Origin of the sequence: Rhodopseudomonas sp. G2_2311 (assembly GCF_047501505.1) — a bacterium.
GTDB lineage: Bacteria > Pseudomonadota > Alphaproteobacteria > Rhizobiales > Xanthobacteraceae > Rhodopseudomonas > Rhodopseudomonas palustris_H.
On sequence record NZ_JAZDRK010000003.1, the window covers coordinates 55,497 to 167,597 of the forward strand.

At 65.5% G+C, this 112,101-nt stretch carries 113 protein-coding genes and 3 riboswitches (2 of these 116 running past the window's edge); of the genes, 64 read left to right on the top strand and 49 right to left on the bottom strand.

All coding sequences use genetic code 11. The features are described from left to right. The 6 genes from VRZ08_RS05655 to VRZ08_RS05680 all read left to right on the top strand — a co-directional run. Positions 1-419, top strand: partial view of an ABC transporter substrate-binding protein gene (locus VRZ08_RS05655; RefSeq protein ID WP_414531892.1) — the final stretch only. The gene continues 736 nt to the left of window position 1, outside the view; 419 of the gene's 1,155 nt are visible here — the last part of the coding sequence; the start codon falls outside the window, past its left edge; the stop codon is at positions 417-419. 68 nt (positions 420-487) lie between these two features. After that, a complete protein-coding gene (locus tag VRZ08_RS05660) occupies positions 488-1,360 on the top strand; it encodes a branched-chain amino acid ABC transporter permease (protein WP_264055153.1) in 873 nt (290 codons plus the stop codon). Further along, a complete protein-coding gene (locus VRZ08_RS05665; RefSeq protein ID WP_414531893.1) occupies positions 1,357-2,391 on the top strand; it encodes a branched-chain amino acid ABC transporter permease in 1,035 nt (344 codons plus the stop codon). The genes VRZ08_RS05660 and VRZ08_RS05665 overlap by 4 nt, the downstream gene beginning before the upstream one ends. Then, entirely contained in the window at positions 2,391-3,197 is an 807-nt protein-coding gene (locus tag VRZ08_RS05670) for an ABC transporter ATP-binding protein (RefSeq protein WP_264076324.1), read from the top strand. The genes VRZ08_RS05665 and VRZ08_RS05670 overlap by 1 nt, the downstream gene beginning before the upstream one ends. Then, complete coding sequence (locus VRZ08_RS05675; protein ID WP_107356194.1) at positions 3,190-3,894, top strand: ABC transporter ATP-binding protein; 705 nt, start codon at positions 3,190-3,192, stop codon at positions 3,892-3,894. The genes VRZ08_RS05670 and VRZ08_RS05675 overlap by 8 nt, the downstream gene beginning before the upstream one ends. After that, positions 3,887-4,252, top strand: coding sequence for a Rieske (2Fe-2S) protein (locus VRZ08_RS05680; RefSeq protein ID WP_414531894.1), 366 nt, complete (start codon positions 3,887-3,889; stop codon positions 4,250-4,252). Before VRZ08_RS05675 ends, VRZ08_RS05680 begins: the two co-directional genes overlap by 8 nt. 6 nt (positions 4,253-4,258) lie before the next feature. On the opposite strand, the gene VRZ08_RS05685 is transcribed toward VRZ08_RS05680, so the two are convergent. Next, positions 4,259-5,104 carry an alpha/beta hydrolase gene (locus tag VRZ08_RS05685; RefSeq protein ID WP_414531895.1) on the bottom strand — a complete coding sequence of 282 codons (846 nt, stop codon included), beginning with the start codon at positions 5,102-5,104 and terminating at the stop codon, positions 4,259-4,261. A 356-nt stretch (positions 5,105-5,460) separates the two neighbouring features. On the opposite strand from VRZ08_RS05685, the gene VRZ08_RS05690 reads away from it, so the two are divergent. After that, complete coding sequence (locus tag VRZ08_RS05690; protein ID WP_414531896.1) at positions 5,461-7,818, top strand: Orn/Lys/Arg decarboxylase N-terminal domain-containing protein; 2,358 nt, start codon at positions 5,461-5,463, stop codon at positions 7,816-7,818. A gap of 22 nt (positions 7,819-7,840) precedes the next feature. Beyond that, positions 7,841-8,383 (top strand): GNAT family N-acetyltransferase, encoded by a 543-nt coding sequence (locus VRZ08_RS05695; protein ID WP_164572776.1) that lies wholly within the window; start codon positions 7,841-7,843, stop codon positions 8,381-8,383. 45 nt (positions 8,384-8,428) lie between these two features. Here VRZ08_RS05695 and VRZ08_RS05700 read toward each other — a convergent pair whose 3' ends face one another. Together VRZ08_RS05700 and VRZ08_RS05705 are read right to left on the bottom strand one after the other, a co-directional pair. Then, positions 8,429-9,790 (bottom strand): ATP-binding protein, encoded by a 1,362-nt coding sequence (locus VRZ08_RS05700; protein ID WP_414531897.1) that lies wholly within the window; start codon positions 9,788-9,790, stop codon positions 8,429-8,431. Beyond that, entirely contained in the window at positions 9,791-10,465 is a 675-nt protein-coding gene (locus VRZ08_RS05705) for a response regulator transcription factor (protein ID WP_414531898.1), read from the bottom strand. It abuts the gene before it with no gap. Between the two features lie 280 nt (positions 10,466-10,745). Between VRZ08_RS05705 and VRZ08_RS05710 the strand changes: the two genes are divergently transcribed. From VRZ08_RS05710 to VRZ08_RS05745, 8 genes are all read left to right on the top strand, one after another. Further along, on the top strand, positions 10,746-11,873 hold the full coding sequence (locus VRZ08_RS05710) for an efflux RND transporter periplasmic adaptor subunit (protein ID WP_414531899.1): 1,128 nt from the start codon (positions 10,746-10,748) through the stop codon (positions 11,871-11,873). A gap of 27 nt (positions 11,874-11,900) precedes the next feature. Next, the gene (locus VRZ08_RS05715) at positions 11,901-15,122 is read left to right on the top strand and encodes an efflux RND transporter permease subunit (protein ID WP_414531900.1); all 3,222 of its coding nucleotides are present in this window, start codon (positions 11,901-11,903) and stop codon (positions 15,120-15,122) included. Beyond that, positions 15,122-16,606 (top strand): efflux transporter outer membrane subunit, encoded by a 1,485-nt coding sequence (locus tag VRZ08_RS05720; protein ID WP_414531901.1) that lies wholly within the window; start codon positions 15,122-15,124, stop codon positions 16,604-16,606. Before VRZ08_RS05715 ends, VRZ08_RS05720 begins: the two co-directional genes overlap by 1 nt. 125 nt (positions 16,607-16,731) lie before the next feature. Continuing rightward, positions 16,732-17,091 (top strand): hypothetical protein, encoded by a 360-nt coding sequence (locus VRZ08_RS05725; protein WP_414531902.1) that lies wholly within the window; start codon positions 16,732-16,734, stop codon positions 17,089-17,091. A gap of 54 nt (positions 17,092-17,145) precedes the next feature. Beyond that, entirely contained in the window at positions 17,146-18,417 is a 1,272-nt protein-coding gene (gene ihpA, locus VRZ08_RS05730; RefSeq protein WP_414531903.1) for a divalent metal ion exporter subunit IhpA, read from the top strand. Then, entirely contained in the window at positions 18,414-19,409 is a 996-nt protein-coding gene (gene ihpB / locus VRZ08_RS05735; protein WP_414531904.1) for a divalent metal ion exporter adaptor subunit IhpB, read from the top strand. The genes ihpA and ihpB overlap by 4 nt, the downstream gene beginning before the upstream one ends. Before the next feature lie 30 nt (positions 19,410-19,439). After that, the gene (locus VRZ08_RS05740; protein WP_414531905.1) at positions 19,440-22,640 is read left to right on the top strand and encodes an efflux RND transporter permease subunit; all 3,201 of its coding nucleotides are present in this window, start codon (positions 19,440-19,442) and stop codon (positions 22,638-22,640) included. Positions 22,641-22,651: 11 nt separating this feature from the next. Next, positions 22,652-23,020: a hypothetical protein gene (locus VRZ08_RS05745; RefSeq protein WP_107344019.1), complete on the top strand. Its 369-nt coding sequence runs from the start codon at positions 22,652-22,654 to the stop codon at positions 23,018-23,020. A 60-nt stretch (positions 23,021-23,080) separates the two neighbouring features. Here the strand turns inward: VRZ08_RS05745 and VRZ08_RS05750 are convergent, their stop codons facing one another. Together VRZ08_RS05750 and VRZ08_RS05755 are read right to left on the bottom strand one after the other, a co-directional pair. After that, entirely contained in the window at positions 23,081-23,350 is a 270-nt protein-coding gene (locus VRZ08_RS05750; protein WP_414531906.1) for a DUF2249 domain-containing protein, read from the bottom strand. A gap of 73 nt (positions 23,351-23,423) precedes the next feature. Next, positions 23,424-24,329: a hypothetical protein gene (locus VRZ08_RS05755; RefSeq protein WP_414531907.1), complete on the bottom strand. Its 906-nt coding sequence runs from the start codon at positions 24,327-24,329 to the stop codon at positions 23,424-23,426. 199 nt (positions 24,330-24,528) lie between these two features. Here VRZ08_RS05755 and VRZ08_RS05760 point away from each other — a divergent pair, with 199 nt between their 5' ends. The 12 genes from VRZ08_RS05760 to VRZ08_RS05815 all read left to right on the top strand — a co-directional run bounded on the left by VRZ08_RS05760 (position 24,529) and on the right by VRZ08_RS05815 (position 38,265). Continuing rightward, positions 24,529-26,760, top strand: a complete 2,232-nt coding sequence (locus tag VRZ08_RS05760; protein WP_414531908.1) for a 4Fe-4S binding protein — start codon at positions 24,529-24,531, stop codon at positions 26,758-26,760. An 18-nt stretch (positions 26,761-26,778) separates the two neighbouring features. Continuing rightward, positions 26,779-28,716: a TAT-dependent nitrous-oxide reductase gene (gene nosZ, locus VRZ08_RS05765; protein WP_414531909.1), complete on the top strand. Its 1,938-nt coding sequence runs from the start codon at positions 26,779-26,781 to the stop codon at positions 28,714-28,716. A gap of 2 nt (positions 28,717-28,718) precedes the next feature. Then, on the top strand, positions 28,719-30,083 hold the full coding sequence (locus VRZ08_RS05770; protein WP_414531910.1) for a nitrous oxide reductase family maturation protein NosD: 1,365 nt from the start codon (positions 28,719-28,721) through the stop codon (positions 30,081-30,083). After that, positions 30,080-30,985: an ABC transporter ATP-binding protein gene (locus VRZ08_RS05775; protein ID WP_414531911.1), complete on the top strand. Its 906-nt coding sequence runs from the start codon at positions 30,080-30,082 to the stop codon at positions 30,983-30,985. Before VRZ08_RS05770 ends, VRZ08_RS05775 begins: the two co-directional genes overlap by 4 nt. Continuing rightward, positions 30,982-31,809: an ABC transporter permease gene (locus VRZ08_RS05780; RefSeq protein ID WP_264076340.1), complete on the top strand. Its 828-nt coding sequence runs from the start codon at positions 30,982-30,984 to the stop codon at positions 31,807-31,809. Before VRZ08_RS05775 ends, VRZ08_RS05780 begins: the two co-directional genes overlap by 4 nt. After that, complete coding sequence (locus VRZ08_RS05785; RefSeq protein ID WP_414531912.1) at positions 31,806-32,357, top strand: nitrous oxide reductase accessory protein NosL; 552 nt, start codon at positions 31,806-31,808, stop codon at positions 32,355-32,357. Before VRZ08_RS05780 ends, VRZ08_RS05785 begins: the two co-directional genes overlap by 4 nt. An 11-nt stretch (positions 32,358-32,368) precedes the next feature. Beyond that, the gene (locus tag VRZ08_RS05790; protein WP_414531913.1) at positions 32,369-33,367 is read left to right on the top strand and encodes an FAD:protein FMN transferase; all 999 of its coding nucleotides are present in this window, start codon (positions 32,369-32,371) and stop codon (positions 33,365-33,367) included. Between the two features lie 38 nt (positions 33,368-33,405). Next, complete coding sequence (locus VRZ08_RS05795) at positions 33,406-33,876, top strand: hypothetical protein (RefSeq protein WP_414531914.1); 471 nt, start codon at positions 33,406-33,408, stop codon at positions 33,874-33,876. A gap of 86 nt (positions 33,877-33,962) precedes the next feature. Beyond that, complete coding sequence (locus tag VRZ08_RS05800) at positions 33,963-34,253, top strand: DUF2249 domain-containing protein (protein WP_414531915.1); 291 nt, start codon at positions 33,963-33,965, stop codon at positions 34,251-34,253. Further along, positions 34,250-35,527, top strand: a complete 1,278-nt coding sequence (locus VRZ08_RS05805) for a hypothetical protein (protein ID WP_414531916.1) — start codon at positions 34,250-34,252, stop codon at positions 35,525-35,527. The genes VRZ08_RS05800 and VRZ08_RS05805 overlap by 4 nt, the downstream gene beginning before the upstream one ends. Positions 35,528-35,545: 18 nt before the next feature. Beyond that, complete coding sequence (locus tag VRZ08_RS05810) at positions 35,546-36,055, top strand: hemerythrin domain-containing protein (RefSeq protein ID WP_414531917.1); 510 nt, start codon at positions 35,546-35,548, stop codon at positions 36,053-36,055. Next, positions 36,052-38,265, top strand: coding sequence for a sensor histidine kinase (locus VRZ08_RS05815; protein WP_414531918.1), 2,214 nt, complete (start codon positions 36,052-36,054; stop codon positions 38,263-38,265). The genes VRZ08_RS05810 and VRZ08_RS05815 overlap by 4 nt, the downstream gene beginning before the upstream one ends. Before the next feature lie 12 nt (positions 38,266-38,277). Here VRZ08_RS05815 and VRZ08_RS05820 read toward each other — a convergent pair whose 3' ends face one another. The 9 genes from VRZ08_RS05820 to VRZ08_RS05860 all read right to left on the bottom strand — a co-directional run bounded on the left by VRZ08_RS05820 (position 38,278) and on the right by VRZ08_RS05860 (position 44,828). Next, positions 38,278-38,607, bottom strand: coding sequence for a hypothetical protein (locus VRZ08_RS05820; RefSeq protein ID WP_414531919.1), 330 nt, complete (start codon positions 38,605-38,607; stop codon positions 38,278-38,280). 46 nt (positions 38,608-38,653) lie between these two features. After that, positions 38,654-39,307: an alpha/beta fold hydrolase gene (locus VRZ08_RS05825; RefSeq protein WP_414531920.1), complete on the bottom strand. Its 654-nt coding sequence runs from the start codon at positions 39,305-39,307 to the stop codon at positions 38,654-38,656. Positions 39,308-39,319: 12 nt separating this feature from the next. Beyond that, entirely contained in the window at positions 39,320-39,568 is a 249-nt protein-coding gene (locus VRZ08_RS05830; RefSeq protein ID WP_414531921.1) for a DUF378 domain-containing protein, read from the bottom strand. A 203-nt stretch (positions 39,569-39,771) separates the two neighbouring features. Continuing rightward, entirely contained in the window at positions 39,772-40,632 is an 861-nt protein-coding gene (locus VRZ08_RS05835; RefSeq protein WP_414531922.1) for an SDR family oxidoreductase, read from the bottom strand. 67 nt (positions 40,633-40,699) lie between these two features. Beyond that, on the bottom strand, positions 40,700-41,068 hold the full coding sequence (locus VRZ08_RS05840; protein WP_414531923.1) for a response regulator: 369 nt from the start codon (positions 41,066-41,068) through the stop codon (positions 40,700-40,702). Next, positions 41,065-42,966: a PAS domain S-box protein gene (locus VRZ08_RS05845; RefSeq protein WP_414531924.1), complete on the bottom strand. Its 1,902-nt coding sequence runs from the start codon at positions 42,964-42,966 to the stop codon at positions 41,065-41,067. The genes VRZ08_RS05840 and VRZ08_RS05845 overlap by 4 nt, the downstream gene beginning before the upstream one ends. 75 nt (positions 42,967-43,041) lie before the next feature. Further along, positions 43,042-43,239, bottom strand: coding sequence for a hypothetical protein (locus VRZ08_RS05850; protein WP_107355237.1), 198 nt, complete (start codon positions 43,237-43,239; stop codon positions 43,042-43,044). 135 nt (positions 43,240-43,374) lie between these two features. Further along, the gene (locus tag VRZ08_RS05855) at positions 43,375-44,052 is read right to left on the bottom strand and encodes an HWE histidine kinase domain-containing protein (RefSeq protein ID WP_414531925.1); all 678 of its coding nucleotides are present in this window, start codon (positions 44,050-44,052) and stop codon (positions 43,375-43,377) included. An 8-nt stretch (positions 44,053-44,060) separates the two neighbouring features. Next, entirely contained in the window at positions 44,061-44,828 is a 768-nt protein-coding gene (locus VRZ08_RS05860) for a Crp/Fnr family transcriptional regulator (protein WP_346297220.1), read from the bottom strand. Positions 44,829-45,143: 315 nt separating this feature from the next. Between VRZ08_RS05860 and VRZ08_RS05865 the strand changes: the two genes are divergently transcribed. Next, positions 45,144-45,425: a hypothetical protein gene (locus VRZ08_RS05865; RefSeq protein WP_414531926.1), complete on the top strand. Its 282-nt coding sequence runs from the start codon at positions 45,144-45,146 to the stop codon at positions 45,423-45,425. A gap of 37 nt (positions 45,426-45,462) precedes the next feature. On the opposite strand, the gene VRZ08_RS05870 is transcribed toward VRZ08_RS05865, so the two are convergent. Together VRZ08_RS05870 and VRZ08_RS05875 are read right to left on the bottom strand one after the other, a co-directional pair. Then, entirely contained in the window at positions 45,463-46,026 is a 564-nt protein-coding gene (locus VRZ08_RS05870) for a DUF1236 domain-containing protein (protein WP_414531927.1), read from the bottom strand. Positions 46,027-46,094: 68 nt separating this feature from the next. Continuing rightward, positions 46,095-46,970 carry a manganese catalase family protein gene (locus VRZ08_RS05875; RefSeq protein WP_414531928.1) on the bottom strand — a complete coding sequence of 292 codons (876 nt, stop codon included), beginning with the start codon at positions 46,968-46,970 and terminating at the stop codon, positions 46,095-46,097. A gap of 181 nt (positions 46,971-47,151) precedes the next feature. On the opposite strand from VRZ08_RS05875, the gene VRZ08_RS05880 reads away from it, so the two are divergent. Further along, complete coding sequence (locus tag VRZ08_RS05880) at positions 47,152-47,439, top strand: hypothetical protein (protein ID WP_414531929.1); 288 nt, start codon at positions 47,152-47,154, stop codon at positions 47,437-47,439. A 104-nt stretch (positions 47,440-47,543) separates the two neighbouring features. Here VRZ08_RS05880 and VRZ08_RS05885 read toward each other — a convergent pair whose 3' ends face one another. The 3 genes from VRZ08_RS05885 to VRZ08_RS05895 all read right to left on the bottom strand — a co-directional run bounded on the left by VRZ08_RS05885 (position 47,544) and on the right by VRZ08_RS05895 (position 48,865). Then, positions 47,544-48,338, bottom strand: a complete 795-nt coding sequence (locus VRZ08_RS05885) for a Crp/Fnr family transcriptional regulator (protein WP_414531930.1) — start codon at positions 48,336-48,338, stop codon at positions 47,544-47,546. Positions 48,339-48,469: 131 nt separating this feature from the next. Next, positions 48,470-48,664 (bottom strand): hypothetical protein, encoded by a 195-nt coding sequence (locus tag VRZ08_RS05890; protein WP_414531931.1) that lies wholly within the window; start codon positions 48,662-48,664, stop codon positions 48,470-48,472. Positions 48,665-48,691: 27 nt separating this feature from the next. Further along, entirely contained in the window at positions 48,692-48,865 is a 174-nt protein-coding gene (locus VRZ08_RS05895; RefSeq protein ID WP_414531932.1) for a hypothetical protein, read from the bottom strand. Between the two features lie 106 nt (positions 48,866-48,971). Between VRZ08_RS05895 and VRZ08_RS05900 the strand changes: the two genes are divergently transcribed. After that, positions 48,972-49,094 (top strand): hypothetical protein, encoded by a 123-nt coding sequence (locus VRZ08_RS05900; RefSeq protein WP_414531933.1) that lies wholly within the window; start codon positions 48,972-48,974, stop codon positions 49,092-49,094. Positions 49,095-49,098: 4 nt separating this feature from the next. Here the strand turns inward: VRZ08_RS05900 and VRZ08_RS05905 are convergent, their stop codons facing one another. After that, positions 49,099-49,836, bottom strand: a complete 738-nt coding sequence (locus VRZ08_RS05905) for a DUF72 domain-containing protein (RefSeq protein WP_414531934.1) — start codon at positions 49,834-49,836, stop codon at positions 49,099-49,101. A 117-nt stretch (positions 49,837-49,953) separates the two neighbouring features. Here VRZ08_RS05905 and VRZ08_RS05910 point away from each other — a divergent pair, with 117 nt between their 5' ends. Beyond that, positions 49,954-50,739, top strand: a complete 786-nt coding sequence (locus VRZ08_RS05910) for an SDR family NAD(P)-dependent oxidoreductase (RefSeq protein WP_414531935.1) — start codon at positions 49,954-49,956, stop codon at positions 50,737-50,739. 203 nt (positions 50,740-50,942) lie between these two features. Here the strand turns inward: VRZ08_RS05910 and VRZ08_RS05915 are convergent, their stop codons facing one another. Both VRZ08_RS05915 and VRZ08_RS05920 read right to left on the bottom strand, forming a co-directional pair. Further along, a complete protein-coding gene (locus VRZ08_RS05915; RefSeq protein ID WP_414531936.1) occupies positions 50,943-52,025 on the bottom strand; it encodes a patatin-like phospholipase family protein in 1,083 nt (360 codons plus the stop codon). Further along, complete coding sequence (locus tag VRZ08_RS05920; protein WP_414531937.1) at positions 51,985-52,401, bottom strand: hypothetical protein; 417 nt, start codon at positions 52,399-52,401, stop codon at positions 51,985-51,987. Before VRZ08_RS05920 ends, VRZ08_RS05915 begins: the two co-directional genes overlap by 41 nt. A gap of 128 nt (positions 52,402-52,529) precedes the next feature. On the opposite strand from VRZ08_RS05920, the gene VRZ08_RS05925 reads away from it, so the two are divergent. The 3 genes from VRZ08_RS05925 (at position 52,530) to VRZ08_RS05935 (ending at position 54,066) form a co-directional block, all read left to right on the top strand. Beyond that, on the top strand, positions 52,530-52,889 hold the full coding sequence (locus VRZ08_RS05925) for a hypothetical protein (protein ID WP_414531938.1): 360 nt from the start codon (positions 52,530-52,532) through the stop codon (positions 52,887-52,889). After that, complete coding sequence (locus VRZ08_RS05930; RefSeq protein ID WP_414531939.1) at positions 52,886-53,491, top strand: cysteine hydrolase family protein; 606 nt, start codon at positions 52,886-52,888, stop codon at positions 53,489-53,491. The genes VRZ08_RS05925 and VRZ08_RS05930 overlap by 4 nt, the downstream gene beginning before the upstream one ends. Positions 53,492-53,574: 83 nt before the next feature. After that, the gene (locus VRZ08_RS05935; RefSeq protein WP_414531940.1) at positions 53,575-54,066 is read left to right on the top strand and encodes a ferritin-like domain-containing protein; all 492 of its coding nucleotides are present in this window, start codon (positions 53,575-53,577) and stop codon (positions 54,064-54,066) included. A 159-nt stretch (positions 54,067-54,225) separates the two neighbouring features. Here VRZ08_RS05935 and VRZ08_RS05940 read toward each other — a convergent pair whose 3' ends face one another. Continuing rightward, entirely contained in the window at positions 54,226-55,398 is a 1,173-nt protein-coding gene (locus tag VRZ08_RS05940) for a zinc-dependent alcohol dehydrogenase (protein WP_414531941.1), read from the bottom strand. A gap of 173 nt (positions 55,399-55,571) precedes the next feature. On the opposite strand from VRZ08_RS05940, the gene VRZ08_RS05945 reads away from it, so the two are divergent. Continuing rightward, the gene (locus VRZ08_RS05945; protein ID WP_408017105.1) at positions 55,572-55,895 is read left to right on the top strand and encodes a hypothetical protein; all 324 of its coding nucleotides are present in this window, start codon (positions 55,572-55,574) and stop codon (positions 55,893-55,895) included. Between the two features lie 122 nt (positions 55,896-56,017). Further along, a riboswitch (cobalamin riboswitch) is annotated at positions 56,018-56,219 on the top strand. A 32-nt stretch (positions 56,220-56,251) separates the two neighbouring features. Beyond that, positions 56,252-57,187, top strand: coding sequence for an ABC transporter substrate-binding protein (locus VRZ08_RS05950; RefSeq protein WP_414531942.1), 936 nt, complete (start codon positions 56,252-56,254; stop codon positions 57,185-57,187). Positions 57,188-57,219: 32 nt separating this feature from the next. On the opposite strand, the gene cobA is transcribed toward VRZ08_RS05950, so the two are convergent. The 5 genes from cobA to cbiE are packed head-to-tail and all read right to left on the bottom strand — an operon-like array spanning position 57,220 to position 61,705. Continuing rightward, the gene (gene cobA, locus VRZ08_RS05955) at positions 57,220-57,969 is read right to left on the bottom strand and encodes a uroporphyrinogen-III C-methyltransferase (protein WP_414531943.1); all 750 of its coding nucleotides are present in this window, start codon (positions 57,967-57,969) and stop codon (positions 57,220-57,222) included. Beyond that, on the bottom strand, positions 57,969-59,330 hold the full coding sequence (locus VRZ08_RS05960; protein ID WP_414531944.1) for a cobyrinate a,c-diamide synthase: 1,362 nt from the start codon (positions 59,328-59,330) through the stop codon (positions 57,969-57,971). Before VRZ08_RS05960 ends, cobA begins: the two co-directional genes overlap by 1 nt. After that, on the bottom strand, positions 59,317-60,096 hold the full coding sequence (gene cobM / locus VRZ08_RS05965) for a precorrin-4 C(11)-methyltransferase (RefSeq protein ID WP_414531945.1): 780 nt from the start codon (positions 60,094-60,096) through the stop codon (positions 59,317-59,319). Before cobM ends, VRZ08_RS05960 begins: the two co-directional genes overlap by 14 nt. After that, positions 60,093-60,485, bottom strand: a complete 393-nt coding sequence (locus VRZ08_RS05970; protein WP_414531946.1) for a cobalamin biosynthesis protein — start codon at positions 60,483-60,485, stop codon at positions 60,093-60,095. The genes cobM and VRZ08_RS05970 overlap by 4 nt, the downstream gene beginning before the upstream one ends. Further along, complete coding sequence (gene cbiE / locus VRZ08_RS05975; RefSeq protein WP_414531947.1) at positions 60,482-61,705, bottom strand: precorrin-6y C5,15-methyltransferase (decarboxylating) subunit CbiE; 1,224 nt, start codon at positions 61,703-61,705, stop codon at positions 60,482-60,484. Before cbiE ends, VRZ08_RS05970 begins: the two co-directional genes overlap by 4 nt. On the opposite strand from cbiE, the gene VRZ08_RS05980 reads away from it, so the two are divergent. Beyond that, positions 61,704-62,486 carry a cobalt-precorrin-6A reductase gene (locus VRZ08_RS05980; RefSeq protein ID WP_414531948.1) on the top strand — a complete coding sequence of 261 codons (783 nt, stop codon included), beginning with the start codon at positions 61,704-61,706 and terminating at the stop codon, positions 62,484-62,486. The genes cbiE and VRZ08_RS05980 overlap by 2 nt on opposite strands. On the opposite strand, the gene cobJ is transcribed toward VRZ08_RS05980, so the two are convergent. The 6 genes from cobJ to tcuA all read right to left on the bottom strand — a co-directional run bounded on the left by cobJ (position 62,453) and on the right by tcuA (position 67,954). Further along, complete coding sequence (gene cobJ / locus VRZ08_RS05985) at positions 62,453-63,214, bottom strand: precorrin-3B C(17)-methyltransferase (protein ID WP_414531949.1); 762 nt, start codon at positions 63,212-63,214, stop codon at positions 62,453-62,455. The two genes, VRZ08_RS05980 and cobJ, sit on opposite strands and share 34 nt — an antisense overlap. Then, entirely contained in the window at positions 63,211-63,939 is a 729-nt protein-coding gene (locus VRZ08_RS05990) for a precorrin-2 C(20)-methyltransferase (protein ID WP_414531950.1), read from the bottom strand. The genes cobJ and VRZ08_RS05990 overlap by 4 nt, the downstream gene beginning before the upstream one ends. Further along, complete coding sequence (locus VRZ08_RS05995) at positions 63,936-64,565, bottom strand: precorrin-8X methylmutase (RefSeq protein ID WP_414531951.1); 630 nt, start codon at positions 64,563-64,565, stop codon at positions 63,936-63,938. The genes VRZ08_RS05990 and VRZ08_RS05995 overlap by 4 nt, the downstream gene beginning before the upstream one ends. Further along, the gene (locus tag VRZ08_RS06000) at positions 64,562-65,125 is read right to left on the bottom strand and encodes a hypothetical protein (RefSeq protein ID WP_414531952.1); all 564 of its coding nucleotides are present in this window, start codon (positions 65,123-65,125) and stop codon (positions 64,562-64,564) included. The genes VRZ08_RS05995 and VRZ08_RS06000 overlap by 4 nt, the downstream gene beginning before the upstream one ends. A 109-nt stretch (positions 65,126-65,234) precedes the next feature. Then, positions 65,235-65,440: riboswitch (cobalamin riboswitch) on the bottom strand. Between the two features lie 116 nt (positions 65,441-65,556). Continuing rightward, positions 65,557-66,663 carry a tricarballylate utilization 4Fe-4S protein TcuB gene (gene tcuB, locus VRZ08_RS06005; RefSeq protein ID WP_414531953.1) on the bottom strand — a complete coding sequence of 369 codons (1,107 nt, stop codon included), beginning with the start codon at positions 66,661-66,663 and terminating at the stop codon, positions 65,557-65,559. After that, entirely contained in the window at positions 66,650-67,954 is a 1,305-nt protein-coding gene (gene tcuA / locus VRZ08_RS06010) for an FAD-dependent tricarballylate dehydrogenase TcuA (RefSeq protein WP_414532180.1), read from the bottom strand. Before tcuA ends, tcuB begins: the two co-directional genes overlap by 14 nt. A 146-nt stretch (positions 67,955-68,100) precedes the next feature. Then, positions 68,101-68,310: riboswitch (cobalamin riboswitch) on the top strand. A 202-nt stretch (positions 68,311-68,512) separates the two neighbouring features. Here tcuA and cobT point away from each other — a divergent pair. The 5 genes from cobT to VRZ08_RS06035 all read left to right on the top strand — a co-directional run bounded on the left by cobT (position 68,513) and on the right by VRZ08_RS06035 (position 73,682). Next, entirely contained in the window at positions 68,513-69,577 is a 1,065-nt protein-coding gene (gene cobT, locus VRZ08_RS06015) for a nicotinate-nucleotide--dimethylbenzimidazole phosphoribosyltransferase (protein ID WP_414531954.1), read from the top strand. Beyond that, positions 69,574-70,344 (top strand): adenosylcobinamide-GDP ribazoletransferase, encoded by a 771-nt coding sequence (locus tag VRZ08_RS06020; protein WP_414531955.1) that lies wholly within the window; start codon positions 69,574-69,576, stop codon positions 70,342-70,344. Before cobT ends, VRZ08_RS06020 begins: the two co-directional genes overlap by 4 nt. Positions 70,345-70,430: 86 nt before the next feature. Then, positions 70,431-72,005 (top strand): cobyric acid synthase, encoded by a 1,575-nt coding sequence (locus VRZ08_RS06025; protein WP_414531956.1) that lies wholly within the window; start codon positions 70,431-70,433, stop codon positions 72,003-72,005. Positions 72,006-72,035: 30 nt separating this feature from the next. Continuing rightward, positions 72,036-72,797 (top strand): precorrin-6A synthase (deacetylating), encoded by a 762-nt coding sequence (cobF, locus tag VRZ08_RS06030; RefSeq protein ID WP_414531957.1) that lies wholly within the window; start codon positions 72,036-72,038, stop codon positions 72,795-72,797. Between the two features lie 120 nt (positions 72,798-72,917). Then, on the top strand, positions 72,918-73,682 hold the full coding sequence (locus VRZ08_RS06035; RefSeq protein ID WP_414531958.1) for a type 1 glutamine amidotransferase: 765 nt from the start codon (positions 72,918-72,920) through the stop codon (positions 73,680-73,682). Positions 73,683-73,686: 4 nt separating this feature from the next. Here VRZ08_RS06035 and VRZ08_RS06040 read toward each other — a convergent pair whose 3' ends face one another. Beyond that, positions 73,687-75,336 (bottom strand): MFS transporter, encoded by a 1,650-nt coding sequence (locus tag VRZ08_RS06040; RefSeq protein ID WP_414531959.1) that lies wholly within the window; start codon positions 75,334-75,336, stop codon positions 73,687-73,689. A 338-nt stretch (positions 75,337-75,674) separates the two neighbouring features. Here VRZ08_RS06040 and VRZ08_RS06045 point away from each other — a divergent pair, with 338 nt between their 5' ends. From VRZ08_RS06045 to VRZ08_RS06070, 6 genes are read left to right on the top strand one after another with little or no spacing between them, the layout of a single operon-like run. After that, the gene (locus VRZ08_RS06045; protein WP_107344066.1) at positions 75,675-76,325 is read left to right on the top strand and encodes a hydrolase; all 651 of its coding nucleotides are present in this window, start codon (positions 75,675-75,677) and stop codon (positions 76,323-76,325) included. A gap of 24 nt (positions 76,326-76,349) precedes the next feature. Further along, on the top strand, positions 76,350-76,640 hold the full coding sequence (locus tag VRZ08_RS06050; protein ID WP_164572664.1) for a XapX domain-containing protein: 291 nt from the start codon (positions 76,350-76,352) through the stop codon (positions 76,638-76,640). Further along, positions 76,637-78,517 (top strand): amidohydrolase, encoded by a 1,881-nt coding sequence (locus VRZ08_RS06055; RefSeq protein ID WP_414531960.1) that lies wholly within the window; start codon positions 76,637-76,639, stop codon positions 78,515-78,517. Before VRZ08_RS06050 ends, VRZ08_RS06055 begins: the two co-directional genes overlap by 4 nt. A 1-nt stretch (position 78,518) precedes the next feature. Further along, positions 78,519-78,944 (top strand): DoxX family protein, encoded by a 426-nt coding sequence (locus tag VRZ08_RS06060; protein ID WP_414531961.1) that lies wholly within the window; start codon positions 78,519-78,521, stop codon positions 78,942-78,944. Between the two features lie 19 nt (positions 78,945-78,963). Continuing rightward, a complete protein-coding gene (locus VRZ08_RS06065; RefSeq protein WP_414531962.1) occupies positions 78,964-79,884 on the top strand; it encodes a VOC family protein in 921 nt (306 codons plus the stop codon). Then, complete coding sequence (locus VRZ08_RS06070; protein WP_414531963.1) at positions 79,881-81,314, top strand: alginate export family protein; 1,434 nt, start codon at positions 79,881-79,883, stop codon at positions 81,312-81,314. The genes VRZ08_RS06065 and VRZ08_RS06070 overlap by 4 nt, the downstream gene beginning before the upstream one ends. A gap of 72 nt (positions 81,315-81,386) precedes the next feature. Here VRZ08_RS06070 and VRZ08_RS06075 read toward each other — a convergent pair whose 3' ends face one another. From VRZ08_RS06075 to VRZ08_RS06095, 5 genes are all read right to left on the bottom strand, one after another. Next, the gene (locus VRZ08_RS06075) at positions 81,387-82,229 is read right to left on the bottom strand and encodes an alpha/beta fold hydrolase (protein WP_414531964.1); all 843 of its coding nucleotides are present in this window, start codon (positions 82,227-82,229) and stop codon (positions 81,387-81,389) included. 213 nt (positions 82,230-82,442) lie between these two features. Next, entirely contained in the window at positions 82,443-83,141 is a 699-nt protein-coding gene (locus VRZ08_RS06080) for an alpha/beta fold hydrolase (RefSeq protein ID WP_414531965.1), read from the bottom strand. Between the two features lie 163 nt (positions 83,142-83,304). Continuing rightward, a complete protein-coding gene (locus tag VRZ08_RS06085) occupies positions 83,305-88,443 on the bottom strand; it encodes an AAA family ATPase (RefSeq protein ID WP_414531966.1) in 5,139 nt (1,712 codons plus the stop codon). Further along, on the bottom strand, positions 88,430-88,816 hold the full coding sequence (locus VRZ08_RS06090; protein WP_414531967.1) for a response regulator transcription factor: 387 nt from the start codon (positions 88,814-88,816) through the stop codon (positions 88,430-88,432). Before VRZ08_RS06090 ends, VRZ08_RS06085 begins: the two co-directional genes overlap by 14 nt. An 88-nt stretch (positions 88,817-88,904) precedes the next feature. Next, positions 88,905-89,537, bottom strand: a complete 633-nt coding sequence (locus VRZ08_RS06095) for a response regulator transcription factor (RefSeq protein ID WP_414531968.1) — start codon at positions 89,535-89,537, stop codon at positions 88,905-88,907. 271 nt (positions 89,538-89,808) lie between these two features. On the opposite strand from VRZ08_RS06095, the gene VRZ08_RS06100 reads away from it, so the two are divergent. Then, positions 89,809-90,384, top strand: coding sequence for a helix-turn-helix domain-containing protein (locus VRZ08_RS06100; RefSeq protein WP_234820177.1), 576 nt, complete (start codon positions 89,809-89,811; stop codon positions 90,382-90,384). Between the two features lie 9 nt (positions 90,385-90,393). Here VRZ08_RS06100 and VRZ08_RS06105 read toward each other — a convergent pair whose 3' ends face one another. Next, positions 90,394-92,319: a sigma 54-interacting transcriptional regulator gene (locus VRZ08_RS06105; protein WP_414531969.1), complete on the bottom strand. Its 1,926-nt coding sequence runs from the start codon at positions 92,317-92,319 to the stop codon at positions 90,394-90,396. 161 nt (positions 92,320-92,480) lie between these two features. Here VRZ08_RS06105 and VRZ08_RS06110 point away from each other — a divergent pair, with 161 nt between their 5' ends. From VRZ08_RS06110 to cynS, 4 genes are all read left to right on the top strand, one after another. Further along, on the top strand, positions 92,481-93,869 hold the full coding sequence (locus VRZ08_RS06110) for a CmpA/NrtA family ABC transporter substrate-binding protein (protein ID WP_414531970.1): 1,389 nt from the start codon (positions 92,481-92,483) through the stop codon (positions 93,867-93,869). A gap of 148 nt (positions 93,870-94,017) precedes the next feature. Next, positions 94,018-94,857: a nitrate ABC transporter permease gene (ntrB, locus tag VRZ08_RS06115; protein WP_107355279.1), complete on the top strand. Its 840-nt coding sequence runs from the start codon at positions 94,018-94,020 to the stop codon at positions 94,855-94,857. A gap of 5 nt (positions 94,858-94,862) precedes the next feature. Then, complete coding sequence (locus VRZ08_RS06120; RefSeq protein WP_414531971.1) at positions 94,863-95,747, top strand: ABC transporter ATP-binding protein; 885 nt, start codon at positions 94,863-94,865, stop codon at positions 95,745-95,747. Positions 95,748-95,793: 46 nt separating this feature from the next. Further along, complete coding sequence (cynS, locus tag VRZ08_RS06125; protein WP_414531972.1) at positions 95,794-96,282, top strand: cyanase; 489 nt, start codon at positions 95,794-95,796, stop codon at positions 96,280-96,282. Between the two features lie 244 nt (positions 96,283-96,526). Here the strand turns inward: cynS and VRZ08_RS06130 are convergent, their stop codons facing one another. From VRZ08_RS06130 to hemP, 6 genes are all read right to left on the bottom strand, one after another. Then, positions 96,527-96,943 carry a DUF2023 family protein gene (locus VRZ08_RS06130; protein ID WP_011157671.1) on the bottom strand — a complete coding sequence of 139 codons (417 nt, stop codon included), beginning with the start codon at positions 96,941-96,943 and terminating at the stop codon, positions 96,527-96,529. Continuing rightward, entirely contained in the window at positions 96,922-97,404 is a 483-nt protein-coding gene (fldA, locus tag VRZ08_RS06135; protein WP_346297262.1) for a flavodoxin FldA, read from the bottom strand. Before fldA ends, VRZ08_RS06130 begins: the two co-directional genes overlap by 22 nt. Before the next feature lie 198 nt (positions 97,405-97,602). Beyond that, positions 97,603-98,409: a heme ABC transporter ATP-binding protein gene (locus VRZ08_RS06140; protein ID WP_414531973.1), complete on the bottom strand. Its 807-nt coding sequence runs from the start codon at positions 98,407-98,409 to the stop codon at positions 97,603-97,605. Continuing rightward, entirely contained in the window at positions 98,406-99,488 is a 1,083-nt protein-coding gene (locus tag VRZ08_RS06145) for a FecCD family ABC transporter permease (RefSeq protein ID WP_414531974.1), read from the bottom strand. Before VRZ08_RS06145 ends, VRZ08_RS06140 begins: the two co-directional genes overlap by 4 nt. Beyond that, complete coding sequence (locus VRZ08_RS06150) at positions 99,485-100,456, bottom strand: heme/hemin ABC transporter substrate-binding protein (RefSeq protein ID WP_414531975.1); 972 nt, start codon at positions 100,454-100,456, stop codon at positions 99,485-99,487. The genes VRZ08_RS06145 and VRZ08_RS06150 overlap by 4 nt, the downstream gene beginning before the upstream one ends. Next, complete coding sequence (gene hemP / locus VRZ08_RS06155) at positions 100,453-100,656, bottom strand: hemin uptake protein HemP (protein WP_107344086.1); 204 nt, start codon at positions 100,654-100,656, stop codon at positions 100,453-100,455. Before hemP ends, VRZ08_RS06150 begins: the two co-directional genes overlap by 4 nt. 335 nt (positions 100,657-100,991) lie before the next feature. On the opposite strand from hemP, the gene hutW reads away from it, so the two are divergent. From hutW to VRZ08_RS06200, 9 genes are all read left to right on the top strand, one after another. Beyond that, positions 100,992-102,452, top strand: a complete 1,461-nt coding sequence (hutW, locus tag VRZ08_RS06160; RefSeq protein WP_414531976.1) for a heme anaerobic degradation radical SAM methyltransferase ChuW/HutW — start codon at positions 100,992-100,994, stop codon at positions 102,450-102,452. Next, entirely contained in the window at positions 102,440-103,111 is a 672-nt protein-coding gene (locus VRZ08_RS06165) for an SDR family oxidoreductase (protein WP_414531977.1), read from the top strand. The genes hutW and VRZ08_RS06165 overlap by 13 nt, the downstream gene beginning before the upstream one ends. 218 nt (positions 103,112-103,329) lie before the next feature. After that, positions 103,330-105,669: a TonB-dependent hemoglobin/transferrin/lactoferrin family receptor gene (locus VRZ08_RS06170; RefSeq protein ID WP_414531978.1), complete on the top strand. Its 2,340-nt coding sequence runs from the start codon at positions 103,330-103,332 to the stop codon at positions 105,667-105,669. Positions 105,670-105,746: 77 nt separating this feature from the next. Continuing rightward, positions 105,747-106,079 (top strand): antibiotic biosynthesis monooxygenase family protein, encoded by a 333-nt coding sequence (locus VRZ08_RS06175; protein WP_414531979.1) that lies wholly within the window; start codon positions 105,747-105,749, stop codon positions 106,077-106,079. 16 nt (positions 106,080-106,095) lie between these two features. Then, the gene (hutX, locus tag VRZ08_RS06180; protein ID WP_414531980.1) at positions 106,096-106,632 is read left to right on the top strand and encodes a heme utilization cystosolic carrier protein HutX; all 537 of its coding nucleotides are present in this window, start codon (positions 106,096-106,098) and stop codon (positions 106,630-106,632) included. Next, positions 106,625-107,422, top strand: coding sequence for a tonB-system energizer ExbB (exbB, locus tag VRZ08_RS06185; protein ID WP_414531981.1), 798 nt, complete (start codon positions 106,625-106,627; stop codon positions 107,420-107,422). Before hutX ends, exbB begins: the two co-directional genes overlap by 8 nt. 5 nt (positions 107,423-107,427) lie before the next feature. Then, positions 107,428-107,865 (top strand): TonB system transport protein ExbD, encoded by a 438-nt coding sequence (gene exbD, locus VRZ08_RS06190; protein ID WP_107355291.1) that lies wholly within the window; start codon positions 107,428-107,430, stop codon positions 107,863-107,865. After that, the gene (locus VRZ08_RS06195) at positions 107,862-108,716 is read left to right on the top strand and encodes an energy transducer TonB (RefSeq protein ID WP_264076400.1); all 855 of its coding nucleotides are present in this window, start codon (positions 107,862-107,864) and stop codon (positions 108,714-108,716) included. Before exbD ends, VRZ08_RS06195 begins: the two co-directional genes overlap by 4 nt. 189 nt (positions 108,717-108,905) lie before the next feature. After that, positions 108,906-109,331, top strand: coding sequence for a hypothetical protein (locus VRZ08_RS06200; RefSeq protein WP_414531982.1), 426 nt, complete (start codon positions 108,906-108,908; stop codon positions 109,329-109,331). Positions 109,332-109,343: 12 nt separating this feature from the next. Here VRZ08_RS06200 and VRZ08_RS06205 read toward each other — a convergent pair whose 3' ends face one another. Then, positions 109,344-109,565, bottom strand: a complete 222-nt coding sequence (locus tag VRZ08_RS06205; RefSeq protein WP_107355294.1) for a hypothetical protein — start codon at positions 109,563-109,565, stop codon at positions 109,344-109,346. A gap of 165 nt (positions 109,566-109,730) precedes the next feature. After that, complete coding sequence (locus tag VRZ08_RS06210) at positions 109,731-110,537, bottom strand: sulfite exporter TauE/SafE family protein (protein ID WP_414531983.1); 807 nt, start codon at positions 110,535-110,537, stop codon at positions 109,731-109,733. Positions 110,538-111,133: 596 nt separating this feature from the next. On the opposite strand from VRZ08_RS06210, the gene VRZ08_RS06215 reads away from it, so the two are divergent. Further along, positions 111,134-112,101, top strand: the 5' portion of a protein-coding gene (locus tag VRZ08_RS06215; protein ID WP_414531984.1) for a transporter. The gene runs 52 nt beyond the window's last position; 968 of the gene's 1,020 nt are visible here — the first part of the coding sequence; it begins with the start codon at positions 111,134-111,136; its stop codon lies beyond the right edge, outside the window.

The window sequence follows — 112,101 nt, forward strand, 5'->3', positions numbered from 1 at the left end:
TTATCACCACCGGCGGTTCGCAGAACCCCGACCAGATCATCGCCCAGGCCGGTGCCGCCGCCAACGGCACCATGCATCTGACGACCTTTCTGCCGTGGTTCCCGGACAAGACGCCGAACCCGGAAGCGACCACGTACTTCGTCTCCGAGTGGAAGAAGCGCGGCTTCGATTTCGCCGGCTGCACCGAGAGCTTCCGCGGCTATGACGGCATCCGCACCGCGGCGGCCGCGATCGAGAAGGCCGGCAAGACCGAGCCGGCCGCGATCAAGGCCGCGCTGTGGGACATCAAGCTGAAGGGCCTCAACGGCGACATCGTGTTCCAAAAGTCCGGCCCCGCCGGCAAGGAGAGCGGCCAGAGCCAGCCCAACGTGTACCTGATCGAGATCACCGACGGCAAAGTCGGGATGAAGGACCTCTGATCGCGCGACACGACCACTGGCGAGGCGCGCCCCGCGCCTCGTCCTTCCCCGGCAGGTGAGGATCGACCTTGGGCGAATTACTCCAGCATCTCATCAACACGCTCGTGCTCGGCGGCACCTATGCGCTACTCGGCATCGGCCTCACGTTGATCTTCGGCATCATGAATGTCGTGAATTTCACCCACGGCATTCTCTACACTTTTGGTGCCTATGTGATGTTCATCGTGGTGCAGAAGTTCGAACTGAACTTCTTCGTCGCGTTGCCGCTGGCGATTGCCGCCGGCTGGGCGCTCGGCGCGCTGGTGGAATTGACGCTGCTGCGACCGCTGCGCGGCTCCGACATCGACACCACCATGCTGGTGATGATCGGCGCCTGGATCGCGATGCAGTCGGCGACCCTGTGGGTGTGGGGCGGCGTCGCCAAATCTGTGCCGACGCCGTTTCCAGACGCGCCGCTCGAGATCGGCCCGATCTCGGTGTCGTGGCTGCGGCTGTTCGTGCTGCTCGCTGCCGGCGCGTTGATCGTGCTGACTTACGTGCTGATCAACCGCACCCGGCTCGGCAGCGCGATGCGCGCGACCTTCCAGGATCAGGACACGGCGGCGCTGATGGGCGTTAACGTCAACCTGATCTACACCTCGACCTTCGCAATGGGCTCAAGCCTTGCCGCCGCGGCCGGCGCGCTGCTCGGTCCGGTCTACGTGGTCTATCCGGCGATGGGCGATCTCGCCGCCGTCAAGGCGTTCGCCATCGTCATTCTCGGCGGTCTCGGCAACATCACCGGCGCGGTGATCGGCGGCTTCATCCTGGCGCTCGCCGAAGAGTTGGGCGCCGGCTACATCTCGTCCGGCTATCGCGACGCGATGGGCTTCCTGATCATCATCGCCGTGCTGATCTTCCGCCCGACCGGGCTGTTTCCTCGTGCGGAGCGCGTCGGATGAAACTGTTGCTGTCGATCATCATTGTCGCCGCGCTCGCCGCCGTTCCGCTATGGCTGAGCGATCCGTATCTGCTCAACGCGCTGATCACCACCGGGATCTTCGTGATCGGCGCGATGAGCCTCAATCTGCTGCTCGGCTTCACCGGCCAGCTCAGCCTCGGCCACATCGCCTTCTTCGGCATCGGCGGCTATGTCAGCGCGTTGACCTCGCTCGGCTTCAGCGTCAGCCTGCCGTTCGGGTTGCACGTCGTACACGAGCCGTGGCAGCCGCTGGCCGGCTTCGCGGTCGCCGTGCTGGTGTCGGCGCTGTGCGGCTATCTGGTCGGGCGGCTGTCGTTCCGGGTGCGCGGCGCCTATTTCGTCATCGTCACCATCTCGTTCGCCGAGGTGGTGCGATTGGTGGCGTTGAATTGGGTCGAGCTGACGCAGGGGCCGTTGGCGCTGACCAGCATCCCGCCGATGCAGGTGAGCTTCCCCGGGCTCGGCGAATTCGTCTTCCGCACCAAGTTGCACAACTATTACCTGGTGCTCGGCGTTGCCGTGGCTTGTTATCTGTTGATTGCGCGGCTGGTACGCTCCCATGTCGGCCGGGCGATGCGCGGGCTGATGGAGAATGAGACGCTGGCGGTGTCGATCGGCATCGATGTCACCAAAACATTGACGCTGGCGGCTGTGGTTTCGGCCGGCATTTGCGGCGGCGCCGGCAGCTTGTACGCGCACTATATCAAGATCATCGATCCTGAAGTTTTCGCCTTCATCAACACGGTGACGATGGTGATCATGGTGATCACCGGCGGCAAGGGCACGCTCGCCGGGCCGGTGGTCGGTGGGCTGATCTTCGGCCTGATGCCGGTGGCGCTTCGGCCGGTGATGGCGCCGGAGGCGCAGTGGATCGCCTATGGCAGCGCGCTGATCGTCATCCTGTTCATCATGCCGCGCGGCATCGTGCCGGCGCTGGTGCAGTGGCTCCCGCGGATGAAACCGGTGGCAACGCCGAGCTTCGCAAAGCGCGGCGTTGAGGAGGGCGCATGATGACAGTCTCTGCAGCCTTGAAGCAGCCCGCGATACGGACTGCGCTGAGCGTCGACAAAGTCGCGATGCATTTCGGCGGCCTCGTCGCGATCTCCGACATGACGTTCTCGGTGGGTGAGGGCGAGATCGTCAGCTTGATCGGCCCGAACGGCGCCGGCAAGACCACGGCATTCAACGTCGTCACCGGCTTCCTGACGCCGACACATGGCGACGTCACCTATCGCGGCCAGTCACTGCGCGGGATGAAGCCGCAGGCGATTGCCGATCTCGGTCTGATCCGCACATTCCAGCGCACCAGCGTGTTTCCCAACGACACCGTCTACGACAACGTCCTGATTGGGCTGCATCGCCGCGGCCGGGTCGGCGTGCTGCCGTCGGTGCTCGGGCTGCCGCGGGTGCGGCGGCTGGAGGCGGAGCTGAAAGAGAAGGCGGCCGAGCTGGTCGAGTGGGTCGGCCTCGGCCGCCGTGCGCATGATCTTGCCGGCTCGCTGTCATACGGCGAGCAACGCCTGGTCGGCGTGGCGCTTGCGCTGGCCGCCGAGCCGTCGATGCTGCTGCTCGACGAGCCGGTTTCAGGCATGAACGCATCGGAGACGCATACGTTCGTCCAGCTGATCCGCAAGATCCGCGATCGCGGCATCACCATTCTTCTCGTGGAGCATGACATGCCGATGGTGATGAGCGTGTCGGATCGGATCGTGGTGCTGAACTACGGCCGCATCATCGCCGAAGGAACGCCGGACGTGATCCGCAACGATCCGGCGGTGATCGAAGCTTATCTCGGCCAGGGGGTGAAGCATGCTTGAGCTCATCAACGCCGTCTGCGGCTATGGCGGCGTCACTGCGCTGCAGGGCATTACCTTCGAGGTGAAGGCCGGGCAGCTCGTCGCGTTGATTGGAGCCAATGGCGCCGGCAAGAGCACGACGCTGCGGGCGATCTCCGGCTTGGTGCCGCTGCGCGCCGGCGCGCTGCGGTTCGACAACGAGGTGCTGACCGGCGCAAAGCCGCCTCGCATTTTGAAATCCGGCATCGCGCATTGCCCGGAAGGCCGCCGCGTATTTCCGCATATGACGGTCGAGGAGAACCTCGACATGGGCGCTTATTTGCGCAGCGATCGATCCGAGGTGGCCGCCGACCGCGACCGGATCTATGGCGAGTTTCCGCGACTTGCCGAGCGCCGCAAACAGGCCGCTGGCACGCTGTCCGGCGGCGAGCAGCAAATGCTGGCGATCGGCCGCGCGCTGATGAGCCGGCCGCGGCTGGTGATGTTCGACGAGCCATCGCTCGGGCTGGCGCCGAACATCGTCGAGCGCACCTTCGCGATCATCCGCCGCATCCGCGACACCGGCACCACGGTGCTGCTGGTCGAGCAGAACGCCTTTGCGGCGCTCGACATGTGCGACCACGCTTACTTGCTCGAAGGCGGCCGCATCGTGTTGTCGGGCACCGGCGCCGAGCTGATCGCCAATCCGCACGTCCGCAAGGCGTATCTCGGTGGCTGAGGATTGGACCGGAGGCGTTGCGCGGTCACAGGACCAATGGTTTCCGGTCTGCAGCCTGCCGCGGCTGACGGCCGAGGGCATCGTGGCGGTTCGTGTGGCCGGCGTCGATCTCGCGTTGATTTCGGCCGGCGGCATGGTGTCAGCGTGCGAGCGGGCCTGTCCGCACGAGCAGGCCGATCTCGCATGCGGCCACGTGGTCAACGGGCGGCTAGCCTGTCCGCGCCACGACGCCTCCTTCAGCCTGATTGACGGAGCGATCTCGGACGGCTGGCCGAGCCGGCCGCTAAGGCTCTATCCAGTCCGGGTCGAGCGCGGCGAGGTGTTCATCAACGCCACCGCGCTCAAGTCTCTCCGATAGCCGAGCCTAGCCGATCAGGTCTCGCGCCGCCTTGACCAGTGCGCCGTCGGGACGGCGCAGTTCGGCCAGGATCGAGAAGTGATCGTGACCGGGAAGTGGTAGCAGCCGCCCCGGTGCACTCGCAGCCTGACGGCGCGCGTGCAGGTCCATCGAGTCCAGCACTAGCGCCGGCAATTCGTTGGCGCCATAGGCGAGGTCGAGCCGCTTGTCGATCACTGGTAGCCGCGATGGGGAGAGCTTCGCGATCTCCTCGTCGGTGAGCTGCAGCGCCTTGTTCAGCCCGGTGTCGCGGATCGGGCCAAGATCGAACACGCCAGAGATCGATAAGCCTGCTGTGACCAGCGGATGATCCAGCGTCATCGCCACCAAGTGGCCGCCGGCAGACCAACCAGACGTAACCACCGGCCCGGCGACGCCGTGCTCGGGGCCGTGCGCTGCGAGCCAGTCGAGCGCAGCGCGGCTTTCGTCGACGATCGTGGTAAGCGACACGTCGGGCGCCAGCGAGTAGCCCGGAATCGCCATCGACCAGCCGTGCGCGGCAATGCCTTCGACCATCAAGGCGAACAGCTCGCGCGAATTCTTCTGCCAATACCCGCCATGCCAGAACACGAGGCAGGGCGCGTCGCGCTCGGCCGCGGGATAAAGGTCGATCTTATTGTTCGGACGTGGGCCGTAGGGCAGGTCGAGCACCGACTTCAACGTCGCGCGCGCCTGCGCGGACGAGGAGTTACGTTCGGCGATCAACTCGGGGCTGTTTTTGACGGCGCTGTTGTTATCGTAGGCCGCGTCACGCTCGCTTTGCGAAAGTTGCGCCCATTTGGTGCGGGGGTCGGCAGGGCGGTCATTCGTCATTACGGCTCCATTCGGCTGTGGGCTGATGGCCGCAGCTTTGCAGCAATGCCGTCCGCCTGTCGATCGCATTGTCCAGGCAGACGCCGCCTCGCGATTAATCAGGTCCGCAGAGACGGGTATCAGCGGTTAGAGCTTGATCGGGGAGGGGCGGCCCCCCGCTCCCTGGGGAGCGTCGGCTCGCGTACATTGCGAACAGTCACCGGCGCGTGGCAGCACCGGACCGCTTGAGATTTTTGCGCCGTCTGCCGCCACCGCCGCTCGCGCGTCATCCATGGAAACGGCTGACCGCGGCCATCTGTCACCACACTGTCACACAACGCGGCGAGAGAGTGTCGGCGATTCACGCGGGTACCCTCATGGACTATTTCAGGCGTTTCACCTTTCTGTTCTCGGCACCCACCTTCGAGGCGGATGATCTCGAGGGCATCCGGTTCAACCAGATCGTCGCCGAGATCGAGCGCTCCGGCTTCGAGATCGTCAAGGCGCGCAAGCTCGAGGATGCCGAGATCGCGGTGCAGACCGATGCGGCGATCGGCTGTATGGTGGTGGATTGGGGCAAGAAGGGGCTCGAGGGCAAGACCGCCGCGCTGATCAACCTGATGCGCCGGCGCGGTCTCGATTTTCCAATCGTGCTGCTGATCCGCCGCAAGCGGTTCGAGGAAGTGCCGGTCGAGGTGCTGGATTTCATCGACGGCTACGTCTTTCTTTCCGAAGAGACGCCGACCTTCATCGCGCGCAATCTGATCAGCCGGCTGAAGCAATATGCCGACACGCTGAAGACCCCGTTCTTCGGCGCGCTGGTCGACTATGCGGAGGAGGGCAACCAGCTCTGGACCTGTCCCGGCCACAACGGCGGCATGTTCTACAGCCGCAGCCCGATCGGCCGGGTGTTCATCGAACACCTCGGCGAAGCGGTGTTTCGCGACGACCTCGACAATTCGGTGCTCGACCTCGGCGATCTGCTCACCCACGAGGGGCCGGCGCTACGCGCGCAGAAGGAAGCCGCGCAGATCTTCGGCGCCGAGAAGACGTACTTCGTGCTCAACGGCACCTCGACATCCAATAAGGTCGCGCTCGGTGCGCTTGTCACCGACGGCGACCTCGTCCTGTTCGATCGCAACAATCACAAGGCGGCGCATCACGGTGCGCTGATGATGGGCGGCGGGATCCCGGTCTACATTCCGACCGTCCGCAACGCCTGGGGGCTGATTGGACCGATGGCATGGGATGCGCTGGATGAAACGGCGTTGCGTGAGCGCATCCGTAGCCATCCGTTGGTTAAGGATCCTGAGGCGTGGCGCAAGCCGCGCCCCTTCCGTGTCGCGGTAGTCGAGCAGTGCACCTACGACGGCACCATCCACAGCGCCGAGATGATCCTGCGCCGCATCGGGCATCTGTGCGACTATATCCTGTTCGACGAAGCCTGGGCCGGCTTCATGAAGTTTCATCCGCTTTACGCCGGCCGCTTCGCGATGGGGCTGGCCAATCTCGGCGACGATGCGCCCGGCATCATTGCGACGCAGTCGACCCATAAGCAGCTCGCCAGTTTCTCCCAGGCGTCGCAGATCCACATCAAGGATCGCCACATCCGCGGCCAGAAGCGGCGGGTCGAGCATCGGCGTTTCAACGAGAGCTTCATGCAGCATGCCTCGACGTCGCCGTTCTATCCGCTGTTCGCCTCGCTCGATGTCGGCGCGCAGATGATGAAGGGACGCTCCGGCGAAGTGCTGTGGGACGATACGATCCGGCTCGGCATCGAGCTGCGCAAGAAGATCCGCGCGGTGCGGCGCGAGTTCGAGGAGAAGGAGGCGAGGCCGGAGCGGCGCTGGTTCTTCGATCCATTCGTGCCAGATCGGGCGACGATCGCGGACGCCGCGCGCGAAGGCGCGGTGCATGATGTTGCCTGGGAAGCGGTGAGCACCGATCAGCTCGCGACCAACCCGGCATTCTGGCAGATCGCGCCGGGCGAGGCTTGGCACGGCTTTGCCAACATGGCGCCGGGCTTCGCCATGACCGATCCGAACAAGCTGACGCTGCTGACGCCCGGCTTCGACCGGGCGACCGGCCGCTACGCCGAGCACGGCGTGCCGGCCCCGGTGGTGGCGCAATATCTGCGCGAGAACCGGATCGTGCCGGAGAAGAACGATCTCAACTCGCTGCTGTTTCTGCTGACGCCTGGCGTCGAGGCGAGCAAGGCCGGCACGCTGATCAGCGGCCTTGTCGCGTTCAAGAAGCTGCACGACGACAATGCGCCTCTGGAAGAGGTGATTCCGGAATTCTGCCGGCGGCGACCGTTGCGCTATGCTGGCGTGCGGCTGCGCGACCTGTGCGGCCAGATGCACCGGTTCTTCCGCGATGCGGATGTCAGTGCGCTGCAGGCCAAGCAGTTCCTGCCCGAGCATCTGCCCGAGATCGCAATGTCGCCGCACGACGCCGCGCGCTGCCTGGTGCGCAACGATGTCGATTATCTGCCGATCAGCCAGATCGCGGACCGGATCGCCACCACGCCGTTCGTGGTCTATCCGCCCGGGATCGCGACGATTGTTCCCGGCGAGCGGCTGAACGAACGGGCCAAGCCGATGCTCGATTACTTGCAAATGTTCGAGCGCAGCTTCAACGAATTCCCCGGCTTCGACGTCGAGATTCAGGGCGTCTATCGTGAGTTCGACGAGGCGGGTCGGGTTCGCCTCTACACCTACGTCGTGGCCGAATAACCCGCCGCCTCCTGGAGTTGCCGTGGACGCTGCTTCGCCCATCCTGATCCGCTCCTCGCACGACGGCGACGTCGAGGCGATGCTCGACATCTATCGCTATTACATTCGGCGCGGCCTCGATGAGGGGATCGACGACCATGGCACGCCACAGCCGGACGATCTGAAGGAGCGGCGCAAGAACCTGCGTAATCGCCGCTTCCCGCATCTGGTGGCGATCCGTGGTGAGACCGTCGTGGGATATGCTTATGTGGTACTGTTTCGGAAGCGGCCGGCCTATCGCTACACGGTGAAGCACTCGATCTATGTGCATCCGGATCACCTCGGCAGCGGCATCGGCCGGCTGTTGATGCACGAGCTGATCGACGCCTGTGCCGCGGCGGGATTCCGCCAGATGATCGGCTATATCGACGGTGACAACACCGCTTCGCTCGGCCTGCACCATAGCTTCGGCTTTGCCACCGTGGGGCGGCTGCCAGGCGTCGCGTATCGTTATGGCCGCTGGGCCGATACGGTGATGGTGCAGCGATCGTTGGGCGCCGGCGCGACCACGCCTCCTGTGATTTGATCGGCGCTCAATCCGACAAACTCCCTCAGGCTGCGGCCGTCAGCGTCAGGTCACGGCCGGCTTCTGAAACGTCAACGTGATCAGCGCGCCGCCGCCCGGAGCGTCGGCCACGGCGATGGCGCCGCCGTGTTCGTCGACGACCGCTTTGACGATCGCAAGGCCCAGTCCGGCGCCATCGCTGCGGGCGCGGTTGCCGCGCCAGAACCGCTGGAAGATCATGCTGCGGTCGGCCTCGGCGATGCCAGGGCCGTGATCGCGCACCGCGACGCCGGGCCCGGCTGCATCGACCTCGATCATCACCTCGGTGCCGGGTGGTGTATGGCGGATCGCATTGTCGACGAGGTTGCGCAGCGCGCGCCGGATCATCTCGGCGTTGCCGCGCACAGGGACGGGGTGATCTCCACCGCGCAGGCCGATCTCCTTGCCGGCGGTGAGCGCGGCCGGTGCGACGGTTTCGATCAATTCGGTTGCGATTTCGACGAGATCGACAGTCTCGTCCGGATCGACCCGCATCGCGTCCATCTCGGCGACATCGAGCAACTGAGACACGATCCGGCTCATCGCGGCAAGATTGCGCTGCAGGTCTTTCCCGGCCGGTTTCGGCTCCAGCGTCTCGATCCGCGCGCTGAGGATCGCGAGTGGCGTCCGCAATTCGTGAGCTGCATCCGCGGTGAAGCGGCGCTGCTCGTTGAAGCCGTGTTCGAGCCGATCGAACGCCTGGTTCACAGCGCTGACCAGCGGCCGGATTTCGCTGGGGATGCCCTGCATCGGCAGCCGGATGTCGGTGCGGCTCGGGCCGATACTGGCGGCGCGCTCCGAAGCGTCGACCAGGGGGCGGATCGCGCGCCGGAAGATCACGATGTCGAAGGCGAGGAGCAGCAGCAGGATCGGCAGAACGATCCAGCCGGCGCGATGGAAGAAGTTGGCAGCAATGTCGTCGATGATGACGTCGCCGTTCGAGAGATCCTCGACCACCTGGATCGTTAGCGTCCGGCCGCCAATGCGTCGCTCGATACTGTCTCCCGACAGGCCGGTCGATCCGGTGACGAGACCGAACCACGAGGCGCGCTCCGCGGATCGGCGCGGTAGCAGCGGTTTGCGGTCCGGGGTCGAGCTGAACAGCACTTGGCCGGAGCTGTCGACCACCGCATAGGCATAGCGGCCATAGGCGGCCGAATACACGTCACGCAAGTCCTGCGGCAGGGTGAGGTCGAGCTGCCCATCCGAGCCGACGCTGAGATGTTCGGCAACGACTTCAGCTTGGCGACGCATCGCATCGCTGTGCAGCCGGTCGATCTCGCGATTCAGCAGCCAGAACAGGATCAGTGGCAGCACCACTGCGGTGATCGTCAGCGCCACCACATGCAGCAGCAGGATGCGGGTGGTCAGCGAGTCGCGCCGGAACACTTACTTGATCTCCGACAGCAGATAGCCGACGCCGCGGATCGTCCGGATCTGCACCGTGGCACGGAGTTCTTCGAGCTGCTTGCGCAGCCGCGAGACATAGACCTCGACCGCATTCGAGGCGACGTCACCGCCGAGCCCGAAGATCTGATCCTCGAGTGTCTTCTTCGGGACGACGCGACCCTGGCGGCGCAGCAGCAATTCGAGCACGTTGAGCTCGCGGCTCGACAACAGGCGCGGCTCGCCGCTGATCAAAATCTGGCGGCCTTCGGTATCAAAAGTCAAATTGCCAAGGGTGAGCGAGCGGCCGAGCAGGTGCCCAGGCCGCCGCAGAATGGCTTCAATGCGCGCCACCATCTCCTCGATCGCGAACGGCTTGACCAGATAGTCGTCGGCACCTGCCTTCAGGCCGGAGACGCGGTCCTGCACGCCGCTCCGCGCGGTCAGCACCAGCACCGGGATCGATTCATGGCCGGCGCGCAGCTCGCGCAACAGCGACATGCCGTCGCCGTCCGGCAAACCGAGATCGAGCGCCATCGCGACGTAGTTCACCGATGCGAGTGCGACGCGCGCATCCTCGACCCCGCTGACAATGTCGACATCGTAGCCGGCGGCGTTGATGCCCCGCGAAATCAGGTCCGCCAGTTCGAGGTTGTCTTCGACGATCAGGAGGCGCATCGCGGGGGCAAACAAGATTGTGACGATCGGGACTTGTGCTTCGTACCACGTGCAAGCCGTGAGCGTACAGAAGCCAAACGCAGGTAGCGAAATTGGTAATTTTGCGAGCGCGACGGCGCCGTGTCAGGTTGGTGTAAGCTCGGTCTGCTAACCACAGCGAAGGCGTCCGGAAACGGCCGATCTGTTCGACTGCGGGGCGCAGATGCAGCACAGCTGGAAGACACCGATTTACGCTGCAGCGGTCGCGCTTTTGGTTGCGGCCGGGTGCGTGGGGCTTGCCATGCGATCCGGCAGTCTCGTCGCGCCGGCTGGAGCGCAGCCGGCGGATACGAGCCGGGATGGCATTGATCTCGCCCAGCAGACGATCGCGCTCTCGGCCAAGCAGGTCGAGGCGATCGCCATCGAACCGGTCGAGCAGCGCGAATTCCGCATCACCAAGGACGCGCTGGGTTCGATCGCCTACAACGAAAACCTGCTGGTGCAGGTGTTCACGCCCTATGCCGGACGGATCATCGACACCTTCTTCAATCTCGGCGACGAGGTGAAGAAGGGCGCGCCGCTGTTCACTATCGACAGCTCCGACTTGCTGCAGGCGGAGTCGACGCTGCTCGCGACCGCCGGCGTATTGGAGCTGCAGAACCGCAATCTCAACCGGGTGCGGCAGCTGCTCAAGACCGGCGGTGCGCCGCAGCGCGATGTCGATCAGGCCACGTCCGATCAGCAGACCGCCGAAGGTAATCACAAAGCCGCGCGCGATGCGGTCCGCATCTTCGGCAAGTCGGAAGCCGAGATCGACCGCATCATCGCCGAGCGACACGTCGACTCGACCCTGATCGTACGCAGCCCGGTGGACGGGCAGGTGACCGCACGCAACGCGGCACCGGGTCTCTACGTGCAACCCGGCAGCGCGCCTGCGCCGCTGACGCTCGCCAATCTGTCGATCAAATGGATGGTAGCCAACGTCGTCGAGACCGATGCGCCCGCGTTCCGGCTCGGTCAGCCGGTTGAGGCGCGGGTGGTGGCCTATCCCGGCCAGGTGTTTCGTGGCCGGGTGACGGCGCTCGGCAGCAGCATCGATCCGAGCTCGCACCGCCAGTTGGTCCGGTCCGAGATCGACGACCCCGCCAATCTGCTGCGCCCCGGCATGCTGGCCAATTTCACCATCGAGGTGGCGAAGCCGGTGACGTCGCCTGCGGTGCGGCTCGATGCGGTGGTGCGCGAAGGTGACGGCACCATGGCGGTTTGGGTGACACGCGACCGTCGCAGCTTTCAGCGCCGGCTGGTCAAGATCGGCCTGGCTCAGGGCGGCCGCCGCCAGATCCTCGACGGCGTCGCGCTGGGTGAGCTGGTGGTCGGCACCGGCGCGATCTTCCTCAGCAACAAGCTCGCGAACGCCGCGAGCGGCTGACCGACACCACAGCCGGCGGCGTTCATCGTGTTCAAGAGCATCATCGAGTTCGGCCTGACCCGGAAGGCCATCATCTTGCTGGCGCTGATCGTGTTCTGCGGCGCCGGCATCGCCGCGTTCACCCGGCTCAACGTCGAAGCCTATCCCAATCCCGCGCCGGTGATCCTCGAGATCACCGCGCAGGCCGCGGGGCTGTCAGCCGAGGAGATGGAGAAGTACTACACCATCCCGATGGAGGTTGGGCTGTATCCGACACCCGGCGTGGTCAACATCCGCTCGACATCGTTCTACGGCCTATCGTTCGTCCGCGTCACCTTTGCCTACGGGGTCGACTATTATTTCGCGCTGACGCAGGCTGCCAATTCGATCCAGCAGAACGTCTCGCTGCCGAATAATCTGGTGCCGACCATTCAGCAGTCGAGCCTGGTCGGCGAGATCTTTCGCTATCAGCTAGTCGGGCCGCCGAATTACGGGCTGACCAATCTGCGCACCGTGCAGGACTATATCGTGGCGCGGCGGCTGATGACGGTGCCCGGTGTGGTGCAGATCAACGCCTGGGGCGGGACCACCAAGCAGTTCAACGTCGATGCCGATCTGCAGAAGCTCGAAGCCTACAACATCACCGTGCCGCAGATGGTATCGGCCCTCGGCAACGCGAACCTCAATGTCGGTGCGCGCGAGATCACCATCGGCCAGCAGTCGGTCAACATCCGCGGCATCGGACTGGTCGATTCCGGCGGCGATGATTCCATCGCCAATGGCTACAAGGTCCAGGACATCGAGAACGTCGTGCTGACCCAGTCGGGCGGGCTGCCGATCCAGATCAAGGATGTCGCCAAGGTCTCGGTCGGCTATGTGCCGCGGCTCGGCATCGCGGGGCGCGACGGTAGCGACGACGTCGCCGCCGCGATCGTGGTGATGGGGCGGACCCAGCACACCAACGACATCGTGCCGAAGGTCGAGGAGGAGGTCGCCAAGCTCAATCGCGACGGCAGCCTGCCGCCCGGCGTCAAGATCGTGCCGTATTACGATCGCGGCGCGCTGGTGGCGGTGACCACCCGGACGGTGCTGCACAATCTGATTGTCGGTTGCCTGTTGGTGTTCCTGATCCAGTGGATTTTTCTCGGCGATCTGCGCAGCGCGCTGATCGTCAGCGCCAGCATTCCGTTCGCGCTGTTCTTCTCGATCATCATTCTCGTGCTGCGCGGCGAGGATGCCAACCTGCTGTCGCTCGGCGCGGTCGATTTCGGCATCATCGTCGATTCCGCCGTGATCATGATGGAGAACATCTTCCGCAATCTGCAATCGCCTGCCGAGCAGCAGCGGCGGAGGCTCGCGCAACTGCAGCAGAGCGGCGCCGGTACAGGCGAGCCGCAGGTGTGGACCGATCGGTTGCGGCTGATCTTCCTGAGCGCGCTGCAGGTCGACAAAGCGGTGCTGTTCACGGCGGCAATCACGGTCACCGCGTTCGTGCCGCTGTTCACTATGCAGGGCGTCGAAGGCCAGATCTTCGGGCCGATGGCGCGAACCTATGGCTACGCGCTGGCGGGTGCGCTGATCTCGACCTTCACGATCACGCCGGTGCTGGCGTCGCTGCTGCTGCCGAAAGCGATCGAAGAGCACGAGACTGCGATTGTGCGCGGTCTGCGCCGCGCCTATGAGCCTGTGCTGCGCTGGTCGCTTGGCCGCACCAAGGTCGCGGCGGTGGTTGGCCTGGTTTTCCTTTGTGTCGCAGGCTTGGCGGCGAGCCGTCTCGGCAGTGAGTTTTTGCCGGCGTTGGAGGAGGGCAATTTCTGGATCCGGGCCGCGATGCCTCCGACGATGTCGCTCGACGCCGGCACAAGTTACGTCCGAAAGATGCGCGAGATCCTGCTGCGGCATCCGGAAGTCATCACCGTGGTGTCGCAGCACGGCCGACCCGACAATGGCAGCGACGCCTCGGCGTTCTCCAATGTCGAGCTGTTCGCGCCGGTCAAACCGTTCTCGGAATGGCCGGCCGGCCTGACCAAGGAGATGCTGGCGGAGCAGTTGCAGAAGGAGTTCGACGCCGAGCTGCCGGGCGTCACCTTCAACTTCTCGCAGTACATCCAGGACAACATCGAGGAAGCGTTATCCGGCGTGAAGGGCGCCAACTCGGTCAAGATCGTTGGCCCCAACCTGCAGGTGCTGGAGCAGCTCGCCGGGCAGGTGGTGCAGGAGATGGCCAAGGTGCGCGGCGTCGCCGACCTCGGCGTGTTCCATCTGCTCGGCCAGCCCAACCTCAACATCAAGGTCGATCGCGAACGCGCTGCGCGCTACGGTCTCAACACCGGCGACGTCAATTCGGTGATCCAGGCGGCGGTCGGCGGCAGCATCGCCACCACGGTGCTCGAAGCCGATCGGCAGTTCGGCGTCGCGGTGCGGCTCGACCCGAAATTTCGCGAAAGCGTCGATGCGGTGCGTGAGCTGAAGATCGCTTACGCGACGCCGAGCGGCGTCAACGCCTACATCCCGCTTAGCGAAGTCGCCACCATCTCGCTCGATACCGGCGCATCCTTCATCTACCGCGAGAGGAGCCAGCGCTACATTCCGATCAAGTTCAGCGTCCGTGGCCGCGACCTCGGCGGCACCGTCGCCGAGGCACAGCAGCGGGTCAACGATGCGGTGCAACTGCCGCCCGGCTATCGGCTGATCTGGTCCGGCGAGTTCGACAATCTGCAGGATGCCAAAGCGCGGCTGATGATCGTGGTGCCGATCACGCTGCTGCTGGTGTTCGTGCTGCTCTATGCGCTGTTCAATACGCTGCGCGACAGCCTGATAGCGCTGCTCGGCATCCCGTTCGCGGCCGGCGGCGGCGTTATCGCGCTTTATCTGTCCGGGCTGGAATTCAGCGTCTCGGCCGCGATCGGCTTCATCTCGCTGCTCGGCGTCGCGGCGATGGACGGCATCCTCAACATCACTTATTTCCGCGAACTGCGCGCCGGCGGCGTGAGCGTCGCCGATGCGGTCAGACAAGCCTCCGAGCAGCGGATGCGGCCGATGCTGATGACGGCGCTGTCGGCTGGCGTCGGGCTGTTCCCGGCGGCGCTGTCGCACGACATCGGCAGCCAGGTGCAGCGGCCGCTGGCGACCGTTGTGGTCGGCGGCATGTTTATCGGCCCGCTGTTGCTGCTGGCGGTGGCACCGGCGCTGCGCAAGCTCGCTTTTGCTCGCGAGGAGGCGGGGCGGACCAGCCCGACTGCCCAGGCCGCACCCCAGGGAGAGCCGTGATGCTGCGTTGGCTCGGCGCCCTCGGCACGTGCGTCTGTCTCGCCGGCTGTGCGGTCGGGCCGAATTTCGTGCAGCCGCCGTCCCCCGAGGTCGATCGCTACACGGTGGCTGCCTTGCCGGCGAAGTCGCCAGGCAAAGCCCAGCCGTTCGTCGTCACGGAGGATGTGCCGACCCGCTGGTGGTCGGCGTTCCGCTCCGAGCCGCTCGACCGGCTGGTGCGCGCGACGGTGGTGCGCAATCCGACCCTGCAGGCGGCGGATGCTGCGATCAAGGTGGCGCACTTCAATGCGCTGGCGCAGCGCGGACTGTTCTTTCCGCAAGTCAGCGCCAGCTATGGTCCATCGACGCAATTGTCGTCGAACAACGAAGCCTCCGATGCGCCGCAGCAGCGATTGTCGCTGCACACGGCCCAGCTCAACATCGCCTACACGTTCGACATCTGGGGCGGCAACGCGCGCGCGGTGGAGAGTCTTGATGCCGTCACCGAGCAGCAGCAGTTCCTGCTGGAGGCGACGCACCTGACGCTGACGGCCAATGTTGTCACCGCGGCGATCGGGGAAGCGTCGCTGCGCGGCCAGATCGCTGCCACCAAGAAGATCGTGGCGATCGAGCGCGACATCCTCGGCATCCTGAAGTCGCAGTTCGAGGCAGGGCAGGCGGCGCAGGTCGACGTCCTGACCCAGGAGGCGGCGCTCGCCCAGGTCGAGCAGACCTTGCCGCCGCTGGAGAAGCAGCTGGCTATTCAACGAGATCTGTTGACCGCGCTGGCCGGCAACTACTCGGCAGCCCAAGTCCCGGAGCGTTTCGAACTGGCGCGCCTCGGCCTGCCGCGCAACATTCCGGTTCTGGTGCCGAGCACGCTGGTGCGACGCCGGCCGGACGTTCGGGCAGCGGAGGCTAATCTGCATGCGGTAAGCGCGCAGGTCGGTGTGGCGGTGGCGGCGCGCCTGCCGAACATCAGCGTCGGCGCCAGCACGGCCGGCGCGAGCGCTACCAACTTTGCGCAGCTGTTCGCGCCCGGCACCGGGTTCTATCTGCTGGCCGCCAATGCCACCCAGCCGATCATCGACGGCATGACCTTGCTGCACAAGCAGCGCGCCGCCGAGGCGGCACTGGAGCAGGCGGACGCGCAGTATCGCCAGGCCGTGATCTCGGCGCTGCAGAATGTCGCCGACGCGCTGCAGAGCCTGCAGCACGATGCAGCCCTGGTGCGCGCTGCCGCCAAATCGGAGGCCGCAGCAAAGGCCAGCCTCGACATCATCCGCAAGCAGCTCGCGCTCGGGCAGGTCAATCAGGTTGTGGTCCTGAACGCGCAGCAGACCTACCTCAATGCTTCGATCGCGCATGTTCAAGCGCAGGCGACGCGCCTGACGGATGCTGCAGCGCTGTTCATGGCCATCGGTGGAAGCTGGCCGGCGGGATGTGGAACCAATTGGCGAAGCTGCGTGCTCGACGATCTGCCGGTCACGGCGGCTTTGCAGTAGGCCTGAAGGAGCAGGCGGGTTCCGGGCTGCGACAGATCGATCCGCTGCGATTTTGTTATGTTATTGCGGATCGACACGGATGCGAGGCGCGTGTTATCCGCTTGTCTCGACCCGTGAGTGCCATCGTGACGCTGATCGCCCGCATTTTCCAGCATCGTCTGCTGCGCGTCTCGCGCCAGGCCGTCGCTATGGCCGTGCTGGCGATGTATCTGCTCGCGGGCGCCATGCACGGGGTGTGCGATCTCGACGTGACCCCCGGTTCCGCCACTACGATCGTCTCGCTGCCGTCGCACGGCGGCGACCATTCGGATAACATCATCGCGGGCGATCACCACTGCCACGGTTGCTTCTCGGTGTCGTTGCCGAGCCCGAGCGTCGTCGCGACCGCGGCCGAGCTCGCCACTGCGCCCATGCACTATGAAGACGCCGAACGCCGCAGCGTTCAGCGTGGAATCGAACCTCCGCCACCAAAAGCCCTGATCTGAACATGACCGCTGGGCGCCACGCGCCCTCAATTCGTCGTTCGTCAGGTCTTCATCATGTTGTCTTCGATCGCCACGCGGCTCGCGTGCGCGGCCGTCTTGCTCGCCGGCTGTGTGCTGGCGGGAGAGGCCCGTGCGCAAACGCTGACTATGGGCAACGCGCTGCAGCGCGCCCTCAACGCCAGTCCGCGGCTCACCGCCGCCGAACGTGACGTCGGCATCGCGCGGGGCCAGCGCATTCAATCCGGTGCGCTGATCAATCCCGAGATCTCCTACGAGCAGGACAATTCGTTCGGCTCAGGCGCGTATCGCGGCACGCGGTCGGCCGAGTCGACGCTGCAAATCAGCCAGATGTTCGAGCTATGGGGCAAGCGCGACGCCCGCATCGCCGCCGGGCAGGCGGGGCTCGATGCCGCCTCCATTGGTCGCCAGGCCGTGCGGCTCGAGGTGCTGTCCGAGACCGCGATCGCTTTCGTCACCGTGCTCGGGTTGCAGCGGCGCATTCAGATCCTCGACGAGCAGATCGTCGCGATCGACGCGATCACGCCGCTGCTGCAGCGCCGCGTCGAAGCCGGCGCATCGTCGGTGGCGGAGACCGGTCGAGCTGAGGTCGCTTCCGCGCTGGTGAAGGCGGATCGCGAACGCACGCGGTCGGCGCTCGCTACCGCCCGGCGGGAGCTGGCGATCCTGATGGGCGATACAGCGCCGAAATTCGCTGCGGTCTCCGGCCGGCTCGAAGCAATCGGCAAACCACCGGCATTTCAGTCCGTGATCGCTGCGATCGACGCCAATCCGCAGCTGGTGCGCTGGAAGGCGGTGTATGCGCAGCGCAACGCCGAGCTTTTGCTGGCGCGCCTCAAGCCGTATCCGGACGTCACCGTGGCGGCCGGCTGGCGCCGCTACAACGAGACCGGCGACAACGCTGTCCGCTTATCGGTGTCGGTGCCGATCCCGCTGTTCGATCAGAACCAGGGCAACATCCTGTCGGCGCAGGAGAGCTTGGCCAAGACCGCGGCGGAACGACAGGCCAATCGCAATACGCTGATCGTGATCGCGGGACGGGCCTACGACTCGCTGCAAGGCTCGCTGCGCGAGCTGGCAATCTTGCGCGACACCGCGATCCCGAAAGCCAGGGATGCCGCCGCCGCGATCTCCGAAGGTTACGGCCAGGGGCGCTACTCGCTGCTCGAAGTGCTCGATGCCCAAGGCAGCGTCGCGCAGGCGCGGCTGCGCGAGCAGGAGGCGCAGCAGAATTTCCATGTCGCCGTCGCCACCATTGAGGGGCTCGTCGGCAATCCTTTCGCATTGGCGCGGGGAGGCGCGCGATGATGAAACCGTTGATGTTGATCTGTGGTGCCGCCGCGATGTTTGCGCTTGGTGTCGCCGTTTCCGCCTACGCGCCGATCGGATCGCGCGAGCCGGCCCAGCAGGCTGCGAAGGACTCGAAGGGACACAATCACGCCGAGGGTGAGAAGGGCCATGGTCATGAGGGCCACGGCGAGGAGGGTGCGGTCGAAATGAGCGACACCAAGGTCGCGGCCTCAGGCATCGAGATCCGCACCGCCAAAGCGGAGACGCTGCACGAGTCGCTGGTGCTGAACGGCATCCTGCAGCCCAACCAGGAGACGCTGGTGCAGGTCACGCCGCGGTTCCCCGGCGTGGTTCGGGAGATCAAGAAGCGGATCGGCGACACGGTCGAGAAGGGCGAGCTGCTCGCCAAGATCGAAAGCAATCAGAGCCTCAGCGTCTACGAGATGCGCGCGCCGATCTCCGGCACTGTGATCGACCGCCAGATTTCGCTGGGCGAATACGCTTCCGAGCAGAAGCCGGCGTTCATCGTCGCCGATGTCTCCACGGTCTGGGTCGACCTGTCGGTATATCGGCGCGATCTGCCGCGGGTGCGGATCGGCGACAAGATCCTGATCGACGTCGCCGATGGCGGCAAGCCGATCGAGGCCAGCCTGTCGTACATCTCGCCGGTCGGCAGCAGCGATACGCAGAGCGCGCTTGCCCGTGCCGTGGTGTCGAACGACGCGCTGCGCCTGCGCACCGGCCTGTTCGTCTCCGCGCGGCTGATCCTTTCGGCCAAGCCGGTGCCCCTCGCGGTGCGAGCCTCGGCGATCCAGACCGTCGAAAATCGCAGCGTGGTGTTTGTCCGTAACGGCGACAAGTTCGAGGTGCGCGATGTCGAGCTCGGCGACCGCGACGCCGAGAATGTCGAGGTCATGTTCGGCTTGCTCGATGGTGATCGCTACGCCGCAGCCAACAGCTTCGTGGTGAAGGCAGAGCTCGGCAAGGGATCGGCCTCCCATGAGCACTGATGTGATCGCCTCAGTTCGTGGACATCGCTCATGATCGACCGGGTTCTTGCATTCTCCGTTCGCCAGCGCTGGCTGGTGATGATCGGCGTGCTGATGATGGGCGCGTTCGGCGCCTGGAATTTCACGCGGCTGCCGATCGACGCGGTGCCTGACATCACCAACGTCCAGGTTCAGATCAACACCAACGCGCCCGGCTATTCGCCGCTCGAAGTCGAGCAGCGGATCACCTTTCCAATCGAAACCGCAATGGGCGGGCTGCCGAACCTCGTCAATACGCGGTCGCTGTCGCGCTACGGGTTGAGCCAAGTCACCGTGGTGTTCAAGGACGGCACCGACATCTACTTCGCCCGGCAACTCGTCAACGAGCGGGTGCAGCGCGCCAAGGACGTGCTTCCGACCGGAATCGAAACGGCGATGGGACCGGTCTCGACCGGCCTCGGCGAAATCTACATGTACACCGTCGAGGCGAAGCAGGGTGCGACGCGCGCCGACGGCAAGCCGTTCACGCCCAGCGATCTACGCACCGCGCAGGACTGGATCATCAAGCCGCAACTGCGCAACGTCCCCGGCGTCAACGAGGTCAACACCATCGGTGGCTTCGCCAAGCAGTTCCACGTGCTGCCCGATCCGGCGAAGCTGATGGCCTATCGCCTCAGTTTTCGCGACGTGATGACGTCGCTTGCCAGCAACAACGCCAATGTCGGCGCCGGCTATATCGAGAAGAACGGCGAGCAGTATCTGGTGCGCACGCCGGGGCAGGTCAGTGACGTCGAGGAAATCCGGCAGATCGTGATCGGCTCGCGCGGCGGCGTGCCGGTGCGGATCATGGATGTCGCCGAGGTGAAGGAAGGCACCGACCTTCGCACCGGCGCTGCGACGCTGAACGGACAGGAGGTCGTGCTCGGCACCGCGATGCTGCTGATCGGCGACAATGGCCGCACCGTGGCACAGCGGGTTGCCGGGAAGCTGCAGCAGATCGAGAAGTCGCTGCCGGAAGGTATGTCGCTCCGCGCGGTGTATGACCGCACCCATCTGATCAACGCCACCATCGCGACCGTGGAGAAGAACCTCGTCGAGGGCGCGCTGCTGGTGATCGCGATCCTGTTCCTGATCCTCGGCAACTTCAAAGCTGCGTTTGCCACTGCGTTGGTGATCCCACTGGCGATGCTGTTCACCATCACTGGTATGTTCGAGAACAAGGTCAGCGCCAATTTGATGAGCCTCGGCGCAATCGACTTCGGCATCATCATCGACGGCGCCGTGATCATCGTCGAGAACTGCCTGCGGCTGCTGGCCCACGAGCAGCAGCGGCAAGGCAGGCTGCTGACCCGTCAGGAACGGTTCGACACCATCATCGCCGGCTCGCGCGAAGTGATCAAACCGAGTCTGTTCGGCACGCTGATCATCGCGGTGGTGTATCTACCGGTGCTGACGCTGACCGGCGTCGAAGGCAAGATGTTCACGCCGATGGCGCTGACCGTGCTGATGGCGCTGCTCGGCGCCAGCCTGCTGTCGATGACATTCGTGCCCGCCGCGGTGGCGCTGCTGGTCACAGGCAAAGTGTCCGAGAAAGAAAACTGGTTCATGCGCCTGGCGCACCGGGCGTATCTGCCGCTGCTCGATATGGCGATCCGGTTTAGGCGGATGATCGTCATGGCGGCCGTGATGCTCGTGGTCGTCAGCGGCTACATGGCGACGCGGATGGGCGGCGAGTTCATTCCGAGCCTGGACGAAGGCGACGTCGCGATCCAGGCGATGCGGATTCCCGGGACCAGCCTGACCCAATCGCTCGACATGCAGATCGCGCTGGAGAAGCGCATCCTGGCAATTCCTGAGGTGAAGGATGTGTTCGCCCGCACCGGCACGGCGGAGGTAGCGACCGACCCGATGCCGCCGTCGATCTCCGACGGCTATGTGATGCTGAAGCCGCACGATCAATGGCCGGATCCGAAGAAGCCGAAAGCTGAGGTCGTCGAACAAATCGAAACGGCGGCCGAGCAGGTGGCGGGCAGCCTGTATGAGCTATCGCAACCGATTCAGTTACGCTTCAACGAATTGATCTCCGGCGTACGCAGCGATGTCGGCGTCAAGATCTTCGGCGACGACCTCGATGTGCTTACTCAGGTCGCCGGGCAAGTGCAGTCGGTGCTGCAGACCATCAAGGGGGCCGCCGACGTCAAGAGCGAGCAGGTTGCCGGGCTGCCGGTGCTGACGGTGAAGCTCGACCGCAAGGCGCTGGCGCGGTTCGGCATCAGCGTTGCCGACGTGCAGAACCTGGTGGAGATCGCGGTCGGTGGCAAATCGGCCGGGCTCGTATTCGAAGGTGACCGCCGCTTCGATCTCGTCGTCCGGCTGCCTGATCAGATCCGTACCGATATCGAGGCGATCAAGGCGCTGCCGATCCCGCTGCCGCCGGCCGAGGGGCAGGCGAAAGCCACACCGGCGGCGTTCGGCGTCTCGCCGCTGTCCCAGATGCGTTACGCACCGTTGTCCGAGCTTGCCGAGATCGTGGTGGCACCGGGGCCGAACCAGATCAGCCGCGAAGACGGCAAGCGCCGCATCGTGGTCTCGGCCAACGTCCGGGGCCGCGACCTGGGCTCATTCGTCGGCGAGGCACAGCGGTTGATCGCCGACAAGGTCAAGCTGCCGGCGGGGTATTGGATCGGCTGGGGCGGGCAGTTCGAGCAGCTCGTCTCGGCGACCCAGCGCCTGACCATCGTGGTGCCGATCGCGCTGCTGCTGATCTTCCTGTTGCTGTTCATCAGCCTCGGCTCGGCGGCCGATGCACTGCTGGTGTTCAGTGGTGTGCCGCTGGCATTGACCGGAGGGATCTTCGCGCTGCTGCTGCGCGACATTCCGCTGTCGATCAGCGCCGGCATCGGCTTCATCGCGCTGTCCGGCGTCGCGGTGCTGAACGGCCTAGTCATCATCACCTTCATTGAGAGGCTGCGTGGCGAAGGCCGCCGGATCGTCGAGGCGGTGCGCGAGGGCGCGCTGACGCGGTTACGTCCGGTGCTGATGACCGCGCTGGTCGCTTCGCTCGGCTTCGTGCCGATGGCGCTTGCCACCGGTGCCGGTGCCGAGGTGCAGCGGCCACTGGCGACCGTGGTGATCGGCGGCATTGTGTCGTCGACGATCCTGACGCTGCTGGTGCTGCCTGCGCTCTACATCCTGTTCCGCCGCGAAACGGCAACTGCGGGTGCCGATGCGGATCCTGTCCCTAACACTTGAGGAGCTCATCGATGAAGAAGATGCTGATCGTCGCAGCCGCGTTGTTGTTCGCCGCGCCGGCGTGGGCGCAACACGACCACCACAAGGGGCCGAACGGCGGCCCGGTCGAAGATGTCGCCGGGGTGCATGTCGAGATGGTCGCCTCGGGCAAGACCGTGACGTTCAACGTCTTCGACGAGTCGAATAAGCCGCTGCCCACTAACGGTTTCTCCGGCGCCGCCTTGCTGATCTCCGGAAGCGAGCGCGAGACGCTGCCACTCACTGCAGCCGGCACGGCGCTGAAGGCCGAGTCCAAATCGGAGATCGCCAAAGGCGCTTCGGTCAGTCTCACGTTGAAGACGGCGGACGGCAAGACCGGGCAGGCGAAGTTCAAGCCCTGAGGCAATGCGGGGTGTGCGTCAGCGCGTTGGTCGGAATGCGGGCCGCGCTGTGGCGCGCCACTATCCCAGCGCAGCTTCGCAATCTGGGATGTGGAGCGCCTTGCGAATGCTGACGCGCCAAGTTGCCGGCCCGCTCTCGAGATAGTCCCAACAGAAACTCCCGGACCGCTTCACGTCGAACAGATAACGCAGCGGCCGCGGGTCGTGATCGCTGACCAGCTCCAGCCCTCGCTCGGGCGTGAGCTGGTCGAACAGGCTGAACACGATCGGGTGGCGTAGCGGCCGGGGAAACAGCCTGACGTCGATGACGGTGGTGATTTGATCTGTCATGCATACAGCATCGCCGCGACGGCGCCCGCGATCGTTGTCGGGGCGCAAACAAAAGCGGCGATGTGACGTGCTCTCAAGATCGCTGCGAGTTGGCGAACGCCCGCAGCCGTGCGAGCCGGGCGATCGACGAAGCGGCGAGGCTCTGCGCCAGTTCCAAGCCCGCCTGGTCGGTGGCGCGGTCGGATTCGTCCAGATAAATCGAGGTCAGTTGCTCGGCATAGCGCACTACGCGTCGCGGCACGTCTGCCGTTGTCTCACTGTCGGATTTCCCCGGCAGCTCGGCGCTGAGAGCCGCAAGGTCGGCTGAAGCAAGGCCATTCGATGACAACAGCCGCTCTTGGTCCGTTGGCGACAGAGTTTGCGACCAGCGCACGATCTCTTTCAGCAGCAGGCTTTCCATCAGTGCGGCCGAGGACATTTCCCCCGTCGTCTGCTCTCCTGCGTCTTCGCCTTTGCGCGATTGTTCGGCTCGCCACGCCAACCTGCGCTCGCGCCGCAGCAGGTCGGAGTCGACCAACGCTTCTCGCGCCATTGTCTCCGCTGCGATTCGAAGCTCGGGCGCTGCGGCATGCGCGGCGACGTAGGTCCAGAACACGAAAGCTCGCTGCCGATGCCGAACGGCGATCGCCCACGCTTGGTACGGCGTGGACAGTGACGAGTCGGCCAGTTCAACGAGTTCCGATTTTGGAACTAGATCATCAACGGGGCCGATCGCGGGTGCGGCATCGGCTTCCTTGCGCGGAAGAGTCGAGCGACGTAGCTTGATCTCGGCGATCCGATCCTGTTCGCGCTCGCGCAGTGTCTCGAACACGCAGCGCACAGGTTCGACACTGTGATCGCTGTCATCTGTCAGCGACGCCGCCATCTGATCATAAGCCGAGGCGGCGCGTTCGGCCTGCGCCAGAGCGATGGCGTAGAGCTCGGCGAGAGTCTTCACCGCGTGCGTCGGTGTTGATGTCAAGAGCGGAGTGTTACGCATGGTCGTCTCTGGTTGAGCAGTTTAGGCATTATGTGCCGAATTTGCGCTGGCGCAAATCGGTGTCTTTGTCGGCTGCTATCGAAAGTCGACCACGCGATCCAGAACAACGGCGTTCTGTTCACTACTTGGAACCGGACCGTTGAGAAGATTGCGCCCAATCCTTGCCCTGTTTTTGTTTGTGCTCGCTTTGGCGAGCAGCGTGACGGCTGCTGATGCCGCGAGCCATCTGGGCGATTATCTCAGCCGTGCGACACCTTCCGAACTCGTGCCGGGCGCAGACCGCTTCGGTCCGATGCAGGGCGATCCTGCGCTCGCACCGGCGTATCAAGGCGATCGATTGCTGGGGTTCGCCTATCTGAATTCGGACTTTGTTAACGCCACCGGCTATTCCGGCAAGCCGATCCAGATGCTGATCGGCATCGATCCGAACGGCGTGATCACAGGCCTGAAGCTGGTCGATCACAAAGAGCCGATCGTTTTGGTCGGCATTCCGGAAGCCAAGATCCTCGCCGCCGTCAACAAGCTGATCGGTGCCGATCTGGCGACGGTGGCGCGCGGCAAGGCTGCGGCGCCGCAAGTCGATATCGTCAGTGGCGCCACCGTCACCGTGCTGGTGATCGGCGACAGTATCGTACGCTCGGCGACCAAGTTGATTAAGAGCGGCCGGATCGGCGGCGGGCAGGGCGACGTCGCGCAGGCGCCTCCGGTCAACAAGACGGTCGATCTCACCAAGAGCGAGGTACGCGATTGGGAGAGCCTGGTCGGCGACGGTTCGGTGCGCCGGCTGCTGCTGACCAATGCGGACGTCGATCAGGCGTTCGAGAAGTCCGGCAACCGCGAAGCGGCGGCTCGTCCCGAGCCCGGCGAGCCGACCGACATGTTCATCGAGCTTTACGTCGCCGATGTCGGCGTGCCGACGATCGGACGCAGCTTGCTCGGCGATGACGGCTATCAGCGGCTGAAAGCGCGGTTGCAGCCGGGGCAGCAGGCTCTGGTGATCGCCGGCCACGGAACCTATTCGTTCAAGGGCTCCGGCTACGTGCGTGGCGGCATCTTCGATCGCATCGAGCTGATCCAGGACGGCAACAGCATCCGTTTCCGCGACCGCGACCACACCCGGCTTGGAGACCTTGCGGCCGAGGGCGCGCCGGATTTCCCGGAGATCGGGCTGTTCCTGGTGCCGACCGAGTTCGGCTTCGATCCGACCGAGCCGTGGTCGCTGCAGCTTCTGGTGCAGCGCGTGATCGGCGCGCGCGACAAGGCGTTCCTGACCTTCGACCTCGGCTACACGCTTCCCGAAATCTATATCAAGCGCGAGCAGCGCGCCGTGACGGTGAGCGACACGCCGGCGCCGGCAGCTTCTGCGCGGAGTGCTGCAGCCACGCCCGCTTCGCCGTCGGCGGCCGCCTCAGATGAGGCGCAGGACGAGCCGTTGTGGATGCGGATCTGGCGGGGCGATCTGGTTCGGATCGGCATTCTTGCCGTCGCGCTGGGCACGCTGACGCTGATCTTCTTCTTCCAGAACCAGTTGGTCCGGCGGCCGACGGTCTATGTCTGGGTGCGCCGCGCGTATCTCACCTTCATCCTGGTCTGGCTCGGCTGGTACGCCAACGCGCAGCTCTCGGTCGTCAACGTCCTGACCTTCACGAATTCGCTGATCACCGGGTTCAGCTGGGATTACTTCCTGTCGGCGCCGTTGATCTTTGTGTTGTGGGCGTCGGTGGCTGCAGCCCTGCTGTTCTGGGGGCGGGGGCCGTTCTGCGGCTGGCTGTGCCCCTTCGGAGCGCTGCAGGAGCTGCTCAACAATATCGCCAAGGCGCTGAAGGTCCCGCAGTTCAACGTGCCGTGGGGGCTGCACGAGCGGCTGTGGCCGATCAAGTACATCGTGTTCCTCGGGCTGTTCGGCCTGTCGATCTATTCCACCGCGGCCGCCGAGCACTTCGCCGAAATCGAGCCGTTCAAGACCTCGATCATTCTCAAGTTCGCGCGGGAATGGCCGTTCGTGGTTTACGCGGCGACGCTGCTCGCAGCCGGCCTGTTCGTCGAACGGTTCTTCTGCCGCTATCTGTGCCCGCTTGGCGCGGCGCTGGCGATCCCGGGCCGTATCCGGATGTTTGAATGGCTGCGCCGCTGGCCGGAATGCGGCTCGCCGTGCCAGCGCTGCGCCAAGGAATGCCCGGTGCAGGCGATCCACCCGGAAGGGCACATCAACGTCAACGAGTGCATTTACTGCATGCACTGCCAGGAACTGTACTTCGACGACCACCGCTGCCCGCACATGATTCAGCTGCGGCTGAAGCGGGAGAAGCGTGAGGCGCTATCGTCGACATCGATGCGCGGCGGCAAAGGCCCCGCGACCGTGATCCTCGCCGGGGGCAAGCCGCTTGCCGCCCAGCCGGCGGGCGCCACTCAACCACCTCCAGCACAGTAAAACCCCAAGGAGAGCACTATGGGCGACCAGGATCACGGACACGGCCTTAGCCGACGAACGCTACTCGGAAGCAGTGCCGTCGCGGCCGGCGTCGGCATCGTCGGCGGTGCGACGCTCGGCACCGGCGGCACGCTGATCGCAGCCGCGGAAGCGCAAACCAAGCCGAGCAGCCCGGCGCGTCCAGCGATTCAGAAAAGTGAAGTCCATCCGGGTGAGCTCGATGAATACTACGTGTTCTTCTCCAGTGGTCAGTCGGGCGAACTGCGGATCGTCGGCCTGCCGTCGATGCGCGAGTTGATGCGGGTGCCGGTGTTCAACCGCTGCAGCGCCACCGGCTGGGGCCAGACCAACGAAAGCCTCAAGGTGCTGACCGAGGGCCTGCTGCCCGAGAGCCGCGAATTCCTGAAGAGCCGCGGCGGCACTTACGTCAACGGCGACCTGCATCACCCGCATCTGTCGTTCACCGAAGGCACCTATGACGGCCGCTACGCCTTCATGAATGACAAGGCCAACACCCGCGTCGCGCGTGTCCGTCTCGACGTGATGAAGTGCGACAAGATCATCCAGCTGCCGAACCAGCACACCGTTCACGGTCTGCGCGTGCAGAAATATCCGCGCACCGGCTACGTCTTCTGCAACGGCGAAGACCGCGTGCCGCTGCCGAACGACGGTCAAAACCTGACGAAGACCAAGGACTATCATGCGATCTTCACCGCGGTCGACGGCGACACCATGAAGGTGGCCTGGCAGGTGATGGTCGACGGCAACCTCGACAACGTCGATGCCGACTACCAGGGCAAGTACGCCTTCGCCACCTGCTACAACTCGGAAGAGGGTGTCACCGCCGCCGAGATGACCGCCAACGACCAGGACTGGGTGGTGATCTTCAATCTCAAGCGAATCGAAGAGGCGGTGAAGAAGGGCGACTTCAAGGAGATGGGCGGCGTGCCGGTGATCGACGGCCGCCATGGCTCGCCCTACACCCGCTACGTGCCGGTGCCGAACGGCCCGCACGGCATGAACACTGCGCCGGACGGCATCCACATCGTCGCCAACGGCAAGCTGTCGCCGACCGTGACGGTGATGGACGTGCGGCTGTTCGACCAGCTGTTCGACGACAAGATCAAGCCGCGCGACGTCGTCGTCGCTGAGCCCGAACTCGGCCTCGGCCCGCTGCACACCGCCTATGACGGCAAAGGCAACGGCTACACCACGCTGTTCATCGACAGCCAGATCTGCAAGTGGAACATCGATTTGGCCAAGCGCGCCTACAAGGGTGAGAAGGTCAATCCGATCATCGACAAGCTCGATGTGCACTATCAGCCGGGCCACAACCACTCGTCGATGGGCCAGACCAAGGAAGCCGACGGAAAGTGGTTGATCTCGCTGAATAAGTTCTCCAAGGACCGGTTCCTCAATGTCGGCCCGCTGAAGCCGGAGAACGATCAGCTGATCGACATTTCCGGGGAGAAGATGAAGCTGGTGCACGACGGCCCGAGCTTCGCCGAGCCGCATGATGCGACGATCGTGCATCGCTCAAAGATCAATCCGATCTCGGTCTGGGATCGGGCGGATCCGATGTTCGCCGATGCCGTGAAGCAGGCCAAGGCCGACGGCGTGAAGCTGGAGGAAGACTCCAAGGTGGTTCGCGACGGCGACAAGGTGCGGGTCTACATCGTCGCCACCGCGCCGAACTTCGGCCTCACCGAGTTCGACGTGAAACAGGGCGATCACGTCACCGTCTATGTCACCAACATCGACACGATCGAAGACCTCACCCACGGCTTCTCGATCGTCAACTACGGCATCCAGATGGAAGTCGCGCCGCATGCCACCGCGTCGGTATCCTTCACCGCCGATCGTCCCGGCGTGTACTGGTACTATTGCTCCTGGTTCTGTCACGCCATGCACATGGAGATGAAGGGGCGGATGCTGGTCGAGCCGAGGAACGTCTGAGAATGGCAATGACGGTGCGATCGATGATCATGGTTGTGGCGGCGCTGTTCAGCGTGGCTGCAACCGGCGCGGCTTCGGCCGCGCGGATCGAGGTCGTGCCGTCGTCGGACCTGCAGGCGGTGCTGAACGGCGCCAGCGACGGCGACATCGTCGCGCTGGCGCCGGGGGACTATCGCGGGCCGATCAGGATCGAGCGCAAGCTCGAACTGATCGGTCAGCCCGGCGCTGCCGTGCTCGGGCATGGGCAGGGCAGCGTGATCACCGTGGTGGCTCCAGACGTCACGGTGCGTGGCCTGTCGGTGCGCGGCTCCGGCCGCGACCCGCAGGCGATGGATTCGGGGATTTTTCTGACGCAGACGGCCGAGCGGGCACTCATCGAAGGCAACCGCCTCGAGGACAATCTGTTCGGCATCAACGTCCATGGCGCCCGAGGATCACGGGTCGCCCATAACACCATCGACGGCCTGCGCGGCCTCCGCCTCAACGATGCCGGCAACGGCGTGCGGGTATGGAATGCGCCGGATGTCGTCGTCGACGGCAACACCATCCGCTACGGTCGCGACGGGATATTCTCGGTGACGAGCACGAAGGATCGCTTCATCAACAACCGGTTCGAGAAGGTGCGGTTCGCGGTGCACTACATGTACACCAACGACAGCGAGATCAGCGGCAACGTCTCGGTCGGCAATCATGGCGGCTACGCCATCATGTATTCCAATCGGCTGACGATCCTCGGCAACGTCTCCGAGCGAGATCGCGATTTTGGGCTGTTGCTCAACTACGCCAATTTCTCGCGCATCGAGCGCAATCGCGTGGTCGGCGGGCCGTTGTCCGGGATCAGTGCCGATTTCGAAGGCGCAGATGCCGATAAGGGCATGATGCCGGCCGAGCACGGCGCCGCGAATAGGCAGTTCGGCCCGACCAAATGCGTGTTCATCTACAACGCCAACAAGAACCGGTTTCGCGACAACTGGTTCGAGAGTTGTGACATCGGCGTGCACTTCACCGCCGGTTCGGAAGGCAATGAGATCGTGGGTAATGCGTTCATCGGCAACCGCAATCAAGTCAAGTACGTCGGAACCCGTGACCTCGACTGGTCGAAGGATGGCCGCGGCAATTATTGGAGCGACAATCCGGCCTTCGACCTCAACAACGATGGCATTGCCGACGCCGCCTATCGGCCGAACGATCTGGTCGACCGCGTGCTATGGACCGCGCCGGCCGCCAAGGTGCTGATCAACAGCCCGGCCGTGCAGGTGCTGCGTTGGACGCAGAGCCAGTTTCCCGCGCTGTATCCCGGCGGGGTGGTCGATACCCATCCGCTGATCGCGCCGCCGGCGCGGCCGATGCCGGGAGTGGGGCCATGACTGCAACCGTCGCCATCGAGCACGTCGAGAAGCGTTACCGCGCGGTGAGGGCGCTGCACGACGTGTCGTTCGCGCTCGAGCCGGGACGGCTCAGCGCGCTGGTCGGCCACAATGGCGCCGGCAAGACCACGCTGATCAAGCTGATGCTCGGCCTGATCCGTCCTGACCGGGGCTCGATCCGCGTGCTCGGTGAGAACCCTGCGGCCGGCGAGTTCGCCGGTCGTCGCAGCCTTGGTTTCCTGCCGGAGAACGTCGCCTTCAACGCCGCGCTGACCGGGCGCGAGACGCTGGCGTTCTACGCGCGGCTGAAGGGGAGCGACGCCAAGCAAGGCGCGGCTCTGCTGGAGCGGGTCGGCCTCGGCGAGGCATCGCGGCGCCTGGTGGGGACATATTCGAAGGGCATGCGACAACGGCTCGGGCTGGCGCAGGCACTGCTCGGCCGGCCGCGCGTGTTGCTGCTCGACGAGCCGACCACGGGTCTCGATCCGGCGCTGCGGCTGACATTCTACGAAATCCTCGACGAGTTGCGGCGCGATGGCGCCACCGTGCTGATCTCCTCGCATGCGCTCGACGAACTCGAAGGCCGCGCCGAGCAGGTTCTGATCATGAATCGCGGCATCCTGGTCGCCGACGGCACGCTCGCCGAGCTGCGTGCGCTCGCGGGACTGCCGATCCGGCTGACGCTGAAGCTGGCTGATCCGGTCGCGCGTCCGGCATGGCTGCCGAACCATGCTGTCGTCGCGCATGGCCGCTGCGAGATCGGCGTAGCCGATCACGCGGGCAAAATGGGACTGCTGCGGCAGGCGGCAGGCGATCCAGCCGTCACCGACATTGGTGTCGCCGAGCCGACGCTCGACGAACTGTACGCCCATTTCCTTCGGCAGCAGGAGCGGGCGGCATGAAGGCTATTGGTGTCATAGCCCTGAAGGAAATTCAGGAAGGCCTGCGCAATCGCTGGGTATTCGCGGCGACGCTGCTGCTCGCCGGGCTATCGCTGTCGCTGACGCTGCTCGGCAGCGCTCCGACCGGCCATGTCGGCGCCGCGGCGCTCGATGTGGTGATCGTCAGCCTGTCGAGCCTGACGATCTTTCTGTTGCCGCTGATCGCGCTGTTGATCTCGCACGACGCCATCGTCGGCGAGATGGAGCGCGGCACCATGATCTTGCTGCTGAGCTATCCGATCGCTCGGACCCACGTCATTCTCGGCAAGTTTCTCGGCCACGTCACCATCCTGAGCTTCGCGACGCTGGTCGGCTACGGTGTCTCGGCGCTCGCGCTGGTGATCAGCGGGACCCCGGTGTCGCCGCAGAGCTGGGCTTCTTTTGCAGCGATGCTCGGGACTTCGGTGCTGCTCGGTGCGGTGTTCGTCGCTCTCGGCTACGCGGCCTCGAGCCTGGTGCGGCAGCGCGGCACGGCAGCCGGCATTGCGGTCGGCATCTGGCTGTTACTCGTGCTGGTGTTCGACATGGCGCTGCTCGGCCTGCTGGTGGTCGATCAGGGCCGGCTGATCTCGGCAGGCGTGCTCAACGTGCTGCTGTTCTTCAATCCGACCGATCTGTATCGGTTGAGCAATCTGACCGGCACCAATGTCAGCCAGTTCGCCGGCATGGCTGGGCTTGCCGGCACGGTTCAACCCAGTTTCGGCGGCCTGCTGGCCGGAATGGCGGCGTGGATCGCGTTGCCGCTCGGCCTTGCGATCGCCGTGTTTGCCCGGAGGGAGCTATGAGGATTTCAGGTCATATCGTCGTGCTCGCGGCCGCGCTGCTGCTCGTTGGCTGCAACGACAAGTTGGGCTCTGCCGTGATGCCGCCGCCGGTGGCGCTGAACGTCGACGCGATGGGCGTGTTCTGCGGCATGAACCTCGTCGAGCATCCGGGTCCCAAGGGACAGATTCTCACTGCAAGCCGGATCGACCCGTACTGGTTCTCCTCGGCACGGGATGCGGTCGCCTTCACGCTGATGCCGGATCAGCCTCGTGATATCCGCGCGATCTACGTTTCGGATATGGGCCGGGCGCCCAACTGGGAACAGCCTGGTGAGACCAACTGGGTCGACGCCAAGAAGGCATTCTTCGTGATCGAGAGCCGCAAGCGCGGCGGGATGGGTGCGGCCGAGACCGTGCCGTTCGGCGATCGCGCGGCCGCCGACGCGTTCGTTGCGGCGAATGGCGGGCGCGTTGTGACGTTCGATGCCATTCCCAGCAACTATGTGCTCGGCAGCGATACGCCGTCGGCGAGCGATCATCATGGCGCCGCCGAAACGCGGATGAACTAGCGAGAACCACAATGTCGCAGTCAGCACTCACCCGGCGGCGTTTCGTCACCATCGCGGCCAGCGCCTTCGGGATGGCGATGCTGGGACGGGCCGTGCCGTCGCATGCCAGCGAGCCGGTGCGCTGGCGCGGCTCCGCGCTTGGCGCTCAGGTGTCGATCGAAATCCATCACCCGGATCGTGCCGCCGCGGCGAAGCTGGTGGAGACGAGCGTCCGTGAAGTGCGCCGGCTCGAACAGGTGTTCAGCCTATATCGCTCGGACTCGGCGATCTGCGCGCTAAACCGATCCGGGGTACTGATCGCGCCGGACCCGGACATGGTGGCGCTGCTGCGGACGACACTCCGTCTGTCCGAACAGACCGGCGGCGCTTTCGATCCCACGGTGCAGCCATTGTGGGAGCTGTATCAACGTCACTTCGAGCGGGCAGGGGCCGATCCGGCCGGCCCGGCCACGGCTGATGTCGCAGGCGCGCTGGCGAAGGTCGGTTACCACGACCTCCTGGTTTCGGCCGACCGCATTGCGCTGAAACGACCGGGCGCCGCCATCACGCTGAATGGTATCGCCCAGGGCTTCGCCACCGATCGCGTAGTCGATCTGCTGCGCAACGACGGCATGACGACCACGCTGGTCGACATCGGCGAGATCCGGGGGATCGGCGGAAAGCCTGACGGGACACCGTGGCGGGTTGGCCTGGCCGATCCGGAGAAGGCCGGCGCGGAGCTTGGCACCGTCGAGTTGGTGGATCGTGCTATCGCAACGTCATCCGGCGCAGGCTTCCGCTTCGATCCGGCGGGGCAGTTCACGCATTTGTTCGATCCATCGACGGGACGCAGTCCGTCGATGTACCGTTCTGTCAGCGTGGTCGCGCCAACCGCGACGGAGGCCGATGCACTGTCGACCGCCTTCAGCGTGCTCGACCGCAGCCGCATCGCCGCGATCCTTCGCGCGCGGCTGAGCGTCGAGGTGTTGCTGGCGGATGCAGAGGGGAGCGTGCAGTGGCTGCGCGCCTGACGAAGCGCGTGCTGCTCTGACGCTGCGGTGATGTCGTGATGCTGGATTGGCCGACCGTCTTTCGTATCATCCATGTGCTCGGCGTGGTGCATTGGATCGGCGGACTGCTGTTCGTCACCTTCGTGATCCTGCCGAGCCTTCTGGACATGGAAGCGACGAAGCGGCTGCCGTTGTTCGATGCGCTGGAGCGGCGCTTTGCCGCCCAGGCGCGCATCTCGACGCTGCTGGTCGGGATCTCCGGTTTCTTCATGCTGTACGCCTACGATCGCTGGGCGCAGCTCGCCGATCCGCAATTCTGGTGGCTCGGCGCGATGCTCGGGCTGTGGGCGATCTTCATCGTGATGCTGTTTGTCGCCGAGCCGCTGTTTCTGCACGCCTGGTTCGACGCGCGGGCACGGCATGATCCAGACCGCGCATTCCGGGTGGCGCTCCGCGGCCATCGGGTGCTGAGCACGATTTCGCTGATCACCGTGCTCGGCGCGGTCGGCGGTGCCCACGGGCTGTTCTGACCCGCCATTCGCGATTGAGCTTGCGACAGAACAACGATGGCCGGGGCCGCTCGGTTAGCGTCGGCTGAGCCATGGAGTGAGCCGCGATGAGCCGCAGCAAAGACCAAGCCGAACGTGGACGCCGCTGGTATGTCGGCGACCGGCTGCACCTCGACGTCCGCGGATTGCCGTGTCCCGAACCGCTGGTCGCCGTGCTGCGCCTGATCGATGGCGGGGACGCCGGTGACGGCCTGACGGCGCTGGTCAGCCAAGAGCCGCTGCTGCTGTATCCTGAGCTGGACGCGCGCGGCTGGTCCCACCGCCTGGTGACGCCGGCCGGCGACACGCTGCTGCGGGACGGCGAGGTGGTGCTCGAAATCCAGCGAGGCTCGGCATGATTGGCGCCAGCGGATTTCTCGGCACGGCCAAGAGCCGGCTGCTACCGGCTTCGGTGCCTTTCCGGTTCTTCGTCGCCGCGGCGGTGTGCCACGTGCTGCTGTGGGGCGCCGTCCTGTTCGCGGCGAATGACTTCCCGCGGTTTCGCGGCGGCGCCGGACCGTCGCTGGCCGCGGTGCATTTGCTGACGCTCGGCGTGCTGACTTTCACCGCGGTCGGCGCCGCCGTGCAGCTTCTTCCCGTGGCGACCACCAAGCCGCTGGCGGCGGTCTGGCCGATCCGGCTGGCATCCTGGTTGCTGATCCCCGGCGCCATGGTGCTGATTGCCGGCATGGCGATTGTCGACAGCGCCTGGATGATCGGCGGGGCTGCAGCGTCGACGCTCGGGCTGTTGCTGTTCGCTGCGCTGCTCGCCGACAATCTGCGCCGCGCCGGCAGCATGCCGGTGGTGCGCGCCTATGGCTGGGCGGCGTTTGCGTCGCTGATCGTGCTCGTGGCGCTTGGGCTTGCGCTGTCGCTCGATGACCGGTTTGGATTTCTGATCGATCACGCCGCCGCAGCCCGCGCTCACATGATCCTCGGCGGTTTCGGTTTCATGGGCATGCTGGCGCTCGGCTTCAGCCATGTGCTGATCCCGATGTTCGCGCTGTCGAATGCACCGGATCAGCGTACGGCGTGGCTCGGCTTTGTCACCGCCGCGGCCGCAGTGGCGCTCGGCACGATCGGGGCGCTCCGCGATGCCGTTGCGCTGCAGACCGCGGCCTGCGTGGTCGGTGCGGTTGCGGTCGGCCTGCATCTCGGCCTGATGCGCGTCGCGCTCGCCGGCGGCATGCGCAAGCGTCTCGGCCTGTCGTTCGTACTGATCCGTTTCTCCTGGGTGATGCTGGCGCTGACGCCGCTCGCCGCGCTCGCTGCGTTACAGGGCTGGGCTGGTGTCGGCGGGCCGACGTTGTTCGGCCTGGTGGCGCTCGGCGGCTGGCTGATGACGTTCCTGCTCGGTGTGCTGCAGCGGATCGTGCCGTTTCTGGCCTCGATGCATGTCAGCCGCGCCAGCGGCGGGCCGCCGCTGCTGACGGATCTCGGTGTTGTCGCTCCGCTCAAGATGCACGCCGTCTGCCATCTGATCGCGATTGCCGCGTTGGCGCTGGCGATCGTGTTCGACATTCCGCAGCTCGCTGCCGGCGCTGCGATGGTCGGCGCCGCCGGAGCGCTCGCCTTCGCTGCTTACATTGGAAGCGTGCTGCCGTCGTTGACGTCCGGCCGCACCCGCAACTGAGGTCATAAGGAGCCCGCCATGTTCGCCAATCGCATCAGCCAGACCCTGCACGACGAACATCGCGCCACCATCGCGCTGATGGAGCGACTGGAGGCGGCGATTTCGCGTCGGCAGCCGATCAGCATCGCCGATTCCGCGGGCGCGCGGCTGCTCGCCGATCTCGCTGCCGCGATCGAAGCCGACACGCTGCGCCATTTCGACTTCGAAGAAACCCAGCTGTTCACGATGTTCGACTCGGTCGGCGACCAGCTGATCGGCGATCACCTGACCGAGGAGCACAGCTTTATGCGGCCGCTCGGCGAGAAGCTGATCGCACGGGCGCGGGCCGCTCAGACTGGCGGCTTCGACGCCGAGAGCTGGCGCGAGTTCAGCCGCTTCGGCGCCGAGCTGGTGCAGCGCATGGTGGTGCATGTCCAGAAGGAAGAGATGGCGCTGCTGCCGCTGCTCGATCAGACCATGGACGACGCCACCGAAGCTCGCCTCTACGATGCCTATGTCCGCGCCTCGCAAGGAGCGGAAGCGACATGACCGCATCGCCCGCCGCGCCCCGCGGCTTCGGCCGCTTGATCGGCATCCACGGCCGGCTGGTGCTGATCGCGCTGGTCGCGGCGGTGCCGATGCTGATCCTGGCGCTGGTGATCGTGGCCCAGCTCACCGACAGCAAGCGGCAGGTTAAGAACGAGGCGCTGCTGTACTCGGGTCGGCTGCTGCTGGAAAGCGTCGATAAGGAGATCAGCCGCTACGTCTATGCGGCGGAAACGCTGACGGCCTCGCCGGGGCTACTGGCGGATGATCTATCCGGTTTTCGCAGTGAGGCGGCCCGTACGCTGGCGGCGTTGCCGTTCGCCAAGATCCAGGTCGCCGATCGCAACGGCCGTGTCCTGCTCGACAGCACGACGGCGGGCAGCGATCCGCAGCCATTGGCCGATGCCGATGTTCTTGCGGCTGGGCAGCGCGCGGTGGCGACGGCGACGCCGCAGATCGGGTATCTGGCTCGTACGCTCGACGGCGAGACGGTGATCGGGATCACCATGCCGGTGCTGCGCGATGGGATGGTCGTTCGTCAACTCATCATCGAGATCGAGCCCCGGCAGATCCGCGCGCTGCTCGATGCCCAGCATCTGCCGGAAGGTTGGGAAGCCGCGATCGCAGATCGCAACGGCCATCTGGTGGCACGCTCGTTGCCGGGCGAATGGGCCGGGCGGGCGATTTCACCGAGCTGGCGCGGCCTGTTGGGGCGCGAGGGGCTGCAGGAATTCTCGACGCCCGAGGGCGTGCTGAAAGTCTCGTCGGCATTCCGCTCGCAGCTCACCGGCTGGACCATCGCGGTGGGGCAGCCCAAGGAGATCTTCGAAGCGCCGATCCTGCAGACGTTTCAGCTCGCGCTCGCCGCGGGCTTGATCGTGATCGTGATCTCCTGCGGATTGGCGGCCTGGATCGCCCGCAGCGTGACGTCGCCGATCCGCTCGCTGGCCGCCAGCGCGACCGCGCTCGAATGCGCCGAGCGGATCACGATGCGCCGATCCGGCATCCCTGAGTTCGACCGTGCCTTCCGCGCCTTCGACGAGGCGGCGCGGCTGGTGATCGCGCATCAGCGCGCATTGCACGACAGCGAGGAGCGGATCAGCGTCGCTCAGGACGCCGCCCATGCGGGGATTTGGGAATGGCGCATGGAGGACAACCGTCAGATCTGGACCGATCCGCTGTTCAGGCTGTACGGGCTGCGGCCGAAGGCCCGCCGTCCGTCGTTCGACACCTGGATCTCGGTGATCGACCCCGCCGATCGCACGCGGGCGGTCGAAGCCGTCGAGCAGGCGGTCGCCGCCGGTCGCGAATTCGAGGTGCAGTGGCGCGTGGAATCTGGCGCGGACGCTGAGCCGCGCTGGCTGCTGTCGCGCGGCCGGCCGCTGCGGGGGCCGGACGGTGAGGTCGAACGCTACGTCGGGATCGTCATCGACATCACCGAGCGTAAGCGCATGGAGGAGGCGGTCCGGGAAGGCGAGGTGCGGCTGCTGCACGCCGCCCGGCTGTCGGAGATCGGCCGGATGGCTGCAGCTTTGGCGCACGAGGTCAACCAGCCGCTCGCGGCGGTGGCCAACTACATGGCCGGCGCGCGGCGGATGATCGATCAGGACACCGAGCCGAGCCTGCTGATGCGTAAGCTCAAGGATGCGGTCGAGAAGGCGAACGGTCAGGCGCTGCGTGCTGGTGAGATCATCCGGCGCCTACGCGAGTTCGTTGGCGTAGGTGATTCCGAACGGACGATTGAGGACGCGCGCTCCGTGCTGCAGGACGCCGCGCTGCTCGCCACCATCGCGGCGGAGCACGATGGCATCACAGTCCGAACCGCTTTCGCTGACTCTGGTGAGGTGCTGGTCGACAAGATCCAGATCCAGCAGGTGGTGCTCAATCTGGTCCGCAACGCCATTGAAGCGATGGCGGGCGCGTCGACCAAACAATTGACGCTGGGCCTACAGCAGCAAGGTGGCCATCTCGAATTTAGCGTGAGCGACACCGGCGCTGGCATCGCGCCGGATGTGCGCGAGCGGCTGTTCAGTCCGTTCTCGACGACCAAGCCGGGCGGCATGGGGATCGGCTTGTCGGTGTGCCGCGAGATCGTCGAAGCACATGGCGGCAAGATCTGGGCGGAGACTAATCCCGCGGGCGGCATGGTGTTCAGCTTCACCTTGCCGCTGCTCCGCGAGGAATTGGCGATGGCCGAGCAGGGCGCGGCGTAGCGCTGCGACGCTCTATTGCGGCCGGCTGTCTGAGGACGGCGGGAGATCGTCGTCGTTCGGGCGCCGGCCGAGGATCGTGACCTGCTCGTCGTAGCCTCGGCGGCTGCTGTAAAACACCAGCACCATCAGACCGATGCCGATCACCAGCGAGAACGCGATGCCGATCGTCATAGCGATGTAGCCTTGCGCCGGCACCTCGACGTCGCCGACCACGAGCCCCTCATAGGCGAAGAACACCGCCAGGCCGAGCAGCACGAGCAGCGCCGCCACCGTTGCCCATACGCCGATCGAGGTCTTTCGGGGCGGGGGACGGCGCGGTTCGGCAGAGGGTGTCGGATCCATGATCATCGTCTCCGCTGTTGCTGGGCGTTCCCCGCCCGCAACAAACCTACGCCTGACGGAGCCATTGGTTCTGCCGCCACCGGCTGAGTGCCATCACGCCAAAATGGCCGAGCGGCTCGAACACTACGTTGTCGATCGGCACCGTCGCCGCGGCACGCTTGACCAGGGCCCGCCTGCGGGCCCGGGGAACGTAGCGATCGAAGCTGCCGACCGAGAACCGGCTGGCCGGATCGATCCGATCGAGCCATTCGATCGGGTGGAGGCCACGTAGTGCGCGGGTAAAATCACCGAGCGTGACGCCGGCCGCTTCGGCCTCGCGGCGCACCGGTCGCGCCGCGGGACTTTGCCAAATCATCAGGTCGCCGCGATCGGCCGAAGCGAAGCTCCATAGTGGCGTGCGATAGCGGCCGGCCAGCAGCGTCGCGGGCACCGATCCCATGCTGAGGCCGACCAGCACCGGCGGGCGTCGACGCTCGATCTGGTCGGCGGCATCCTCGATCACCGCGCGATTGGCCCGCGCGCAGGCCTCTGGGTCAGCAGTCGCGACTGCGGCAGGCAGCTCGTAGCAGAGCCGCCATTGCCGCAGTCCGACCAGACCGAAGTCGAGCGCGGTCTTGAAGCTGGTTCGCCATGGCAAGAAGTAGATCGCCCCGTTCGGGTCGTTGCCGACGATCCGGCGAAACCGATCTGCGCGCGCCATGGCAGTCGTCCGTCAGTAGGTGCTGGTGCCGTAGCTCGCGCCGCGCGACGACAGCAGGCGGGACAGCGACACGATCTGGTACAGCGCCGACAGCGCCACCAGGATGTACACGATCCGCGCGGCGGCTGACGAGGTCGCTGTCTCGTTCGTGCCGTTACCGAGAATGGCGGTGACGAGATCGAAATCGAACAGGCCGACGAGGCCCCAGTTCAAACCGCCGATGATGATCAGCAGAAGCGTCAGGGCGTTGATGATGCGCATGGTGTTCTCCGTTGCTGTTGGTGATCCAACAGTGCGGAGAGAGGCGCGTTCCTAAGGCGAAGCGCCGCGCTGTGCATGCTTATTAGGAACGTCGGGCTCTGTCGAGGCGGGGGTCGGCATCGCTTAGTATGCAATGACGAAAGCCCTTGGGATGCCTCAGGTTGGCGCGGAGGGCGCTGAGGCCGAACCGCAGGGGTGCTGTCTTAGATGAAAGGCTTGCCGCCAGTCACCGCTACTGTCGTTCCGGATGTGTAGCTGGACAGCGGATCGGCCAGCATCACATAGGCGGTGGCGAGTTCGGCGGGCTGGCCGGCGCGGCCGAGCGGGACCTGCTTGCCGAAGTTCTTCACCGAGTCCTCGGGCATCGTCGATGGAATGAGCGGCGTCCAGATCGGGCCGGGGGCGACCGCATTGGCGCGGATGCCTTTGTCGGCGAGCATCTGCGCCAGGCCGCCGGTGAAGTTCTGGATCGCGCCCTTGGTCGTTGCGTAGGCGAGCAGGATCGGGTTCGGCATATCGGAATTGACCGACGCGGTGTTGATGATCGCGCTGCCCGGCTTCATGTGCGGCACCGCGGCCTTGGTCAGATAGAACATCGCGTGGATGTTGACCGCAAACGTGGTCTGCCACTCCTCGTCGCTGATGTCGCCGATATCGTTGAAGGTGGCCTGATGCGCGGCATTGTTGACCAGGATGTCGATGCCGCCGAGTTCCTTGACGGCGCGGTCGACCAGTTTGCGGCAATGATCCGGCTGGCTGATATCGCCGGCCACGAGCACCGCCTTGCGGCCCTCGGCCTCGACCAGCGTCTTGACCTGCTGGGCGTCTTCGTCCTCGTTCAGATACGCGATGAGCAGGTCGGCACCCTCGCGGGCGTAGGCGATCGCGACCGCACGTCCGATGCCGCTGTCGCCGCCGGTGATGATCGCGACCTTTCCGGTCAGCTTGCCTGAGCCCTTGTAACTGTGTTCGCCATGATCGGGACGCGGCGTCATCTTGTCGGTCGAGCCCGGCATTGATTGGCGCTGGCTCGGGTAGGGCGGCTCCGGATAAGTCTGCGTCATCGGCTGCTCCTCGTGTTGCAGCGCTAACCGCGGGGGAGCGTGGCTGTTCCTTGGCGGAGCCGATCGGTTAGCTGTCGAACAGCGCGCTGATCACCGTTTCAGGATCGGCCGGCTTCTCGCATCGGACGATGTGATCGAACCGCGGCGGAATGGTGTGGTGGTCATAGCCGGTCGCGAACACGAACCGCACGCCGCGCGCGGTGAGTTCGTCGGCGAGCGGGAAGACCATCCTGCCTTGCAGATTGATGTCGAGCACCGCGCCGTCGAGATGCGGGTTCGACGACAGAGCAGCCATCGCGTCCTCGACCCGCGAAAACGGGCCCACCACTTCGGCGCCGCTTTCCTCGAATTTGCGCACCATGTCGTCGGCAATGAAGTACTCGTCCTCGACCAGGAGAATACGCCGGCCGGACAGGGCTGAGGATGGACTGCTCATGGCGCCTGCTCCGCTTCGGTCGTATCGAGAGGAAGGCTGATCGTGCATCGCACGCCGGTGTCCCTCAACTCGAATGTTGTGGTCGCGCTCAGCGCGTAGGGCAGTGCGCGTTCGATCAGTCTGCGTCCATAACCGCCGGTCTGCTCGCCCTGGGTATCGGGTTGTTCCGGGCTGCGGCCGTGTTCGATCCAGACGAGTTCGAGCTGGCGGTCAGATTGTAGCATGCGAACCTGCCAGATGACGTCCAGTCGTCCGGTCAGGATCGCCAGAGCCCCGTATTTGCGAGCATTAGTCGCCAGTTCGTGCAGCGCCAGTGCCAGGGTCTGAACGCTCGAATTCCGCAGCGGCACATTGGGCCCGCTGATCGTGACGCGGGTTTTGTCGATCGCACCCAAGGCATCCAGCGCCACCCGCACAAGTGTAGCGATGGTAATTGGTTCCTGGGCAGAGCGTGACAGCAGCCCCTGGACGCGGGCGAGCGCCGCTAGCCGGTCGTTGAACTGCGATCGAAACTGTTCCATCGTCCGGCTGGTCGACATTGTCTGCCCAGCGATCGACTGCACCACGGCGATCAGATTTCGGGTGCGGTGCTGAAGCTCGGTCACCATCACTTCCTGCCGCTGCTGCATCCGGCGCAGGGTGTCGATGTCGGTGGACGTTCCGAGCCAGCTCAGGATTTCGCCGGCGCTGTCTCGCACCGGCGCAGCCCTGATCGCGAACCAGCGATAGTTGTCGGTGTGGCCATGCCGAATCCGGTACTCGGTCTTGAACGCGCCGGCGTCGTGGGCCTCCGACCACGCCTTCAGCGCCAGGGGACGATCATCCGGATGCACGGCCTCCTGCCAGCCGAAGCCCAAACTCTGCTCGGTTGGCAGGCCGGTGAAGTCGCTCCATTGCGGGCTCGACCAGATCCAGCTGCCATCCAGCGCTGCCTGCCAGACCAGTTGCGGAATGCCTTCGATCACGGCGCGCAACCGTGTCTCGCTCTCGCGGATTCGTTCTTCATTGCGGCGTCGTTCGGTGACGTCCTGGCCGATCTTGAGGAAGCCGTGAACTTGTCCGTCCGGCCCCTGAACGCTGGTGACGCTGCCCTCGATGAACACACGTGAGCCCTCCTTGTGGACGTGCCAGCGGACGTTCGGCGCCGCGCCTTCACGCCGGGCGGTCTCGATCTCCTTGACATCCTCGCCGCGGGCCCGGTCCTCCGGCGTGAACAACATGTTGGCCGATCGGCCCTTGGCCTCTTCGGCCGTCCATCCGAACACCGCCTCTGCACCAGGTAGCCAGTCGATGATCCGATCGACCGCATCGGTGGTGAAGATCGCATAATCGTGGGCGGCTTCGACGATCACCCGGAACCGTTCTTCGGCTTCACGCAGCGCGCGCATCTTGTTGAGACGATCGATCACCGGGCCGAGGATGGTGGAGTAAGTGCGAAGGAACTCCACGTCATCCTGTGAAAAGTCGCGCGGGTTGCTGCTGTCGACCTGGAGCAGGCCGTAAGGGCGGCCGCCCGGCAGAAAGATCGGCACATTGGCGAGCGCGACGACGCCCGCGGCCTTCAGGAAGGCCGGCAGCTCGAACCTCGCCTCGATCCGGACATCGCGGCTTGTGACGGGCACGCCGGCCTCGATCGAGAACGTCTCGGACGTGAGTTCGCGCATCGGCAGGCGAAGGTTGCCAACGATGCCAGCGTCCCAGCCGACGCCGGCGCGCACGAACAGGCTCTGGGTACGTTTTTCGATTTCCAGAACTTTCGCCCGATGAGTGCCGAGGGCGTCGCCGACGAGGCGGCAAGCCTCGGTCAGAATGTCGGTGAGATTTTCATTGCGAAGCGCAAACTCACCGAAGTCGGCCAGGAGCTGCTGCCGCTTTCGCCATTGTTGGTGATCGTCCATCGCCGGACTCCGGTGAGAATCGGCGCCTTCAACCCCGGGAGGGAGAAGGCGTTCCTGGGCCGATTCACCGTGCGGTCAGCGGCGCGCCTCGCGAGATTCAAGCCAAGCGATGATTCCAAGCGCGGCTTCCATCGACCGTGCCCGGCGTTCCCAGTTCTCGTGAGCTTCGCGATCGCCGCTCTCTTCGGCTTCCTGCTTCCAGCGGTCGGAAAACACCGACAGCCGTTGCTCGAGCGACAGATGCTGCTTGGTTCGGTTGCGACGCTTCTTCACGCAGATCCCTTTCGTCGTTGGGATCAGGCTAGGAGCGGAGCATCCTGGATGCATTCACCTATGCTAATTGAACGGCAAAAGAGGGCGCACAACGGCGCCAACCGGGCGGGAATTGTCAAGACTACTTGACAATTCTCAGCCAGCGCCGCCTCGACCGACCCGTTCCGACAAGGGAAACTGGATGGTGCAGCGAAACCCGTCAGGCTCGAATGCGAGGGCGGTATTAGCCTTGAGTTCATATTCGAGTGTGCGGGTCAGCACCTCTGTGCCGAAGCCGTTGTGGGATGGCTCGGCAACAGCCGTGGTATCAGTTTCTTTCCAGACGAAGGTCAGCAATGGAGCTGGGCCGTCGCCATCGATCCTCCAGGAAATCGCGATGCTGCCGTTACCGCCGAGGGCGCCGTGCTCGACGGCATTCACCGCCAGTTCGTGCACGGCGAGTGCGAGCACCTGGCCGGCGCGGGCCTGCAGATGCAGGTCTGGTCCGGCGAGGGTGGCGCGCTCGCCGTCGCGGACCTGATAGTGCAGCAATTCGTCGGCCAGCAGTTTGTGGAAGTCGATCGCTCCCTGTTCGTCCGCTGCTGCCTGGGCGCGCATCAAGGCGTCGAGGCGGTCCTCGAGATGACCGACGTAGGAATCGAGATCGCGCCGGGCGCCCGCCGATTTTCGGATGATCGTGCGCAGCATGGCCATGGTGCTGCGGAGGCGGTGCCGCAGCTCGCCCGGAGCATCACGTTGGTCGAGTAGCCGGCGCAGACGGCGGTTGTCCGCTTCGAGTTCGGCGATCCGGTTGTTGGTGTCGTCCATCGGCATGCGCACGCTCACAGCGAAGTCTGGTTGACGTCTGAGCCGTCGGCGTTCAGCAGCGAGAGCGGGCCGAACCGGTGCAGATAACCATCGTCGAAGAACGCCAATTCGCGCAGGCCTTCGAGGTTGTGAATCGTCAAGCGGCGACCCCGCAGTGAAATCATGCCGGTCTTTCTCAGCTCCTGCAGCGAGCGGTTGATATGCACCATCGACAAGCCGAGCAGATCGCCGAGGTCCGCCTGGGTGATCGGCATGTCATAGGAGAGCTCGTCGCCATCTACGAGGCCGATCATCCCCAGCCGTAGATGCAGCTCGCAGAACAGGTGACCGAGCCGTTCGGTCGCGCTGCGGCGCCCGAGGCTGACCAAGTGTTCGCGCTCGATCGCGGAGGCGACCAGCAGGTCCCACCATAGCGCTTCTTCGATCCGGGGGCTGAGCTGCGCCACGCTGCGGATCGCATCCGTGCGGACCTGTGCGATCACGCAAGGCGTCAGTGCGCCGATGGCGTGGTCCATGAAACGGGGAAGCACGCCGAACGGCTCACAAAGGTCGCCGGGGAGGAACAGCGAGATGATCTGGCGGCGGCCGTTCTCCAAGGTGGTGTAGCGGCATGCCCAGCCGTCGACCACCAGCGGCAGGTAGCGTGGCTGTCCGCCGAGCGGCACGACGTCCTCGCGGGCGCCGATGGTGCGGGTCGACTGAGTGAGGCGGAGAAGCGTCTCCTCGTGCTCTTTGGTCAGTCGCGCTCCATGTCGGAGCTTCCGAAGAAACGGGTGAACCATCGGCAGGCCTTTACGAATGGCTCCGTCGAGCAACCTTGATCACGCCCTGATACCCGGATCAATCAATTCTACACTCGCGAAAAGCGGACACAGGTGCATTGCGCCCGTGAAATGTGTGATCGCGCGGTATCGTACCGATTTTATCGGTAGGCTCAGACCACGGGGCGACTGCAACGCAACACGTCGTCGGTGAATTGGTTCCCTCGCGGGTCTGGCTCCCCACGATCGTGCCATTTCGCCGGTCTGGCGATCGGCCAGTTTTACCTAGGTTAGAGACGGTGGTCGGGGAGCGATACTATCCTTCGGATCAATCCTGTGGACTTCCTCCGCATCCGATCCACCAGCCGCGAGCGGCACCTGGCCGAGACAGTGATGATCGAGGACGACTTCGATAGCCGCACCGTGGCCAACATGACGGTCGCTCTCGAGCGGATTTGCGGGACGTTACCCGATGGCGAGGATCACGCCGTCCGGGCGCGGGTGGCGGAGGCGATCCTGACCTGCGCACGCGAGGGCCGCCGCACCCTCGGCGACTTTGAAGCGGCAGGGCGTCGTGTGTTGCGGCGTCCGCCCGAAGAGGCCCCCGGCACCGACTGACGGAGCATGCAGCGGTTTGGTAAAGCGCTGCCGGCCATCAAGCAGCCAGCGGCACCAGCGCTACGATGCGGCGGGTGTGCCGGTCGACGATCACCAGCCGATCAGCTACGACGAGACACTGGTCGCCCCAATAGCCGTTCATGATCTCTGTGACTTCCGGCGGCAGATCGCTCAGCGCGATCTGGTCTGGGACAAGGACGCCGATCATCAATTCAAACCTTGCCTTGTCGGCGCGCTGCAGATCCGACTGGCCGGCGATGAAGCTGCTGACTTGGCGGCGCTGATCGTCCGACAGTGATAGCGGCTGGGCAGAACTTTTGATCGCGTGCTGGCGCTCGCCCGCCGGGCCGGGCTGGCCGCCCGGGTCGTTCTTGCCGACCGTGCTTTCCCCGGAGCGCTGTGCCTGCTTACTGGGAAGCGTGGTGACGTCTCCGCCCGTCGAGCCGCCCGCACTGCCGGGCGCGCGGCCGTGCGGATTATCGAGAAACGACCAGCCGAGCACACCGAGAAACAGCACTGCGGCGACGACGGCTGCGACCAGCATCATGCGCTGGTTGCCACCGAGGTCGCGGTTGCCGGATCGCTTCCTTCGCTCGTTCATGTGATCTATCCAATCGAACTCACGAGGACGACCCGGTGAGCGGGTGCACCGCGCTCACCGGGTCATGGTCATTCGGCGGCAATCGCCTTGGAGTCGATCTGTTCGCTCTGAGCGCCGGAGAGGGGACGGGCAGGGCCGAGCACTGGTTCTTCTCCCAGCGGTTCGAAATGACCGGCGTAGAACTCGCCGCGGCCGTCCATCGACGGGCCGGTTGAGAACCGTCCCTCCGGCGGCGGCGTGCCATCGCGCGAGGTGCCCATCATGAAGTAGCTGAAGCGCTGGTGCTCCTGACGTTGATCGAAGCTATTCGGGATCGGCAGCGTCGCGGCGCCGCCGAGCTCTTCGATGACTGCAAGCCACTGCTGCTGATGCATGGTGTCGCGCGCGATCATGAAGTGCAGCATATCCCGCATGCCGGGGTCGGACGTAGAGTTGAACAGCCGCACCGCCAGCGTCCGCCCGGTGGCTTCGGCGGCGACGTTGCAATACATGTCGGCGGCGATATTGCCGCTGGCGTAGATGTGCGAGCAGTCGAACGGCACGCCGTCGGAATTCGCCGGGAAGGCTGCAAGGCCGGTCGAGAGCAGATGGCGCTGCATCATGCCTTCGAGCACTTGACGCGTGCTCTCGCCGCCCATCACCGCGCCGACCACCTTGTCGGCGACACCTTCTTCCTGTGCGCTCAGTGGCGCATCTTCGAGGTTCAGCGCGACCGCGGTCGCCAGCATCTCGACGTGCCCCATCTCCTCGGTCGCGGTATTGAGCAGCAGGTCGCGATACTTGTTGTTCGGCGCGCGTGCGCCCCAGGCTTGGAAGAAGTATTGCAAGCAAACCCGGATCTCGCCTTCGATGCCGCCAATCGCCTGCTGAAGCTGCCGGGCGAAAAGAGGATCTGGCTTCTCGACACGGACAGGATATTGCAGCCGCTTGTCATGGTAGTACATCGAGTTGTCCTTTCGAGCTCTGGGAAGTCCGGCGCGAGCTGCATCGAGGCTCGTCGTCAGCTGGTCGGCCAACCGATCGTCATGACCATCGTTCCTAATTGAACACCTGCTGATCGTCCGCTGATCTGGAACGTTGGATGCAGGCATTGATTGGTGGTGATCATCACCAGGGAGGACTGCGGTGGAAGACACCATCAAGAGCCCGTTCGACAAACAGCCGGCCGAAGGATCGCGCGAGACAATCGACCGGCAGCTCGCCCAGCAGGAGCAGCGGGAGCAACAGAACGTCGGGGCGCAATTCCGCGATCAGCTCGGCAGCGCGGTGCTGGAAGTGTGGGGCGATCTGCCGCGCGATCTGCAGGAAGCGATTTTCGAAATCGCGATGCGAAATGCGCCGGAGCAGCGGAATGAGCTCGCCAAGCTGCTGCACGAGCGCCATCCTCGTACCGAGCAATCGCCGCAGTCGTAGGACACAGCAGGCGGTAGGGACACTGGCTTGATTGCCCGCCGCACGTATCAGAGCTTGGGCCGCAAACACGACCGACGGCATACGGCAGCCATCGATGAAACGCGCTAAAGAGTCGCGATTCGATCGCCGCGATCGGCGATGCGAGGGGGGATGGTTTCGCAGGACCGTTCGATGTGCGGGACGCGGCGCAGATGCAGATAGTCCGGGGTGAACCCTGAGACTTGCACCAGTGCATCCCAATTGGTGATGGTGATCGTCTTCGATCGCCAGTGCAACCACGCGCTGTGGCGCAGATCCTGAATGATGCGGTTGGCGTGAACCGCCGAGATGCCGCACGCCGCGGCGAGATCCGACTGGGTGAACGGCGAAGGGAAGCAGTAGTCGCGCGCCTGGCCGACCGCCTGCAGCCGCGTGGCGATCTCGCACAGCAAATGCGTGACGCGGGTGAGCGAGTCGCGAGCGCCGAGATTGACCACCCAGTTTCGCAACGCTGAGACGTCCGCCAGCGCCAGCATCGCCAGCGCATGCGACATTTGACGACTCTGCGCCGCGATCGACCGGAAGAAGGCATGCGGCACCAACGCCACCACGGCGGGGCCGAGTGCGTTCAGCGTCGCCTGCCGGCTCGGTGCCAGGATCGTGTGTAAATCCGGCACGTCGCCGGGCACGTGGATCGACGTGATCAACGCATCTCCGCGGTCGCCTTCGCGCCAGCACAGATAGCCTTGCAGCACGACGCAACAATCGTCGGAGCGTTCACCTTGGCGGAGGCGTTCGTGCGGCTTGAGATGCCGAATGGTGGCCGGCATGCCAGCAAGCAGCTCGAGGTCTTGGTCGGACAGCTCCGCAAGACTGGTGAGACGGTTGGCCAAATTGGTGAATGCGAAGCCAGTTCGCATCGGCGGTTCACTCTCACTGATGATCACGGCAGCGCAGAGTAGCGAGACGTGACCCCGCGGTCTTTATCATAGGATACAGAGCGATATTGACCGGCCGATGCGAGGCGGGCCGTGCGAAGAGACAAAACGACTCAAGCCGTCTGGCCGGGGGCGTCGTTCCGCGGCGTCTTCTTCGCACGCTGTGGCGTCATGCGATCGCGGTCCTGCTGACTGCCGTCGGTGGTCGAGCCGAGTTCTTCCCGAGCGATATCGTCCTCACTGAACGACGGTTCGCGACCGTTGATCGGCGTGTCGGTCGGATGCGTCAGGCGAGTGCGGTTTGCCATGGTCGGATTCCTCAATGCGTGCGCCGATCAGCGATCCTGCTGATAGCCTTGGTTGTGGGTGTTCTGTTCGATGTTGTCGCGCCGGCCTCGGGTGGTATCGACATCGCGGACGCGGTGATCGTCGTGCGGCGCCGAAGCGGGAGCGGCGCCCGGGCCCTTGGGGCTGCGATTGTCCGGCGGCATTAGTGGTCGCTTCGACATCGCTGGTCCTCCTGCGATGAACGCGAGGCGGTCGGAGCCGTTCCTCAAGGTTGCTGAACGCGCTCCGCCACAGGAACAACCGCCCGCGTCAGCACTTAGGGACACCATGGAAGACGACAAACGTGAAGCCAAACGCACTGGCAATGAACCCGCTCCACTGCTGATGATTGCCGTCGCCGTGGTTCCGCTGATCGCCATCGTGGCCTGGCTGCTGGGCGTATTCGGCTGAGCTCTCAGGGCCGAATGGCTTTCACCATTGCCTGAAGCCGCAGCGCGTCGCCCGGTGCAGCGCTCTTCTGGTCATTGTCGAAATAGACATACACGTCGTAGCCGGCGCGCTTCCAGCCTGCAGCGCGCTTGGCCCAGTGTTCGAGGGCTGCGGCGGAATAGCGGCCTTTGTAACGGCCGCCCGGACCGTGTCCGCGGATGTAAACGAAATCCGCGGTGCGGCGCCACGGCGCCGGCGCGTCGTGGTGATCGGAGAGACACAGCGCGATGTTGGCATCCCGCAGCAGTCTGACCACCTCCGGCGTGTACCAGCTCGGATGGCGGAATTCGAAGGTGTAGCGCCGCCGCGCGGACAGCATCGGCAGGAAATCGCGCAGGCGGCCGGTGTCGACTTCGTACTGCGGCGGCAGTTGAAACAGGATCGGGCCGACCTTATCGCCGAGCAGCGCCAGGCGCTCTTCCATCAGCGCGAGGCTGTTGGCGGATTTCTCCGACAGCCGTTTCCAATGCGTGATGAACTTCGAGGCCTTCCAGGCGAACACGAAGTCCTTGCCGGTTTGATCGTGCCATGATCGCACGGCGGCCGGCGTCGGGGTACGATAAAATACTCCGTTCAGCTCGGTGGTGGCGAGCTGGCTGGCGTAGTACTGCAGCTGGTGCTTGATCGGAAAGCCGTCGGGAAAGAATGGCCCGCGCCACGACTGATAGTGCCATCCCGATGTGCCGATCAAGATCCGCGCCAAGATGATGTGCTCCACGTTGCCGTCGCAACAAGCGGCGTCCGCTGTGCTGGTTCCGAACCGCTGGCGAGGAACGGGCGATGGTGGCGCCTGTTGACCGCGAAATCATCGGAGCATGTCATGACCGAACAACGTCCCTTCGCCGTCGTCACCGGAGCTTCCACCGGCATCGGCTTCGAGCTCGCCAAATGCTGCGCCCAAGCAGGCTTCGATCTGCTGATCGCTGCGGATGAGCCAGAGATCGAAAAGGCTGCCGCCGAGCTGCGCGCTGCCGGCGTCTCGGTCGAGCCGGTGCAGGCGGATCTGTCGACCAAGCAGGGCGTCGACCGGCTGGCGGAGGCGACCAATGGGCGGCCGGTCGATGCATTGATCGCCAATGCCGGCCGCGGGCTCGGACACGCCTTTCTCGATCAGGACATCGAGCAAGCTCGCAAGGTGATCGACACCAACGTCACCGGCACGGTGCTGCTGGTCCACCGCATCGGCAACGAGATGCGCCGGCGGAACGCGGGGCGGATCCTGATCACCGGCTCGATCGCCGGTTTCACGCCGGGCAGCTTCCAGGCGATCTACAACGCCACCAAGTCGTTCCTCAACTCGTTCTCCTTCGCGCTACGTGACGAGCTGAAAGACACCGAGGTGACCGTCACCTGCCTGATGCCCGGTGCGACCGACACCGAGTTCTTCCGCCGCGCCGACATGCTGGATACGGCGGTTGGTACTGCCAACAAGGACGATGCCGGCGAGGTCGCCCGGATCGGCTTCGACGCGATGATGAGTGGTGAAGGCGATGTCGTCAGCGGATGGAAGAATAAGCTACAGACCGCGGCGGCCAACGTGATCCCGTCCGGCGTGCTGGCGAGCCAGCATCGCAAGATGGCGGAGCCGGGCAGCGCCAAGCGCTGAGGCGTACGTGACGGAGGCGATTGAAACGGGCATCCCGCGGATGTCCGGCCGCTTTATGGCGGCAATCACCAAAGTGCGGGTGGAGATACCCGCCTGACCGCAATGGCGCGCACGCCTTCCGACATGAGCGGTGAGGTTGCACTGATGCACGGCGTTGATCGGATGGCGGCGGTCGGGCAGCAGCGGTGCGTTCGCCGACAACGTCAACGGAGTTGCGCGGCCGGCTGCAGCGCCGCTGCCTGAGGTGCGGTGCAACGCCGGATCACGCGGAGTCCGTCGGTCGCTGGGGCGCCAGGCGCAAGGGCCGCCATCATGTCGTCGAACCCGATCTGCCAGCGCTGCGCCAAAGCGCGCCGAGAGAAGTTGAAGCTCTTCTCCGGCCCCGGCTCGCTCGGGCCTGCGCGATAGCTCAACAGGGTAATCTCGTCCTGGAACGCCGCTGCCCCGGCGGCGCTGCGCTCGAGCGCCCTGATACGGATCTTGTCCTTCAAACGCAGGTAGGTTTGATTGCCAAATAGCAGGTCGTTCTTGCGCTCGAGCGCCGCTTCCAGCGAGGCGGGCGGCTGATCGTCGCGTGCATACAGATCCAGCACGAATAGCCGCAAAGGCCCCCCGGACTCGGTTAGGATCGGATCGAACGGCGCATTCATCGACAGCCCGCCGTCGACCAGTGTCCGAACGCCGATCGTCACCGGAGCGAACTCCGGCAAGAAACCACAGCTGGCCAGCAGGTGATCGAGCGCGATTGGCTCGCGGTGGGAGTCGAAAATCACTGGGTCTCCGCTGCAGACGTCCGTGGCGGCGATCGAGAGCCGCAGGTCGCCTCCATTGATGCGGCCGAAATCGATCAACCGCGCGAGCCGGCGGCGCATCGGTCCGAGATCGTAAAGACTGCGGAAGCCGAACGGTGCCGGCAACCTCGGATGGAAGTGGTTCGGGTCGCCGATCAGATGTGCCGTCACCGCGCTGATCCAGCCTTCCAGATGCGGTAGTGGCGACCAAATGGGTTCAGTGCGGGTCAGGCTCCAGAACTCGCGCAAAGCATCAATGCGACGATGCGGCGGATTGCCCGCGATCAGCGCGGCGGTGATTGCGCCGGCTGAGGAGCCCGCGAGCCAGTGCAACGGCTGGGCTGGCTGTGCGAAGGCCTCGAATGCGCCGCCGTGATACGCAGCCAAGCTGAGGCCGCCGGCGAACACTAGGGCAGTGACGGTGCCGTCGTTGTGGTCGGGGCGCCCGTCCAAGCTAAGCGGCCTCCGAGGCGTGGCCGTTGCGGGGCCGAGCATCGTCGGTTAGCGCCTGCGCGCAGGCCCAGTCCAGCATGGTGATGCCACCAACAGCCGCGAGGGCGAGCGCCACGTTGCCGCGTTTCGGATTGTCGCGGCGGAGCTGCAGCGCGAGCGTGCCGACATCGAGCGCGTCGCCGCCGACCCGGCTCCAAACCGATGCGGCCGACTCGGTGGTGAGGATGGCGACACCTGAAGCGATCTCTCGTGCGCCATAGAGCTGCAGCAGGTGCTCGTTGCCTTCCATGCCGAGCGCGCGTGCGAGACGACGCGGCGCCAGCACCTCTGCTGCGCCAAGGCCGAGCGACACCCATCCGAGAAACCTGGCGAGCCGACGGGATTCGCTTGGCGTCATTTGCAGGGAGGCAGAAGTCATCGGTGTGGTCTCCATCAGGTTCACCCGCCAACGATGCCGATCGTGCAGCGTTCCAACTCAGCCTGAGCGCCGGATTGGAACGTGGCCCGAGGCCGACGGTTCTTTGCTTATCCACGATGGAGAGCGACGTGCGTGTGATCCCGACCCGCCTTCATGGCGCGATCGACTACCTGGTGTCGGTGCTGGTGCTGGCGTTGCCGTTCATAGCCGGTGAGCAGGGGGGCCTGCGCTGGATGTTCACGGCGGTGGGCTGCGCCGGAATCATCTACAGCCTGATCACCGATTACGAGTGGGGCGTCGTGCGGCTACTGCCGGTGCCGTGGCATCTAGCGCTCGACGTGGTGTTTGGCGTTGCAATGCTCGCCCTTGGCATCTTCCTCTGGCTATCACTCCTCGGGGTGATCAGCGCCGTGGTCGGCATCGCCGCGCTGATCCTGGCGGCCATCACGGAGCTGCGCCCGCGCACAGCGCGCCCGATCGCGTCATGATCAAGCCGCCACCGGCCGAGCCGATCGAGGCTGCCATCCACCTCTGCGTCGATATGCAGCGGATCTTCGCGCGCGGCGGTGTGTGGGAGACGCCGTGGATGGAGCGCGTCCTGCCGGTGGTCGTGGATGTCTCGAACCACTATGCGAGATCAACGATCTTCACCCGCTTCATCACGCCCGAGCATCCGGAGCAGCGGCCGGGGCGGTGGCAGCGTTACTACCAGCGCTGGGAGGCCGCTTTGCGGCCCAATCTGGAGCCGGAACAGCTCGACCTGGTGCCGGAGTTGCAACGCTTGGTGCCGCCCGCGCAGGTGATCGACAAGCCGGTGTACTCCGCCTTCAAGCACTCGCCTTTGGCATCGATGCTTGTCGAGCGCGGCGTTGGCACCGTGGTGGTCACGGGGGCTGAGACCGACGTCTGCGTGCTCGCCACAGTGCTCGATGCGGTGGACCTTGGTTTTCGCGTCGTGCTGGTCGAGGATGCGCTGTGCAGCTCGTCCGACCCTGGTCATGACGCACTGATGACGATGTACCGCACCCGATACGGCCAGCAGATCGATCTCGTCGGTCGAGAGATGCTGTTCGATCTCTGGAAGTTTTGACGCAAGGCGAAGGCTGGTTCCGATAGGAACGGTGCACATCCGGCCACGTTGAACGCGCGATCATTTCAACTGGAGACTGAAGAATGGCTCAGGACGCACGTGAGATCTTTGTTACCGGGCTGCGCAATGCCCACGCCATGGAGACCCAGGCGCGGGAGATGATGGAGCGGCAGTCCGAACGGCTCGACGACTATCCGGAAGTGAAAGCCCGGGTGCAGCAGCATTTGCGGGAAACCGAAGGTCAGCTCAAGCGGCTCGACGAGTGCCTGTCCGCCTGCGGCGAAAGCGCCTCGATGCTGAAGGACACCACGCAGTCGTTCATGGGCAATATGGCGGCACTGGCTCACACCGTGATGCCCGACGAGATTTTGAAGAACACCTTCGCCAACAACGCCTTCGAACATTTCGAAATCGCCGCCTACAAATCGCTATTGGCGCTTGCCGACATCGCTGGCTTCGGTTCGGCCGAGCCATTGCTGCAGGCGTCCCTGAAGGAAGAAGAAGCGATGGCGGCGTGGATCGACCAGAACATCGACAGCGTCACACGATCCTACGTTCAGGCCCAGGCGGCCTGAGCTTATACTCCTGATAAATCGGAAGACTGTGGCCGGGCTCAGCCCGGCCATTTCGTTGGTGCCGTGCACCGTCGGACTTGATCCCTCCTAGAACGACGATGGCCGGGCGATCCCGGCCAGGATGAAGTCTTTGTATGTCGTTCTATGAGCTGAGCTCGCTCAGGTTGGTTTCATCACCACCTTGATGCAGCCCTCCTTCTTGTCGCGGAAGGTCTTGTAGAGTTCCGGGCCTTCTTCCAACGTGGCGCGGTGGGTGATCACGAAGGAAGGATCGATCTCGCCGTTTTGGATGCGGCCGAGCAGTTGCGGCAGATAATGCTGCACCGGAGTCTGCGCCATCCGCATCGTCAGGCCGCGGTTGATCGCCGAACCCATCGGGATCTTGTCGAGCAGCCCACCATAGACGCCGACGATCGACACTGTGCCAAAGTTTCGGCAGCAGTGGATCGCCTGGCGCAACACGTGCGGCCGGTCCGTGCCCATGAAGGTGGCCATCTTCACGCGGTCGACCATCGAGTCGAAGCTCGCCATTGCGGCCGCTTCGGTTCCGACCGCGTCGATGCACGCGTCGGCACCGCGGCCGTTGGTGAGATCCTGGATCTTGTCGTAGACGTCATCGTCCATGAAGTTGATCACGATCGCGCCGGATTGCCGCGCCATCTCCATGCGCTCCGGCACCGTGTCGATCGCGATCACGCGTTCGGCGCCGAGCAGGAAGGCGCTCTTGATCGCCATCTGGCCGACCGGGCCGCAGCCCCACACCGCAACTGTCTCGCCGCCTTTGAGATTGCAGAAGTCCGCTGCCATGAAACCGGTCGGGAAGATATCGGACAGGAACAGAACCTGCTCGTCGGTCAGTCCATCGGGCACTTTGATCGGACCGACGTCGGCATACGGCACGCGCAGATACTCGGCCTGACCACCGGCATAGCCGCCGAGCATATGCGAGTAGCCGAACAGGCCAGCGGGCGAATGGCCCCACATCTTCTCAGCCGCTTTGGCGTTGGGATTCGATCGCTCGCAGCCTGAATAGAAGCCGCGCTGGCAGAAGAAGCATTCGCCGCAGGAAATGGTGAACGGGACCACCACCCGATCGCCGACCTTGAGCTTGGTATTCTCGGAACCGACCTCGACGACTTCACCCATGGTCTCGTGGCCGAGCACGTCACCGCTCTGCATCGACGGCATGATGCCGTCCATCAGGTGCAGGTCCGAACCGCAGATCGCGCAGGCCGTCACTTTGATGATCGCATCGCGGCCGTGTTCGATTTTCGGATCCGGCACGCTCTCGCAGCGGATGTCGTTCTTGCCGTGCCAGGTCAGAGCTTTCATCTGCAGTTCCTCGTCGTTGATGGCGAGGGGAAAAGCCGAACATGGTCGGTTGTTCCTGTTGCCCGGCTGGAACGCCGCGACCTGAAGACGCGACTGGTTAGTTAGGAACGGCGTCTCCGAAGCTCCGTTGACCTCTGCGCAACTCAGCAATCAGAACAATGACAGGAGCGACGATGATGGTGCGGAAGACGACGACAGCGATGGCCGTGCTCGCAGTGCTGGCGCTTGGCGCGAGCCAAGTGATGGCCCAAGGCGGTGGTGGCGGCGGTGGAGCCGGCGGCGGCGCGGGTGGTGGTGCCGGGGCCGGCGGTGCCGGCGCAGGAGCCGGTGGAGCAGGCGCGGGCGCCGGTGGCGCGGCTGGCGGCGGCGCGGGCGGTGGCGGCCCGTCGAACTCCGATCGTGGTGGTCAGGGCTCGGGCAGCGCGCACGGCGCGACCAATTCGACGACGCCGAGCTCGGACGGCCAGTCGGGCGCAACCACGCCGATGCGAAAGTAAGCGAACCGGCGGCGAGAAGCCGTGAAGTTCAAGCCGGGTGGTGCCTGACTGCACCTCCCGGCTTTTTGCTTGCCAGGTAGGCTGCGGAAGATGGTCGTCTTGCCGGGGGCTGGGCGACGTGCTTAACCCAGACGTGTACCGGTGCCTTTCGCTGAGAGAGGTGAAACGGGAATGCGGTGCGGGGCGATGCCCCAATGCCGCAGCTGCCCTCGCAACTGTGGGCGGATCGGAGCGTCCTCGAATGCCACTGGCCGAACTGGCCGGGAAGGCGGACGCGACGGATATCCGCGAGCCAGGAGACCGGCCGGTGCATGGTGTGCAACTCGTTCGGCGATGGGCCGGCGGAGGATGTCGTCTTGGACAGAACAATTGCGCCGCATTGCGGCGTCCGGCCCCCCGTCGCGTTGCGTGACCGGCGTGCGCCTCGCTGGCGTTCCCGCTTGTTGCTGGTGGTCGCCGCCGTTGGTTTGCTGGCCTCGCCAGCGTTCGCCGCCTCCAAGCGGATCGCCTCGATCAACATGTGCACCGATCAGTTGCTAATCGCCCTGGCTGATGCCGACCAGATCGCTGGCCTCGGACCGTATGCGCGTGATCCGAGGCTGTCGTGGCTCGCCAAGGAGGCTGAGCGATTTCCGAAGCTGTCCGGTGAGGCCGAGGATCTGTTGATGCTCGCGCCCGACGTGGTGCTGGCCGGCCGCTACGGCAAGCGTGCCACGCGCGAGTTGCTGCGCGCGCAGAACATTCCGGTCGAAGAGTTCGACGTGCCGCGGACGATCGACGAGGTGAAACTTCAGATCCGACGAGTCGGCGCGCTGGTCGGCCATCCTGAACGCTCGGAGGCGATGATCGCGTCGGTCGATCAGGCCGCGGAGCGGGCACGACGCACCGCCTCGCGGTGGCAGGGCCGGGTGCTGGCGTTGTCGCGGCGCGGCTGGGTGACCGGCGGCGATAGTCTGCTCAGCTCGCTGCTGCAGACCGCTGGCCTGTCGAATGCGGCGTCCGACCTTGGTTTCGCCTATGGCGGCTTCGCCTCGCTCGAAGCGATCGTCGCATCGCGGCCGGACCTTTTACTCGTATCCGAAGAGCAGCCGGTGGCTGAAGATCAGGGCAAGGCTCTGCTGCTGCATCCCGCGATCCAGCAGGCCTATCCGGCTAGCCGACGGATCGTTGTTCCAGATCAGCTCACGGTCTGCGGCGGCGCGATGCTGCCGGTTGCGCTCGATCGACTATCCGACGCGATCGAGCAGATCAGCCAGCGCCGAGGCGTTGCGGCGGCCGCGCCGCGGCAGTGAACGCGTCGTCGTCGCCGGCCGCGTGCTGGCGATCAGCTCTCCTCCAGCGCTGCGCCGTACAAAATCATGCAGGGGCCGGCCGGCCGGTCGGCGGTGAGGCGCGCGGCGATCTCGCTGACGCTGCCCCGTTGCACGTTGGTCGCATCGGAGCCGAGGCTTTCGACCATCACGGCCGGCGTCGCTGCGTCCAGGCCGCGGGCGATCAGTTGCGCCGCGAGGGCCGGGAAGGTGGCCTTGCCCATATAGACGCAGGTCGTTGCGGTGGCGTCGGCCAGCGCTGCGAGGTCGAGATCGCGCGGTAGGCGGCCGTCGACATCATGGCCGGTGACGAACTGCACCCGGCGCGCGACGCCGCGCTTGGTCAGCGATGCGCCGATCGTGGCGGCAGCAGCGGTCGCCGTGGTGATGCCGGGCACGATCTCGACCGCGATACCGGCCTCGCGCGCGGCCCGCAGCTCCTCGTCGGCGCGGGCAAACAGTGTCGGATCGCCGGCCTTCAGCCGCACCACATGCTTGCCATGCAGCGCGTAGCTGATCGCGAGCCGGCTGACTTCATCCTGGCGCGGCGAGGGATGGCCGGCGCGCTTGCCGACCGCGACCATCTCGGCGTTGGGATCGAGATACGCCATGAAGTCTTCGCCGGCGAGGTCGTCGTACAGCACCACGTCTGCGGCCTGCAGGCGCTTGATCGCGCGCAGTGTCAGCAGGTCGGCATCGCCCGGGCCGGCGCCGACCAGCGTGATGCGGCCGGGTGCAGCGGCGCTTTCGAAAGAGTTGGACATCAGGCGATCGCCCCCTCGGCGACATCGATCAGATGGAAGAAGGTGCCGGTGACGTGGCCGCGGCGGCTGCCGGTCTCATCAGTGAGTCGGCCGGCGGGATCGCGGATTTCGGCGAGCGGCTCGTCCGCCACGGCGACGACGCGCGCGTAGTGATATTCATGGCCGCGCAGAACGGTGCCCGCCGCATGGCCGGCGGCTGCGGCCTGCAAGGTCGCGAGCCGGTAGCCGAGATGCAGCTTGCGGCTGGCGAAGTCGGTTTCGAGGCCGAGCAGTCCGGCCATCGCATGGCGCGTGCCGTCGGCATCGATCAGGCCGGCACCGAGCGTCATGTAGCCGCCGCACTCGCCGTGCACCGGGCGGGTTTCCGCGAATGCGCCGAGCGCCGCCTTGAATCGCGTCGCCGCCGCAAGTCGCCCGGCGTGTAGCTCGGGATAGCCGCCCGGCAGCCATGCGGTGTCGCAGGATGGATCGGGGCCTTCATCATTCAACGGCGAAAACGGCACGATCTCGGCGCCGGCCGCGCGCCAGCCGGCGGTGAGGTGCGGATAGATGAACGAGAACGCATCGTCATGCGCCAGCGCGATACGCTGGCCGGGCGGCGGCAGCGGACGTATCGTCGATGCGATCGGACGCGCCGGCTGCGCAGCGCGGATCAGCGCGTCGAGGTCGATACCACGCATGGCGCTGTCGGCGAGTTGCTGCAGGCGGGTGTCGAGCCTCGCGGTCTCGCGCGCCTGCACCAGGCCGAGATGGCGATTCTTCAGCGTGAGATCGCGTTGCCGCTCGAAGCTGCCCAGCACCGGAATGTCGTGCGCGGCGAAACCATCGCGGACCAGCGCTTCATGGCGCGGGCTGGCGACGTTGTTGAGGATGACGCCGGCGATGCGGACGTCGTTGCGATAGCCGGCAAACCCGAGCGCCAGAGCGGCGGCGGACTGCGCCTGACCGGCGACGTCGATCACCAGCGCCACCGGCCAGCCGGTGAACGCGGCGATATCGGCGGTTGCGCCGTTACCCCACGCGCCGATGGCGCTGCCGCCATCGAACAGCCCCATCACGCCTTCGGCGAGGCAGAGATCGGCGCCCGCCGCAGCATCGAGGAGGGACGTAATGCGGTCTTGTCCGAACGACCAGGAATCCAGATTGTAGCAGGGCCTGCCGGCGGCGATCTCGTGAAACGCCGGGTCGATGTAATCGGGTCCGCATTTGTACGGCTGCACGGTGAGGCCACGGCGGCGCAGGGCCGCGTGCAGCGCCAGCGTCACCGTCGTCTTGCCGCTATTGGTCGACGGCGCCGCGATGATCAGCCCTGGCGGACGGCCGTTCGTCGCGGTTGTTACGACGTGATCAGTCACGGTCACGGCCGTCCTCCGCCGAGCGGCGATAGCGGCGGTCGTAGTCGGGAGCGTACAGCGAGCTCTCGCGGAAATCGGTGGCGGCGAGCGATGGCCCGACCAGGATCAACGCGGTGCGGTCGATGCCTTCGGCGGCGACCTGCGCGGCGATCGAGCCGAGCGTGCCGCGGATCACCTGCTGCTCCGGCCAGCTCGCGCGCACCACCACCGCGACCGGGCCGTCGTCGCCATAATGCGGACGCAGCCGTTTGACGACGTCGGCAAGGACGTGGATCGACAGATGGATTGCCAGCGTCGCGCCGGTGGCGGCGAACGCTTCCAGAGTCTCGCGTGGCGGCATCGCCGAGGCGCGGCCGGAGGTGCGCGTCAGCACCACGGTCTGGGCGACTTCCGGTAGTGTCAGTTCGCGGCCGAGCACGGCGGCCGCCGCTGCGAACGACGGCACCCCGGGCGTGACGGTGTAGGGGATGCCGTGCTGCTCCAGCCGGCGGATCTGTTCGCCCATCGCGCTCCACACCGACAGGTCGCCGGAATGCAGCCGGGCAACGTCGTAGCCTGCTTCGGCAGCGGCAACGAACTCCGCCGTGATGGCGTCGAGATCGAGCGGCGCGGTGTCGACGACGCGCGCGTCCTTCGGGCATAGCGCGACGATCTCACGCGGGACTAATGAGCCGGCATAGAGGCACACCGGGCAGCGCATCACCAGGTCGCGGCCGCGCACGGTGATCAGGTCGGGCGCGCCCGGGCCGGCGCCGATGAAGTGGACGGTCATGGCAGCGGCTCCTCGATCGCCACCGCGGCCGTCGCGAGGCGATCCTGTGAAATCAAACGGGACACGATCAGGCGCGCGGTCGGTCCGGCGGCAGCCAGCGCCGCGGCTTCGCAGACGCTGCCGACGCCGCGGTGATGCGCGACCACGGCGGAGGACGTGGTGATACGTGCGGCGGCTTGATCGAGCGCAGTCGCTTCGATCGGCAACACCGGGAGAGCCGTTGCCGTCGCTGCCTCACGTAAGCCATTGTGAGCGGCCTTGTCGGCAGCGGTTGCCAGCGCCGATGGCAGGTGCGGTGCGGCGGTGCGGCGCGCGGCTTCGATCACGTCGATGATCGACGAGGCAGGGGTGACGGCGCGGAAGCCGATGCCGATGACGACCGCGGTCATTTGCGGACGCTCCATTGCACCACCGGCATCGCCGCGCGCCATCCGGTCAGCCCGCCGACCGGCGCGGCGCGCTCGACGCCGAGCCGCAGCAGCTCGCCGCCGTGACGACGATGCCAGTCGATCAGCAGCGCTTCGGTCTCCAGCGTCACCGCATTGACCACCAGCCGGCCACCTGCGGGTAGCGCCTGCCACACCGCATTCATCACGCCCTGACGGCTGGCACCGCCGCCGATAAACACCGCGTCCGGGGTGGGCAGTCCGGCGAGCGCCTCGGGCGCGGCGCCGAGCCGCAGATCGAACTGGGGCACGCCGAGCGCCTCGGCATTGGCACGTGCGGTGGCGAGACGGTCGGCGCGCGTTTCGATGCCGATCGCGCGATTGCTGCGCGCCGCCAGCAGCCATTCGATTCCGATTGAGCCGGCGCCGGCGCCGATGTCCCAGAGCAGCTCGTGGCCGCGCGGCGCCAGCGTCGACAGCGTCACCGCGCGGATCTCGCGCTTGGTGAGCTGGCCGTCGTGGTGAAACAGCTCGTCCGGCATGCCGCTGACGCACGGCATGATCAAGGCATTCGGCTCCGCGGATGCGGCGATGCCGAGTGCGACTGGAGCAGTGACGTCGGGGAAAGCGAAGATCGAGGCGGTGGTCCGCCGCACGCGCTCGCGCGGGCCGCCAAGTGCCTCGAGCACGGTGAGCTCGGACGCGCCGAAGCCGTTCGCTGCGAGATACGCGGCGATGTCGCCGACCGCGGCGCCGTCGCGCACCAGCACGATCAGCCGCGCCTGCGGGCGGAGATGCGGACGCAGCGTCGTGACCGGCCGCGCGTGCAGGCCGAACGTCACCGCGTCCTCCAGGCGCCAGCCGAGCCGCGCCGCAGCCCACGCAAAGGTTGATGGCGCCGGGACGGCGGTCCATTCCTTGGGCGCGAGATGATCGGCCAGTACCGCGCCGGCGCCGTGCCAGAACGGATCGCCGGAGCACAGCACCACGACGCGGCGGCCACGCTGCGCCAGCACGTCGGGGAGCGAGGCCGCGAACGGCACGCGCCACGGCATTGTGGGCTTGTTCAATGCGGCGACGAGGGAGAGATGGCGATCACCGCCGACGATCAGTTCGGCTGTGTCCAGCAGCGCCCGTGCGCGCGCCGACAACCCGTCGAGGCCGTCCTCACCGATTCCGACGATGGACAGCCAGGGCTGCGTCGTGTCATCGCTGCGGATCATGACGCTCCCTTCATCGCATCGCTCGCGCGTGTTGATCCTCGGTGGCACGGCCGATGCCTCGGCGCTGGCCAGGACGATCGCCGCCGAGCCCAACATTGACGCGGTTCTGTCGTTCGCGGGCCGTACCGATCACCCGAAGCCGCCGCCGATCCCGTTTCGGGTTGGTGGTTTCGGCGGCGTCGGCGGTCTGGTCGATTACTTGCGCGCCGAGCGGATCGAGCGCGTCGTCGACGCGACGCATCCGTTCGCGGCGCAGATGAGCCGCCATGCGGTGATCGCCTGCGCCGAAGCCGGTGTGCCGCTGCTGGCGCTGGAGCGGCCGGCGTGGCAGGCCACCACTGGCGATCGCTGGACCGAAGTCAATGATCTCGATCAGGCGGTCGGTGCGCTCGGCGCTGCGCCGCGGCGGGTGTTTCTCGGCATCGGCCGCCAGAACCTCGAATTGTTCGCGTCGCAGCCGCAGCACGCTTATCTGGTGCGGCTGGTCGATCCACCGCGCGGGCCGCTGCCGTTGCCGAACGTCGATATCGTGGTGGCGCGCGGACCGTTCGATCTCGCCGGCGACCGCGCGCTGCTGCAGGCGCACCGTACCGAGATCGTCGTCGCCAAGAACGCCGGCGGCGATGCAGCCGTCGCCAAGATCACCGCGGCGCGCGAACTCGGGCTGCCGGTGATCATGGTGAAGCGGCCCGCGGTGCCGGATCGGCACTGTGTCGCCACGGTCGCCGACGTGATGGCCTGGCTTGGTCACGACAGCGCTCCAGAGAACCGCGGGGTGTAGACGAAAGCGGAGCCGCTGCGACGCGGAATGATCTTGGTCTGCGACGAGCCGATCATCACCAGCGTGCGCATGTCGGCGCGTTGCGGCACCGCCTCGCCGAGCGGCGCCACGTCGATGCGTTCGCGCGGATCGCTGATAGCGGTCGCAAAGATCACCGGCACCGACGCCGGATGGATGCTGCGCAGCAGCTCGAAGGCGCGGCCGAGCTGCCAGGGGCGGGCTTTCGAGATCGGGTTGTACAGCGCGATCACGAAATCGGCTTCCGCTGCGGCGCGCAGCCGCTTCTCGACGGTCTCCCACGGCTTGAGATTGTCCGACAGGTTGATCGCGCAGAAATCGTGGCCGAGCGGCGCGCCGATCCGCGCTGCAGCGGCGAACATCGCGCTGATGCCGGGGAGCACGCGAATGTCGAGCTCGCGCCACGACGGATCGCCGGCCTCGATCGCCTCGAACAGCGCCGCCGCCATCGCGAACACGCCCGGATCGCCGGAGGAGACGATGACGACATGCCGGCCCTCGGTCGCCAGCCGCAGCGCGAAGCCTGCGCGATCGAGTTCTTCGCGGTTGTCGGAAGCGTGCCGCTGCAAGCCGTCGCGTTCGGCGACGCGAGCGACATAAGGTGCGTAGCCGACGATATCGGTCGCATGCGCCAGCGCGGCGCTGACTTCCGGTGTGATCAGTTCCTGCGCGCCGGGCCCGAGGCCCGCGACAACGACAGATCCGGTCATGGCCGTCGCCCCTGTCCGTGGACCAGCACGATCGAGAAGTAGGGCGCGTCGTCGGTGGTCTTGTCGGCGAGCGGCATCACCACCTGATCGGCCATCGCGCCGCGCTCGACATAGATCGCGCGATCGAGCAGGCCGGCGTCGTCGAGGGCGCGGCGCACCTTCGGCAGATTGCGGCCGAGCTTCATGATCACGATCGCATCGCCGGTGGCGAACGCCGCCTTCAGCCGGTCCGGCCCGAGCGTCGCTGGCACCACGCAAAGCACGTCGTCGCCGTAAGTGATCGGCGTGCCGCTCGCGGTCCAGCACGCCGCCATGCCGGAGATGCCGGGGACGACTTCGACGCGGACGCGCGGCGCCAGCCGGCTGTGCAGATGCATGAACGAGCCGTACAGGAACGGATCGCCTTCACACAGCACGACGACGTCGCGGCCTTGCGCGATGTGCTCGGAAAGCCGCGCGACGCATTGTTCGTAGAAGCTGCGCAGCGTCGCCGCATAGGCCGGATCGTCGAGGGTGATTTCGGTCGTTACCGGATAGTCCATCGGCTCTTCGATCACGCCGTCCGGTAACAGTCCGTCGGCGATGCGGCGGGCGTGACCGGGGCGTCCGGCTTTGCGGAAATACGCCACCACCCGCGCTTCGCCGACCAGCTGCGCGGCGCGGACGCTCATCAGGTCGGGTGCGCCGGGGCCGACACCGACGCCGTAAACGGTCGGTGCGCTCATTCGCGTTCGCTCGCCAGGGCGTTGATTGCGGCCGCGGTCATCGCGCTGCCACCGCGGCGGCCACGCACGATCACGCAAGGCGAGGGCGAGTCCGCCAGCAGCGCTTCCTTGGATTCGGCGGCGCCGACGAATCCGACCGGGATGCCGATAATCGCCGCGGGGCGCGGTGCGCCAGGCTCTGCCAGAATTTCGAGCAGGCGGAACAGCGCGGTCGGCGCATTGCCGATCGCCACCACCGCGCCCTGCATCCGGTCGCGCCATAGATCGACTGCGGCGGCCGATCGGGTGGTGCCGAGCTGTGCGGCAAGCGCAGGAACGTCGGGATGGTTCAGCGTGCAGATCACCTCGTTGTCGGCCGGCAGCCGCTTGCGGGTGACGCCGTTGGCGACCATCTGGGCGTCGCACAGGATCGGCGCCCCGGCCTGCAGCGCGGCGCGGCCGGACGATACAAATCCGGGCGTGAACGCGATGTCGCCGGCGACTTCGACCATGCCGCTGGCGTGGATGATACGCACCGCAATCTTTTCCTCGTCGGGGGTGAACCGATCGAGCGCGGCTTCGGCGCGGATGATCGAAAACGACTGACGATAGATCGCGTCGCCGTCTCGTTCGTAAGCGTAGGTCATCGGACGGCGTCCTCGATCAGCTCGGGGAGAATGGAGGGATGCTGGTTGGCTTCGGTAGTCGCGCTCTCGCTCGGCGCGTCCATGGCAGAGATGCTGAGGCCCGCGGCGAGGGCGAGTTGCATCAGGATGGCGTGTGCGGCATCGCCAGCGCGCTGAATGTAAAGCCTGTTCAGGCGACGGAGCGTCGTGGGGGGCAGGTTAGTGATCAGTTCGCTCGGAACGTCGGGCTGCTCGCGGGTAGAGAGGACCGCGAAGGCAATGCGTCGGCTGCCGGCGAATGCGGCGATTGCTTCGATGGCTTCACGGCAAGGATGCGCCTGATCCGGCAGAGCGATCAGGAGCGCGCGTAGCGGCGACGCGTCGAGGGAGCGATCACATGCCTGCGCAGCGAAGCTTCCGAGATCGCTCACGCACAATCGGTTGGCGTTGCCGGGCCATGCCTGAACGAAGGCCGCCAGCGTCTCGGCGCAGGGCGACAGCACCGCGATCTCGGCGGGGTCCGGCGGAAGCGACGGCTGAGAACCGGCAATGACACCGGGATGGAGCGCAGTGGGCGGCATCGCGCCGAATCTCGTCGGTTGGCCATCGCGGGCGATGGCTCAAAACCGGCGAACGGACCTGCACTCCGGACCGCCGAAAGACATCCCGGGGCACCCCGCCCGAAACGACGTCATCATAGCAGGCGACGGCAGGTCTCCTGGCTCACGGGTCGTCGCCGATGCAGCCTTCCCGGAATATCTCCAGTGGCGTGTTGCGTCGGCTCACCGTTTACAGTTGCGGGGGCAGCTTCGGCTCGACCGCTGCAAGGCAGCGTTCTTCCGATATTCCCTCTTCGTCCTGTCCGAGGACAGGACACCGTCGGCGCGGGATGTTTGGGACGGAAACGGCGAACTGTCAATCGACCATCATTGGCAACTGGCCGCCGAGAGCCCTCATCAAATTCGCGCCAGCTTGATCGGGATCAAGGCGTATCGCCGGAGGCCTCCGGGGCTCACGCCAACGTGCTGCGGCGGCTGTCGATCGCCGCACGCAGCAGCGCCGCCGCCCGGAACGGCGCGTGCAGCGCCTTGCTGAACGGCAGGGCGGCGAACAGGCCGAACACCAGCCCGAGATGGGTGGTGAGCAACAGCCCCATCGCCGGCGTGCTGCGGAAGCCGAGCACCGCGAGCCCACTGGAGCCGACCAGGGTGAGCAGAATCAGAAACGCAACGTTCAATCTGGTTTCGCCGCGATCACTCGGCGCAGGATCGGCCCACGCTTCCAGTCCCAGCAGCCCGACAGCGCCGACGGTCATCGTCACGCCGCCGCCGAGCCCGAGCATCACCGGCAGGCTGGCGACCGGGTAGGGCGCCATCACGCCCAGCAGGTGATGATAAGCCGAGGCTACGATCGTCGACAGGCCGCTGAGCACGAAGCCGCCGGCGGTGAGGTGATGCAAGATCCGTCGCCGCTGCGAGGTTCGCTCATCATGGTCATGGCAGCCGGGTCCGCCGCCGCCGAGGTGGCGCAGTGTGACGATGTCCGACAACGCGATCGGCAGCGCGCGCACGATCTCGCTGATCGTCGTCTTTGGCGCGATCGTGCGCCAGTATCGCAGGGTCGCCAGCGTGATCGCTGTCACCGCCCACGCGAACGTGCCGCCTGCGAGCCCGGCCATCGCCGGCCACGGCAGCACGCGATAGAACGCGCCTTCGCCAGCGTATGTCGTCCGTAATGCTTCTGGTGAGCCCGTGCCCAGCACCAGCGCGAAGGTGATCAGCAGCGCGAGCGCGACGGTGGCGGGCACGGCGAGCGATGAGGCGCGAAAGGCGCGACCGAGCGCGGGCGGCCACAGATGGTCGGCATAAGAGTGCTGCCGCAGTTCGGCGAACGTCGCCGGCAGATTGACGGCGAACGGATGCGGTGGTGCGTACTGGCAATCGTGCCAGCAGCCCTGGCAGTTGTGGCACAGGTTCGACAGGTAGCTGACGTCGCTCAGGCTGAAGTTGTGCTTGCCGTCGATCGCTGGAAACACCGGGCAGAGCCCATCGCAATACATGCAGGCGCTGCAGATCCGCAGCACGCGCTCGGCTTCGAGCATCGGATCAGCCGCGGACATGGCGCGCTGCCTCCTCACCTGCGATCTGGCCGAATACTGCCGATAGGGTGATGCCGAGCCCGGCGAGATAGCCGCGGCGCAGCACATTCGCAGCCATGATCATGCCGGCCGCGAACAGATCGTCGTGGCGGCGACCGTCGGCCTGGACCACCCGCATCGTTGCATCCACCTTGATGCCGTAGTGCACGAACGTCAGCCCCGGCCGCATCGGATAGGCGGCAAATGGTGGCTCCGCGATGGTACGCGCGGCGTTGGCCGGGGCGGCATTGAAGTCCTCGATGCTTTGCAACAGAGCCGTGGGATCGATCTGCAGCGCGGCAGCTAGTTCGCCGAGGTTCGGCGCAGTGACTGGCGCCAGGGCGGATGGCGCGGCACGGGCGAGGCCTTGGGTATCGAGCACCAGATAAGCGATCTGGCCGGGGCAGGCGGCGATCCTTGGTCCCCATTTGGCGTAGTGCGTTGGCTGCGATCCGGCCCCTGCGACATCGATGCGCGCGCCGGATCGGTCGACCACGAGGCCGAGCGGAATCGACGTGATCCGGGTAACGATGCCGCCGTCGAATTGCGGGCCGCGCGCGTCGACCGGAACGACATGACAGGTGGTCGGATCGCCGATCGTACAGCCGCCGGCCGCGATCAGCAGATCGAGCAGACGACCGTCCGAATAAGGCGTGCCGCGGACCATCCAGCCTTCGGCGGTGCTGCCGAAATTTTCCTGCAACCAGGCGGGGTCGGCCCCGGGGCCACCGGCACAGACAACGACGCTCCGCGTGCGGATGGCGGCGTCCGCCCCAGCGGATCGGACGTTGATCGTCCAGCCTTCGTCTTCGGCACGCTGCAGCGACCGTGCCTCACTGTCGTAGCTGATCGCGACGCCCATCCGGTCGGCGGTGGCGTACAACGCGTTGATCATCGCCTTGCCGCCGCCGAGCGGAAACGCGGTGCGGCGGGAATACGGCATCACCCCGGTGCCAGGCGGCTGTAGATGCACGCCGTGCTCGATCAGCCAGTCGGCGATGCTGCGCGCGCGTTCGATCAACAGTTCCGTCAGCACTTGGTCGGTGCCGTCGCCCGTGACGCTGCGTAGCTCGGCGCGCAGTTCATCCGCTGTGTAGCGATCAGGGACATAAGCCTGTGGCGTCTCGTGGGTCAGCCGGAAATTGCGGCCGTGACGGGCGTTGCCGCCGCGTAGGGGGCGCGGTGCCGCTTCGAGCAGGCGGACCGAAGCGCCGCTGCGGCGCGCGGCGATTGCCGCGCAAAGACCGGCGATTCCGCCGCCTATCACCGTCACATCCCACAGCAAGATGCGGTCAATCCGGTCGAGATGATGCGCCAGGGCCGCTCGAGAGCGGCGAGAGAAAGCGCGGCTTGGTGGACCTTCGTCTTAGAGGGCGGCTCCGGGTTGTTGTCAATCTTGCGCCCGGGGCGTCGCCGTGCTGTGGTGCCGCTCGCTTCGGTGCCCTTCGTTCGAAGGGTGAAACGGGAATGCGGTGCGGCGAGCAATCGCCAAGTCCGCGGCTGCCCCCGCAACTGTAAGTGGACCGCTTCCGGTCAAACTGCCACTGAGCACGGCGCAACAGCCGCTCGGGAAGGCGACCGGGACAATGTCCGCGAGCCAGGAGACCGGCCGAAGTCCGAAAACCATGCCATTCGACGGTGGGTCGAAGAAGGACACAGACATGCTGCACCGACCGCCGACCTGACGCGCGCCTCCGCTTTCCGCGGACAAATCCCGTCGTCGCCCGAACGAACCGGCGCGCACAGCTTTGCTGTCGCCGCCACGATGGTCGTTCGACTGTCTTCACTGCCCGCCGTCGCGCCGGCAGCCTTCTTATTGCCGAGCTTTCCGATGCACGCGCCCTTGCTTGATCCACGGATCCTTTCCGTTTCGCCGGTCGATCCCGCCCATGAGTCCGAGCTGCGAGCCCGTCTCGACGGCAAGGCGAAGCCACCGGGCTCGCTGGGCCGGCTCGAAGAACTCGCCGTGCAGCTCGGGCTGATCTGGCATCCGGCACCCCCGCGGGCCGAGCGGGCATCGGTGTTCATCTTTGCAGGCGATCACGGTCTCGCCGCCGACCGGGTGTCGCCGTATCCAGCGAGCGTGACCCGCTCGATGGTCGAGGCATATCTGGCGGACTGCGCCGGCGTGAACGTTCTGGCGAAAGCGGTCGCGACCGAGGTGCGGATCGTCGACGGTGGCATCGATGCCGATATGCCGCCACATCCCAAGCTGATCGATCGCAAGATCCGGCGCGGCACCCGCAACGCCCGCCACGAACCGGCGATGACTCACCAGGAGGCCGCGCGTGCCATCACCGCGGCGGCCGATCTGGTGCGCGAGGATATCGCCGGCGGGCTCGACATCGTCGCGATTGGCGAGATGGGAATCGGTAATACCACTTCTGCTGCGCTGATCACCCATGCGCTGACGGGCGAGCCGATCTTTGATTGCGTCGGCCGCGGAGCCGGGATGGATGATGCCGGCGTCGCGCACAAGCGCGCCATCGTCGAACAGGCCGCGGCGCGGGCGCAGCCGACGGCGCCGCTCGACGTGCTCGCTGAGTTCGGCGGATTCGATATCGCGATGATGGCCGGCGCAGTGCTCGGCGCTGCGGCGTCGCGGCGGCCGGTGGTGATCGACGGCTTCATCGCCAGCGCGGCTGCGCTGCTCGCGGTGCGGCTGCAGCCCGCGGCGCGCGATTACTGCGTGTTCTCGCATCGCTCGGCCGAGCGCGGCCATCGCGTGCTGCTCGAAGCGATGCAGGCGACGCCGTATCTCGATCTCGGCTTGCGGCTCGGCGAGGGCACCGGTGCACTGATGACCGTGCCGCTGCTGCGCGCCGCCGCCGGTATCCTCAACGATCTCGCCGCGCTGTCGGACGTGCTGGCGGGTCGGCTTGGATCGCGCTCGTGAGCCGGCAGATCCAATCCCTGCTCAATGCCGTGCAGTTCATGACGCTGCTGCCGACGCCGCGCACCGCGCAGTTCGACGACGACTGGCTGTTGAGCGCATCGAAGTACTTTCCGCTGGTCGGCGCCGGGATCGGTCTTGTGTGCGGTGGCGTGCTGCTCGCAGGTTCGCTGATCTGGTCGGGTGTGGTGCCCGCGATGATGGCTGTGGCGGCGGGGGCAGCGCTGACCGGCGCGCTGCACGAGGACGGCATCGCCGACACAGCGGACGGCTTGTTTGGCGGCCGCACCCGCGAGCAGCGCCTGGCGCTGATCAAGGACAGCCGCCTCGGCCTCTATGGCGCGGTGGCGCTGGTCCTCAGTTTTGCAATCCGCGTCGCAGCGCTGGCGAGCCTGCCGCCGTGGCTCGGCGTCGCGACTCTGGTGGCCGGCTATAGTCTGGGGCGGACCGGCATCGTCGCGGCGATGTCGGCGCTGCCTTATGCCGGCGACGCAGCCACCGGCAAGCTGAGCTATCCGACGCGCGCGATCAGTTCGGCAGGCTGGTTCGGGCTGGCTGCGTTCAGCGTGCTCGGGGCGCTGTGGCTGGTCATGCTCAATCCGCTGGCGGCGATCGCGGGGCTTCTGGTCGCGGGTGTGTTCGGCTTGGCGGCCCCGTGGATCGCGCTCCGGCTGATCGGCGGCTATCGCGGCGATGTGCTCGGCGCCACCGAACAGATGATCCAGATCGGCCTGCTCCTCGGCGTCGTGGCGATGGCCGGCCATGGCTGAGTGATGCCGCGGCTGCCGATCACGTTCGACCGCAGGCGCGGGCGCCTGCGCTGCTTCCTCTCAACTCTATGCCATCGAGTGGTTTCATGACCGACGCCCATGTCGAGGAGCTCATCTCCCGGATCCAATTCACGCCGCGCGAGACCACTGGTCCGCGGCGCGCCCGCTCGCTGATGATCCAGGGCACCAGTTCGGACGTCGGCAAGAGCATGGTGGTCGCCGGGCTTTGCCGTGCCTTCGCCCGGCGCGGGCTGGTGGTGCGTCCGTTCAAGGCGCAGAACATGAGCAACAACGCCGCGGTCGCGTCCGACTCGGATCTGCCGCTCGGTCCGAACGGCGAACAAGTTCGAGGCGAGATCGGCCGCGCTCAGGCGCTGCAGGCCCGCGCCTGCGGCGTGGCGCCGTCGATTCACATAAACCCGGTGCTGCTGAAGCCGCAGTCCGAGATCGGCGCCCAGGTGGTGCTGCGCGGACGCGTGCTCGGCAACTGCCCGGCGCGAATCTATCACCACATGCGGCAGCGGCTGATTCCGGCGGTGGTCGACAGCTTCGAGCGGCTCGCTGCCGAGGCCGATCTGGTACTGGTCGAAGGCGCCGGCAGCGGCGCCGAGGTGTACTTGCGCGCCTCCGACATCACCAACATGCGGTTCGCCGAGGCGGCGGATCTGCCGGTCGTGTTCCTGTCGGATATCGATCGCGGCGGCACCATGGCGGCGCTGGTCGGCAGCTACGTGCTGCTGAGCGAGGGCGATCGGGCCCGAGTCGTCGGCTATTTGATCAACAAATTCCGCGGCGACTTCTCGCTGTTCGAGCCCGGCTGCAAAACGATCACGGCCGAGACCGGCTGGCCGTTCCTCGGCGTGCTGCGTTGGTTTCCCGGCGCCGACCGGCTGCCGGCCGAAGACTCGCTGGCGCTGGAGCGCGCCGCGGCGGCGAGCCGGGGCCGGCTCAAGATCGCGGTGCCGCGGCTGCAGCGCGTCGCCAATTTCGATGACCTTGATCCGTTGGTGGCGGAGCCCGACATCGATCTGCAGTGGATTCAGCCGGGATCGCCCATTCCGGCCGATGTCGACGTCGTGGTGCTGCCGGGTTCGAAGGCGACCCGCACCGAGCTCGATCTGATTCGGCGCGAGGGTTGGGATATCGACATTCACGCCCACGTCCGCCGCGGCGGCCGCGTTGTCGGGCTGTGTGCTGGCTTCCAGATGCTCGGCCAGGTGGTGCGCGATCCGCAAGGCATTGAAGGGCCCGCGGGCGAGACCGCCGGGCTTGGTTTGCTCGACATCGAGACCGAGATTTCTGGCGACAAGCGCCTGATCGAGATCGATGCGATCGATCGGCTCAGCGGGTGCCGCGTCGTTGGCTACGAGATGCATATGGGGCGGACCACCGGCCCGGGTCTGGCGCGGCCCTGGCTGAAGCTGGAGGAGGGAGGCACCGAGCGCGCCGAAGGCGCCGTCTCGGCGGACGGCCGCATCAGCGGCGGCTATCTGCACGGCATCTTCGGCGGCGATGCGTTCCGCTCTGCCTGGCTGGCGCAGATCGGTGCCGCGTCGTCCGGGCTCGATTTCGAGCGGCGGGTGGAGGAGACGCTGGACGCGCTCGCCGATCATTGCGAAAGCAATCTCGATCTCGATGCCTTGTTGGCGCTGGCGCGGTGAAGCGGCGTTCGCGGGCGGAATAGGACGACGATGCGGAAGATCTTGTTGATCGGAATCGGGCCGGGCGGTCCGAACTACCTGACCCTTCAGGCTGTCGAGGCGCTGAACCGCGCGACCGTGTTCTTCATTCCCGACAAGGGAGAAGAAAAGGCCGAGCTGCGCCTGGCGCGCGAGCAGATCTGCGAGCGCTTCATCAAGACGCCGGGCTACCGCTTCGTCACCATCGACATCCCCAAGCGTGAGGCGCAGCCGCAGGATTATCGCGCCACGGTGGACGATTGGCACGCCCAGATCGCCGACCGGTTTCAGCAGGCGATGACCGAGCAATTGCCGGAGGATGGTTGCGGCGCGTTTTTGGTGTGGGGCGATCCGTCGCTTTACGACAGCACGATCCGCATTCTCGACCGGCTGCGCGCGGGCGGCATGGCGATCGATTACGAGATCATTCCCGGCATCACCGCGGTGCAGGCGCTGACAGCGCGTCATGGCATCGCGCTGAATGGCATCGGCGAACCCGTCACGGTGACAACAGGGCGCAAGCTCGCCGACGCGGGGCGATGGTCGGGCGAGACAACGGTGGTGATGCTCGACGGCGAGGAGACTTTCGCCAAGATCGACGCCGAGGGGGCCGAAATCTTCTGGGGCGCGAACCTCGGCATGGACGATGAAGTCCTGGTAGCCGGCAAGCTCCCGGAGATTGCGCCCGAGATTCAGCGCGTCCGCCGGCAGGTACGCGCCGCCAAGGGCTGGGTGATGGACATCTATCTGCTCCGTAAAGCAGGGGAATCGTAGATTGGTACCGTCGCGCTTCGGCGGGCGCTGCTCATTTATCGCGCTTGCTCGATGCCAGCGTATCGGCCAAAACCGCGCCATCGGTGGCGCGCATCACGCGCCGATCTGAGCGGGGCCGACATGAACAGCATCGCGACCAGCCCGAACCGAAGCGGACTGCGCTTCCTGGTGTTTCAGCACGTCGATGTCGAGCATCCCGGCATCTTCCGCGAGTTCTGGCGCGAAGCGGGGATCGTGTGGGATGCAGTCGAGCTCGATGCAGGCGAACCGATCCCAGCGCTCGAGCCGTATGACGCTCTGATTGTGATGGGCGGCCCGCAAGACGTTTGGCAGGAAGACGAGCATCCCTGGCTGGTGCCGGAGAAGGCTGCGATCCGACGCTTCGTGCAGGATTTTGGCCGGCCGTATCTTGGCATCTGCCTCGGGCATCAGTTGCTTGCGGCTGCGCTCGGCGGCGAAGTCCGTCTGGGGAAAACTCCTGAGGTTGGTCCGGGCGAGGTGGAGCTGACCGCGGCCGGCGCAACCGATCCGTTGTTCGCCGGTCTTTCCAGCCCGCTGCAGACCTTCCAATGGCACGGGGCCGAAGTCGCGACGTTGCCGGCGGGCGGGGAAGTACTGGCGCGCAATGATGCTTGCGCGGTGCAAGCGTTCCGGTTTGGCCCTGCGGCTTACGGACTGCAGTATCACGTCGAGATCACCGACCGCACCGTGCCCGAATGGCAGCAAATTCCCGCCTATGCCGCTTCGCTCGAGACGGCGCTCGGGCGCGAGCGTGCCGCGAAGCTCGCCGACGAGACCACAGGGCTCTTGCCCGGTTTTGCGGAGGCGGCGCGCCGGCTCAACGACAACTTCCTGCAGATCGTGACGCGCGCAGCGGCGCGCTAAGCCATCACGACGTCTGCGGCGGATGCGCCGGCTGCCGTTTGATGTGCCCATGCGGCGCGGCGATCAGATGCGTCACTTTTGGTTCGGCATCAAACAAGCGGATCTGCTCCTGAAGCACCCGATCTGCATTGGTGACGCGCTCGTGCTGGCGGAGATGCTCCAGCCATGAAGCGACCTTGAAGGTTTCGACAAAGCGGCCGGGATCGGCCGCATCCTCGAACACGCCCCATTGATAGGCGCCGTCGCGCCGCCGCTGCCGGCTGAGATGCCGCACCGCGCTGAGAAACGCCTCGCGATGGCTCGGCGCAATTCGGTACTCGACCGTGATCAGCACCGGGCCCTGATCCGGTTCGGCATCGATGCTGACGATCGGAGTCGGCCAGTGCATCGAGGGTGACAGATCGACGTCAGCGCCAGCTTTGAGTTTCCATCGCCAAGTCACCACAATGCCGAGCACTGCGCCCGCCGCAGCCGCGAAATGTGCGATCGGCAGGCCGAACGACGAGGCGATCTGGCCCCACAGCGCACTGCCTGCGGTCATCGCGCCGAAGAACACGGTGACGAACATCGCCAGGCCGCGTCCGCGGACCCAATCCGGCAGCACGACCTGCACCGAGACGTTCAGGCTGGCCAGCACGGCGATCCACGAGACGCCGGCGAGCAGGCACGCGGCGACAGCGAGTTCGACCTGCCGGGCAAGGCCGAGCATCACCAGGCACAGCGCGGTGCCGAGCGTGCCGGCGGCGACCAGCCGGTCGGGGCCGAGTGCGGCCTTCAGCTTCGGCAGGATGAGCGCGCCGCCAATCGCGCCGGCGCCGACCGCGCCGAGCAGGATGCCGTACAGCTCCGGCCCGCCGGCGATCCGCGACCGCGCCACCAGCGGCAACAGCGCCCAATAGGCGCTGGCGAAGAAGAAGAACGCCACCGCACGCACCAGCGTCGCGCGCAGCTCGGTGTTGTGGCGGGCGTGACGGATGCCGGTGATCAGTGCTTCGATCAGTCGTTCCGGCGGTAGCGTGCCGCTGCGCGGATGAGCGGGGCGCCACCAGATCAGCGCGGCGATCACCGCAAGGTTGCTGACCGCATTGATCCAGAACGGCGCGGCGATGCCGAGACTACCGATTGCGATGCCGCCCAGCGCCGGGCCGATCGCGCGGCTGATGTTGATGCCGACGCCGTTGCTGGCGACCGCGGAGGCGAGGTCCTGCTTCGGCACCAGGTCCGGCACGATCGATTGAAACGCCGGTGCGGCAAAGGCGGCGCCGGCGCCGAGCAGGAAGGCGAACAGCAACAGCTGCGGCGGCGTCATCAGGCCAAACCACACCAGCGCGGCGCTGGCACTTGCAAACACGGTCAGGACGATCTGCACCACGATCAGAAACTTGCGCTTGTCGACGATATCGGCGAGCGCACCCGCCGGAACGGCAAACAGGAAGATCGGCAGGTTGGACGCGACTTGCACGAGCGCGACCTGCAGCGGGTCTGCTTCCAGGCTGGTCATCAGCCAGCCGGAGGCGGCATTGAACATCCAGGTGCCGACGTTGGACACCACCGTTGCCGTCCACACCACCGTGAAGGCGATGTGGTGAAAGGCTGCCCAGGATGAAGGGCGTGGCGGAGCCTTCGTCTGCTGGCCGCCTTCAACACTGCTCATCGGTCCTCGCTGGGTTGAAGGCGCCCGTGATCTGTCCGGCGCTGGTTGCCAAAGCGGAAATCTATCGCGGCGGCGCCAAACGGGATTGCAAGACCTTGCTGCGGTTTGAATGTTTGAGCGCCGCGTCAGGCGCGAGAGGATCGCTCGTCATCAGACCCAAAGCAGCGCGAGCTGTCCTGACTACATGAGTGCACCTGCGGTGAGATGTCGTCATCGGCGCGAGCAGGGCGCCGCGCGTTCGTGCAAGCGGCGACGGGTTCGTCCAAGCGATCTGGGCGCCGGGCAGGGCATGATTGCCCCCAGTTGCTTCAGCTCAGCCCCGAACTTGGAGAGTTCCGATGTCGAAACTGGATATGCTCACGCCCGACAACAGCGCGATCGCGCTGATCGATTATCAGCCCGCGATGTATCAGGGCGTGCAGTCGCACGACCGCCTTGTGGTCTTCAACAACATCCAGATCCTCGCCAAGGCGGCGAAGCTGTTCAAGATCCCGACGGTGCTGACCACGGTGGCCAAGGATTCGTTCTCCGGCCCGTTCATGCCGGAAGTCACCGAATTGTTTCCGAACCTCGACATCATCGATCGCACCTCGATGAATTCGTGGCTCGATCCGAACTTCCGTAAAGCCGTCGCCGCCACCGGCCGCAAGAAGTTCGTGATCGCCGGGCTGTGGACCGAAGCCTGCGTGATGTTCCCGACGCTCGACATGCTGAAGGAAGGCTACGAGATCTACATCCCGGCCGATGCCTGCGGCGATCTGTCGATGGAAGCGCACAACCGTTCGATGGAGCGGGCGATCCAGGCCGGCGCAGTGCCGATCACTTCCTGCCAGTACGCGTTCGAACTGCAGCAGGACTGGGCGCGCTCGGAAACCTATGAGGGCATGATGGACATCCTGCGGGCGCATTCGCCCTACGGCATCCAGATCCGCTTCTCCAAGTGGGCGCTCGGCGAACACGCCTCCGAGGGCGGCACCAAGGCCGCTTGATCTGGCCGGCGCGGGGAGAGCACGATGAAAGTGTATCTGCTGTCGCTCGGTGCCGGCCTGTTGGTTGGCATCATCTACAGCTTGCTCAACGTGCGCTCGCCCGCGCCGCCGCTGGTGGCGCTGATCGGACTGCTTGGCATTCTTGCCGGCGAGCAGATCGTGCCGGTGGCACGCCAGATCATCTCCGGCCACAGCCTCGCGGCCGCGTGGCGCGACGCCAGGTGTACGCCGCACATCTTCGGCATGCTGCCGGGGCGCCGCGCCGCTGAGACGTCCTCAACTTCCGAACCGCACCAGATGGAGAAGCACTCATGAGCACCGCGCCCGATATCATCCTGCATCGCGGCCTGTTCACGACGCTGGACCGGAGCAACCCGACCGCCAGTGCGGTGGCAATCTCCGGCGGGCGGTTCAGGGCGGTCGGGCACGACCGCGATGTCTTGCCGCTCGCTGGTCCCTCGACCCGCGTGATCGATCTGAAGGGCCGGCGGGTGCTGCCCGGTCTGATCGACAACCATCTGCACATCATCCGTGGCGGCCTGAACTTCAACATGGAGCTGCGCTGGGACGGCGTTCGTTCGCTCGCCGATGCGATGGGCATGTTGAAGCGCCAAGTCGCGATCACGCCGCCGCCGCAATGGGTGCGCGTGGTCGGTGGCTTTACCGAGCACCAGTTCGCCGAAAAGCGGCTGCCAACGATCGACGAACTCAACGCGGTGGCGCCGGACACCCCGGTGTTCCTGCTGCATCTCTATGACCGCGCGATCCTCAACGGCGCGGCGCTGCGCGCGGTCGGCTACACTAAGGATACGCCGGAGCCGCCCGGCGGCGAGATCACCCGCGATGCCAACGGAAATCCCACGGGTCTGCTACTCGCCAAGCCGAATGCCAACATCCTCTACGCGACGCTGGCGAAGGGGCCGAAGCTGCCGTTCGACTATCAGGTCAATTCCACCCGCCACTTCATGCGCGAACTGAACCGGCTTGGCGTCACCGGTGCGATCGACGCCGGCGGCGGTTTCCAGAATTATCCCGACGATTACGCGGTGATCCAGAAGCTCGACGAGGAGGGGTTGCTGACGATCCGGCTCGCCTACAATCTGTTTACGCAGAAGCCGAAGGGCGAGAAGGACGACTTCCTCAACTGGACCAAGACCTCCAAATACAAGCAGGGCAACGACTACTTTCGGCACAACGGTGCCGGCGAAATGCTGGTGTTCTCGGCCGCCGACTTCGAGGATTTCCGCGTACCACGCCCCGACATGCCGCCGGAGATGGAAGGCGAGCTCGAAGAGGTGGTGCGCATCCTGGTACAGAACAAATGGCCGTGGCGTCTGCACGCGACCTATGACGAGACGATCTCGCGCGCGCTCGACGTGTTCGAGAAGGTGAACCAGGACACGCCGCTCGACGGCCTGCACTGGTTCTTCGATCATGCCGAAACGATTTCGGACCGCTCGATCGACCGGATCGCAGCGCTCGGCGGCGGCATCGCCGTGCAGCACCGGATGGCGTATCAGGGCGAGTACTTCGTCGAGCGCTACGGCTTCGGCGCCGCGGAGGCGACCCCGCCGGTGAAGCGCATTCTCGACAGCGGCGTCAAGGTCTCCGCCGGCACCGATGCGACCCGGGTCGCGTCGTACAATCCGTGGGTGTCGCTGTCCTGGCTGGTGACCGGCCGCACCGTCGGCGGCCTTCGGATCACGCCGCAGCGGAACTGCCTCGACCGCGAGACCGCGCTGCGGATGTGGACCGAGAACGTCACCTGGTTCTCCAACGAGGAAGGCAACAAGGGGCGAATCGCCGTCGGCCAGCTCGCCGACGTGGTGGTGCCCGACCGCGACTACTTCTCCTGCAGCGAAGCCGAGATCGCGGATACGACCGCACTGCTGACGATGGTCGGCGGCAAGGTGGTGTATGGCGCCGCCGAGTTCGCCGGTCACGACGACAGCGCGCCGCCGCCGGCGATGCCGGACTGGTCGCCGGTGCGCCGGTTCGGCGGCTATGCGGCCTGGGCGGACGATGAAAGTGCGGCCGGCAAGGTCGCGGTACAGGCGATGACGTCGTGCGGCTGCGCCAACAGCTGCACGCTGCATGGTCACGATCACGCCACCGCGTGGTCGAGCAAGCTGCCGGTCTCCGATCTGAAGAGCTTCTGGGGCGCGCTGGGCTGCGCTTGCTGGGCGGTGTGAGGTGAGGCCGGCTGACGAGCCGAGGTGGGCGGCGACGATCCTGTCGTCGCCGCTGCTGTGGCACGCCGCGCGCTTGGCGCTGGTGTCGGCCTATCTGCTCGGCGGCGTGGTGAAGCTGTTCGACTTCGCCGGGGCTGTGGCCGAGCAGGAGAGGTTCGGCCTGCATCCCGGCTGGCTGTGGGCATCGCTCGCCATCATCGTTGAATTGGGTGGCTCGCTCCTGGTGCTCGCCGATCGGCTGGTCTGGTTTGGTGCCGGCGCGCTTGGCGTCCTGACCTTCGTGGCGATGCTGACGGCGAATGCGTTCTGGTCCGCGCCTGCAGCGGATCGTGGGATGCAGGCAAACGCCTTCTTTGAACATCTCGGACTGATCGCCGGCTTCGTGCTGGTGGCGATGCTATCCGACCAACGGCGATCGACGTCCTGATATTGGCGAGGAGACTTCCGTGAAACAGATCTCGAAACCCCTTCTGTTGCTGGCGATCGCCGCCGCGCTGAGTTCGCCGGTGGCAGCGAAGGAAGCGCGCCACGCCAACCCATCGGTTGCGGTCGCGCCGCAATACGACACCACACATGTCTATGTGGCACCCGAGGACGTCGATAAATTCGTGGCGAGCTTTCTCGCCACCTTCGGCGGCAAGAGCACCAAGCAGGTGGTCGCAACCGTGACGCCGACGCCGAGCAGCACCACCTCGCAGTTGCTGCAGACCCCGGTGGGCACGGTGTCGTTGTTCGGGTTCAAGACACCGATCCCTTACCCGTTCGGCGCTGAGCGCAACGGCTATCTGGTCAGCGATATCGATGTGGCGATCAGGCAGGCGCGCGCAGCGGGCGCGTCCGTGATCGTGTCGACCTTCCCGGATCCGATCGGACGCGACGCGGTGGTGCAGTGGCCCGGCGGGGTCAACATGCAGCTGTACTGGCATACGACCAAGCCGGACTATGCCGCGTTCACTTCGGTCCCGGAGAACCGGGTGTATGTCGCGGCCGATCGGGCCGAGGCGTTCGTGCGCAGCCTCGTGAAGTTCTCGCACGGCCGGGTCGTGTCCGACAGCAGCGTCGCATCCGGCGCCGAGGTGGGCAAGCCCGACGCCAAGATCAAGCGAATCCGGATCGAATCCGGATTCGGCAAGATGACCGTGTTCGTCACCGACGGACATTTGCCGTATCCTTACGGCCACGAGACCACGGGCTATGAAGTCGCCGATCTGGAGGCGACGATGGCCAAGGCGAAGGAAGCGGGCGTGACGGTGCTGGTGCCGCCTTATTCGTTCGAGGACCGCAAGGCCGCGATGCTGCAATTCCCCGGTGGCTACGTGGCCGAGATCCACGCCGCGGCGCAGCGGCGCGCGGCGGCGGCCGAGTGACGGCGGCCGGCGGAGAGCGCGGGGAAGTTCGGCGTGCTGCGCGCGTCCGCTCGGCGCTGCTGGCCTCCGTCGCGCTCATCGCCTTCGGCGGTCTCGCCCGCGCGGCCGACGATGCGCCGGCGCGGCCGGCGATCCAGTCCAACCGCTGGGCCGAGGATTGGTCGGTGCTGGCCGATCCGAAGCTGCGGACCGAGCCGTTGGATTCCCTCAAATACGTGCCGCTGTGGGTGTCTGATCCGAAGAGCTATGTGTCGTTCGGTGCCAATCTGCGCGAGCGGTTCGAGTTCAACGACGCCCCGGCGTTCGGCACAGGCGGCAATGCCCGCGACAGTTATGTCATCCAGCGTCTGCAGGTCCACGCCGATGTGCATTTCGATGCCTATTGGCGGGCGTTCGTCCAGCTCGAGGATGATCGGGCGTTCGACAAGCTGAATGTCACCTCGGTCGATCAGGATCGGGTCGACCTGCGGCTGGCGTTTCTCGAATACACCAAGCAGTTCTCCGGCGGGCTGCTCAAAGCCCGGGTCGGCCGGCAGGACTTCGCCTTCGACCTGCAGCGTTTCGTGTCGTCGCGCGACGGCCCCAACGTGCGGCAATCGTTCGACGCTGTGTGGGCCGACTGGGAGACCGGCACCTGGCGGTTCATCGGCTTCGTCAGCCGGCCGGTGCAGTATTTCGACGATCGGCCGTTCGACGATCGCTCGTCGGATCAGTTCCGTTTCAGTACGCTCCGCATCGAACGTAAGGTGCTCGGCGACAACGAGCTCTCAGGCTATTACTCGCTGTATGAACGTGCCGGCGGGCGCTATCTCGATGCCTTCGGTGATGAGCGCCGGCACATCTTCGACGTCCGCTTTGCCGGCAAGCAAGGCCCGCTCGATTGGGACCTCGAGGCGATGGGGCAGACCGGGCAAGTAGGCGCCTCGGCGGCGCGGGCCTGGGCGGTGGGAGCCCGCGCGGGCTACACGCTGGCGGCCGCCTGGCAGCCGCGGCTCGGGCTGCAGTTCGATGCGGCGTCTGGTGACGACCGGCCGAACGACGGCGTCGTCGGCACCTTCAATCCGCTGTTCCCGAACGGCTATTACTTCACGCTGGCCGGCTTCACCGGCTATGCGAACCTCGTGCATCTCAAGCCGTCGATCACCGTGTCGCCGGCGAACCGGCTGAAGCTGATGGCGGCGGTCGGCCTGCAATGGCGCGCCACGACGGCGGACGCGATCTACGTTCAGCCGAGTGTGCCGGTGGCCGGCACTGCAGGGGCCGGCAGCGCGTGGACCGGCGCCTACGGCCAGCTCCGCCTCGACTACGCCTTCGACGCGCATCTCACCGGCGCGATTGAAGCAGTGCATTTCGAGGTCGGCGACACCATCCGCACCGCCGGCGGCCGCAGCAGCGATTATCTCGGCGCGCAGTTGCAATACGGTTGGTAGGAGCCAGGTAAAACGCAACGGCCCGGCGCGACGACGTGTCGGGCCGGACCGCTGCTTGGTTGCCGCGGGGCCTTATTCCTTGACGAACGCCAGCAGGTCGGCATTGAGCACGTCGGCATGGGTGGTGAGCATGCCGTGCGGATACCCCGGATAGGTCTTCAGCTTGCCGTTCTTCAGCAGCTTGACCGAAAGCTTGGCGGAGTCCTCGATCGGCACGATCTGATCGTCCTCGCCGTGCAGCACCAGTGTCGGGACGGTGATGGCCTTCAGATCGTCGGTCTGGTCGGTCTCGGAGAACGCCTTGATGCCGTCATAGTGGGCCTTGGCGCTACCCATCATGCCCTGGCGCCACCAGTTGTTGACCACGCCCGGCATCGTCTTCGCATCAGGTCGGTTGAAGCCGTAGAACGGCCCGGCCGGGACATCGAGGAAGAATTGCGCGCGATTGCCGGCGAGCGCCTTGCGGAAGCCGTCGAACACTTCGATCGGCAGGCCGCCGGGGTTCTTCTCGGTTTTCAGCATCAGCGGCGCCACGGCAGAGACCAGCACGGCCTTGGCGACGCGGCCCTGCGGCTCACCGAACTTGGCGACGTAACGCGCCACTTCACCGCCGCCGGTCGAGTGACCGATATGCACGGCCTTCTTCAGGTCGAGATGCTCGGCGACTGCGGATGCGTCGGCCGCGTAGTGATCCATGTCGTGGCCGGTGTCGACTTGAGACGAGCGGCCATGACCGCGGCGATCATGAGCGACCACGCGATAACCGTTGGCCAGGAAGAACAGCATCTGTGCGTCCCAATCGTCGGACGACAGCGGCCAGCCGTGATGAAACACGATCGGCTGGGCCTGTTTCGGGCCCCAATCCTTGTAGAAGATATCGACGCCGTCCTTGGTCTTGACGAATCCGCTGCTCATTCCGTGGTCTCCTTGTGAAGGTCGCTGAGGGTGGGCCGGCTGTGCGATGACGGTGCTGGGAAGAAGAGCGACGCAGGCGGCACCCACGATTGCGTCACGCCGGGTGATGTGGAGAGCGCTGGGCTGCAGCGCTCGTGATGGTCCCGGCACATTGTCGTGATCAGGAGTGCTCATCGGAGGTCTCCAGGTTGAGGGGCGTGGCAGCGTATGGACTTAGCCCGCCACTGTGCGGACGGCGTCGAGGATCACGTCAGCGACGGCCTGCGGCTGCGACAAAATGGACAGATGGCTCGCCTTCAGCTCAATGGTCTTGGCCTTCAGGCGGACGGCGAGTTCGCGTTCGAGCTCGACGCTGACGATGCGGTCGTCGGTCGAGACGATGTACCAGTTCGGCCGGGTCTCCCACGCCGCCTTGGTGATCCTGTCGGCGAAGGTGGTGGTCGGCAGCGGCGGCTGCAGCACCGCCAGCACGCGCGCTTCATCCTCCGGAAGGTCCTGCGCGACGTCGTGGACCCAGCCTGCTTCGCTGAGCTTGAGATGGCCTTGGCCGTCATCGACGATCTGGCTCAGGCCCGGCGGCGACGGATGCGAGCCAACCAGATCGCCGACGGATTCGCCGACCTTCGGCGGCAGGGCCGCGACGAACACCAGGGCTTTGACCTTCGGGTCGTTGCCGGCCTGGGTAATCACAGCGCCGCCCCAGCTATGGCCCACCAGCACGACGTCGCCGTGAATGCTGTCGAGCACGATCCTGGTGGCTTCGACGTCCGCGGCGAGGGATGTGGTCGGATTTTGCACCGCGACCACCGGGATGCCCTGGCTGAGGAGATAAGGGATCACGAGCCGCCAGCTCGAACCATCGGCCCAGGCGCCATGCACCAGCACCACTGTGGGAGAGGACGAATCGGGCATTGCGTGACTCCTCATTGAGACCGTATCTCGGCGACCTTGATCTAAGGCGTATGCGCCGGCGGCTCTTGTCGGTTCGCACGAGAACTTGGATGTTCGGATGATGGACGCGCGGCGTCGTCCGGCAGCCATTTGCTGCGGCGAGAGCAAACCGTGCCAACCGGACTTAAGCTGATCGGGGGAGCGTGAACTGAAAACGCGCGCCATGCGGTTTCAGCGAGGTGGCGAGCAGCCGGCCGCCATGGGCTTCGACGATCGATTTGCTGATCGAAAGGCCCATCCCCATGCCTTGCGGCTTGGTCGTCACTAGCGCTTCGAACAACTGATCAATCCGGTCCTCATCGAAACCGAGACCATTATCCGTGACGCTGACCGTGACGCTGCCCGGATCGCTGGTGTCGCTGGCGACCGTCAGCACTCGGCGGCCTTCGATCGTCGCCATCGACTCGATTGCATTCATCGCGAGGTTGAGCAGCACCTGCTGGAGCTGAACTCTGTTGCCGAGCACGACCGCGTCACCACCACCGAGCCGAAACTCGAGATGAATGCTGTGATGGCGCAGCTCGCTCTGGATGATGGATAAAATCTCCCGGGCCACGTCATTGATGTCGAGCGGAGCCATCTGCGGGGACGCTTTCACCGCCAGTCCGCGGATGGTCTGAACCACGTCGGCGGCACGACGGCCGTTTTCGATCACACGGCTCGCCGCGTTCTTGGCCTCGGCGATCGACGGCTGTTCGTTGTTGAGCCAGCGCAGGCAGACGTCGGCATTTGTGATGATCGCGGTGAGGGGCTGGTTGATTTCATGAGCTATCGAGATCACCAGTTCGCCGATGGCAGTCAGGCGCGACATCCGCATCAATTCGGACTGCGATTTTTGCAGCGCGTCGACCAGCGCATCCTTCTCTTCCAGGAAAGCGTTCTTCAGCGACATCGCCGCCTGCGAGGACAGCAGCTTGAGCACCGACAGTTTGCCGGGCGTGAACACGCCGGCGGCGAGATTGTTCTCCAGAAAGATGATACCGATCAGCTTGCTGCGCTTCATCAGCGGGAGGCACAGGACTGATCGCGCCTTCAGCCGGGCCACATAAGGGTCATCAGCAAACCGGCTGATAAGAGCGTCGTCGATCGTGATGGCCTCGCCGGTGCGGGCGACGAAGTTGACGATCGATCGAGGCAGTTCGTCTGTCGATGCGATGTCGTCGCGCAGCACGACCTCGATCCCCGCCTCGGCGGTCCTGGCTTCGGCCCGGATCGACAGTTCGTCGTCCTGTGGCAGGATCAGCAGGCCTCGCTGCGCGCCCGCGTGCTCGAGCACCAAGGTCATCAGGGTTTCCATCAGCCTCGGCACACCGGATTCGTTGGAGACCGCCTCGGAGGTGCGCAGCACGGCGGCGAGATCGAAGCTCTCGGCGATGCTTGAAGGAACCTGAGCCGATGCGGAAAGCGCGGCGACGACGTCCGGATACAGGCGATCGATCTGGGCGGCCTTGGCGAACGCCCCCCATTGCTGATAGCCGTCGCGCGCCTTGGCGAGATGGGCGTGGTAGGCGGTGTCGAGTCCCTGCTGCCGGCAGAAGCATGCGGCCAGTTCGTGGGCGATGGCTTCGACCTGCGAGACCCGGCCGCGGTGCGACGACGAGATCGCCTGCTGATATAGCCGCAGCGCTTCGAATGGGCGGTGCTGCAGCCGCGCGATTTCGGCTTCCAGCAGCGCTCGCGCTCCTTTGTAGTTCTCGGGGTTATGGATTTCCCAGGTGGCCATTTGCCGATGTGCTTCGGCCAGCAGTTCGGCGAGTTCGGCATACGGCGCGGGCGGCGCAGGCGAGTCCATGTTGGCGGCGCTGATCACGCCGACATAGAAATAGTAGATCGAATATTCGTGGTGGCCGACGGTGCTCCACAGCAGCGGTTGAGCCTTGCGCAGCGCTGCGAATGCCGCAACGTAATCACCGGCGAAATACAGCGCCTGCATCTTGCGGATCCAGAACCAGCACAACGCGATGTCCAGGCTACGGTTCGCCGCCAGCTCGCGGGCGAATTGCTCTTCGTCGAAGCCCTCATTGCTGAGCGAGCCCAATGCTGCGGTCTCGCCGCGCAGCGATCGCAGGAACTGCAGCTGCGTGGTGATGATGTGGACAATGAGGCCGAACTTCGCCCGCTTCATCAGCGCAAGCCGGGCGGAGGCCTCGACTTCGACTTCGTCGAGCGGATCGCCGGCCGACAGCCGGTTGGTGATCAGGGTGCACGACGAGAAGCCCGCATAGGTCAGATCGCCGGTCTCGTTGGCCTCCTCGAAAGCGCGCCGCAGATAGGGCTGCGCCTCGTGCAGGGGGCGAGCCCAAGGCAACACATGGGCGCCATAGGTCAGGTGGACGCGCGCCTTGTATTGGCCGAAGCCGCGGGTTTCGACCAGGCGTAGCCCGAGGTCGCCAAATTGGAGAGCGGCGGCGTAGTCGCCGAAGCAGGGGCCGACGACCATGCCGAGATACGCATAGGCGAGGGCGGAAGCATCCGTATTGCCGTGCTGAATGCTGAGATTGGCCATCCGGCACAGCAGCAGGCATACGAGATTGAGATCGGTAAAGAACGCAGGCGCCAGCGCCGCCGTCATCACCGACAGCGCTGCCGATCGAGGACGGTCGCTCGAAATCGGAAGATCGAGCAGGGAGTCGATACTGCGGCCGCCGAGGCGCTGGGTCAGCAGTTGATATTCGGCGCTCGCCTCCTGGCGGTCCGGATGCCGCGACCAGACGATGCCGACGTCGCGCAAATAGGCGAGACACGCCTCGATCGCGAGATCGCTGCGATCCATCGCGGTATAGAGCGTGATCTGCAGCGCGACCACGGCAGCAATCGCGATTTCGCCACGTGCCTTGGTGACGAGATAGCGCAACCGCTGCTCTGCTTCGGTCAGGGCGCCGGTCAGAAACTCGCATTCGGCGAGCTGATATTCGACGTCGTAGGCTAGATCGGGCTGCTCGGCCCATCGATTTTCGCCGAGCAGGGTGAGCGCTGCCGCGAGGTAGACCCGCGCCGAACTGTAGGCGATCGCCTTCTTGGCGGCGCGGCCAGCGTTCAGATTGTAGCCGGCGGCCAGCACCATCTCCGAGCGGGACGACAGCAGGGACGCCCCGAGATTGTAGTGATTGGCGATGCTGAACAAGGCGTCGGACGAGCTCGGAACTGAATTGGCAAGGTGTCTGGCGATCGCCAGATGCTCGGCCGGCAAATTCGAAGGATCGATCAGCCGATAGGCGGCTTCGCGCACGCGGTCATGCACGAACCGGTAATCGTTCTCGGTACGCAGCAGCAGTTCGTTGGCGACGAGGTCCTGCAGCGCGCTGTGGACTTCCTTCACGGTGATGTCGCGGAGCTGCGCCAGCAGGCAGGCTTCAGCGTTCATACCGAGAGCGGAGAACGTCTGCAGCACGTCTCGGGTGCGGGACGGGAGCCGGTGGAGCTTGCGGCTCATTAGATCGACAACGTTGTCGGTGAAGCCCTTCTGGTCGATTAGATCGATGTTCCAGATCCACTCGTGATGCAGCAGATGGAAGCTCACGAGCTGCTCGTCGACCAGGGACGAAAAGAACTGAATCGCGAAGAATGGATTGCCGCCCGTCTTGCGATGGATCAGTTCTGCTAGCGGGACGACATGGTCAGCCTCGGCGCGCAGCACGTCGGCGACCAGCGCGCAGATGTCGTCTGCGCTGAGCGAAGCGAGGCGGATCTCCTCGATATGCGACACGCTGCGCCGGATCTCCGCCAGCGCGCATGAGAGCGGATGGCTGTCGTCCACTTCATTATCGCGGTAGGCACCGACGACGAGAAGATGACGGGTGTCGATGTTCTGCGCGAGCCGTACCAGAAATTCGGAGGTCGCCTTGTCGAGCCATTGCAGGTCGTCGAGGAACAGCACCAGCGGATGCTCGGCACGTGCGATCGCGGCGAGGAGGCGGGCCAGCACAGCTTCGAACAGGCTCTTGCTCTCCTGCGGCGGCAACTCCGGCAGCGGCGGCTGATCGCCGATCACCAAGGCGAGGTCTGGGACCAGATTGACCATCAGCTCGCCGTGCTCGCCGACCGCGTCCTGCAGCGTGATGCGCCAATGGTCGAGCATCGCGGAGTCGAGGCCGAGGATCTGGCGCACCAGGGAGCGAAAGGCTTGGGCCAGGGTGGCGAATGGGATGTCGCGCTTGTACTGATCAAACTTGCCGGCGATGAACCAGCCATTGGTCGGCGCAAGGCTCTTGCGCAGTTCGTTGACCACCGATGATTTGCCGGCGCCGGAATATCCCGAGATCAGGACCCATTCGGTGGTGCCGGTCGAGGCGGCGCGATGATAGGCGGACAGGATCGCGTTGATCTCGGCCTCGCGGCCGTACAGCTTCTCCGGCATTCGTACGATGCCGGCGGCGTCGTGCTCGGTCAGACGGACGCCGGCCGTTGTGCCGTTGGTCTCCCACGCCGCGAGGCAGGCTCGCAGATCGCGCTCGACGGCGAGCGCGGTCTGATAGCGGTCATCGGCGGATTTTTCGAGCAGCCGAAATGCAATCCGTTCGATCGCGATGGTGGCCGCGGAAGCGTTCGGCAGCGGGTTCGGTCTGCGGGCGATGTGATAGTGGATCCACTGGCCCGGGCTGGAGGCGAAGAACGGTAGGCTGCCCGAGGCCAGCATCTGGTAGAGCAGAATGCCGAAGACATAGAGATCGCTCCGCGCATCGATCGAGCGATTGAGCCGCCCGGTTTGTTCCGGCGACATGTAGGTCGGCGATCCGATCTCACTCCCAGCGAGATCGGGACGTTCGCGGTTGAGCCGCGATGCGCAGGCGAGACATGTCAACCAAACCCGATCGGATGGGTTGATCCAGACCGCGGCCGGATTCAGATTGCGGTGGATCAGGCCTTGGCCGTGAATGTGTCCGAGCGCCTGCGCGATGCCGATGCCCCAACGTAACAGCCGTGCCACCGGCAGCGGCTGCCCAAGCTTCTCGGACAAAGGCTGGGCGTCGTGGTCATCGATGATCAGCGCGGCGCGGCCGTCGATCGTCACCAGTTCGCGCGGGCGGAGGACGTAATCAGCATCGAGGTCGCGGGTGAGGGCGAATTCACGGGCGAGCTGCTGCGCCGCTGGCGGATCGTCGAGATCGGCCATCACCACCAGGCTCGGCGGAGCCATGCTGTCGGCTTGACGCCGAAAGACGCTCAAGCCGCCTTCGCGCCGCATCAACTCCATCGGGGCGTCGATCTGTTTCACGGCACCGATCCAGTTGTGGCGCTCGGCCTGCCAATCAGGCTCGGCCATCAGGGCCGGATGCCAGCGCGCGCTGAATGCAGTGTACCAGAGTTTCGGCGTCGAAAGGCTTGCTCAGGAATCCGATCGCGCCGAGGGCGCGGGCTCTCGTCTCGATCCGCTCGTCCGGGAACGCGGTGATGTAGATCACCGGCGGCGCACCACCTTCGGCGGTCAGACGGGCATGGAGGTCGACGCCGCTGACTTCGGTCATCTGTACGTCGGTGATCAGGCAAGAGGTGGTCGAGCGGGCGTCCGAGGCCAGGAATTGCTGTGCCGATGCAAAACCGCGCGCCGTGTGTCCGAGCGAGCGGATCAATCCTTCGATGGCGATCCGGACATTTTCGTCGTCGTCTATCACCGTAACGATCTTGCCGATGGTCATTTCTGCCATCCTCAAGAGTGATGCAGCACGAGCCGACGTCGAGGGACTCTGGGGCACCCGTTCCTGCAATATAAGTCATACGATGGTTTTACGTTGCTTCCCCAGCGTGCGGCGCGAGAACTTCGGCCATTCGCACCAGATCGGCGAGTGATCGGGCGCCCATCTTCTTCATCACGCGGCCGCGATGAATCTTCACGGTGATTTCGCTCAGTCCGAGATCGGCGGCGACGTTCTTGTTCATCGATCCTGCTGAAACCATTTCGAAGATCTGTTTCTCGCGGGGGGTTAGAGCGTCGAAGCGTTGGGCGATCTCGTTGCGCTTGCGTTCGGATTCTCGCCGACGCCGATCGAGCTCGATAGCGGCGGATACTGCGTCCAACATCTCCTGATCGCGGAACGGCTTGGTTAGGAAGTCAACGGCACCGGCCTTCATCCCGCGCACCGTCATCGGCACATCGCCGTAGCCGGTCATGAAGATGATTGGGATCCGGACTTCCAGACGGGACAGCATGTCCTGCAGGTCCAGCCCGCTGGTGCCGGGCAGGCGGACATCGAGGATCAGGCAGTTGGCATCGGACGGAACACCGGTCGTCAGCAGATCCTGCGCCGATCCGAACAGCGCCACCCGATGCCCCACAGACCTGAACAGGCCTTCCAGCGCTTCTCTGATGCCGGCGTCGTCATCGACGACCACGATCAGGGGACTGGGGAGGGAAGCCATGAAAGGGGTCTGCGTCCTCTGCGATTCCGCACCGCCGAAATCTAATCAAGCTTCGGCGGACAATCCAGTTTTCAGCGTCGACGACGGCTTGGGCGGCGGCTGAAGGCGGCCGGCTACTCGGTTTCGTGCCGAAAGCGCAATGTAAACCTTGGTTTGCTCTCGGCGAAACCAATGCAGCACCGCAGCGCACCTTGGTCCGACTTCAGCGTGTCGCCGAATTGTCCTTCAATCAGCGGCAATGACAGCGAGCACCGCACCCAGAGCCGAAGCCATGTCCCGGTTAGCCAGCCCAAGCGAGGCCTTTGCGTGTCTGGCGGAGATGCTGCAGGAGGCATCCGACGCTGTCGAGGACGATCCGTTCGCCGCTCGGACATGCCTGGCCCGGGCCACGATGCTGCTGCGCGAGGTCCAGGCCCGTCATGCGCCCGAGGCGTCCGTGGAACGTCCCGATCAGGCGCAGGCACTGGGGCTGGCGCGCTGGCAGCTCAATCGGGTGCTGCTGCATGTCGATCAGCATCTCGGAGAGAGCCTGCTGATCCGCGATCTGGCGCAACTGATCGGTCTTAGCCCCGGCCATTTTGCCCGCGCGTTTCGCCGCAGCACCGGTGTGGCGCCGCGCGGTTTCGTGCTCGAGCGCCGGGTCGCACGCGCCAAGCAACTGATGCGGACGACGGATCTCCCGCTTTCGGAGATCGCGCTTGCCTGCGGATTGAGCGATCAGGCACATCTATCGCGCATCTTCCGCCGCTACACCGGGAATACGCCGAACGCCTGGCGCCGCGAATGGCACGACCGGCCCAGCTCCGCCGGGCGGCGCGACAACGAGCCTCGGGTGGCGTCGCTGTAGTCGATGCTGTCACGCCTGGGCGCGCGGCGAGGCGATGCCCAGCGCTTTGATCCGCGACGCCAGCGTGGTTGGCTTCATGTCGAGCATGGCCGCCGCGCCGTCGTCGCCGAACACCTTGCCTTTGCAGGCGCGCAGCGCCGCGATGATGTTGTCGCGCTCCAAACTGCGGAGATCGGCCGCGGTCATCACCGCGGGGCGGGCGTCCAGCTTCTGACGGCCGCTGGCGGCCGAGGCATGGCCGCTGGCCGTTTCCGGCAGGTCGAGCCGCAGCCTGCCGTTCTGCGCCAGAATGGTAGCTCGTTCGATCACGTTTTGCAGTTCGCGGACGTTGCCGGGCCAGTCGTAGCGCATCAGGCGGCGGACATCGCCTTGCGACAGCCGCAGCTCGGCTTTCAGTTCGCGTGCTTCATTGGCGAGGAAGTGCTGCGCCAGCAGCGGAATGTCCTCGCGGCGATTGCGCAGCGGCACCGACTCGATCGGAAACACGCTGAGCCGGAAATACAGGTCCTCGCGGAAGTGGCCGCGCTGCACCTCCCGCTTCAGGTCGCGATTGGTCGCGGCGATCAGGCGGACGTCGACGTTGCGGGTGCGCTCCTCGCCGACGCGCTCGAAATTCCCTTCCTGCAGCACGCGCAGCAGTTTGCTCTGCAGCTCCAGCGGAATCTCGCCGACCTCGTCGAGGAACAGGGTGCCGCCGTCGGCCAGCTCGAACCGGCCGATGCGATCGCGCACCGCGCCGGTGAAGGCGCCGCGGGCGTGCCCGAAGAACTCGCTCTCGAAGAGTTCACGCGGGATTGCGGCGCAGTTGACCCTGATCAGCGGCCGATCACGGCGCGTGCTGGCTTCGTGGATCGCGCGCGCGATCAGTTCCTTGCCGGTGCCGGATTCGCCGGTGATCAGCACGGTGGCGGCAGTGGGTGCGACCAGCTTGACCTGGCGCAGCGTTGTCTGAATCGCCTCGCTCTGCCCGATGATGCCGCGCGGATTGGTCTCGATCCGGATTTCTTCTTGCAGATAATCATTTTCGAGCTGCAGCCGCTCGCGCAGGCGGTCGACTTCGGCCAGCGCGGCGTGCAGCTTTTCGTCGGCCTCGTGGCGCTGGCTGACGTCGCGAAACACCACCACCGCGCCGACCACGCCGCCGCTGCGGTCGTGGATCGGCGTCGAAGTGTACTCCACCCAGACCGGCGTTCCGTCCTTGTGCCAGAACACCTCGCCGTCGACGGTGTGCACCGCGCCGTCACGAAACGCCGCATAAATCGGGCATTGCTGGCCGGGATAGTGCCGTCCGTCATGATGGCTGTGATGAACCATGGCGTGCATCTCTTTGCCGACCAGCTCTTCGGCCGACCAGCCCAGCATCCGCTCCGCGGCCGGATTGACGAAGGTGGTCTTTCCCTCGGCGTTGACGCCGTAGATGCCTTCGCCCGCCGCCCGCAGGATGAGCTGGTTCTCGCGCTCGATGTCCTGAAACACCCGCTCGACCCGCTGCCACGCCGGCAATCCATCGCGCATGTAGTCGTCGGCGACGGCGTCGACATAGCGTCGCCGGCGCTGCTCAAGATCGCTCATCGTCAAGAGCAGCAGCGAGCGGCCGCGATACGGCAGCAGCTTGCCGGCGTATTCCAATCGAAGCTGCGTGCCGTCAGCATGCACCGGCGTCAGCGCGTGAGTCCAATAGGTGCCCTTCGCGAACACGGCCTGGGTAAACACCACGAGCGCCGGGAGCTGCGCACCGTGCAGCGCGCTGAATCGGGTCTGCAGCAGAACGTCACGGTCGTGGCCGAGCAGGGCACTGGCGGCGCCGTTGGCATCGACGATCTGGTCGAGCGTCGGGTCGACCAGCAGCACGGCCTCGACCGCGCTGTCGAACACGGCGGCGCGCAGCGGCAAATCGATCGTGGCGGCGAGCGAAGAGGGCGACGAGAGGTCCATTGGACACTCCGAATTTTCGTAACTCGACTACGAGATCCCGTATATTACGAGATTTCGTATTCAGCAATCTGCGGAAACCGCCCATATCGTCGCATCTGGCGGCCATCCGGTGTTTGGCACACTCCTTGCGATCAGGACCTCGACGTCACGCAGGAGGTCCCATGTCTACGTTCGACAATCCGTTCGATCCCAATCGCTGGCTGCACACCACGGGTTGTAGTTGTGGTCGTCATGCTACCGAAGCCGAGCATGCTGCCGAGCAGGCCGCTGCGCTACAGAGCGCCGTGACGCAGGGCGAGGAGAAACGGTTCGAAGGCGTTGTCGCGTCCGCGGTGATGCGCGCAATGTTTCCGCAGGATGCCTCGCGGCGCGCCTTTCTGAAGTCGGTCGGTGCCGCTACCGCGCTCGCCGCGGTGTCGCAGTTCTTCCCGCTGCAGACCGCGACCGACGTGTTCGCCTCGGGCGGCCCGCTAGAAAAGACCGACCTCAAGGTCGGCTTCATTCCGATCACCTGCGCCACGCCGATCATCATGGCGCATCCGATGGGCTTCTATGCGAAGTACGGCCTCAACGTCGAAGTCATCAAGACCGCCGGCTGGGCCGTGATCCGCGACAAGACGCTGAACAAGGAATACGACGCGGCCCACATGCTGTCGCCGATGCCGCTGGCGATCACGATGGGCGTCGGCTCAAATCCGATCCCGTACACCATGCCGGCGGTCGAGAACATCAACGGCCAGGCGATCACCCTGGCGATGAAGCACAAGGATCGCCGTAATCCGAAGGATTGGAAGGGCTTCAAATTCGCCGTTCCGTTCGACTATTCGATGCACAATTACCTGCTGCGCTACTATCTGGCCGAACATGGTCTCGACCCCGACGTCGACGTCCAGATCCGCGCCGTGCCGCCGCCGGAGATGGTCGCCAACCTGCGCGCCGACAATATCGACGGCTATCTCGCTCCCGATCCCATGAACCAGCGCGCGGTCTATGACGGCGTCGGCTTCATCCACATCCTGACCAAGGAAATCTGGGACGGCCACCCGTGCTGCGCCTTCGCCGCATCGAAAGAATTCGTCACCACGATGCCGAACACCTACGGCGCGCTCCTCAAGTCGATCATCGAGGCGACCGCCTTCGCGCATAAGCCGGAGAACCGCAAGGAAATCGCGCAGGCGATCTCGCCGGCCAACTATCTGAACCAGCCGGCGATCGTGCTGGAGCAGATCCTCACCGGCACTTATGCGGATGGCCTCGGCAACGTCGTCAAGCAGCCGAACCGGATCGATTTCGATCCGTTCCCGTGGCAGTCGTTTGCGATCTGGATCATGACCCAGATGAAGCGCTGGGGGCAGATCAAGGGCGACGTCGACTACAAGACGATTGCCGAGCAGGTCTATCTCGCGACCGACACGGCGAAGCTGATGAAGGAGGCCGGTCTCGCGGCGCCCGACACCACCTCGCGGTCGTTCTCGGTGATGGGCAAGCCGTTCGACGGCTCCAACCCGGATCAGTATCTCGCCAGCTTCAAGATCAAGAAGGCCTCGTAAGGGACGGGGCTGGCGGCGGCGTGTTTGGATCTCCACCGCTGCCGGACCGCGGCTCCCAAGCGACGAGCGTCGCAACAGCGCCGCCGGTGGCTCCCGCAAGCCGCAGCCACCGGCCTCCAGGTCCCGCACTGACACGACGGGTGATGTCATGACCAAATCACTACGCCTCCGCGCAGCGGTGGTCTCGCTGCTGCTGTTTGGCGGCTTCATCGCCGCCTGGCATCTGGCAACGCGCGGCAGCGGCGAGGTCGCCAAGATGAGTCCGGAATATGCGGCGCTGATGGGCGCCACGGCGACGCAGGGCAAATCGGCGATGCCAGGGCCGTTCGAGGTCGGCGCCAAGCTGTGGGAGCACATCAAGCGTCCGTTCTACGACAACGGCCCGAACGACAAGGGGCTCGGCATTCAGCTCGGCTATTCGATTGCGCGGGTGATGACCGGCTATCTGTTGGCCGTGGCTGTCGCAATCCCGCTCGGCTTTCTGATCGGCATGTCACCGCTGATGAACAAGGCACTCGATCCGTTCATCCAGGTGCTGAAGCCGATTTCGCCGCTCGCCTGGATGCCGCTGGCGCTCTACACCATTAAGGACTCCAGCCTGTCGGCGATTTTCGTGATCTTCATCTGCTCGGTGTGGCCGATGCTGCTGAACACGGCGTTCGGTGTCGCCTCAGTCCGCAAGGAGTGGATCAACGTCGCCCGCACGCTCGAAGTCGGCACCGTTCGCCGGGCTTTCACGGTGATCCTGCCGGCCGCGGCGCCGACCATTCTCACCGGCATGCGGATTTCGATCGGCATCGCCTGGCTGGTGATCGTCGCCGCCGAGATGCTCGTCGGCGGAACCGGTATCGGTTATTTCGTCTGGAACGAATGGAATAACCTGTCGATCGTCAACGTCATCATCGCGATCCTGCTGATCGGCGTGGTCGGGATGCTGCTCGACCAGGTGCTGGCGCGGTTCACCCGCATGGTCACGTTTCCGGAGTGAGCCCCATGACCGACAAGTTCATTTCCGTCGAAGCGATCGCCAAGCGCTATCCGGCCACGGGCGGGGGACAGACCACGATCTTCGAGAACCTTTGGCTGGCGCTGCCGCGCGGCGAATTTGGCTGCGTAATCGGCCACTCCGGCTGCGGCAAGACCACCGTGCTCAACATCCTCGCCGGCCTCGACCAGCCGACCGAAGGCGCGGTGATCGTCGACGGCCAGGCGATCGAAGGCACCAGCCTCGACCGCGCGGTGATCTTCCAGAGCCACGCGCTGCTGCCGTGGCGCACCGTGATGGGCAACGTCGCCTATGCGGTGTCGTCGAAGTGGCGGGACTGGGACAAGGCGAAGGTCCGCGCCCATGCGCAGCGCTTCATCGATCTCGTAGGTCTCACCGGTTCCGAGCACAAGCGTCCGTCCGAACTGTCCGGCGGCATGAAGCAGCGCGTCGGTATCGCCCGGGCGCTGTCGATCACGCCGAAAATCATGCTGATGGACGAGCCGTTCTCGGCGCTCGACGCGCTGACCCGCGGCTCGCTGCAGGACGAGGTACGCCGTATTTGCCTCGAGACCGGGCAGACCACCTTCATGATCACCCACGATGTCGACGAGGCGATGTATCTCGCCGACAAGATCTATCTCATGACCAACGGCCCCGGCGCGGTGATCGCCGAGATCGTCGAGAACCCGTTGCCGAAGGATCGCGCCAGGATCGATCTGCACCGGCATCCTTACTACTACGGGCTGCGCAACCACATCGTCGACTTCCTGGTGACGCGTAGCAAGACCTTCACCAGCACCAATCCGCACCACGATCCGCTGCACGTGCCAGTCGTCCGGCCCGGCGTCGAGGACGCTGCGCTCGTGCCGCTGCAGGCCAACGCCCGCTGATCCCGATCACCCAACCGATTCCCCACCTCACTCAAGGAGACCGACCATGAAGCGAGCCGAACTGACCGAGAAGCTGCTCGATATCAAGCGCGAGAAGGGCTGGACCTGGAAGTACATCTGCGAATCCATCGGCGGCCATTCCGAGGTGCTGGTGGTCGGTGCGATCCTCGGCCAGATGAAGCTGACCAAGCCGCAGGCGGCGAAGGCCGCCGAGCTGTTCGGGCTGTCGGCGGTCGAGACCGCGATGCTCAACGAGGTGCCGATGCGCGGCGAGGGCATCACCATGCCGCCGCGCGATCCCTTGATCTATCGCTTTTACGAGCTGGTGATGATCAACGGTCCGGCCTGGAAGGCGCTGATCGAGGAGGAATTCGGCGACGGCATCATGTCGGCGATCGACTTCGACATGGTGATGGAACGGCTGCCGAACCCGAAGGGCGACCGCGTCAAGATCACGATGTCGGGCAAATTCCTGCCGTACAAATACTACGGCGCCACCGGTAATAACGCCGAATACGGCTTCAAGGAGGAGTGAAGCGCGAACCTCCCGAATTGCACCTGGCGCCAATCTTCGTCGTCCCCCGCGCAGGCGGGGGACCCAGTGTTGTAGAGAGTTGTTCGTGAGCGCACGATGGATCAACCAGCGCGCTGGGATACTGGATCACCCGCCGTCGCGGGCGATGACGTGAGGGGTGAGGGGACACGTCCCCTCACGGATAGCGCTTGACGACCATGGGCCGTGCAGCAATGGCCGAGTGGCGATCCGGAGCCGCGGACCGTCAGTGGATCAGCACCGGCTCGCTCGGCGCCACGGTGTGGGTCGGTTCGGCGACCGCCTCGACGGTGTTGCCGCCGGCACGCGACAGAAAACGGTGGCACTGCATTTCGCGGTCGTAGCCGAGCAGGATGCCGAGCATGAAGTCGTGCTCGGCTGACAGGTTGCACAGCGGGCCGGTCATGAAGCCTTGCACCGTGCGGACCGCGGAGGCGACGCCGAACACCACGTTGATGCGATGCTGGCACGCTTCGTGGACGTGGTGGGCGATACCGGCGGTGCGCAGCCGCGCCACGATCGAGGTGGCCTCGACCGACGGAAGCGTCATCATCGCGAGCGGGCGGAGCCCCTTCGACAGCTCGTAGAGGTGGTGCTGGAAGATCTGCAAGGTCGCTGCGCTCATGTGAGACGACTGATCCATTCGGTGATCCTCTTTTCGGTCTTGGATGATTGGCCGTCCTCGTCGAGCGCGAGCCCGACGAAGCGGCCGTCGCGTTCGGCTTTGGAGGCGGTGTAGTCGTAGCCCGCAGTTTCGGTGAAGCCGACCACATTGGCGCCGCGCTCGACGACGTGGTCGTACAGCAGCCCCATCGCGTCGACGAAGCTGTCAGGATAGTTGGTCTGGTCTCCGGTGCCGAACAGCGCCACCTTCTTGCCTGCCAGATTGGCGGAGGTGAGCTTGTCGATGTTGGCTTCCCAATCGGTCTGCAGATCGCCGAAGCCGTAAGTTGGCGCGCCGAGAATCAGCAGACTGCAGCCCTCGAAATCTGCGGCTGACGCGGACTTGATATCGACGGCGCGGCCCTGCAGCCGCTTGGCGATCCGCGAGGCAACCGCGCGGGTCGCGCCGGCATCGGAGCCGAAAATCACATTGACGCTCATTGACGATAGGTCTTTCGCTGCAAACGATGAAACTGATAATTGTCAGGTGTCGGCCGTGCGACGCAGATGCGGTCGCGTCACCGGGCAAGACTAAGCGCTCGGTTGCCGACCAACAAATTGAACCGGTCCAAAACCGTCCGCGTCGAGGCGGCTATTACTTAGAATGTCTGTGATGTGGTACGCAGAGGCGGCGCGCGCTCAGGCGCGGGCGGCGGCGCGGCGATCGTCGGCCAGCTCCGGTAGTACGAAGGGCTGGCCCGCGAGGTCGGTGTTGACAGTGAGTGCGACATCGAACACGTCGGCGATCAGCTCGTGCCGCAAGACGGCGGCAGGCGCTCCATCGGCGGCGATCCGGCCGCCGCTGAGCACGATGATGCGATCGGCGAACCGGGCGGCGAGGTTCAGATCGTGCAGGATCGCGATCACGGTGGTGCCGCGGCGGGCGCAGCGCCGCGCGGTCTCGGCGAGATCGAGCTGGTGGCGGATGTCGAGGCTGGAGGTCGGTTCATCGAGCAGCAGCAGCCCGGGGCCGGCGTCCGCTTCGCCGCTCCACAATTGCACCAGGATCCGGGCGAAATGGGCGCGCTGCTGTTCGCCGCCCGACAGCGTGGTGATATCGCGGTGGCGGAAATGGTCGAGGCCGACGTCACGGAGCGCGGCGTCGAACAGCGGCGCCGCCTTGCGGGGATCGATGTCCGCGCCCATCGCCACGATCTCCTCGACCGAGAACGGGAACGACACTGTAGTGTGCTGCGCCAGCATCGCGCGTCGGGCGGCAAGCGCGCGGGGCGGATAGTCGGAGAGCGTGCGCCCGTCGAGCGAGACGGTGCCGGAGGTCGGCGGCAGATCTCCGGACAGCATCCGCAGCAGGGTGGACTTGCCGGCGCCGTTGGGACCGACGATCGCGACCAGCTCTCCCTGGGAGATGGAGAGATCGACGCGATCGACCAGCGTGGCGCCGGGGAGGGCGAAGGAGGCCGCTTCGGCTTTCAGCACGCCGCTCATGGCCCGACCAGCTTGCGCTGCCGTAGCAGGATGGCCAGGAAGAACGGCGCGCCGATCGCTGCGGTGAGAATGCCGATCGGCATCTCGGCCGGCGCGACGACGGTGCGCGCCACCGTGTCGGCGACGACCAGCATCACCGCGCCGAGGACGGCGGAGGCGGGCAGCAGCAGCCGATGCGATGGGCCGATCACCAGCCGCAACAAATGCGGCACAACGATGCCGACGAAGCCGACCACGCCGGTGACCGCGACCGCAACCCCGGCCATTGCCGACACCAGCAGGATCGAGATCCGCTTCAGCCGCTCGACGTCGACGCCGCTGTGGAACGCCTCGGTCTCGCCGAGGACAAGCAGATCCAGCCGTCCCGCAATCCGCAACAGCACCAACAGCGCGATCAGCAGGACAGAACCGGTGGATGCGGCCTTGGCCCAGTTGGCGCCGCTGAGCGAGCCGAGCATCCAGAAGGTGATATCGCGGAGCTGGCGATCGTCGGCCACGAACACCAGAACGCCGAGGCCGGCGTTAGCGATCGCCGCGATCGCGAGACCGGCGAGCAGGAACAACGCGATCGAGGTGCGGCCCGATCGGCTGGCAATCCGGTACAGCACGATGGTGGTGATCAGCGAGCCACCGAAAGCGGCGAACGCCAGCAGATACTCTTGCAGGCCGCGCAAATGCGGGCCGAGCAGATGCTCGAGCAGGACGATCGAGGCCGCCGCACCAAAGGCGCCGCCGCTCGCGACGCCGACCAGCGCCGGGTCGGCGAGCGGATTGCGGAACAGGCCCTGCATCAGCGCGCCGGCTGCCGCGAGCAGGCTGCCGACCATCGCGGCGGTGAGAATCCGCGGCATCCGGATCGACCACAGCACCAGCTGATCGCGCGTCGTCGCTGTATCGCCCGCGGTGCCGGTCAGTCCGAGCGCTGCGGGAAGGCGGGACAGCGGAATGCCGGCGGCGCCCACCGTCATCGCCAGAGCCATTGCGGCGATCAGCAATCCGCCGAGCACGGCGAGCGTGATCGCGGCGCCGGGGCGCGGCGCGCCGGCGCGGCTGCGACGGGGAAGCGCCAACACGCTCATGAGCGGCAATCGACCGTGGTGGCCTTCGGTTTGAAGCCAGCGGCCTCGGCTGCGAGCTGCGGATACAGCTTCGATGCGACCTCGACTGCCGCCGCCGGCGTGCGCGGCCCGAAGCCGAGCAGATACAGTCCGTCCATCGCCAGGAAGGCGCGGTGCTGGCCGGCCGGAGTCAGCGCAAACGCCGGATGGGCGTAGAATGCGTCGGCCTCGAAGGAATCGCGGCTGCGCTTGATCGTCAGCACCACATCGGGACGCGCCGCGACGATCGCCTCGTCGTTGATCGCCTTGTAGCCGTCGTAACCGTCGATCGCGTTGACGCCGCCGGCCAGAGCAATGATCGAATCCGCAGCGGTGTTCCGTCCGGCCGCCATCGCCTGGCCGTTGACCAGCGACATCACGAACATCACGCGAACCGGCTTGGTGATCGCGGCGCGCAGTTTGCGCAGCGTAGTGAAGTCGTCGCCGACCGCGGAGGCAAGGCAGGTCGCGGCCTTGTCGGCGCCCATGGCGTGGCCGATCAACGCGATCTTACCGAGCAAGCCCTGTTCGGAATATGCCTCCGGCACCGACACCAGCGGAATGCCGGCCGAAGTGATCGCATCGATCGTCTGCTTCGGACCGGCCGAATCCATCGCCAGGATCAGGGTCGGGTTCAGTCCGATCACGCCTTCCGAGGACAATTGGCGCAAGTAGCCGACGTTAGGTTTTCCGGCGACCGCTTCGGGCGGATACACGCTGGTGGAATCGACGCCCGCAATCCGCTGCGCCAGGCCGAGATCGGCCAATACCTCGGTGATCGCGCCGCCGATCGACAGCGTGCGCGAGGAATCAGCAATAGTGACATCACGGCCGTGCGCATCGCGCACCTTGATCTCGGCTGCGGTCGCCTGAAGCGAGAAGGAGCCTGCGAGCAACGTCGCGGCGAACACAGTGGCGCGATGGCGTTTGATGTGAGTGTTCGCGATCATTTGGTCAGGATCAGCTTGTTCTGCGAGGTGAGGCGGAGGCGGTAGCGATCGTCGCCATGCGCGATCACGATTTCCCGATCCATCGTGAATAGGTCGCGGCTGTCGATCTGATTGCCGACGATGCTGACGGCGCGCACGCCACTCGGGCTCGCCCCGGCTTGCGTAGGATCTGCGCCCAATCGATCGGATGCTGTCATCATTCCGCTTCTGGTGTTGTTGCTGACATCGACGTGAGCGCTTGGTTATAAGCGGTGATCCGAAAATGTGTCTTATAATTACTATAAACGGCGCGATCGGCGCTTGAGCTTGCGCCGCGGTGCGTCGTAATTTCACGATACGCGAGGTCGAATTGTGCCTTGCGCTGTGCCAGCCAGCTCCCTGCGTTTTGCAGCGCCCGCCAGCTCCTGTTTGCAAATAACGAGTGTGATCGGATGGTCGGGCTGGCCAGCTATTCGCACGCGCATGTGTCGGCTGACCGTGCGTCGCGCGCGGTTGGCATTGCTGCCCGTTTGATGATGGAGCGCGGGCGGTGAGAATGGCTGAGGTGAAGCAGGGCGATCGGGTCGCCGCACCGGTGCATGGCGGGCACGGGACTATTCACGGGCACGGTGGTCATCGGGGGCATGGCGCCGGTCACCCGATCTCGGTCAAGCCGGCATCGATCGGCGATTACCTGGTGCGCGTCGGCTGCGATCCGCTCACCGAGGCATTCGGCAAGCGTGCGTTTTCGCCGCCGTGGCGCGGCAGCCGGCCGGTCGATGAAGACAATGCCCAGGCAGTAATGGAGCGGGTGTTCGCCACGCCGCGCAGCGAGACGGCGGTGGCTTACTTGCACGTGCCGTACTGTCAAAACCATTGCCTGTTCTGCGGTTTCTTTGAGAACGTCTGGCGGCCGGAAGCCGGCCCGGCCTATGTCGACGACCTGATCGCGGAACTCGCCGCCAAGTCGCATACGCCGCTGATCGCGAGCGCGCCGATCGACGCAATCTATATTGGCGGTGGCACGCCGTCGGCGCTCGATGCGAAAGATCTGGCGCGGCTGATCGCGGCGCTGCACCGCCATCTGCCGCTCAGCGCCGACTGTGAGATCACCCTGGAGGGGCGGTCGTACGGCTTCGATATCGCCAAGGCCAAGAGGCTGGCCGATGCCGGAGTCAATCGGCTGTCGATCGGCGTGCAGAGCTTTTCCACCGAAGTGCGGCGGCGGCTCGGTCGCAAGCGCACCGGTGAAGAGGTTGCGGAATTTCTCTCCGAACTGATGGCGCAGGGCCGGACCTCTGTGGTGTGCGATCTGATCTATGGGCTGCCGGGGCAGAGCGACGCCGATTGGCGGCGTGATATCGACACGGTCGGGCGCATCGGTCTCGATGGCGTCACGCTGTATGCACTCAACATGTTTCCCGGCGGGCCGATGGCCCGCGCGGTAGAGAATGGCAAATTGCCGCAGCCGGCGACTCCGGCCGCGCAGGCGCGCCTCTATGCCGAAGGGGTGGAGCGGCTGACGGAGAACGGCTGGCTGCAGGTGTCGCAGTCGCATCTGGTCCGGTCGCTGCGCGAACGCAACCGCTACAATGCGTCGATCAAGCGCGGCGTGGCCTGCCTGCCGTTCGGCGCCGGGGCCGGCGGCCAGGCGCATGGCCACCGCTGGCGCAACGTCATCGACATCGCGCGCCGCCGCGAGATGGTCGCGCAGAATTTAGCGCCGATCGAAGGGCTGGCGCTGGTGCCGTCCGATCACGCCGCGCACGCGATGATCGCGTCGGGGCTGGAAACCGGGCGGCTCGATCTGGCCGCGGTCGAAGCGTTGCGGCCGGGCTTTCGCGTCGCGGTCACGCCGTTGCTCGCCAACTGGACTGCTGCGGGATTGGGAGAACTGCGCGGCGATGGATTTTCCCCGAGCCTTGCCGGATCGTTCTGGATCAGCAATCTGACAAGCGGTCTGACGGCGGGACTGACGGCCGCGGCGACAGCGGGAGAGGCAGGATGCGGGTTCTGATTTTCGGCGCTACCGGCCGTACGGGGCGCCATCTGGTGACGCAAGGCATTGCGCGTGGCTGGACGGTGTTCGTCGCCGGGCGCGATCTGGCGCGGTTGAACGAACTTGCCGGCATCGCAGGCGTCGCGAGCGTCGATGTGGCGGACACCACGTCGGTCGCCGGGGCACTGAACGGATTGAGGCCGCAGGCGATCATCTCGACAATCGGTGGCGCCGGACCTGACGCACTGCTGATCGACGAAGTCGGCAACAACGCCATCACCGATGCTGCGGTGGCTTGTGGCGTACGGCGGGTGCTGCAGGTCTCGTCGCTCGCCTGCGGCGATAGTCGCGCCTATGCGTCGGAGCGAATCATCGCCGCGATCGGGCCGGTGCTCGACGCCAAGACTCGTGCGGAAGGCCACCTGCGCAACGCCGCGCTCGACTGGACGATCGTGCGGCCGGGCGGACTGACCGACGGCGAGCCAACCGGGCAGGGGGCGCTGTACGACGATCCACGGGTCCACGGCCGGATCGCGCGGGCGGACCTTGCCACGCTTCTGCTCGACGCGCTGGCGACGCCTGCCAGTATCGGCCGCGTGCTATCGGCGGTCGATCGTACCACGCTGCCGGCTGAGCCTGCCGATATCGCCGAATTCGAGCTCGTCGAAGCGGTATGAGCGCGCGTAGCGTTACTACACGCAGATGACGTTTGAATTAGCTGTGCGCACGGACAAGTTATAATTGCTTTAATCAATGGCCAAGTCCGGTTGACCCGGAACTTTGGCTCGGTTACCAAAATTGCAAGCCGTTAGCAGTTGTGCTGACGGCGGATTGCCAGCCAGCCGCCTCGTGCGAGCCCGCCAGCCTGCGTCAACTCACAACACTTGGGGCTGTCATGGTGGGGCTTAACTCGCGCGCTTATGCGCTACTGCTTTCCGTATCCGTCGTCGCGCTGACGAACGCGCCGGCTTCGGCGCAAACCGCGACCAGTAGCTCATCATCCTCGGCCCAGACTCAGGTGAAGCGCGACCGTGCGGCACGCACGGCGCAGCCGGCGGCGCCCGCTGCCGATCTGCGCAACGCCAACGCACAGGCGGCTGCTTCGACCCAATCGCTCGACGCCATCACTGTGGTGGCGACCAAGAACGAGGAGAAGGCGATCGACGCGCTGGCGCCGGCCAGCGCGATCACGCTGCAGCAGATTCAGCAGTTTCCGCCGAGCCGGCTGCAGGATGTGTTCGTCGCCACACCCGGCGTGTCGTTCCAAGACCGCGGCGACGAACCGTCGACCTCGATCAACATTCGCGGTCTGCAGGACTTCGGCCGCGTCGCCGTGGTGGTCGATGGCGCGCGGCAGAACTATCAGCGTTCCGGCCACGGCGCGCAGGGCTCGTTCTTTCTCGATCCGGAACTGATCGGTGGCATCGACGTGGTGCGCGGGCCGAGCGCCAATATCTACGGCTCCGGCGCCATCGGCGGTGTGGTGTCGTTCCGTACCAAGGATATCGATGACGTGGTGCGCGCCGGCGAGCGTTGGGGCGTCGACCTTAGCGGCTCCTACGGCAGCAACAATGCGCGCGGGCTCGGTTCGGTGTTCGGTGGCGTGCGGGTCGATCCCAGCGTCGATGTGTTCGGCGGTGCGGTGTACCGCACGCAAGGCAACTACAAGGACGGCTCCGGCACCGAAGTCGGCAACACCGGCAACGATCTCGCCGCCGGCTTGATGAAGTTCACGGTGCGCCCTGCCGATGGCCACGAGGTCAAGATCGGCGGCATCTTCCAGGACTTCAATTACGACGTCGGGCAGTTCAACCGCGGTCCCTCTCAGCAGGCCCTGTATCAGGGCTCGTCAGTGTACAGTACCAGCCTGCAGAATTACACGGGCACCCTGAGCTGGAAATATTCGCAGCCGGACGACACCTGGTTCGATTGGAGCGTAAACCTGTACGGCAATCGAACCAATAGCGACCAGACCAAGACCTATCACTATTCGACGAGTGGTTCGGGCTATTGCGGTGCCGGCAATTACGGCAACAACATCTCCGGCTGCATCGGCGACAAGCGCGGCTATAACCTCGACACCATCGGCATCGATGCCAACAACACCTCGCGGTTCGAATATGGCAACTGGCGAACCGCGGTGACCTACGGCGTTGACGCCTTCAACGACAAGGTGACGACCTGGGATTCGCGCGGCAATTCCAACATCACCACCCCTGGCGGCGAGCGCACAGTGTCGGGTGGCTTCATCCAGGTGAAGAACAATTACGCGCACTGGCTCGAGGTGATCGGCGCGGCACGCTACGACCATTATGAGCTGAATTCGAACTCGTCGACCACCAGCGGCAGCCGGCTGTCGCCGAAGGTGACGCTCGGCCTGACGCCGATCGCCGGCTTCACGCCCTATGTTGCCTATGCCGAAGGCTATCGCGCGCCCTCGATCACTGAAACGTTGATCGCCGGTGCCCACGCCACCGGCGGCGGGCCGGCACTGTTCACTTGCGGCGACGGCACCGCGGGCCTGTTCTGCCTGATCCCCAATACCGCACTGCGGCCGGAGGTCGGCAAGAACAAGGAAGTCGGCATCAACCTGAAATACGACGGCATCTTTAGCGCCAGTGACAGTTTCCGCGGCAAGATCAACGCATTCCGTAACGACGTCGATAACTATATCGAGTTGATCGGGTCGTCGCCCGAGGCGTATCGGATTTTGTTCATGGGCCGTCCAATGACTGGTGTGGCCAGCAAGTATTATCAGTACCAGAACATCCCGCGCGCCCGGATCGAGGGCGTCGAAGTCGAGACCAATTATGATGCTGGCATGTGGTTCGTCGGCGTCAATGCCGCGGTGATCCGTGGCACCAATCCGGACACCGGCTTGGGCCTGGTCTCGGTGCCGGCCCGCAAGGTGGTGACCACCGGTGGTCTGCGGCTGCTCGACCGCCAGCTGACGATCGCGGCGCAATGGGCGTCCTACGCCGCCAACACCAATCTGCCGACCGGCTATCTGCCGGGAACCTCATACGATCTCGTCAATCTCAACATCGCCTATCGCCCGACCGCGGACGTGACGCTGAATTTCTCGATCGATAACCTGCTCAACAACTACTACCGTCCGTATGCGATCCCTGGATCGTCGAGCGACGGCACCACGCAGAACGACATCTTGTGGACGAGTCCTGGCCCGGGCATCGTTTATAAGGGTGGGATCAAGGTGCACTTCGGAGGAGCGTGACGGGCGGGCTCCGATCGGGGCCTGAACCGCGCGCCAGAACAACAAGCCAGCGAACAACAAGCCAGCAAGGAGAGAAGATGTTCATCGCGATGAATCGGTTTCAAGTGAAACGCGGCGCCGAGCAGACGTTCGAGGAGATCTGGGCGACGCGGGAATCCTATCTCAGCGAGATGGACGGTTTCGTCGAGTTTCATCTGCTCAAGGGGCCGGTCGCCGACGACCACACGCTGTATGCGACCCACACCATGTGGGCCAGCAAGGTAGCGTTCGAGGCATGGACCACGTCCGACCAGTTCCGCCGTTCGCATGCGCGGGCCGGCAACGATACCGGGCAGAGTCTGTATCTCGGGCACCCCCGGTTCGAAGGGTTTGAAGTGATCCGTAGCGAGCGCAACGCCGCTGCGGCCTGAGACAAGGAGAGAAGTGATGGCGACTGCAGCGGCATCGGTGGTGTCCTCCGAGACCGGCGATCTTCGTGCCTACATGGCGGCCAACCCGGCCGCTGTGATCGAGGAGGTCGCCAAGCAGTGGAACGTGTCGCCGCATGCGGTGATCGCGGCGCTGCCGGGCGGTATGGCGCGGCTCGGTCCCGGTGACGGCTTCGTTGCCGCGATGAACGACATCGCGACCTGGGGCGAGGTGACGCTGATCGTTCACACCGAGGACGCGATCTTCGAATTCACCGGCGAGGTGCCGCGCGGTGAGATCAGCCGCGGCTATTTCAACCTGATGCAGCCGAAGGGGCTTCACGGCCACTTGCGTCACGATCGTTGCGGCGCGCTGGCGTTCGTCGAGCGCCCGTTCATGGGCAAAGCGAGTGCCTTCGTGGCGTTCCTCAACCAAGACGGCGGCATCATGTTCAAGGTGTTTGTCGGCCGTGACGCCAATCGCGAGCTGCGCGCCGATCAGCTCGCCCGGTTCCATGCGCTCGCCAAGCAGTTCAGCGAGGAGCAAAGTGCGTAAACCCCAAGGCGTCGCGGCAGGGCACGCTGGCGCTGCGATCGCGGCACTTGCCGTCATTGCCGCGGCGCTGCCGGGGGATGCGTGGGCGGCGGCCGATCTGGCGACGCTGCCGCGCGACCTGTCGCCGTGGGGGATGTTCCTCGGCGCCGACGCGGTGGTGAAGACCGTGATGGTCGGGTTGGCGCTGGCGTCGCTGGCTGCCTGGACGGTGTGGCTTGCCAAGTCGATCGAACTGCGCCGCAGCGTTGCGGTGGCGCAGCGTGGTCTCGACCGGCTTGAGAGCGAGATCTCGCTGCAGCAGGCCGCAGTGGAGACCGCCGACCAGCATGACGCCGTAGCGCAGATGATCCAGACCGTCGATCGCGAGGCCAGCCTGTCGGGCGGTACCCATGACGAAGGTTTTCGCGAGCGCGTGGCGCTGCGGCTCGAGCGGGTCGAGGCTGCGGAGGCGCGCCGCGCCGCGATCGGCACCGGCCTGCTCGCCAGCATCGGCGCGGTGGCTCCGTTCGTCGGGCTGTTCGGCACCGTGTGGGGAATTATGAACGCGTTCATCGGCATCTCGAAAGCCAACACCACCAATCTTGCGGTGGTGGCGCCGGGCATCGCCGAAGCGCTGCTCGCTACCGCGCTCGGGCTCGTCGCCGCGATCCCGGCCGTGGTGATCTACAATCATCTGACGCGTCGGGTGACAGCATATCGCGCGCTGCTCGGCGACGCGTCGACCCAATTGCTGCTGATGATCAGCCGCGAGGCGGCGCGTCCGCCGCAGCGCGCCCGCGTGGTGAGGTGAACCCGATGGCCGTCAAACTTGCGAGCCGCCGCGGCGGCGACGACGACATGGTCGAGGCGCACGAGATCAACGTCACGCCGTTCATCGATGTGATGCTGGTGCTGCTGATCGTGTTCATGGTGGCGGCGCCGCTGGCGACCGTCGATGTCGGCGTCGATCTGCCGGCCAGCACCGCCGCGCCGCAGCCGCGGCCGGAGAAACCGGTCTTCGTGTCGCTGAGGCCCGATCTGTCGCTGGCGCTGGGTGAGGAGATGGTGCCGCGTGAGGGACTGACCTCGGCACTCGACACCGCGACCGGCGGTAACAAGGACGAACGGATCTTCCTGCGCGCCGACAAGGCGGTGAGCTACGGCGATCTGATGGCGGCGATGAATCTGCTGCGCGATGCGGGCTATCTGAAGGTGGCGCTGGTCGGACTCGACGGCCGCGCCGTTCAGCCTTGAACGCCCGCGCGCTGCACGACAGCGCGGCGGCGCAGGGTGCGTCGCGGTGGCTGCTGTCGGCGGCGGTGATCGTCGGCGTGCACGCCGTGGCGGTGGCAGCCGCGCTGGCTTACTACACGCAGGTCCCGCCGCCGGGCGAACCGCTGGCTGCGATCATGATTGATCTTGCGCCGATGACGGCATCGCCGCAGCCGAGCCCGCTCGATCTGCCGCCCGGCCCGGAAATGCAGGAGGCCGAGGCGCCGCAGTCGGAACCCGAGCCGGTGCAGCACACCGCCGCAGTGCCCGAGATCGCGTCAACCCCGATCCAACAGAAGGCCGAGGTGCCGCTGCCGCCGGAGGCTAAGCCGTCGTCCCCGGATAAGCCCGAAGCGGTGAAGCTCGAAAAGCCCGAGCAGGTGAGGCCGAAACCGGAGCGGCCGAAGCCGATCAAGCGTGAGCGTGTCGCCAAGCAGAATCCGTCCGACCGTCCGCCGGCGCCGCGAACCAGCGCGCCGCAACGTGCCGAACGCCGCGCCGCCGATGCGATGGCGGCGCTGGCCGGAGCCCAGGCGGCAGCCGCGATGCTGCCCAGTTATCGCCAGCGCCTCGCGGCGCATCTGCAGCGCTTCAAGCGCTATCCCACCGAGGCCCGCGCCAGCGGCGTGCAGGGCACCGCGACCTTGAGCTTTACGGTCGGCCGCGGCGGGCAGGTGCTGAGTGCAAGGCTCGCGCGCTCCTCCGGCCACCCTGCGCTCGATGCCGAAACTCTGGCGATGGTCAGCCGTGCCCAGCCGCTGCCGCCATTCCCGCCGGAGATCACCCAGGCCTCGCTGAATTTCAGCGTGCCGGTGAATTTCTCCGTCAGGTAGTTTGTCGCGGGGCGATCACCGCTCGATGACTCGTCACAGGTTGAGTGAACAGCGCGGCCTTCTGCAAAGGTACTGCCGCTCATCTAAAAGAGCCCGATAGGAGCCGGGCGTCTCGAAGGATGAGAAGCCGCAGCGTCCTGCAGCACATGGCCGGGACGGTGCTTCGCGGCTCGGCATTATGAGCCTGTTGTGAGCACGGGCAATCGCCGTTCTGATTTCGATCAACAACAGAGCAATTCTAATGATTGCTTAAGCTGCTACACGCGGCAGATGACGGTTGTCAGAATTTGCGCCGGATGCTTGCAGATTGGAACTATTCAGGCTGCCTTGATGACAAAACTACCGCCGCGGATTGCGCGAACTATGCATGTAGTTGTGCGCACGGGGCTCGGCGGATCCGGGCTACCGGACATGTTACGAAGTCATGCGGAGCTGATGATGATGAATTTCGATCCGGAGCACGAATCCAAACAGATGGAAACGTCCGAAGCGGCAGGCGCTCAGCCCGAACCGTCAGCCGTGGCAATGCGGGTGTGGGCCCGGCATCGCCTGCGTGAACTGGCTGAAAGCGGCCGCCTCGGCATGGGTTCGGAGCGTGCGCGCCGTCGTGGCTGAACGCCGCGCCAACTAACCCCGCTGCGATCCGGTCCGTGTTGGATCGACGCGAATCTCTGAACCGCCATTGGCGCAGCGACTCGCGGCGGTCTGCGCGGCGATCAGAGAATCGAACGATTGACGCTCCAGCGGGTGGAAGTCGCGGTGCGCTGCGAAGAAGCAGTAGCTGTCTCCTTCGCGAACCAGGATCCCGGCGGTGCGGGCGCGGACTTCGATGACGCAGGCGTCGGACATTGCATCTCACCGGAGTTTCCGGTGCCTTCCTGTAGTCTCGATCGCGCGGCGGTGGCATGCGGCGCGATCGAACGCGTGGCTGTTCAATCGTGACGCTTCGCAACGCGATGCCTGCCCAAACGTTCCGCAATTTGCGAGGCGATGCGGCGCTTCAACGCGTCGGGCTCAGAACAACAGGCTTTTCAGTCCCGCAGCGAACAGAACGGCCGCCAGCGCGATCTGCAGTTTTCGTCCCGACAGCTTGCCGGCGGACAATCCGCCGACGATCACCGCGGGAATGGAACCGGCCAGCAGGCTGACGAGAATGTGCCAATCCACCATGCCGGCGACCAGGTAACCCGCGCCTGCGACCATCGCGAGCGGGATGGCGTGGGCGAGGTCGGTCGCCACCAGCCGATGCGGCAGCAGCCGTCGCGGGTAGAGATACAGCAGCAGCACGGTGCCAAGCGCGCCGGCACCGATCGAGGTCAGTGCTACCAGCGCGCCGAGCACTGCGCCGGCCAAGATCGTGAGCGACGTCCGATCCGGGCCCGGCTGCTCGACATCGGGTGTCGCCGGATTCAAGGCTGCGATCAGCCGTGGTGCGAATACGATGCCGAGTGCAGTGAGGATCACCACCACGCCGATGGTCTTGGTGAGCCACTGCGTGCGTCCGACTGGATCGGACAAGGCGACGATCGCAACGACGAGGCCGGCCGTAGGCAGGCTGCCGGCCCACAGCCGGGTGACGATGCCCCAGTCGATGTGGCCCCTGCGATTATGTACGGCCGCACCGATCAGCTTGGTGATCGCCGCGAACCACAGATCGGTGGCGATTGCGACATGCGGGGCGATGCCGAAGATCAGCAGCAACAGCGGCGTCATCAGCGCGCCGCCCCCAACCCCGGTGAGGCCGACGACGAAGCCGGTCACCGCTCCTGCAAGTGCGTAGTTCGGATCGATCGCGATCCCCTCGAAACCCGTCAGTTCCACGCCTCCTGCGCCCGGTGAATCGCGCGGTCTCAGTTCTACGCGGTGCGCCTGTGCAGCGGCAACGCGCGATCCCGGTTCCGTGCGTACGCCGAAGTACATGATGGTTATCGAAAGATGGCGGGCAGGGAGCGTCGGTACTTATACCTGGGTGTTGATTTCGGCCTAATTTGTTCGGTGCGATCTCGCACGATCGGTTAGTCAGCCTGGAACCACTTGAAGCGATGGCGCTTTCGCTCGCCGACCTGGGCATGCAAGGGATTTGTCAGACAGGACCCACCACGTCGGCCAGCCATCGGCCCGCGGATCCTGCCGTCACCGCCGAGACCTCCCCGGTTGGCGATGACTGGCCCCGGGGCTCCCCCGCCAGCCCTGGGGCCGACCTGTCTGTGCAAAACCACCGGGCCTGGAGCTGCCTCGCTCATTATTTGCAATTGATTTGCAATTGCAAATAGGTCAACCTGCTCATGCTGGGCAAGTTTCATCAGGCATTGGACCTTGCTGCAGCCTCGACCCGCTTTCGCCGAGACACATCAATGACGCAGGCTGCGGGGCGGGATCACTGAGCGAATGGATTCGGGCACCAGGGAGAAACGGCGATGACGAGCGGGCGGGCAGCGGTGAGCCGAGGGCGGAAGGCTGACAGCTTTGCGTCACGCCGAGGCCGCGGACATGCCGCGCGCTCGTTCGCAGCACTGCTAGCCGGGACCATGCCGGCCGCCGCCGAGGAGGCGCAAAGCTGGCGGGGCCACGCACCCTCGTGGTTGCCATCGCTCTCTCACGCAGTCACCGACACGCCGGAGACCGTGCCGGGCAGTCATCATGCCGAGGGTGTCGACACCGAACACATCTTCGGCTTCACCATGGGCTCGGATATCGGCCAGCCCGGCGAAATCGAGGTCGAGCTCGAGAATGTCGCTGGCTTCGGCAAGCGCGGCGGCAGCTACGCCACCTTGGCGACGCTCACCCAGGTCAAATACACAGTGAACGATCGTCTCCGCATCGCGCCCGGCTTGGCGCTCGGTGCCCAGCGCATCGATGCGGTTCCCGGCTATGACGACCGCCGCCATCTGTCGTTCAACGGCGCCGGTTTCGAAGTCCGCTATAAGCTGATCGACCGTGAGGTCGCGCCCTTCGGCCTGACGCTGCACGCGCAGCCCGGCTGGAGCCGGGTCGATGAAGCGAGCGGCATGCGGATCGAGCAATACGGCGCGGAATTTGCCGCGCTGTTCGACCGCGAACTGATCAAGGACCGGCTGTTTGCCGCCTTCAACGTCTGGTACGGCACTGGCGCCACACGTCAGCTTTCGACCGGCGTGTGGGGCCATGAGTCCGAACTGCAGCTTCACGGCGCGCTGTCTTATGCCTTCGCTCCTGGCTTCGTCGCCGGTGTCGGGCTGCGTTATCTGCGCGCCTATGATGGCGGCGGGCTCGATCGCTTCGCCGGCGACGCCGTCTTCCTCGGCCCGACCTTTTCCTATGCGATCACGCCGACGCTAGGTGTCTCTGGAACCTGGCAGGTGCAGGTCTCAGGCCAATCGCTCGGCGACGCGCGGCCTTTGAACCT

Coding starts and splice junctions, on each gene's coding strand:
- VRZ08_RS05845 (WP_414531924.1), bottom strand. CDS start 42,966: ATGGACGATCACCAACAATGGCGAAAGCGGCAGCAGCTCCTGGCCGAC.
- VRZ08_RS05745 (WP_107344019.1), top strand. CDS start 22,652: ATGAAGAAGATGCTGATCGTCGCAGCCGCGTTGTTGTTCGCCGCGCCG.
- ihpA (WP_414531903.1), top strand. CDS start 17,146: ATGTTGTCTTCGATCGCCACGCGGCTCGCGTGCGCGGCCGTCTTGCTC.
- VRZ08_RS05820 (WP_414531919.1), bottom strand. CDS start 38,607: ATGGATCCGACACCCTCTGCCGAACCGCGCCGTCCCCCGCCCCGAAAG.
- VRZ08_RS06000 (WP_414531952.1), bottom strand. CDS start 65,125: ATGCCGCCCACTGCGCTCCATCCCGGTGTCATTGCCGGTTCTCAGCCG.
- VRZ08_RS05935 (WP_414531940.1), top strand. CDS start 53,575: ATGGCTCAGGACGCACGTGAGATCTTTGTTACCGGGCTGCGCAATGCC.
- VRZ08_RS05710 (WP_414531899.1), top strand. CDS start 10,746: ATGCGATCCGGCAGTCTCGTCGCGCCGGCTGGAGCGCAGCCGGCGGAT.
- VRZ08_RS06150 (WP_414531975.1), bottom strand. CDS start 100,456: ATGATCGCGAACACTCACATCAAACGCCATCGCGCCACTGTGTTCGCC.
- VRZ08_RS06170 (WP_414531978.1), top strand. CDS start 103,330: ATGGTGGGGCTTAACTCGCGCGCTTATGCGCTACTGCTTTCCGTATCC.
- VRZ08_RS05800 (WP_414531915.1), top strand. CDS start 33,963: ATGAGCCGCAGCAAAGACCAAGCCGAACGTGGACGCCGCTGGTATGTC.
- VRZ08_RS06085 (WP_414531966.1), bottom strand. CDS start 88,443: ATGGCCGAGCCTGATTGGCAGGCCGAGCGCCACAACTGGATCGGTGCC.
- VRZ08_RS05840 (WP_414531923.1), bottom strand. CDS start 41,068: ATGAGCAGTCCATCCTCAGCCCTGTCCGGCCGGCGTATTCTCCTGGTC.
- VRZ08_RS05915 (WP_414531936.1), bottom strand. CDS start 52,025: ATGCTCGGCCCCGCAACGGCCACGCCTCGGAGGCCGCTTAGCTTGGAC.
- VRZ08_RS06025 (WP_414531956.1), top strand. CDS start 70,431: ATGACCGACGCCCATGTCGAGGAGCTCATCTCCCGGATCCAATTCACG.
- cobJ (WP_414531949.1), bottom strand. CDS start 63,214: ATGACCGGATCTGTCGTTGTCGCGGGCCTCGGGCCCGGCGCGCAGGAA.
- VRZ08_RS05855 (WP_414531925.1), bottom strand. CDS start 44,052: ATGCCGATGGACGACACCAACAACCGGATCGCCGAACTCGAAGCGGAC.
- VRZ08_RS05750 (WP_414531906.1), bottom strand. CDS start 23,350: ATGACAGATCAAATCACCACCGTCATCGACGTCAGGCTGTTTCCCCGG.
- nosZ (WP_414531909.1), top strand. CDS start 26,779: ATGGGCGACCAGGATCACGGACACGGCCTTAGCCGACGAACGCTACTC.
- VRZ08_RS05995 (WP_414531951.1), bottom strand. CDS start 64,565: ATGACCTACGCTTACGAACGAGACGGCGACGCGATCTATCGTCAGTCG.
- VRZ08_RS06045 (WP_107344066.1), top strand. CDS start 75,675: ATGTCGAAACTGGATATGCTCACGCCCGACAACAGCGCGATCGCGCTG.
- VRZ08_RS05900 (WP_414531933.1), top strand. CDS start 48,972: ATGGAAGACGACAAACGTGAAGCCAAACGCACTGGCAATGAACCCGCT.
- hutW (WP_414531976.1), top strand. CDS start 100,992: ATGGCTGAGGTGAAGCAGGGCGATCGGGTCGCCGCACCGGTGCATGGC.
- VRZ08_RS05945 (WP_408017105.1), top strand. CDS start 55,572: ATGATGGTGCGGAAGACGACGACAGCGATGGCCGTGCTCGCAGTGCTG.
- VRZ08_RS05835 (WP_414531922.1), bottom strand. CDS start 40,632: ATGACGCAGACTTATCCGGAGCCGCCCTACCCGAGCCAGCGCCAATCA.
- VRZ08_RS05815 (WP_414531918.1), top strand. CDS start 36,052: ATGACCGCATCGCCCGCCGCGCCCCGCGGCTTCGGCCGCTTGATCGGC.
- VRZ08_RS06105 (WP_414531969.1), bottom strand. CDS start 92,319: ATGGACCTCTCGTCGCCCTCTTCGCTCGCCGCCACGATCGATTTGCCG.
- VRZ08_RS05755 (WP_414531907.1), bottom strand. CDS start 24,329: ATGCGTAACACTCCGCTCTTGACATCAACACCGACGCACGCGGTGAAG.
- cobF (WP_414531957.1), top strand. CDS start 72,036: ATGCGGAAGATCTTGTTGATCGGAATCGGGCCGGGCGGTCCGAACTAC.
- VRZ08_RS05990 (WP_414531950.1), bottom strand. CDS start 63,939: ATGAGCGCACCGACCGTTTACGGCGTCGGTGTCGGCCCCGGCGCACCC.
- tcuB (WP_414531953.1), bottom strand. CDS start 66,663: ATGTCCGCGGCTGATCCGATGCTCGAAGCCGAGCGCGTGCTGCGGATC.
- VRZ08_RS05890 (WP_414531931.1), bottom strand. CDS start 48,664: ATGGCAAACCGCACTCGCCTGACGCATCCGACCGACACGCCGATCAAC.
- VRZ08_RS05830 (WP_414531921.1), bottom strand. CDS start 39,568: ATGCGCATCATCAACGCCCTGACGCTTCTGCTGATCATCATCGGCGGT.
- VRZ08_RS06175 (WP_414531979.1), top strand. CDS start 105,747: ATGTTCATCGCGATGAATCGGTTTCAAGTGAAACGCGGCGCCGAGCAG.
- VRZ08_RS06100 (WP_234820177.1), top strand. CDS start 89,809: ATGTCCCGGTTAGCCAGCCCAAGCGAGGCCTTTGCGTGTCTGGCGGAG.
- VRZ08_RS06130 (WP_011157671.1), bottom strand. CDS start 96,943: ATGGATCAGTCGTCTCACATGAGCGCAGCGACCTTGCAGATCTTCCAG.
- cobM (WP_414531945.1), bottom strand. CDS start 60,096: ATGACCGTCCACTTCATCGGCGCCGGCCCGGGCGCGCCCGACCTGATC.
- VRZ08_RS05805 (WP_414531916.1), top strand. CDS start 34,250: ATGATTGGCGCCAGCGGATTTCTCGGCACGGCCAAGAGCCGGCTGCTA.
- VRZ08_RS05825 (WP_414531920.1), bottom strand. CDS start 39,307: ATGGCGCGCGCAGATCGGTTTCGCCGGATCGTCGGCAACGACCCGAAC.
- VRZ08_RS05690 (WP_414531896.1), top strand. CDS start 5,461: ATGGACTATTTCAGGCGTTTCACCTTTCTGTTCTCGGCACCCACCTTC.
- VRZ08_RS06050 (WP_164572664.1), top strand. CDS start 76,350: ATGAAAGTGTATCTGCTGTCGCTCGGTGCCGGCCTGTTGGTTGGCATC.
- VRZ08_RS05860 (WP_346297220.1), bottom strand. CDS start 44,828: ATGGTTCACCCGTTTCTTCGGAAGCTCCGACATGGAGCGCGACTGACC.
- cobA (WP_414531943.1), bottom strand. CDS start 57,969: ATGTCCAACTCTTTCGAAAGCGCCGCTGCACCCGGCCGCATCACGCTG.
- VRZ08_RS05785 (WP_414531912.1), top strand. CDS start 31,806: ATGAGGATTTCAGGTCATATCGTCGTGCTCGCGGCCGCGCTGCTGCTC.
- VRZ08_RS06110 (WP_414531970.1), top strand. CDS start 92,481: ATGTCTACGTTCGACAATCCGTTCGATCCCAATCGCTGGCTGCACACC.
- VRZ08_RS05770 (WP_414531910.1), top strand. CDS start 28,719: ATGGCAATGACGGTGCGATCGATGATCATGGTTGTGGCGGCGCTGTTC.
- VRZ08_RS05810 (WP_414531917.1), top strand. CDS start 35,546: ATGTTCGCCAATCGCATCAGCCAGACCCTGCACGACGAACATCGCGCC.
- VRZ08_RS05875 (WP_414531928.1), bottom strand. CDS start 46,970: ATGTACTACCATGACAAGCGGCTGCAATATCCTGTCCGTGTCGAGAAG.
- cobT (WP_414531954.1), top strand. CDS start 68,513: ATGCACGCGCCCTTGCTTGATCCACGGATCCTTTCCGTTTCGCCGGTC.
- VRZ08_RS06055 (WP_414531960.1), top strand. CDS start 76,637: ATGAGCACCGCGCCCGATATCATCCTGCATCGCGGCCTGTTCACGACG.
- ntrB (WP_107355279.1), top strand. CDS start 94,018: ATGACCAAATCACTACGCCTCCGCGCAGCGGTGGTCTCGCTGCTGCTG.
- VRZ08_RS06090 (WP_414531967.1), bottom strand. CDS start 88,816: ATGACCATCGGCAAGATCGTTACGGTGATAGACGACGACGAAAATGTC.
- VRZ08_RS06140 (WP_414531973.1), bottom strand. CDS start 98,409: ATGAGCGGCGTGCTGAAAGCCGAAGCGGCCTCCTTCGCCCTCCCCGGC.
- VRZ08_RS06145 (WP_414531974.1), bottom strand. CDS start 99,488: ATGAGCGTGTTGGCGCTTCCCCGTCGCAGCCGCGCCGGCGCGCCGCGC.
- ihpB (WP_414531904.1), top strand. CDS start 18,414: ATGATGAAACCGTTGATGTTGATCTGTGGTGCCGCCGCGATGTTTGCG.
- VRZ08_RS05665 (WP_414531893.1), top strand. CDS start 1,357: ATGAAACTGTTGCTGTCGATCATCATTGTCGCCGCGCTCGCCGCCGTT.
- VRZ08_RS05870 (WP_414531927.1), bottom strand. CDS start 46,026: ATGAACGAGCGAAGGAAGCGATCCGGCAACCGCGACCTCGGTGGCAAC.
- hemP (WP_107344086.1), bottom strand. CDS start 100,656: ATGATGACAGCATCCGATCGATTGGGCGCAGATCCTACGCAAGCCGGG.
- VRZ08_RS05705 (WP_414531898.1), bottom strand. CDS start 10,465: ATGCGCCTCCTGATCGTCGAAGACAACCTCGAACTGGCGGACCTGATT.
- VRZ08_RS06040 (WP_414531959.1), bottom strand. CDS start 75,336: ATGAGCAGTGTTGAAGGCGGCCAGCAGACGAAGGCTCCGCCACGCCCT.
- VRZ08_RS05795 (WP_414531914.1), top strand. CDS start 33,406: ATGCTGGATTGGCCGACCGTCTTTCGTATCATCCATGTGCTCGGCGTG.
- VRZ08_RS05930 (WP_414531939.1), top strand. CDS start 52,886: ATGATCAAGCCGCCACCGGCCGAGCCGATCGAGGCTGCCATCCACCTC.
- VRZ08_RS05675 (WP_107356194.1), top strand. CDS start 3,190: ATGCTTGAGCTCATCAACGCCGTCTGCGGCTATGGCGGCGTCACTGCG.
- VRZ08_RS05720 (WP_414531901.1), top strand. CDS start 15,122: ATGCTGCGTTGGCTCGGCGCCCTCGGCACGTGCGTCTGTCTCGCCGGC.
- fldA (WP_346297262.1), bottom strand. CDS start 97,404: ATGAGCGTCAATGTGATTTTCGGCTCCGATGCCGGCGCGACCCGCGCG.
- VRZ08_RS06095 (WP_414531968.1), bottom strand. CDS start 89,537: ATGGCTTCCCTCCCCAGTCCCCTGATCGTGGTCGTCGATGACGACGCC.
- VRZ08_RS05740 (WP_414531905.1), top strand. CDS start 19,440: ATGATCGACCGGGTTCTTGCATTCTCCGTTCGCCAGCGCTGGCTGGTG.
- VRZ08_RS06080 (WP_414531965.1), bottom strand. CDS start 83,141: ATGCCCGATTCGTCCTCTCCCACAGTGGTGCTGGTGCATGGCGCCTGG.
- VRZ08_RS05780 (WP_264076340.1), top strand. CDS start 30,982: ATGAAGGCTATTGGTGTCATAGCCCTGAAGGAAATTCAGGAAGGCCTG.
- VRZ08_RS05895 (WP_414531932.1), bottom strand. CDS start 48,865: ATGTCGAAGCGACCACTAATGCCGCCGGACAATCGCAGCCCCAAGGGC.
- VRZ08_RS06120 (WP_414531971.1), top strand. CDS start 94,863: ATGACCGACAAGTTCATTTCCGTCGAAGCGATCGCCAAGCGCTATCCG.
- exbD (WP_107355291.1), top strand. CDS start 107,428: ATGGCCGTCAAACTTGCGAGCCGCCGCGGCGGCGACGACGACATGGTC.
- VRZ08_RS05920 (WP_414531937.1), bottom strand. CDS start 52,401: ATGACTTCTGCCTCCCTGCAAATGACGCCAAGCGAATCCCGTCGGCTC.
- VRZ08_RS05685 (WP_414531895.1), bottom strand. CDS start 5,104: ATGACGAATGACCGCCCTGCCGACCCCCGCACCAAATGGGCGCAACTT.
- VRZ08_RS05940 (WP_414531941.1), bottom strand. CDS start 55,398: ATGAAAGCTCTGACCTGGCACGGCAAGAACGACATCCGCTGCGAGAGC.
- VRZ08_RS06075 (WP_414531964.1), bottom strand. CDS start 82,229: ATGAGCAGCGGATTCGTCAAGACCAAGGACGGCGTCGATATCTTCTAC.
- VRZ08_RS05980 (WP_414531948.1), top strand. CDS start 61,704: ATGACGCTCCCTTCATCGCATCGCTCGCGCGTGTTGATCCTCGGTGGC.
- VRZ08_RS05970 (WP_414531946.1), bottom strand. CDS start 60,485: ATGACCGCGGTCGTCATCGGCATCGGCTTCCGCGCCGTCACCCCTGCC.
- VRZ08_RS05790 (WP_414531913.1), top strand. CDS start 32,369: ATGTCGCAGTCAGCACTCACCCGGCGGCGTTTCGTCACCATCGCGGCC.
- VRZ08_RS05670 (WP_264076324.1), top strand. CDS start 2,391: ATGACAGTCTCTGCAGCCTTGAAGCAGCCCGCGATACGGACTGCGCTG.
- VRZ08_RS05885 (WP_414531930.1), bottom strand. CDS start 48,338: ATGCGAACTGGCTTCGCATTCACCAATTTGGCCAACCGTCTCACCAGT.
- cynS (WP_414531972.1), top strand. CDS start 95,794: ATGAAGCGAGCCGAACTGACCGAGAAGCTGCTCGATATCAAGCGCGAG.
- VRZ08_RS05775 (WP_414531911.1), top strand. CDS start 30,080: ATGACTGCAACCGTCGCCATCGAGCACGTCGAGAAGCGTTACCGCGCG.
- hutX (WP_414531980.1), top strand. CDS start 106,096: ATGGCGACTGCAGCGGCATCGGTGGTGTCCTCCGAGACCGGCGATCTT.
- cbiE (WP_414531947.1), bottom strand. CDS start 61,705: ATGATCCGCAGCGATGACACGACGCAGCCCTGGCTGTCCATCGTCGGA.
- VRZ08_RS05910 (WP_414531935.1), top strand. CDS start 49,954: ATGACCGAACAACGTCCCTTCGCCGTCGTCACCGGAGCTTCCACCGGC.
- VRZ08_RS06205 (WP_107355294.1), bottom strand. CDS start 109,565: ATGTCCGACGCCTGCGTCATCGAAGTCCGCGCCCGCACCGCCGGGATC.
- VRZ08_RS06165 (WP_414531977.1), top strand. CDS start 102,440: ATGCGGGTTCTGATTTTCGGCGCTACCGGCCGTACGGGGCGCCATCTG.
- VRZ08_RS06035 (WP_414531958.1), top strand. CDS start 72,918: ATGAACAGCATCGCGACCAGCCCGAACCGAAGCGGACTGCGCTTCCTG.